This is a genomic window from Microbacterium sp. bgisy207 (assembly GCF_057706855.1).
In genome coordinates, this window is the sequence record NZ_JBYIPB010000004.1 from 56,421 (window position 1) to 168,000 (window position 111,580).

Annotated in this window: 113 protein-coding genes and 1 tRNA gene (2 of these 114 only partly in view); 27 read left to right on the plus strand and 87 right to left on the minus strand. The window is 67.7% G+C overall.

Going from position 1 to position 111,580, the window contains the following annotated elements:
* Positions 1-103: the start of a potassium channel family protein gene (locus tag AC3ENO_RS04740; RefSeq protein ID WP_434969473.1), read on the minus strand. 656 nt of this gene lie to the left of the window's left edge; the window shows 103 of its 759 coding nt (coding positions 1-103); it begins with the start codon at positions 101-103; its stop codon lies off the left edge, out of view.
* Between the two features lie 92 nt (positions 104-195).
* Here AC3ENO_RS04740 and AC3ENO_RS04745 point away from each other — a divergent pair, with 92 nt between their 5' ends.
* Complete coding sequence (locus tag AC3ENO_RS04745) at positions 196-1,479, plus strand: ion channel protein (RefSeq protein ID WP_434969474.1); 1,284 nt, start codon at positions 196-198, stop codon at positions 1,477-1,479.
* On the opposite strand, the gene AC3ENO_RS04750 is transcribed toward AC3ENO_RS04745, so the two are convergent.
* The 5 genes from AC3ENO_RS04750 to dnaK form a co-directional block, all read right to left on the minus strand.
* The gene (locus AC3ENO_RS04750) at positions 1,466-2,578 is read right to left on the minus strand and encodes a DUF998 domain-containing protein (RefSeq protein ID WP_434969475.1); all 1,113 of its coding nucleotides are present in this window, start codon (positions 2,576-2,578) and stop codon (positions 1,466-1,468) included. The two genes, AC3ENO_RS04745 and AC3ENO_RS04750, sit on opposite strands and share 14 nt — an antisense overlap.
* Before the next feature lie 33 nt (positions 2,579-2,611).
* Positions 2,612-3,073 (minus strand): heat shock protein transcriptional repressor HspR, encoded by a 462-nt coding sequence (locus tag AC3ENO_RS04755; protein WP_434969476.1) that lies wholly within the window; start codon positions 3,071-3,073, stop codon positions 2,612-2,614.
* A 96-nt stretch (positions 3,074-3,169) separates the two neighbouring features.
* Positions 3,170-4,162 (minus strand): DnaJ C-terminal domain-containing protein, encoded by a 993-nt coding sequence (locus tag AC3ENO_RS04760; RefSeq protein ID WP_434969477.1) that lies wholly within the window; start codon positions 4,160-4,162, stop codon positions 3,170-3,172.
* A 15-nt stretch (positions 4,163-4,177) separates the two neighbouring features.
* Positions 4,178-4,834, minus strand: a complete 657-nt coding sequence (locus AC3ENO_RS04765; protein ID WP_434969478.1) for a nucleotide exchange factor GrpE — start codon at positions 4,832-4,834, stop codon at positions 4,178-4,180.
* Positions 4,835-4,843: 9 nt separating this feature from the next.
* Entirely contained in the window at positions 4,844-6,712 is a 1,869-nt protein-coding gene (gene dnaK / locus AC3ENO_RS04770) for a molecular chaperone DnaK (RefSeq protein WP_434969479.1), read from the minus strand.
* A gap of 173 nt (positions 6,713-6,885) precedes the next feature.
* On the opposite strand from dnaK, the gene AC3ENO_RS04775 reads away from it, so the two are divergent.
* The gene (locus tag AC3ENO_RS04775; RefSeq protein WP_434969480.1) at positions 6,886-7,452 is read left to right on the plus strand and encodes a GNAT family N-acetyltransferase; all 567 of its coding nucleotides are present in this window, start codon (positions 6,886-6,888) and stop codon (positions 7,450-7,452) included.
* A gap of 25 nt (positions 7,453-7,477) precedes the next feature.
* Here AC3ENO_RS04775 and AC3ENO_RS04780 read toward each other — a convergent pair whose 3' ends face one another.
* Genes AC3ENO_RS04780 through AC3ENO_RS04795 form a run of 4 tightly spaced genes read right to left on the minus strand, consistent with a single transcriptional unit; the run spans position 7,478 to position 9,827 of the window.
* On the minus strand, positions 7,478-7,642 hold the full coding sequence (locus AC3ENO_RS04780; RefSeq protein ID WP_434969481.1) for a hypothetical protein: 165 nt from the start codon (positions 7,640-7,642) through the stop codon (positions 7,478-7,480).
* Positions 7,639-8,094, minus strand: coding sequence for a hypothetical protein (locus AC3ENO_RS04785; RefSeq protein WP_434969482.1), 456 nt, complete (start codon positions 8,092-8,094; stop codon positions 7,639-7,641). The genes AC3ENO_RS04780 and AC3ENO_RS04785 overlap by 4 nt, the downstream gene beginning before the upstream one ends.
* A gap of 32 nt (positions 8,095-8,126) precedes the next feature.
* Positions 8,127-9,335, minus strand: a complete 1,209-nt coding sequence (locus AC3ENO_RS04790) for a cation:proton antiporter (RefSeq protein ID WP_434969484.1) — start codon at positions 9,333-9,335, stop codon at positions 8,127-8,129.
* A 3-nt stretch (positions 9,336-9,338) separates the two neighbouring features.
* The gene (locus tag AC3ENO_RS04795; RefSeq protein WP_434969485.1) at positions 9,339-9,827 is read right to left on the minus strand and encodes a cation:proton antiporter regulatory subunit; all 489 of its coding nucleotides are present in this window, start codon (positions 9,825-9,827) and stop codon (positions 9,339-9,341) included.
* A gap of 61 nt (positions 9,828-9,888) precedes the next feature.
* Here AC3ENO_RS04795 and AC3ENO_RS04800 point away from each other — a divergent pair, with 61 nt between their 5' ends.
* A complete protein-coding gene (locus AC3ENO_RS04800; RefSeq protein ID WP_434969486.1) occupies positions 9,889-11,376 on the plus strand; it encodes an MFS transporter in 1,488 nt (495 codons plus the stop codon).
* Between the two features lie 98 nt (positions 11,377-11,474).
* On the opposite strand, the gene AC3ENO_RS04805 is transcribed toward AC3ENO_RS04800, so the two are convergent.
* Positions 11,475-11,795, minus strand: coding sequence for a MarR family winged helix-turn-helix transcriptional regulator (locus tag AC3ENO_RS04805; RefSeq protein ID WP_488185763.1), 321 nt, complete (start codon positions 11,793-11,795; stop codon positions 11,475-11,477).
* A gap of 442 nt (positions 11,796-12,237) precedes the next feature.
* On the opposite strand from AC3ENO_RS04805, the gene AC3ENO_RS04810 reads away from it, so the two are divergent.
* Complete coding sequence (locus tag AC3ENO_RS04810; protein ID WP_434969487.1) at positions 12,238-12,933, plus strand: hypothetical protein; 696 nt, start codon at positions 12,238-12,240, stop codon at positions 12,931-12,933.
* A gap of 85 nt (positions 12,934-13,018) precedes the next feature.
* Here AC3ENO_RS04810 and pstB read toward each other — a convergent pair whose 3' ends face one another.
* From pstB to AC3ENO_RS04885, 15 genes are all read right to left on the minus strand, one after another.
* Complete coding sequence (gene pstB / locus AC3ENO_RS04815; RefSeq protein WP_434969631.1) at positions 13,019-13,810, minus strand: phosphate ABC transporter ATP-binding protein PstB; 792 nt, start codon at positions 13,808-13,810, stop codon at positions 13,019-13,021.
* Positions 13,811-14,070: 260 nt separating this feature from the next.
* Complete coding sequence (locus tag AC3ENO_RS04820; RefSeq protein ID WP_488185764.1) at positions 14,071-14,865, minus strand: sortase; 795 nt, start codon at positions 14,863-14,865, stop codon at positions 14,071-14,073.
* Positions 14,866-15,110: 245 nt separating this feature from the next.
* Positions 15,111-16,436 carry a hypothetical protein gene (locus AC3ENO_RS04825; RefSeq protein ID WP_434969489.1) on the minus strand — a complete coding sequence of 442 codons (1,326 nt, stop codon included), beginning with the start codon at positions 16,434-16,436 and terminating at the stop codon, positions 15,111-15,113.
* Positions 16,433-17,545, minus strand: coding sequence for a COG1361 family protein (locus tag AC3ENO_RS04830; RefSeq protein ID WP_434969490.1), 1,113 nt, complete (start codon positions 17,543-17,545; stop codon positions 16,433-16,435). The genes AC3ENO_RS04825 and AC3ENO_RS04830 overlap by 4 nt, the downstream gene beginning before the upstream one ends.
* A gap of 119 nt (positions 17,546-17,664) precedes the next feature.
* Positions 17,665-19,821: a substrate-binding domain-containing protein gene (locus tag AC3ENO_RS04835; RefSeq protein ID WP_434969491.1), complete on the minus strand. Its 2,157-nt coding sequence runs from the start codon at positions 19,819-19,821 to the stop codon at positions 17,665-17,667.
* A gap of 152 nt (positions 19,822-19,973) precedes the next feature.
* Entirely contained in the window at positions 19,974-21,626 is a 1,653-nt protein-coding gene (locus AC3ENO_RS04840; protein WP_434969493.1) for a hypothetical protein, read from the minus strand.
* A gap of 26 nt (positions 21,627-21,652) precedes the next feature.
* On the minus strand, positions 21,653-22,840 hold the full coding sequence (locus AC3ENO_RS04845) for a hypothetical protein (protein ID WP_434969494.1): 1,188 nt from the start codon (positions 22,838-22,840) through the stop codon (positions 21,653-21,655).
* Positions 22,841-23,045: 205 nt separating this feature from the next.
* The gene (locus tag AC3ENO_RS04850) at positions 23,046-25,676 is read right to left on the minus strand and encodes a hypothetical protein (RefSeq protein WP_434969495.1); all 2,631 of its coding nucleotides are present in this window, start codon (positions 25,674-25,676) and stop codon (positions 23,046-23,048) included.
* Between the two features lie 80 nt (positions 25,677-25,756).
* Positions 25,757-27,391, minus strand: coding sequence for a phosphate ABC transporter substrate-binding protein PstS (gene pstS / locus AC3ENO_RS04855; protein ID WP_434969496.1), 1,635 nt, complete (start codon positions 27,389-27,391; stop codon positions 25,757-25,759).
* Positions 27,388-28,638 carry a phosphate ABC transporter permease PstA gene (gene pstA / locus AC3ENO_RS04860; protein ID WP_434969497.1) on the minus strand — a complete coding sequence of 417 codons (1,251 nt, stop codon included), beginning with the start codon at positions 28,636-28,638 and terminating at the stop codon, positions 27,388-27,390. Before pstA ends, pstS begins: the two co-directional genes overlap by 4 nt.
* A complete protein-coding gene (gene pstC / locus AC3ENO_RS04865; RefSeq protein WP_434969499.1) occupies positions 28,638-29,768 on the minus strand; it encodes a phosphate ABC transporter permease subunit PstC in 1,131 nt (376 codons plus the stop codon). Before pstC ends, pstA begins: the two co-directional genes overlap by 1 nt.
* 217 nt (positions 29,769-29,985) lie before the next feature.
* The gene (locus AC3ENO_RS04870; protein WP_434969500.1) at positions 29,986-31,743 is read right to left on the minus strand and encodes a protein kinase domain-containing protein; all 1,758 of its coding nucleotides are present in this window, start codon (positions 31,741-31,743) and stop codon (positions 29,986-29,988) included.
* Complete coding sequence (locus AC3ENO_RS04875; protein ID WP_434969501.1) at positions 31,724-32,287, minus strand: YegP family protein; 564 nt, start codon at positions 32,285-32,287, stop codon at positions 31,724-31,726. Before AC3ENO_RS04875 ends, AC3ENO_RS04870 begins: the two co-directional genes overlap by 20 nt.
* A 150-nt stretch (positions 32,288-32,437) precedes the next feature.
* Positions 32,438-33,043 carry a dCTP deaminase gene (dcd, locus tag AC3ENO_RS04880; RefSeq protein ID WP_434969502.1) on the minus strand — a complete coding sequence of 202 codons (606 nt, stop codon included), beginning with the start codon at positions 33,041-33,043 and terminating at the stop codon, positions 32,438-32,440.
* A gap of 16 nt (positions 33,044-33,059) precedes the next feature.
* Positions 33,060-34,115 carry a substrate-binding domain-containing protein gene (locus AC3ENO_RS04885; RefSeq protein WP_434969503.1) on the minus strand — a complete coding sequence of 352 codons (1,056 nt, stop codon included), beginning with the start codon at positions 34,113-34,115 and terminating at the stop codon, positions 33,060-33,062.
* A gap of 296 nt (positions 34,116-34,411) precedes the next feature.
* On the opposite strand from AC3ENO_RS04885, the gene AC3ENO_RS04890 reads away from it, so the two are divergent.
* A tRNA-Gly gene (locus tag AC3ENO_RS04890) sits at positions 34,412-34,485 on the plus strand.
* A 243-nt stretch (positions 34,486-34,728) separates the two neighbouring features.
* Here the strand turns inward: AC3ENO_RS04890 and AC3ENO_RS04895 are convergent.
* Complete coding sequence (locus AC3ENO_RS04895) at positions 34,729-34,923, minus strand: hypothetical protein (RefSeq protein ID WP_434969504.1); 195 nt, start codon at positions 34,921-34,923, stop codon at positions 34,729-34,731.
* Between the two features lie 204 nt (positions 34,924-35,127).
* Here AC3ENO_RS04895 and AC3ENO_RS04900 point away from each other — a divergent pair, with 204 nt between their 5' ends.
* The 3 genes from AC3ENO_RS04900 to AC3ENO_RS04910 are packed head-to-tail and all read left to right on the plus strand — an operon-like array spanning position 35,128 to position 37,619.
* Positions 35,128-35,820 (plus strand): TetR/AcrR family transcriptional regulator, encoded by a 693-nt coding sequence (locus tag AC3ENO_RS04900; RefSeq protein WP_434969505.1) that lies wholly within the window; start codon positions 35,128-35,130, stop codon positions 35,818-35,820.
* Between the two features lie 46 nt (positions 35,821-35,866).
* Positions 35,867-36,820: an ABC transporter ATP-binding protein gene (locus tag AC3ENO_RS04905; RefSeq protein WP_434969507.1), complete on the plus strand. Its 954-nt coding sequence runs from the start codon at positions 35,867-35,869 to the stop codon at positions 36,818-36,820.
* Between the two features lies 1 nt (position 36,821).
* A complete protein-coding gene (locus AC3ENO_RS04910; RefSeq protein ID WP_434969508.1) occupies positions 36,822-37,619 on the plus strand; it encodes an ABC transporter permease subunit in 798 nt (265 codons plus the stop codon).
* Positions 37,620-37,622: 3 nt separating this feature from the next.
* On the opposite strand, the gene AC3ENO_RS04915 is transcribed toward AC3ENO_RS04910, so the two are convergent.
* A complete protein-coding gene (locus tag AC3ENO_RS04915; RefSeq protein WP_434969509.1) occupies positions 37,623-38,459 on the minus strand; it encodes a PfkB family carbohydrate kinase in 837 nt (278 codons plus the stop codon).
* Between the two features lie 123 nt (positions 38,460-38,582).
* On the opposite strand from AC3ENO_RS04915, the gene AC3ENO_RS04920 reads away from it, so the two are divergent.
* Positions 38,583-39,581, plus strand: coding sequence for a nucleoside hydrolase (locus tag AC3ENO_RS04920; RefSeq protein WP_434969510.1), 999 nt, complete (start codon positions 38,583-38,585; stop codon positions 39,579-39,581).
* Here AC3ENO_RS04920 and AC3ENO_RS04925 read toward each other — a convergent pair.
* Together AC3ENO_RS04925 and AC3ENO_RS04930 are read right to left on the minus strand one after the other, a co-directional pair.
* Entirely contained in the window at positions 39,573-40,436 is an 864-nt protein-coding gene (locus AC3ENO_RS04925; protein WP_434969632.1) for an EamA family transporter, read from the minus strand. The two genes, AC3ENO_RS04920 and AC3ENO_RS04925, sit on opposite strands and share 9 nt — an antisense overlap.
* 64 nt (positions 40,437-40,500) lie before the next feature.
* Entirely contained in the window at positions 40,501-41,766 is a 1,266-nt protein-coding gene (locus AC3ENO_RS04930) for a serine hydrolase domain-containing protein (protein WP_434969511.1), read from the minus strand.
* A 106-nt stretch (positions 41,767-41,872) separates the two neighbouring features.
* Here AC3ENO_RS04930 and AC3ENO_RS04935 point away from each other — a divergent pair, with 106 nt between their 5' ends.
* Both AC3ENO_RS04935 and AC3ENO_RS04940 read left to right on the plus strand, forming a co-directional pair.
* Positions 41,873-42,181, plus strand: coding sequence for a DUF2470 domain-containing protein (locus tag AC3ENO_RS04935; protein ID WP_434969512.1), 309 nt, complete (start codon positions 41,873-41,875; stop codon positions 42,179-42,181).
* 82 nt (positions 42,182-42,263) lie between these two features.
* Entirely contained in the window at positions 42,264-42,929 is a 666-nt protein-coding gene (locus AC3ENO_RS04940; protein WP_434969514.1) for a biliverdin-producing heme oxygenase, read from the plus strand.
* A gap of 11 nt (positions 42,930-42,940) precedes the next feature.
* Here the strand turns inward: AC3ENO_RS04940 and AC3ENO_RS04945 are convergent, their stop codons facing one another.
* Positions 42,941-44,317 (minus strand): ATP-dependent DNA helicase, encoded by a 1,377-nt coding sequence (locus AC3ENO_RS04945; RefSeq protein WP_434969516.1) that lies wholly within the window; start codon positions 44,315-44,317, stop codon positions 42,941-42,943.
* A gap of 68 nt (positions 44,318-44,385) precedes the next feature.
* Between AC3ENO_RS04945 and AC3ENO_RS04950 the strand changes: the two genes are divergently transcribed.
* The gene (locus AC3ENO_RS04950) at positions 44,386-45,510 is read left to right on the plus strand and encodes a hypothetical protein (RefSeq protein WP_434969517.1); all 1,125 of its coding nucleotides are present in this window, start codon (positions 44,386-44,388) and stop codon (positions 45,508-45,510) included.
* Between the two features lie 12 nt (positions 45,511-45,522).
* On the opposite strand, the gene AC3ENO_RS04955 is transcribed toward AC3ENO_RS04950, so the two are convergent.
* The 6 genes from AC3ENO_RS04955 to AC3ENO_RS04980 all read right to left on the minus strand — a co-directional run bounded on the left by AC3ENO_RS04955 (position 45,523) and on the right by AC3ENO_RS04980 (position 50,260).
* Positions 45,523-47,499 (minus strand): bifunctional copper resistance protein CopD/cytochrome c oxidase assembly protein, encoded by a 1,977-nt coding sequence (locus AC3ENO_RS04955; protein WP_434969518.1) that lies wholly within the window; start codon positions 47,497-47,499, stop codon positions 45,523-45,525.
* 76 nt (positions 47,500-47,575) lie between these two features.
* Positions 47,576-47,863, minus strand: a complete 288-nt coding sequence (locus AC3ENO_RS04960; RefSeq protein WP_195692545.1) for an HU family DNA-binding protein — start codon at positions 47,861-47,863, stop codon at positions 47,576-47,578.
* Between the two features lie 375 nt (positions 47,864-48,238).
* Positions 48,239-48,544, minus strand: coding sequence for a 30S ribosomal protein S14 (gene rpsN / locus AC3ENO_RS04965; RefSeq protein ID WP_292707051.1), 306 nt, complete (start codon positions 48,542-48,544; stop codon positions 48,239-48,241).
* 2 nt (positions 48,545-48,546) lie between these two features.
* A complete protein-coding gene (gene rpmG / locus AC3ENO_RS04970; RefSeq protein WP_005051772.1) occupies positions 48,547-48,717 on the minus strand; it encodes a 50S ribosomal protein L33 in 171 nt (56 codons plus the stop codon).
* A complete protein-coding gene (gene rpmB, locus AC3ENO_RS04975) occupies positions 48,717-48,953 on the minus strand; it encodes a 50S ribosomal protein L28 (RefSeq protein WP_055987914.1) in 237 nt (78 codons plus the stop codon). The genes rpmG and rpmB overlap by 1 nt, the downstream gene beginning before the upstream one ends.
* 227 nt (positions 48,954-49,180) lie before the next feature.
* Positions 49,181-50,260 (minus strand): transaldolase family protein, encoded by a 1,080-nt coding sequence (locus tag AC3ENO_RS04980; protein ID WP_434969519.1) that lies wholly within the window; start codon positions 50,258-50,260, stop codon positions 49,181-49,183.
* Between the two features lie 155 nt (positions 50,261-50,415).
* On the opposite strand from AC3ENO_RS04980, the gene AC3ENO_RS04985 reads away from it, so the two are divergent.
* The gene (locus AC3ENO_RS04985; RefSeq protein ID WP_434969520.1) at positions 50,416-51,177 is read left to right on the plus strand and encodes a GntR family transcriptional regulator; all 762 of its coding nucleotides are present in this window, start codon (positions 50,416-50,418) and stop codon (positions 51,175-51,177) included.
* A gap of 73 nt (positions 51,178-51,250) precedes the next feature.
* On the opposite strand, the gene AC3ENO_RS04990 is transcribed toward AC3ENO_RS04985, so the two are convergent.
* From AC3ENO_RS04990 to AC3ENO_RS05030, 9 genes are all read right to left on the minus strand, one after another.
* On the minus strand, positions 51,251-52,117 hold the full coding sequence (locus tag AC3ENO_RS04990; protein ID WP_434969521.1) for a sugar phosphate isomerase/epimerase family protein: 867 nt from the start codon (positions 52,115-52,117) through the stop codon (positions 51,251-51,253).
* 28 nt (positions 52,118-52,145) lie between these two features.
* Positions 52,146-54,059 carry a 3D-(3,5/4)-trihydroxycyclohexane-1,2-dione acylhydrolase (decyclizing) gene (iolD, locus tag AC3ENO_RS04995; RefSeq protein ID WP_434969522.1) on the minus strand — a complete coding sequence of 638 codons (1,914 nt, stop codon included), beginning with the start codon at positions 54,057-54,059 and terminating at the stop codon, positions 52,146-52,148.
* Complete coding sequence (iolB, locus tag AC3ENO_RS05000) at positions 54,059-54,979, minus strand: 5-deoxy-glucuronate isomerase (protein WP_434969633.1); 921 nt, start codon at positions 54,977-54,979, stop codon at positions 54,059-54,061. The genes iolD and iolB overlap by 1 nt, the downstream gene beginning before the upstream one ends.
* Positions 54,980-55,044: 65 nt before the next feature.
* Positions 55,045-56,598 carry a CoA-acylating methylmalonate-semialdehyde dehydrogenase gene (locus AC3ENO_RS05005; protein WP_434969523.1) on the minus strand — a complete coding sequence of 518 codons (1,554 nt, stop codon included), beginning with the start codon at positions 56,596-56,598 and terminating at the stop codon, positions 55,045-55,047.
* A gap of 28 nt (positions 56,599-56,626) precedes the next feature.
* The gene (locus AC3ENO_RS05010) at positions 56,627-57,535 is read right to left on the minus strand and encodes a Cgl0159 family (beta/alpha)8-fold protein (protein ID WP_434969524.1); all 909 of its coding nucleotides are present in this window, start codon (positions 57,533-57,535) and stop codon (positions 56,627-56,629) included.
* Complete coding sequence (gene iolC, locus AC3ENO_RS05015; RefSeq protein ID WP_434969525.1) at positions 57,522-58,493, minus strand: 5-dehydro-2-deoxygluconokinase; 972 nt, start codon at positions 58,491-58,493, stop codon at positions 57,522-57,524. Before iolC ends, AC3ENO_RS05010 begins: the two co-directional genes overlap by 14 nt.
* A 122-nt stretch (positions 58,494-58,615) precedes the next feature.
* Positions 58,616-59,416 carry an ATP-binding cassette domain-containing protein gene (locus tag AC3ENO_RS05020; RefSeq protein ID WP_434969526.1) on the minus strand — a complete coding sequence of 267 codons (801 nt, stop codon included), beginning with the start codon at positions 59,414-59,416 and terminating at the stop codon, positions 58,616-58,618.
* A gap of 1 nt (position 59,417) precedes the next feature.
* Entirely contained in the window at positions 59,418-60,518 is a 1,101-nt protein-coding gene (locus AC3ENO_RS05025) for an ABC transporter permease (RefSeq protein WP_434969527.1), read from the minus strand.
* A 59-nt stretch (positions 60,519-60,577) separates the two neighbouring features.
* Entirely contained in the window at positions 60,578-61,639 is a 1,062-nt protein-coding gene (locus AC3ENO_RS05030) for a substrate-binding domain-containing protein (protein ID WP_434969528.1), read from the minus strand.
* Positions 61,640-61,779: 140 nt separating this feature from the next.
* Here AC3ENO_RS05030 and AC3ENO_RS05035 point away from each other — a divergent pair, with 140 nt between their 5' ends.
* The 4 genes from AC3ENO_RS05035 (at position 61,780) to AC3ENO_RS05050 (ending at position 66,637) form a co-directional block, all read left to right on the plus strand.
* Complete coding sequence (locus tag AC3ENO_RS05035; RefSeq protein ID WP_434969529.1) at positions 61,780-63,186, plus strand: MFS transporter; 1,407 nt, start codon at positions 61,780-61,782, stop codon at positions 63,184-63,186.
* A gap of 73 nt (positions 63,187-63,259) precedes the next feature.
* Entirely contained in the window at positions 63,260-64,291 is a 1,032-nt protein-coding gene (locus AC3ENO_RS05040; RefSeq protein ID WP_434969530.1) for a Gfo/Idh/MocA family oxidoreductase, read from the plus strand.
* Between the two features lie 127 nt (positions 64,292-64,418).
* A complete protein-coding gene (locus AC3ENO_RS05045; protein ID WP_434969531.1) occupies positions 64,419-65,603 on the plus strand; it encodes a Gfo/Idh/MocA family protein in 1,185 nt (394 codons plus the stop codon).
* 17 nt (positions 65,604-65,620) lie between these two features.
* Positions 65,621-66,637, plus strand: coding sequence for a sugar phosphate isomerase/epimerase family protein (locus AC3ENO_RS05050; protein WP_434969532.1), 1,017 nt, complete (start codon positions 65,621-65,623; stop codon positions 66,635-66,637).
* Positions 66,638-66,663: 26 nt separating this feature from the next.
* On the opposite strand, the gene AC3ENO_RS05055 is transcribed toward AC3ENO_RS05050, so the two are convergent.
* The 12 genes from AC3ENO_RS05055 to AC3ENO_RS05110 all read right to left on the minus strand — a co-directional run bounded on the left by AC3ENO_RS05055 (position 66,664) and on the right by AC3ENO_RS05110 (position 78,685).
* Positions 66,664-67,380, minus strand: a complete 717-nt coding sequence (locus tag AC3ENO_RS05055) for a DNA-3-methyladenine glycosylase (RefSeq protein ID WP_434969634.1) — start codon at positions 67,378-67,380, stop codon at positions 66,664-66,666.
* Positions 67,377-68,831: an Ig-like domain-containing domain gene (locus tag AC3ENO_RS05060; RefSeq protein WP_434969533.1), complete on the minus strand. Its 1,455-nt coding sequence runs from the start codon at positions 68,829-68,831 to the stop codon at positions 67,377-67,379. The genes AC3ENO_RS05055 and AC3ENO_RS05060 overlap by 4 nt, the downstream gene beginning before the upstream one ends.
* Positions 68,821-69,648, minus strand: a complete 828-nt coding sequence (locus AC3ENO_RS05065) for a TIGR03943 family putative permease subunit (protein ID WP_434969535.1) — start codon at positions 69,646-69,648, stop codon at positions 68,821-68,823. The genes AC3ENO_RS05060 and AC3ENO_RS05065 overlap by 11 nt, the downstream gene beginning before the upstream one ends.
* Positions 69,641-70,747 (minus strand): permease, encoded by a 1,107-nt coding sequence (locus AC3ENO_RS05070; protein ID WP_434969537.1) that lies wholly within the window; start codon positions 70,745-70,747, stop codon positions 69,641-69,643. The genes AC3ENO_RS05065 and AC3ENO_RS05070 overlap by 8 nt, the downstream gene beginning before the upstream one ends.
* Positions 70,665-71,090, minus strand: coding sequence for a Fur family transcriptional regulator (locus AC3ENO_RS05075; protein WP_348681109.1), 426 nt, complete (start codon positions 71,088-71,090; stop codon positions 70,665-70,667). The genes AC3ENO_RS05070 and AC3ENO_RS05075 overlap by 83 nt, the downstream gene beginning before the upstream one ends.
* Before the next feature lie 54 nt (positions 71,091-71,144).
* The gene (locus AC3ENO_RS05080) at positions 71,145-72,011 is read right to left on the minus strand and encodes a metal ABC transporter permease (protein ID WP_228179493.1); all 867 of its coding nucleotides are present in this window, start codon (positions 72,009-72,011) and stop codon (positions 71,145-71,147) included.
* On the minus strand, positions 72,008-72,856 hold the full coding sequence (locus AC3ENO_RS05085; protein WP_434969538.1) for a metal ABC transporter ATP-binding protein: 849 nt from the start codon (positions 72,854-72,856) through the stop codon (positions 72,008-72,010). The genes AC3ENO_RS05080 and AC3ENO_RS05085 overlap by 4 nt, the downstream gene beginning before the upstream one ends.
* Positions 72,853-73,857: a metal ABC transporter solute-binding protein, Zn/Mn family gene (locus AC3ENO_RS05090; protein WP_228179491.1), complete on the minus strand. Its 1,005-nt coding sequence runs from the start codon at positions 73,855-73,857 to the stop codon at positions 72,853-72,855. The genes AC3ENO_RS05085 and AC3ENO_RS05090 overlap by 4 nt, the downstream gene beginning before the upstream one ends.
* Before the next feature lie 78 nt (positions 73,858-73,935).
* Complete coding sequence (locus tag AC3ENO_RS05095; protein ID WP_228179490.1) at positions 73,936-75,312, minus strand: dihydrolipoamide acetyltransferase family protein; 1,377 nt, start codon at positions 75,310-75,312, stop codon at positions 73,936-73,938.
* 100 nt (positions 75,313-75,412) lie between these two features.
* Positions 75,413-76,378, minus strand: a complete 966-nt coding sequence (locus tag AC3ENO_RS05100; protein WP_228179512.1) for an alpha-ketoacid dehydrogenase subunit beta — start codon at positions 76,376-76,378, stop codon at positions 75,413-75,415.
* Between the two features lie 62 nt (positions 76,379-76,440).
* The gene (locus tag AC3ENO_RS05105; RefSeq protein WP_228179489.1) at positions 76,441-77,571 is read right to left on the minus strand and encodes a thiamine pyrophosphate-dependent enzyme; all 1,131 of its coding nucleotides are present in this window, start codon (positions 77,569-77,571) and stop codon (positions 76,441-76,443) included.
* Between the two features lie 10 nt (positions 77,572-77,581).
* Positions 77,582-78,685, minus strand: a complete 1,104-nt coding sequence (locus tag AC3ENO_RS05110; RefSeq protein ID WP_228179488.1) for a histidinol-phosphate transaminase — start codon at positions 78,683-78,685, stop codon at positions 77,582-77,584.
* A gap of 91 nt (positions 78,686-78,776) precedes the next feature.
* On the opposite strand from AC3ENO_RS05110, the gene AC3ENO_RS05115 reads away from it, so the two are divergent.
* The gene (locus tag AC3ENO_RS05115) at positions 78,777-79,172 is read left to right on the plus strand and encodes a phage holin family protein (RefSeq protein WP_228179487.1); all 396 of its coding nucleotides are present in this window, start codon (positions 78,777-78,779) and stop codon (positions 79,170-79,172) included.
* A 7-nt stretch (positions 79,173-79,179) separates the two neighbouring features.
* Here the strand turns inward: AC3ENO_RS05115 and AC3ENO_RS05120 are convergent, their stop codons facing one another.
* Together AC3ENO_RS05120 and AC3ENO_RS05125 are read right to left on the minus strand one after the other, a co-directional pair.
* On the minus strand, positions 79,180-80,601 hold the full coding sequence (locus AC3ENO_RS05120; protein WP_228179486.1) for an alpha/beta hydrolase: 1,422 nt from the start codon (positions 80,599-80,601) through the stop codon (positions 79,180-79,182).
* Positions 80,598-80,885, minus strand: coding sequence for a hypothetical protein (locus AC3ENO_RS05125; protein ID WP_228179485.1), 288 nt, complete (start codon positions 80,883-80,885; stop codon positions 80,598-80,600). The genes AC3ENO_RS05120 and AC3ENO_RS05125 overlap by 4 nt, the downstream gene beginning before the upstream one ends.
* A 136-nt stretch (positions 80,886-81,021) precedes the next feature.
* Between AC3ENO_RS05125 and AC3ENO_RS05130 the strand changes: the two genes are divergently transcribed.
* Positions 81,022-81,528 (plus strand): low molecular weight protein-tyrosine-phosphatase, encoded by a 507-nt coding sequence (locus tag AC3ENO_RS05130; protein WP_228179484.1) that lies wholly within the window; start codon positions 81,022-81,024, stop codon positions 81,526-81,528.
* A 55-nt stretch (positions 81,529-81,583) separates the two neighbouring features.
* Entirely contained in the window at positions 81,584-82,993 is a 1,410-nt protein-coding gene (gene purB, locus AC3ENO_RS05135) for an adenylosuccinate lyase (RefSeq protein WP_228179483.1), read from the plus strand.
* Positions 82,994-83,007: 14 nt separating this feature from the next.
* Here the strand turns inward: purB and AC3ENO_RS05140 are convergent, their stop codons facing one another.
* From AC3ENO_RS05140 to AC3ENO_RS05150, 3 genes are all read right to left on the minus strand, one after another.
* Positions 83,008-83,361: an amino acid transporter gene (locus AC3ENO_RS05140; RefSeq protein ID WP_228179482.1), complete on the minus strand. Its 354-nt coding sequence runs from the start codon at positions 83,359-83,361 to the stop codon at positions 83,008-83,010.
* Positions 83,358-84,011 (minus strand): acyl-CoA synthetase, encoded by a 654-nt coding sequence (locus tag AC3ENO_RS05145; RefSeq protein ID WP_228179481.1) that lies wholly within the window; start codon positions 84,009-84,011, stop codon positions 83,358-83,360. Before AC3ENO_RS05145 ends, AC3ENO_RS05140 begins: the two co-directional genes overlap by 4 nt.
* Positions 84,012-84,101: 90 nt before the next feature.
* Positions 84,102-85,097, minus strand: coding sequence for an aldo/keto reductase (locus AC3ENO_RS05150; protein ID WP_228179480.1), 996 nt, complete (start codon positions 85,095-85,097; stop codon positions 84,102-84,104).
* 71 nt (positions 85,098-85,168) lie between these two features.
* Between AC3ENO_RS05150 and AC3ENO_RS05155 the strand changes: the two genes are divergently transcribed.
* Positions 85,169-85,663: a GNAT family N-acetyltransferase gene (locus AC3ENO_RS05155; protein WP_434969539.1), complete on the plus strand. Its 495-nt coding sequence runs from the start codon at positions 85,169-85,171 to the stop codon at positions 85,661-85,663.
* Between the two features lie 90 nt (positions 85,664-85,753).
* Here AC3ENO_RS05155 and AC3ENO_RS05160 read toward each other — a convergent pair whose 3' ends face one another.
* The 3 genes from AC3ENO_RS05160 to AC3ENO_RS05170 are packed head-to-tail and all read right to left on the minus strand — an operon-like array spanning position 85,754 to position 88,355.
* On the minus strand, positions 85,754-86,539 hold the full coding sequence (locus AC3ENO_RS05160; protein ID WP_228179397.1) for a dienelactone hydrolase family protein: 786 nt from the start codon (positions 86,537-86,539) through the stop codon (positions 85,754-85,756).
* An 8-nt stretch (positions 86,540-86,547) separates the two neighbouring features.
* Positions 86,548-87,351 (minus strand): alpha/beta fold hydrolase, encoded by an 804-nt coding sequence (locus AC3ENO_RS05165; protein ID WP_434969541.1) that lies wholly within the window; start codon positions 87,349-87,351, stop codon positions 86,548-86,550.
* 47 nt (positions 87,352-87,398) lie between these two features.
* Entirely contained in the window at positions 87,399-88,355 is a 957-nt protein-coding gene (locus tag AC3ENO_RS05170) for a LysR family transcriptional regulator (protein WP_228179399.1), read from the minus strand.
* Between the two features lie 85 nt (positions 88,356-88,440).
* Between AC3ENO_RS05170 and AC3ENO_RS05175 the strand changes: the two genes are divergently transcribed.
* A complete protein-coding gene (locus tag AC3ENO_RS05175; protein ID WP_434969542.1) occupies positions 88,441-89,130 on the plus strand; it encodes an aspartate/glutamate racemase family protein in 690 nt (229 codons plus the stop codon).
* Positions 89,131-89,154: 24 nt separating this feature from the next.
* Here the strand turns inward: AC3ENO_RS05175 and AC3ENO_RS05180 are convergent, their stop codons facing one another.
* Positions 89,155-89,568 carry a VOC family protein gene (locus tag AC3ENO_RS05180; RefSeq protein ID WP_434969543.1) on the minus strand — a complete coding sequence of 138 codons (414 nt, stop codon included), beginning with the start codon at positions 89,566-89,568 and terminating at the stop codon, positions 89,155-89,157.
* A gap of 107 nt (positions 89,569-89,675) precedes the next feature.
* Between AC3ENO_RS05180 and AC3ENO_RS05185 the strand changes: the two genes are divergently transcribed.
* Positions 89,676-90,644 (plus strand): squalene cyclase, encoded by a 969-nt coding sequence (locus AC3ENO_RS05185; protein ID WP_434969544.1) that lies wholly within the window; start codon positions 89,676-89,678, stop codon positions 90,642-90,644.
* Here the strand turns inward: AC3ENO_RS05185 and AC3ENO_RS05190 are convergent.
* Positions 90,622-91,029, minus strand: a complete 408-nt coding sequence (locus tag AC3ENO_RS05190; RefSeq protein WP_363497824.1) for a helix-turn-helix transcriptional regulator — start codon at positions 91,027-91,029, stop codon at positions 90,622-90,624. The two genes, AC3ENO_RS05185 and AC3ENO_RS05190, sit on opposite strands and share 23 nt — an antisense overlap.
* 63 nt (positions 91,030-91,092) lie before the next feature.
* Here AC3ENO_RS05190 and AC3ENO_RS05195 point away from each other — a divergent pair, with 63 nt between their 5' ends.
* Both AC3ENO_RS05195 and AC3ENO_RS05200 read left to right on the plus strand, forming a co-directional pair.
* Complete coding sequence (locus AC3ENO_RS05195) at positions 91,093-91,482, plus strand: TIGR03618 family F420-dependent PPOX class oxidoreductase (RefSeq protein WP_228179403.1); 390 nt, start codon at positions 91,093-91,095, stop codon at positions 91,480-91,482.
* Positions 91,483-91,511: 29 nt separating this feature from the next.
* Positions 91,512-92,801 carry an NAD(P)/FAD-dependent oxidoreductase gene (locus AC3ENO_RS05200; protein ID WP_434969545.1) on the plus strand — a complete coding sequence of 430 codons (1,290 nt, stop codon included), beginning with the start codon at positions 91,512-91,514 and terminating at the stop codon, positions 92,799-92,801.
* 17 nt (positions 92,802-92,818) lie between these two features.
* Here AC3ENO_RS05200 and AC3ENO_RS05205 read toward each other — a convergent pair whose 3' ends face one another.
* The 7 genes from AC3ENO_RS05205 to AC3ENO_RS05235 form a co-directional block, all read right to left on the minus strand.
* Positions 92,819-93,526, minus strand: a complete 708-nt coding sequence (locus AC3ENO_RS05205) for a substrate-binding domain-containing protein (protein WP_228179405.1) — start codon at positions 93,524-93,526, stop codon at positions 92,819-92,821.
* A complete protein-coding gene (locus AC3ENO_RS05210; protein ID WP_434969546.1) occupies positions 93,523-94,497 on the minus strand; it encodes an aldo/keto reductase in 975 nt (324 codons plus the stop codon). Before AC3ENO_RS05210 ends, AC3ENO_RS05205 begins: the two co-directional genes overlap by 4 nt.
* Complete coding sequence (locus tag AC3ENO_RS05215) at positions 94,494-95,450, minus strand: Gfo/Idh/MocA family oxidoreductase (protein WP_434969547.1); 957 nt, start codon at positions 95,448-95,450, stop codon at positions 94,494-94,496. Before AC3ENO_RS05215 ends, AC3ENO_RS05210 begins: the two co-directional genes overlap by 4 nt.
* An 80-nt stretch (positions 95,451-95,530) precedes the next feature.
* Positions 95,531-96,889 carry a protocatechuate 4,5-dioxygenase subunit alpha/beta gene (locus tag AC3ENO_RS05220; RefSeq protein ID WP_434969548.1) on the minus strand — a complete coding sequence of 453 codons (1,359 nt, stop codon included), beginning with the start codon at positions 96,887-96,889 and terminating at the stop codon, positions 95,531-95,533.
* 2 nt (positions 96,890-96,891) lie between these two features.
* Positions 96,892-97,827 carry an amidohydrolase family protein gene (locus tag AC3ENO_RS05225; RefSeq protein ID WP_434969549.1) on the minus strand — a complete coding sequence of 312 codons (936 nt, stop codon included), beginning with the start codon at positions 97,825-97,827 and terminating at the stop codon, positions 96,892-96,894.
* Between the two features lie 2 nt (positions 97,828-97,829).
* Complete coding sequence (ligK, locus tag AC3ENO_RS05230) at positions 97,830-98,522, minus strand: 4-carboxy-4-hydroxy-2-oxoadipate aldolase/oxaloacetate decarboxylase (protein ID WP_434969550.1); 693 nt, start codon at positions 98,520-98,522, stop codon at positions 97,830-97,832.
* Between the two features lie 10 nt (positions 98,523-98,532).
* A complete protein-coding gene (locus AC3ENO_RS05235) occupies positions 98,533-99,561 on the minus strand; it encodes an amidohydrolase family protein (protein WP_434969551.1) in 1,029 nt (342 codons plus the stop codon).
* Between the two features lie 126 nt (positions 99,562-99,687).
* Between AC3ENO_RS05235 and AC3ENO_RS05240 the strand changes: the two genes are divergently transcribed.
* On the plus strand, positions 99,688-100,593 hold the full coding sequence (locus AC3ENO_RS05240; RefSeq protein WP_228179412.1) for a LysR family transcriptional regulator: 906 nt from the start codon (positions 99,688-99,690) through the stop codon (positions 100,591-100,593).
* 87 nt (positions 100,594-100,680) lie between these two features.
* Here AC3ENO_RS05240 and AC3ENO_RS05245 read toward each other — a convergent pair whose 3' ends face one another.
* From AC3ENO_RS05245 to AC3ENO_RS05270, 6 genes are all read right to left on the minus strand, one after another.
* Positions 100,681-101,334 carry a hypothetical protein gene (locus AC3ENO_RS05245; RefSeq protein ID WP_228179413.1) on the minus strand — a complete coding sequence of 218 codons (654 nt, stop codon included), beginning with the start codon at positions 101,332-101,334 and terminating at the stop codon, positions 100,681-100,683.
* 77 nt (positions 101,335-101,411) lie between these two features.
* Entirely contained in the window at positions 101,412-102,155 is a 744-nt protein-coding gene (locus AC3ENO_RS05250; protein ID WP_434969552.1) for an alpha/beta fold hydrolase, read from the minus strand.
* Positions 102,156-102,204: 49 nt separating this feature from the next.
* Positions 102,205-102,645, minus strand: a complete 441-nt coding sequence (locus AC3ENO_RS05255) for a TA system VapC family ribonuclease toxin (RefSeq protein WP_434969553.1) — start codon at positions 102,643-102,645, stop codon at positions 102,205-102,207.
* Positions 102,642-102,869 (minus strand): hypothetical protein, encoded by a 228-nt coding sequence (locus AC3ENO_RS05260; RefSeq protein WP_228179416.1) that lies wholly within the window; start codon positions 102,867-102,869, stop codon positions 102,642-102,644. Before AC3ENO_RS05260 ends, AC3ENO_RS05255 begins: the two co-directional genes overlap by 4 nt.
* 31 nt (positions 102,870-102,900) lie before the next feature.
* Positions 102,901-104,190 carry a hemolysin family protein gene (locus AC3ENO_RS05265; RefSeq protein WP_434969554.1) on the minus strand — a complete coding sequence of 430 codons (1,290 nt, stop codon included), beginning with the start codon at positions 104,188-104,190 and terminating at the stop codon, positions 102,901-102,903.
* A 94-nt stretch (positions 104,191-104,284) separates the two neighbouring features.
* Positions 104,285-105,328, minus strand: coding sequence for a TerC family protein (locus AC3ENO_RS05270; RefSeq protein WP_434969555.1), 1,044 nt, complete (start codon positions 105,326-105,328; stop codon positions 104,285-104,287).
* A gap of 243 nt (positions 105,329-105,571) precedes the next feature.
* Here AC3ENO_RS05270 and AC3ENO_RS05275 point away from each other — a divergent pair, with 243 nt between their 5' ends.
* The gene (locus AC3ENO_RS05275) at positions 105,572-106,408 is read left to right on the plus strand and encodes a formate/nitrite transporter family protein (protein WP_434969556.1); all 837 of its coding nucleotides are present in this window, start codon (positions 105,572-105,574) and stop codon (positions 106,406-106,408) included.
* Positions 106,409-106,434: 26 nt separating this feature from the next.
* On the opposite strand, the gene AC3ENO_RS05280 is transcribed toward AC3ENO_RS05275, so the two are convergent.
* The 6 genes from AC3ENO_RS05280 to AC3ENO_RS05305 form a co-directional block, all read right to left on the minus strand.
* Positions 106,435-107,946 (minus strand): MATE family efflux transporter, encoded by a 1,512-nt coding sequence (locus tag AC3ENO_RS05280; protein ID WP_434969557.1) that lies wholly within the window; start codon positions 107,944-107,946, stop codon positions 106,435-106,437.
* A 116-nt stretch (positions 107,947-108,062) separates the two neighbouring features.
* Positions 108,063-108,416, minus strand: coding sequence for a hypothetical protein (locus AC3ENO_RS05285; protein WP_434969558.1), 354 nt, complete (start codon positions 108,414-108,416; stop codon positions 108,063-108,065).
* 58 nt (positions 108,417-108,474) lie between these two features.
* A complete protein-coding gene (gene dnaB, locus AC3ENO_RS05290; RefSeq protein ID WP_434969559.1) occupies positions 108,475-109,848 on the minus strand; it encodes a replicative DNA helicase in 1,374 nt (457 codons plus the stop codon).
* 524 nt (positions 109,849-110,372) lie between these two features.
* Positions 110,373-110,825 (minus strand): 50S ribosomal protein L9, encoded by a 453-nt coding sequence (gene rplI / locus AC3ENO_RS05295; RefSeq protein WP_434969560.1) that lies wholly within the window; start codon positions 110,823-110,825, stop codon positions 110,373-110,375.
* 9 nt (positions 110,826-110,834) lie between these two features.
* Positions 110,835-111,089 carry a 30S ribosomal protein S18 gene (gene rpsR, locus AC3ENO_RS05300; RefSeq protein ID WP_195692622.1) on the minus strand — a complete coding sequence of 85 codons (255 nt, stop codon included), beginning with the start codon at positions 111,087-111,089 and terminating at the stop codon, positions 110,835-110,837.
* A 131-nt stretch (positions 111,090-111,220) separates the two neighbouring features.
* Positions 111,221-111,580, minus strand: partial view of a single-stranded DNA-binding protein gene (locus tag AC3ENO_RS05305; RefSeq protein ID WP_434969561.1) — the 3' portion only. The gene runs 129 nt beyond the window's last position; only the last 360 of its 489 coding nucleotides appear in the window; the start codon falls outside the window, past its right edge — the gene reads right to left on this strand; its stop codon occupies positions 111,221-111,223.

Genomic DNA, 111,580 nt, shown 5'->3' on the forward strand with positions numbered 1-111,580 from the left:
CTTGCAGATTGGCGATCACCTGCCATGAATAGGCGGCGATGAAGGCGAGGGAGGCCACGACCAGCGGCCAGTACGTCAGCTTCTGCCAGCGTTCTTCGGTCATGGTCTGAGAGTAGTGAGCCGCGAGTCAGAGCCCCCGCGCCCTCGCCGAGAGTCGGTTACCGCGACCACCGCTTGCGCCCTAGGGTGAGCGACATGGTCTCGAACCCGAATCCGTGGGCGTTCACGAGCAGCTCTCGCACGCTCGTCGCCCTGTCGATCCCCGCGGCACTCATCGGCATCCTGTCAGGCCTCATGCTGTGGGCTCTCGACGAGGTCGCGCATGTCGGCGCGCACTGGGTGTGGGAGGCACTGCCGGAATCACTGGGGGCGGACGGCGATTCGCCGTGGTGGATCTTCGGGGTGCTCGCCTTGACCGGCTTCCTCGTCGGCATGGTCGTGTGGAAGATGCCCGGCCACGGCGGACAGGACTCCGCGACCGTGGAACTCATCGCGCCGCCGCAGCCGGTCCGCGCGGTCCCGAGCATCATCGTCGTGATCCTGTTGACGCTCATCGGCGGCGTGAGTCTTGGGCCTGAGAGCCCGATCATCGCGATCAACACGGCGCTGGCGGTGTGGATCGTGACGCGACTGTGGCCCGCGATCCCGGTTCAGCTCGTCGTCATCCTCACCGCCGCCGGCACGATCGGCGCCCTGTTCGGCACGCCCGTCGCCGCGGCGCTGGTCTTCACCGGCGCGCTCGCCTCGGGCGGCGGCGCGCTGTGGGACAAGCTGTTCCTGCCGCTCGTGGCGGCAGCCACCGGGACGATCACGGCCCTCGTGCTCGGCGGCGGCCTGGGTGCAATCGCGAGTATTGCGCCCTACACGAACCCGCAGGCGATCGATCTGGTGTCGGCATCCGTCATCGCGTGCGCGGGCGCCGCAATCGCGTTGGTCGGCATCGTGGCCTTCAAGGCCCTGCATCCGTTTCTGCGCCAACGGATGCCGAACCCGCTGCTTCTGAGCCTGGCCGGCGGCCTCCTCCTCGGGGGGCTCGGAGCGCTCGGCGGTCCGCTCACCCTCTTCAAGGGATTGGAACAGAGCGCTCAGCTCATCGCCCTCGACGGGGCGATCGGGTGGGCGGGTCTGCTGGCGCTCGTGGGTATCAAGCTCGCGGCTCTCGTGGTGGCCGCATCCTTCGGTTTCCGCGGTGGGCGGGTCTTCCCCGCCATCTTCCTCGGCGTCGCGTTCGGGATGGTGGCCCACGCGCTTTTCCCGTCGATCCCGTTCGGCCTGGCCCTCGCGAGCGGCGTGCTCGGCTTCACGCTCGCGATCGCCCGCGACGGCTGGATCGCACTGTTCGTCGCCGTCGCGATGGTCGGAGACATCGGCATCCTCGCGATCATGTGCGTCGCGATCCTGCCGACCTGGCTCGTGGTCGCCCGTGCGCCGGAGATGATCATCGAGGACCATCCGGCTGCGGGAGTCACGGCGTCCTGACGTCGGTCTCCAACGCTGCCGCGTTGCGGATGAAGAGGATGATCCACGAGAAGACGAGGATGCCGGCGACGAGTTCGACCGCCGTGAGCGTGTAGTACCCGACAGCGAAGTAGATCGCCAGGATGACGATCACCCCGATGAACAGCCATCCGAGTGCCACAAAGGGACGCGCAATGCCGGGGATCCACACGGGAAGACGGATGACGAGCACGCCGAACACGACGGCCATACCGGATGCGAACCCGGTGTGGAGCCAGAAGAAGTCGTTGACCGGGAAGACGCCGACGAGGGCGAGAAAGATGCCGACGAGGACGAGGCACAGTCGCACCCACCGGATGCCGTGCGCATGCGAGGTCGGGATCCCGCGGGTCGTGTAGCGAGCGAGGGTCGTGACGATGAAGCCGGCGACGATCAGGGTGAGGTTGAAGGTCATGGCGGAGAGGTCGTTCGTCATCCCGAGCGCCGACAGGTTGTCTTTCCACCAGTACGGATCGCTCGCGGTGAGCATCGCCGCAAGAACTCCTTCGACGAGGAACACGGCGAGGATGACCGCGAGCAGCGGCAGATCCATGTGCGTCGCCGAGTAGAACACCAGGTAGGCGGTGACTGCTGCGGCCGCACCCGACAGTGCCAGCAAAGGCAGAGCGAAGACCTCGGCACCGATGAAGGCGTCCGTGAGGATCACGGCCAGGAGCGTCCAGGACAGGAGCGCGATGATCCCATGGGCAAAGGCGAGGGCCGCGATGTCGAGATAGTCAAGCACGGTGAGACGCTGCCCGGCCTCGTTCCGGTGCACGATGTAGCGTCCGGCGATGAAGGCGAGGATCCCCGCGGCGGCCGAGGCGATGGCTGAGAACTGCCCTACCGAGCCCGGGCCCGAGATGGGGGCTGACTCGAAGCGGAAGACGGCCAGCGCGATCAGAACGACGACGAGGAAGGCGACCGTGCCCACGCCCAGGCCCAGGGACTCGAGCGTGCGTTCCCCGGCCTGCCCCGACGCCTCAGCCGCAACGACGCGGTGCGCCCGGCGCGTGTCGGCATGGGGCGGTGGCGCCGTTGTCACAGCAGGTGCCGCGTCAGGCGGGGGCGTCTCGGTCACGGCATGAGAGTAGCGCAGGCGCCGCCCGCGAAATCAGTCTTCGTCGGGGGCATCGGGCGCTGGCGGCAACCCATGACGCGGCCGCCACAGCACGAGTTCGGTCGCGCGGCGCACTCGCCGACCGTGGCGAAGGGTGATCACCGAGCCGCTGGTGCCGGCGGCGAAGACCCGCGCGCCGGGCCGGCTGGCAAGCTCCGCCTCGACCCGAGCCTCGAGATCGCGGACACGCATGTGAAGCTCACGGACGCGGTTTTCGAGTTCGAGGATGCGGGCGATGCCGGGAAGGCTCATCCCTTCACCCGACAGCCGTGCGATCTCCCGAAGCTGTTCGACATGGCGCAACGAGTACCGCCGCGATCCGCCTTGCGTCCGGGCGGGGACGACCAGACCCAGCCGGTCGTACTGCCGCAGCGTCTGCGGATGCATGCCCGCGAGCTCAGCCGCCGCCGCGATCGCCAGAATCGGGGCTTCGTCGTCGATCTCGGATTCAGGCATCGAGCCCACCCCCTCGGCACGAGGGGAATCGGCGAAGATGAGGGCCTCTCATCGTCCTTTCTCCTCCTCTCGATCGGATGTCCTCAGCTCGACTGCTCATCCCGCCGCGCGCGCGAGCAGATCGGCGCGGGGGTTCTCCTTCGGTTCGACCTCGCGGTACTTCTCCAGGGCCTCGCGTGCGGCACCGTCGACGTGCGTGGGAACAGCGATCTGCACTTCGGCCAGGAGGTCGCCGGTACCCTTCTGCGTCTGCACGCCCCGGCCCTTCACGCGCAGGACGCGCCCGGACGGGGTGCCCGGGGCAACGCGCAGCTTCACCGGATCTCCGCCGAGAGTCGGCACCTCGATCGTCGCTCCGAACACCGCCTCGGTGTAAGTCACGGGAACGACCACGCGCAGGTTCAGCCCGTCGCGGGTGAAGACCGGATGCGGGCGGACGGTGACTTGTACGACGATGTCGCCGTTCTCTCCCCCATCGGGCGAGGGACGGCCGCGCCCGCGCAGTCGGATCTTCTGTCCATCAGCGACGCCCGCGGGAATCTTCACTTTGAAGGGGTGCCCGTCCTCGGACTGCAGCGTGATGGTCTCGCCCTTCGTGGCGGTGACGAAGTCGATCGTCGTGCGAGCGGTGACATCCGCCCCCCGCGTCGGACCGCCGTAGCCGCGGAAGCCACCGGATGCCTGACCGAAGCGTCCCGAACCGAACGAGCCCCCTCCGGCCTGGCCGAACATCGAGAAGATGTCGTCGAAGTCCGCGCTCTCGTAGCTGTACCCGCCGCGGCTCTGCCCGAATCGGCTGAAGACGTCCTCGAAGCCGCCGGCGCCCTGCCCGCCCGCCGTGAAGCGGGCGCCCGAACCCATCGCGCGGATCTGGTCGTACTCCTCGCGCTGCTCGGGGTCCGACAGCACCGCGTAGGCCTCGCTGATCTCCTTGAACCGCGCCTCAGCCGTGGCATCGCCCGCGTTCGAGTCCGGGTGGTATTGCCGCGCGAGCTTGCGGTAGGTCTTCTTCAGGTCCGCTGCGGAGACATCCTTCGAGACGCCGAGGACCTTGTAGAAGTCCTTGTCGAACCAGTCTTGACTGGCCATCGGTTGTCCTCCGTGCTACTCAGCCGGCACGGCGACGACGACCTTCGCTGGGCGAAGCTCGATCGATCCGAGTCGATACCCGACCTCCACGACCTCGAGGATCGTCGTCTCCGTCGCCCCGGGAGTGGGCTGCTGGAAGATCGCCTCGTGCTGCTGGGGGTCGAACACCTCGCCCGCCTCGCCGTAGGAGGTGACCCCGAGCCGCTCGGCGACGGTGCGGATCTTCTCCGCGATCGCCGCGAAGGGCGTGCCCTCCTCGAGATCGCCGTGCTTCTCGGCGCGGTCGAGATCGTCGAGAACCGGGATGAAGCCCTTGGCGACCGCGCCCTTGGCGCGTTCGATCTCGATTTCTCGCTGCTCCTCCGTACGGCGGCGATAGTTCGCGTACTCCGCCTGCAGCCTCTTGAGGTCGGTCAGCAACGCCGACTCCAGGTCGGCGAGCACGACATCCTCTGCCGCTGCGGCATCCGCCGACTGGGCGGCACCGAGGATGTCGTCGACCGTCAGGTCGTCCGGTTCGGCGCCGGGGGCGCCGGGACCGGAGGTGGTGTCCTCCGGCCCCGGTGCCGCGGTTTCGCCGTCAGCGCTCGCGCTGTCAGGGGCGCTGCCGCCAGGTCCGACTCCGGAGTCCTTCTCCGAACGTGTGGGCTCTTCGTCGTCCTTGCCTGCCATGATCTCTGGTTACTTCTTCTCGTCTTCGTCGTCGACGACTTCGGCGTCGATGACGTCCTCGTCGGGGTTCGGAACGGTCCCGGCACCCGGCTCGTTCGCAGCCGGGTCGGGGTTCTCGCCCGCAGCCTGGCCCGCCTGGTAGATGGCCTCACCCAGCTGGGACTGGCTCTGGTTGAGCTTGTCGAACGCAGCCTTCACTGCGTCGTCGTCATCTCCTGCGAGCGCCGCCTTGAGGGCATCCACATCCGCCTGCACCGAGGTCTTGACCTCTTCGGGCAGCTTGTCCTCGTTGTCCTTGATGAGCTTCTCGATCGAGTACGAGAGGGTCTCAGCCTGGTTGCGCGTCTCGGCGGACTCACGGCGCTTCTTGTCTTCGGCGGCGTGCTCTTCGGCCTCGCGCACCATGCGCTCGATGTCCTCCTTGGGAAGCGACGAGCCACCCGTGATCGTCATCGACTGCTCCTTGCCCGTGCCCTTGTCCTTCGCGGACACGTGCACGATGCCGTTCGCGTCGATGTCGAAGGTGACCTCGACCTGCGGAATCCCGCGCGGCGCCGGAGCGATACCCGTGAGCTCGAAGGTCCCCAGCGGCTTGTTGTCGCGGGTGAACTCGCGCTCGCCCTGGAAAACCTGGATCGCGACCGACGGCTGGTTGTCGTCTGCGGTCGTGAAGGTCTCGCTGCGCTTGGTCGGGATAGCCGTGTTGCGCTCGATGAGCTTGGTCATGATCCCGCCCTTGGTCTCGATGCCGAGGCTCAGCGGGGTCACGTCGATGAGCAGCACATCCTTGCGCTCGCCCTTGAGGACACCGGCCTGGAGGGCGGCGCCGACGGCGACCACCTCATCCGGGTTGACACCCTTGTTGGGCTCCTTGCCACCGGTCTCCTTCTTGACGAGGTCGCTGACGGCGGGCATACGCGTCGATCCTCCGACGAGCACGACGTGGTCGATGTCGCTCACCTTGATGCCGGCTTCACGGATGACGTCCTCGAACGGCTTCTTCGTGCGGTCCAGCAGGTCCTTGGTGAGGTCTTCGAACTTGGCGCGGGTGATCGTCTCGGACAGCGACACCGGACCGTTCTCCGTGAGCGACAGGTAGGGGAGGTTGACGCTCGTGGATGCCGAGCTCGACAACTCCTTCTTCGCCTGCTCGGCAGCCTCCTTGAGGCGCTGCAGCGCGATCTTGTCGCCCGAGACGTCGACGCCGGTGGTGTCCTTGAACTGCTTGATCAGGTAGTCCACGACACGCTGGTCCCAGTCGTCACCGCCGAGGCGGTTGTCGCCGGCGGTGGCGCGCACCTGGATCGTCGAGAAGTCATCGTCCTTACCCACCTCGAGCAGGGACACGTCGAAGGTTCCGCCACCGAGGTCGAAGACGAGGATGAGCTCGTCCTCCTTCCCGCGGTCAAGGCCATAGGCCAGCGCCGCAGCGGTGGGCTCGTTGATGATGCGCAGGACGTTCAGACCGGCGATCTCGCCGGCCTCCTTCGTGGCCTGCCGCTCGGCGTCGTTGAAGTACGCGGGAACCGTGATGACGGCATCCGTCACCGAGTCTCCGAGGTACTGCTCGGCGTCGTGCTTGAGCTTGGCCAGGATTCGCGCCGAGATCTCCTGCGGCGTGTACTTCTTGCCGTCGACATCGAAAGTCCAGGTCGTGCCCATGTGGCGCTTGACCGACGAGACGGTGCGGTCGACGTTGGTGACGGCCTGGCGCTTGGCGGTCTCGCCGACGAGCACCTCGCCGTCCTTGGTGAACGCGACCACCGACGGGGTGGTGCGGAAGCCCTCGGCGTTGGCGATGACCTTGGGCTCGCCGCCCTCGAGGACGCTGACGACGGAGTTGGTGGTTCCGAGGTCGATTCCCACTGCACGTGGCATCTGTTTCTCCTTGTTTCTGTGGAAGCGGTGTTCCGGATGAAAGTCGACTCGCGGCAGACCGCGTGAGTGCACGAGGTTGAGTCGCGATGACTCAAGCGTAGCGAGCGGGCCGCCCCCTGTCAACCGAACCTGAGTCGAGTCATATCAAGTTTCGTGGGAGTCATAATGAAGCCGTGACCCTTCCCTGGCACTTCACTCCACTCAGCGGCGAGCGAGTGACGCTCGATCTGCTGCGCGCCGACGACCTCGACGCCCTCAGTGCGATCCAGGGCGATCCGACGACCGTGCGGTACATGCTCTACAGCGCCCGCACCCGCGACGAGGTCGCGACCGCCATCGAGCGTGATGGCGCCCACGACCGACTCGAGAACAGTGGGGACTACGTGCAGCCGGCGATCCGCGATGCGGCAGGACGTCTCGTCGGCACCCTGTATGTGAAGCTCGCGAGCACGGATGACAGGACCGCCGAGATCGGATGGCTGCTGTCGCCTGGCGAACGGGGCAAGGGCTACGCGACCGAGGCGGCGGAGATCATCCTGCGGCTCGCCTTCGAGGAGCTCGGCCTGCACCGCGTGTATGCGGAGCTCGACCCGCGCAACGAGGCGTCGGCCGCGGTATGCGAACGACTCGGCATGCGGCACGAGGCGCACCTGCGGGAGAATCTCTGGCTCAAAGGCGAGTGGGTCGACACTGCCGTGTACGCCATCTTGGAGCAGGACTACCGTCGGCGCCGCATCTGACTGCTCGCCATCCGCGACGCGACTGTCAGACGAGTTTGGCGACGGTCTGCAGCGCGATCACGAGCAGGCCGAGCGCCACGAGGATGCCGAGGGCCAGCACACGCTCCCACCACTTCGCGTGCGACCGGCGAACCGCAAGCCATCCGATGAGCGCGAGCGTCGCGATGTACACCGCGGCGGCGGCGGTCATGGCCGTCGAGAGCGGGATGATCTCGAGCCACCCGAGCAGCACGAGCCCGCCCGGCACCACCACCGTCGACGGGCCCCCGGCGGCGACGCGGACCAGGACGATCCAATCTGCCCCGTGGGGGAACTCCCCCCCACCGCCAGGTGGGAGACGACATCGGACACGAGGCCCGCGATCGTGATGCCCAGCACGCCGAACAACAGCGCGAGCAGCGCGTGATCGGCATCCGCGTGATCGGCTTGCGAGACCACCAGCACGATCGCGAGGCCTGTGAAGGTGGCGTAGACCCGCTCGCGAAGGTAGGCGCCGACTGCGCGGCTGCCGCCGGTGTTGAAGAGCCGATCGTAGCGCCGCTGCGTAGGGGAGCGGCTCTGGTCGCTGTGCGCCGCGGGGGTTTCCGAACTCCCCGACGCGGTGTCGCCTCGGGGCGAGTCGGGCGCCGCAGGCGTGCTCATGTCCACACCGTACCGTCCGACTCCGGATGCCGTCAGCCTTCTGCCGCCGCCGCGCGTTGCCGCATCCGTCGCGCCTTCTGGCGCTCTTTCGCCCAGCGGTCGAACCACGGAGTGTCGGGGATGCGCGCCAGAAGAGGCCCCACGACGATCGTGATGAGCACGTAGGCGGTCGCAAACGCCGCGAGGGACCTGTCTGCTCCCGCCGAGACGGCGAGTCCCGCGATGACGATCGAGAACTCCCCCCGCGGCGTGAGCGCGAACCCGGCACGCCAGCGGCCGGGTTCAGCGATGCCGGCTTTGCGTGCGGCGACATACCCGGTGAGCACCTTCGTCGCCATCGTCACGATCGCCAGGATGAGGGCGGGAACGAGCACCGGCGGAAGGTCAGCGGGGTCGGTCGACAGACCGAAGAATAGGAAGAACACCGCCGCGAACAGGTCGCGCAGCGGCGTCAGGACCTGCGTCGCGTGTTCCGCCGCCGGACCCGAGATCGCGATGCCGACGAGGAAGGCACCGACCGCCGCTGACACGTTCGCCTCCGCGGCCAGCCCTGCCACGATGAGCGTGAGCCCGAGCACCGAGAGCAGGAGCACATCTGCGCGCTTGGACCAGACCAGCTTCGACACGAGGGGACCGTGCCGAAGGGCCACCCACAGAATGACGAGAACCGCCGCGAGCGCGATCGTGACGCTGATCACGCCGGCCCCGAGATCCATTCCGACCAGCACCGCCGTCAGGATGGGCAGGTAGAACGCCATCGCGAGGTCCTCGATGACAAGGATCGACAGGATTGTCGGCGTCTCGCGGTTGGGCAGGCGTCCGAGGTCCTGCAGGAGCTTCGCGACGACACCGGATGACGAGATCCAGGTGATACCCGCGAGCACGAGGGCGCCGATCGGCCCCCACCCGAGCAGGAATCCGGCGATGGCGCCTGGAATCGCGTTGAGCACCATGTCCAGCGCGCCGGCCACGCGGGAGCGATTGAGGCTCCCCATGAGCTCTTTTGCGTTGTACTCGAGGCCGAGCATCACGAGCAGCAGAATGACGCCGATCTCGGCTCCGACCTCGATGAACTCCTCGCCCTGTGAGATCGGCAGGATCCCTCCCTCGCCGAAGGCGAGTCCGCCCAGAAGGATGAGGGGAATGGGCGAGATTCCGATGCGTCCCGCCAACCGCCCGAGCAGCGCGATGCCGAACAGAAGTGCGCCGATCTCCAAGAAGAGCAGCGCGCCGTCATGCATCGATCAGGCGCCGTTCAGGATCCGGACCAGGTGCTCGAGTCCTTCGCGGGTGCCGACGACGACGAGCGTGTCACCCGCGAGCAGCAGATCGGCGGGGCCCGGCGCGGGAATGACGCCCGTCTCCCGCACGATCGCCACGATCGAGCAACGAGTGAGCGTCCGCGCCTTCGTGTCCCCCAGGGGACGACCGACATAGGGGGAGTCAGCCCGCACGGGGATCTGCTCCATGTGAAGACCGGCGACGGCTTCGCGAAGGCCGGCGAGCTGAGTGAGGATCAACGACCCGCCGAGCACCTCCGAGAGGGCGGTGGCTTCGTCATCCGTGAGCGCGAGCGTGTCGCCGCAGCGGTCCGGGTCGTCCTCGTCCGAGATCGCGATCTCGCGGCCGCCGTCGCGGAAGTTCACCACCGATAGACGACGGCCGTCGTCGGTCAGGATGTCGTGACGGATGCCGATACCGGGCAGTTCGGCGCGCTCCACGTGGACGGGCATGCCTCTAGTCTCCCACCTCGGGGCTACCCAATGTTCACCCCGTGGCCCTAGCGTATGGCGAATGAGCGACAGTGAGCCCGAACTCCGCGCGAACGGCCCTTCGGCATCCGACCCGCTGGGTGTGCCGACTCCCCCGCCGACCACCGACACGGATGCTCTCGAGAGCGTCGCAGTGCTCTTTCAGGACTCGGTCGAGGAACGGGACATCCCCCGCAAGCAGGTCGTGTCGTGGGCGTTCTGGGACTGGGCGACGCAGCCGTTCAACTCCGTCATCCTGACCTTCGTCTTCGCCTCCCTGTACCTCGTCTCGGACAGCTTCCTGCCCCCCGAGATCGCCGCGCTCAACGCCGACGGCAGCATCGACTGCGCCCTCGACGCCGATGCGGGAAGCCCGTACTGCCAAGGCCTCGCCGACCTCTCGAGCGGCTACGGCTGGGCGACCTTCGCGGCGGGTCTTCTGATCCTGCTGCTGGCCCCCGTGCTCGGCCAACAGGCCGATCGACGAGGGAGCAAGAAGCGCTGGCTCGGCATCTTCACGATTCTGCTGGCTCTGCTTCAGTTCGCGCTGTTCTTCACCTTCGCCGACCCGGCCTTCTTCTGGTACGGCGCGATCGTCCTCTCCCTCGGCGCGATCGCGAGCGAGATCGCGGGAGTGAATTACAACGCCCTGCTCGTGCAGGTGTCGACTCCGAAGTCCGTCGGCCGCGTGAGCGGGCTCGGGTGGGGCCTGGGATACATCGGTGGAATCGTTGCGCTGGTGATCGTCGTGGCCCTGACGTTCGCCGACTGGTTTGGAATGGACACGAGCAACGGGCTCGCCTACCGCCTTATCGCCGTCGGCTGCGCCGTGTGGACGATCGTGTTCGCTATTCCGCTGTTCCTCAACGTTCCCGAACCGCCGCCCACGGCTCCGGGGCGCAAGATCAGCTTCGTGCAGAGCTACGTTGCGCTGTTCGTCGACATCGCCCACCTGTACCGGGAGCACCGCCCCACCTTCTGGTTCCTCATCGCAAGCGCGGTCTACCGCGACGGACTGGCGGGGGTTTTCGCGTTCGGAGCGATCCTCGCGTCGGTGTCGTTCGGGTTCACCGCCAACGAGGTCATGATCTTCGGGATCGCCGCGAACGTCGTCGCCGGTATCTCCACGATCATCGCGGGACGATTCGACGACCGTTTCGGCGCGAAGTCGGTGATCGTGGTGGCACTGACGACACTTGTCGTCATGGCTCTGGTGGTGTTCGCGTTCCAGTCCGCGGGTGTCGTGGTGTTCTGGATCGGCGGGCTGCTGCTGTCGTCGATGGTCGGTCCCGCCCAGGCGGCCAGTCGATCGCTGCTGGCCCGCGTGACGCCGACGGGGATGCAGGGCGAGATCTTCGGCCTCTACGCAACGACCGGTCGCGTCGCGAGCTTCCTCTCCCCGCTGATGTGGGCCCTGGCGATCACCCTGTTCGGGGCCACGATCTACGGCGTGCTGGGAATCGCTCTCGTGCTGCTGCTCGGGCTCATCCTGCTGCTGTTCGTTCGGCTGCCGAAGCGCGGGGCGGCGTAGTTCCGCAGCCCGCTGACGTCACACCGTCCAGGCAGGAAACTCCTCAAAGCAGGATGATCCACTCGGCATCCGTTGTTCCCCCGTGATGCCTCCGACCCTTAGGTCGGCCAGGCGTCGGCGAGCTTCGTCAGCAGGCGCGCCAGATCGATGCGCTCGGCATCCGTGAAGGATGCCAACGCCGTCGTGATCGCATCGCGGCGCTGATCCCGGAATCCGCGAACGAGAGCCGAACCCTTGTCGGTGAGGACGATGCGCGTGCGCCGGGCGTCGTCCGGATCGGCCTCACGGCGCACGAGTCCGAACTCGACCCCCTGCTGCACGAGGCGTGACGCGCGGGGCTGGTCGACCCCGATCGCCTCGCCGAGCTCGCTGACGGTCAGCGGGCGATCACTGGATGCGAGGGCCTCGAGCACCCGCATTCGTGCAGGGCCTGCGATGCGCGCGGCGCCCCCCCGTGGACCCATCGGCCCCATCGGGCCCATCCACGGCCCCCAGCCCCCCGGGGGGCCGAAGCCGGGTTCGTCGCGCCGGCGTCGGCGGGATGACTCGTCGTGCTCGGCCGGCCGGTCCCCAACGGAGCCGCGGTCGGCTGCACCGCGACCGTGCGGGTGGTGCCCGTGCGAGCCGGGTGGCGCCCACCCGCGCGGCCCGCCGCGTCCGCGCAACCGCACGAGGGCTGTCGCAATCTGGTCGACGGGGTCGGAAGACGAACTCGGCATCCCTCCAATTTACATGCGCATTGACATGGATACTGCTATATGTCACCATACAAGTACATGCATTTGTACATGGACTTCCGGAGCAGCGCCAATCGGGCGCGCCGGGAATGACGCGGACTTCGCCCGCCAGAGAGGATTCACCATGAACACCCATGAAGAACACAACGAAGAGACCTCCCCCGCAGGTGACCGCCCGCTCGGCTACTGGCTGCGCCTGGTCGACATGCTGATCACCCGCGAGTTCGGCACCCGCCTCGCTGGTTTCGGCGCGGATCGCCGCGATTGGATGCTGCTGAACATCATCGACGGCACTCATGCCTGGGCTCGAACAGCCCCGGGCAAGCGGATGGGTCGACTCGAGAAGCGCGGCTGGATCGAGCAGAACGGATCGGGCGAGTGGTCGCTCACCGACGCCGGTCGCGAGATGAAGGAACGCCTCGCCGAGGCCGTGTCGGGCATCCGTGAGCGCGTGTCGAGTGCCGTCTCACCCGCGGACTACGCCACGACCATCGCATCACTCCAGGCGATAGCCCGGGAACTCGGCGGCGACGACGTCGACGACATCGACGATCTTGCCGGGTTCGGCCGGTTCGGGCGCGGACGCTCCGGCCGTCCGTTCGGGCCCGGATTCGGTCCGGGTTTCGGACGCGGCTTCGGCTCCGGCCTCCGCTCGGGATTCGGACCGGCGTTCGAGCCCGACCCCGACTACGCACCTCACTGCCGCGCTTGCCGCGGCCGCGGCAAGCGCGGGAACTCCGGGCACCGTCACGACGAGCGCGCGTATGAGCGGGGCTTCGACGCCGGCTATGCGCGCGGGCGTGAGACCGCGGCGAGCTGACGCTGACTCACGCGACCCAGCCGCCCACGCTACGTCGCCACCTCAGCCACGTTCGCCACCTCGGCAGCCTCAGCCACCCGGGCGGTCAGCCGAAGCGACCGTTGACGTAGTCGTACGTGCGCGGGTCGATCGGGTCGCTGAACATGGCCTCGGTGTCGCCGTGCTCGACGATCACGCCGGGCGTGCCCTGCGAGGCCAGGAAGAATGCGCACTGCTGCGAGACCCGCTGAGCCTGCTGCATGTTGTGGGTCACGATGACGATCGTGACCTCCTCCTTCAGCTCGACCATCGTCTCTTCGATCACGCGGGTCGAGGTCGGGTCCAGCGCGGAGCACGGCTCGTCCATCAGCAGCACGCGGGGCTTGACCGCGAGCGAGCGGGCGATGCACAGGCGCTGCTGCTGACCGCCCGACAGGCCGCCGCCGGGGGCGCGCAGGCGATCCTTGACCTCTTTCCACAGGCCCGCCTTGATCAGCGACGTCTCGACGAGCTCGTCCTTCTCCTCCCGTGCCGCCTTGAGCCCGGTGAGCTTGAGCCCGGCGATCACGTTGTCGTAGATCGACATCGCGGGGAACGGGTTGGGCTTCTGGAAGACCATCCCGATCGACTTGCGCGCATCGACGAGCTTGCGCGAGGCGTCATAGATGTCGTCGCCGTCCAGGAGCACCTCACCGGCCAGGGATGCCGACGGCACGAGCTCGTGCATCCGGTTGAGGATGCGCAGGAACGTGGACTTTCCGCATCCTGACGGTCCGATGAGCGCCGTCACCTGACCGGCCGGCATCGTCAGCGAGATACGGTCGAGCACCTTGCGCTCCCCGAACCAGGCCGAGACGTTGCGGCCTTCGAGCTGCGCGAGCGGGGCGTCCGCAGTCACCCACGAGTGCTTGTTGCGACGGGTCTTGGCACCCTTGCCCCGCGGGTCGGTCCCAGACCGGCGACCTCGGCGCCCCCCGACCGACGGTATTGGAGCCTCGGATCCGGCGGATGCGACCGGGCGTGCGGGAGGTACAAAGCCCTGCGGCGGGGCGGGCGGGCCGTCGACGACCACCGTCGAGGTGCCGGATGCCGCGGCATCCTGCACGGGGAGCACGGTGGTCTTCTCTTCGCTGATCTCGTTCGGGTTCATGGGATTCCTTACATGAGATTCGGGAGGAGCCGGGAGATCTCGCCCGCGACCCACAGGCACGCGACGAGAGCGAGCGGCACGAACACGATCCAGGTTCGGGTAGGGCCGATGCGCCGGTACGACCACACTGCAGCAACCTCGACGACGATCAGGAACTGGAGGGCGAAGACCAAGGCCCACAGCATCGACGCGTCGCCCTGCATCTCCTTCTCAGCCGGATCCAGTGTGGCGAAACGGGTCTGCCGCAACCCCGTCGGCTGAGCATCGCTCACGAGCTCGGCATCCACACGTACGGTCGCGACCGGAAGGTAGGGGAGTCCACGGGCAGAAACCAGCACGATGCGTGCGTCGCCGGCCTGAAGCGCCGGCGGGGCGGGGTCTCCCGCGAAGCGCAGCCCGATGACTTCGTACTCGTGCTCACCCTGACCGGTGATCACCGTGAAGGTCTCGCCTGGGTCGAGCTGCTGGATGCGGCCGAACGGTCCCCCGTACGCGGCAGCTCGCCCCATGATGACGCTGATGCCGGCCTGGCCAGGCAGCACGGTGTCTCGCCGGTGACCCGGCCCCAGCTGAGTGACTTCGGAATCGGTGCCTTCGACGACGACCTCATGAACCCCGATGGAGGGGATATCGAGAATGGCCACGGGTGCGCCGTCGGCGAGAAGCACGTCATTGACGTCACCTTCCGTGACAGGTGCGATCCCCTCGGCCAACTGCTCACGGAAGGAGTCGCTGAGCTGCTGCTGCGCAGCGTAGTGACGCACCTGACCGAGAAGGGTGATACTCAGCACCAGCGCGATCATCAGCACCGCTAGCACCATCAAAGAACTGCGCAGATACTGCTGGCCGGGACCGAGCGGGGGCAGGGGCGCTTGCCTGACGGGGGGCCGCCGCGGAGGCTTGGGCGGCTTCGAGCGCCGGGTCGGAGGGGTGGGCGGAGCCGGAGGCCCATCTTCGGCTCCCGTCTTGGCGGCGGGGCGCACGAAGGGCAGATTCTGCCACCACTTCGATCGCTCGGAGGTGGCCGTGCCCGGGTCGTCGGTGACGGTCACGACGGCGCCCCACTCCCGACCAGTTCACGTGCCGGTGGCGCGGATGTCGGCCCACCGGCATCCGCCGGATCGTCGTCGTCTTCGTCACGTCGCCATCCGAGCAGGAACCACAGCCGGCCGGTCACCGCGAGCCACACGACGATGGCCAGCGCGGCGAGCGCCGCGATGCCGATCACGGGAAGGGCGGCCGGCGGCGGGACGAAGACGGTGGCTTCGCGGGTGATCGGGACCAGCTCGGTGTTGTCGACGACCTCGGGGGGCGTGAAGGTGACGTAGCCGCGATAGAGCACCCAGTTTCCGACGTTCTCAAACCTCGCGGTGACGCGTCGGGCCTCATTCGGCTGCAGATCGGCGACCGGGATCCCGTCGATGGCACCGATGGGCTGCCCGAACAGACTCGTGAGCCAGAAGCGCGCGTCAGCGTTGAAGGCGCTGGCGGAGTTGTTGAGGACGGTGAAGGAGAGATTCACGGCGCCACCTGTCAGAGACAGGGAGGGCTCGGCGACGGCGTGCAGGGCACTGATCGAGAAGATCCCGAGGTTGAGGGTTCCGGGCTCGGAGTCGATGTCGCCGTCGCCTGTGACGGGTGTCTGCACGACGGTCGCACCGCCCGAGCTGCTGCCGCTCGTGCCGCCCGTGTTGACCGGCTGGGTGACCGTGGACGGAGGGGTGCCGGGAGACGCGTAGATGAGGAGACCCGCGGTCAGCACAGCGGGCTGGTTGGTCTCGACCGTGCCGACGACCTGCACCTGGTGCACCCCGGCCGAGGTGCCGGGGGGAACCGCGAACGAACCGCTGAAGCTCCCCGAGGAGTCGGTCGTGAGCTGCCCGAGCAGGGTCGGCGTGGAGTACAGGTAGACCGCGGCGGGCGTGCCCGGCTGGAATCCCGTTGCCTTCACGAACAGCGACCCGCCGCTGTCGACGATGAGGTTGCCGTTGCTGTCCACGCGAAGGGACACGCCCTGCCCGTCTCGGCCCCAGATCTCCACGCGATAGCCGCCGCGGGAAAAGACCAGCCCGACGCCGTTCGCTGCGACGTTCCGTCCCACCGCTACCTGCTGATCGCCGAAGTGCAAGGACGCGCCCGCGACGCCGAGCGTGGCCAGATCGGGGCGCGGGGAAGGCGGCGAGAGCGTCGGTGTCGGGTCTTCGGTGACCTCGACCGAGACCGACGTCCCGCCCGTGTCGTCGTCCTCCGCGTGGCTTGCTGCGGCGGGAATGAGGGACGCGACGAGAAGGAACGTCACGACCAGGAACGCCGCGAGAGAGGTCGGCTGCCAGCGTGTGAGGAGAGCCCCGGCCTGACGCGCGGGGCGGCTCACGCTGACCCTCGATGATCGGTGGACCCTGACGGCGCGTCCACCAGCGTCTGCTCGGCGGCCCGAAGCTCTGCTTCGCGCGCCGTGAAGCGCTCCCACTCCTCTGCTCGCTGCGCCTCGCGGCGGCGGCGCCAACCGGCGAGGAGGATGCCGCCCGCGATGAGAGCCGCGAGGATCAGGAGGGGCCAGGGCATCGCGATGAGGATCGTGCTCCGCGACGTGGGATCGACCGGAAGCGCATTGGCAGGGTCGGGACTGTCGACGAAGGGTTTGAGTTCGACCCACGGCGCGAGGTAAAGCCAGGCGGCCACCCCGGGGACATCGACGGAGACATTGCGCGCGGCCCCCGGCAGCAGTTCAGGGAGCCCATCGCCGGAGGGTGTCGCGGCGGGAATCGCGAACCAGGTATCGACTCCGAAGGACGTGTTAGTGGCCAGGGCCACGTTGCCGATGTTGCGCACCGTGTAGTACATCCGGACCGTGCCGTTGAAGGGGTTCCACCAGTCGCCGAGGTACTCGGCATCCAGGGCGCTGATGGACAGCTGCGGCTGCAACTGTCCCGCGACCCGCGCGTAGAGCCGAGTCGCGACCCGGCGATCCAGCGTCACCTCGTCACCCGGCGTCACCACTGACGCGACGAGGCCCCCCGCGTGGTCGCCGGGTGTGGCGTTCGTCGGCACCTCGATCGAGAACGGCAGTAGCCGACTCTCACCGGGCGCGAGGGCGAACTCGATGCGCCGATCGCCGTTCTCGAAGCGCACCCACTGACCGATCGAGACGGGCTCTTCGGATGTCGCGAGCAGCGCGTACTCACCCGCGTCGTCGTTGAAGGCATCCGTGCCGATCACGATGTAGTTCTGCACGACGGTGCCGGGGTTCGCGACGAGGAAGTAGTCGTCGATCTTCTGGCCTGGATCGGTCTTGTAGGCGAACCGGGTACGGCCGTCCGCTGCGCCGTCCGCCCCCGCGGGGCGGGCGGAGATGCCGATCGTGTCCTCGGCGTGAGCCGGTGCGACCGGGCCGACGAGGAGTGCCATCAGCGCGATGACGACGGCGGCGATAGCGGCAAAGAGGGACCCGTGGGCGCGCGCGGATTCGGGTGAACTGCTCACTGGGCTATTCGCCCACAGGTGCACGAAGCAGAAGAGTGCACCACCTTAACGACACGTGTCGCTCGCCTCTACAAGAGGTTTCCTCCCTCGGGTCGCGCTCGGCTCCGGCGGGTGACCCGCTACTTCGAAACCAGCGTGAGGGTGAGTGTGGAGGTATAGGTGCCAGCCTTCGCCGTCGCAGGCGCCGCGAAACTGAGCAGGGCGTTGAATACCGTGCCCGCCTCCAACGTCGAGGAGTTCAACGCACCCTCGGCAAAGACGCCCGAGCCAGTCAACGGCGAACCGGGAAGGCTCAGACCGGCCGACTCGCCCGACACGATCGCCGGCGCGATCGAGAGGGCCGATGCGGGAATCTGGTCGCCACCCGCGGCACCGTTGATGAACGTATCGACCGCCGCCGTCAGCGTCCATCCGGGAAGAAGGGCTCGGTCATCGATGACGGTGAAGTTCGGCAGGGCCGCCGAGGTCACTTCTCCGCGCTGGACGTCGCCGAGATTGACCGAGGTCGCGACACCGGTGAGGGAGAAGACGCCGGTCGCCGTGACATTGACCTCGAGGTCGCCTTCGGCGGGCGCGGCGGTGAAGGTCGCCGTTCCCCACGCCACGTACTCGCCCGACCCGTCGACCAGGGCGATCGTGTGGTCTCCGAGGCCGAGCGCCGAAGCATCGATCGTCGCCGCTCCCGTGCCATCGGTCGTGACCTGGCCGAGAGACGTGGGGGTCGACCATCCCAGCGCACTGAAGGTCTGATTCGCCTGGGCTGCCCCCGCCGGGATCGTCACCGAGGTGGTGCCCGGCGCGGGAGTGGGGATCGTCACCTTCGTGGCAGCGTGCGTCGCGTCAGAAGGTTCGAGGTACTCGACATCCGCCGTGGACAGCCACGCAAGGACGGATGTCCCCTGCGTCAGCGCGACCTTCCGGCCCGCCGGCACCGTCGAGCTCAGGGTGGCCGACCCCGAGGTGTTCAGCGCGACACCCGTGTGGCGGGGCGTCGCTTCGCCTTCGACCCAGACATCCACGGTGGCTCCGGCGTGCGCGGGGGTCGCGCGGATGACGAGGTTGCCGTTCACGACGGTCGCCGACGCCCCCGCGGTGGAGTCGAACTCACCGAAGAGGGGCGAGATCGCTCCGCCCGTGTTCGCGGGGTTGGCGCAGGTTGCGACATCGAGTGCCACTGTCGACCCGGGGATGCGCGCGAGTTCGGTGAAGCCGTGCGCCACGAGGTTCATCGGGAGTGCGGCGTATCCGAGTGGCGCGGCCCACTGTTGGCCGGCACACAGGGCCTGGGCGGTAAACGCGGTGAGGGCAGCACCCTTGGATGCGCTGAAGTGCGTGCTCTCCTGGGTGGGGAGCAGGATCTCCGAGTAGTGGGAGAGGGGATACGCGTGTGGGTCGGTGGAGTCAAAGACGGGCTGGAAGTCGGGGCTGCCGTACCCGGGCGACATCGGGTCGCGATCGATGCGCGCGCTGCGCAGCGCAGCCGTCACGGCCTGCGGCGCAGGTGGCACAAAAGCTCCTGACGCGTTCTGCACCTGCGCGACCGTGAGTCCGAGCTCCTGGGCGTAGGCGTTCTCGACGTAGGTGATCGCACCAGCGCCGTAGACCTGGTCAACGTAGCCTGCGACACCGTAGGAACCCGCCAAGTCGCGGGCTCCCGGAAACACGGGGAGCACCGCGGCGGGCGCGTCGGGCATCCCGTTCGCGACGGTGAATGCCGACCACGCGGCGGGCTGCTCGGCCGCGAGCCACTCCGTGAGCAGCAACGTCGTGGCGGAGTAATCCCTGCGGAGGACCGGGACGACAGGGGTGGCGGGGAGAGCTACCCCGGGGTTGTCCGCCTGAACGGCCGGATCGTTCCAGGCGGTGATCGTGCCGGTGAAGATCCCCGCGATCGTCGAGCTCGACAGCCGGAGGTCGGTGATCCACGTGCCGTCGGCCCACAGCTGGTAGGCCAGCGCGAGCCCGCTGCCAACGGCGGGCACGCCCGCGTGGGACCGGCTCTCTGGCGCACTGCCACCCGACGCCGGGACGGACGGTTGCGCGTCCAGCGCGAAGTCGACCCATCCTGCGTGGAAGTACGCTCGACCCGCGAGGGAACCGATGCCCGAGTAGTTCACGGTGAGACCGGAGGATGTCGCGACATCCCATCGCCAACGGTCCAGAATGTCGTTCACAGCGTCGGATCCCGCACCTGAGACCGGGGGAGGCGGGTCGTCGGCGGAAGCAGGGAGCGCGCCGCCCAGGACGAGCGCTGCGGCGAGAGCCGCGACGATCACGCCACGTGCCCTACCGGGACGAAGAGCCACTCCGAGCACCGGGTCCTTTCGATGGCTGCAGCAGGAGGAACCCCTGTCCCTGTGCGGGGAGCCGTGATGCGACTCCCCGCACAGGGTTCTCTAGGGGCGCCGGCGGAGGCCGGCATCCGGAATTACTTCGAGACCAGGGTCAGCGTCAGGGTCGACGAGTAGGTCCCGGCCTTGGCCGACGCGGGAGCGGCGAAGGTGAGGTCGGCGTTGAACGTGGTGCCCGCCTCCAGGGTGGACGAGTTCAGCGCACCCTCGGCGAACAGACCCGAACCAGCCAGCGGTGAGCCGGGAACGGTCAGACCGGTCGACTCACCCGACACGATCGCCGGAGCGATCGAGAGGGCCGAGGCGGCGATCTGGTCGTTGCCTGCCGACGCGTTGACGAACGGCGTGGACGAGGCGTTCAGCGTCCAACCGGGCAGCAGGGCCCGGTCATCCGTCACCGTGAAGGCACCGAGAGCCGCCGTCGTGGACTCGCCACGCTTGACGTCACCCAGGTCCACCGACGCGGCGACACCCGTCAGCGAGAAGATCCCCGACACGGTCACGTCAACCGTGACATCGGTCTGGCCCGTGGTGGAGGAGGAGAACTCGGCGGTGCCCCAGGCGACGATGTCACCGGAGCCGTCGACGAGCGCGATCGTGTGCTCGCCGACGCCGAGCGCCGCAGCGTCGACGGTCACGTCACCGTTGGCGTCGGTCGTGACCTGGCCGAGGTTGACCGGGTTGGACCAGCCGAACGCGGTGAACGTCTGGTTGGCGTTGGCCACACCCGCGGGGATGACGACCGTGGTCACACCCTCCGCCGGCGCTGCGATGGTCACCTTGGTGGCAGCGTCGGTGGCGTCGGTCGGCTCGGAGACGACGTAGTCGGCGGTGGTGACCCACGCGACGACCGTCTCGCCCTCGACAACCGCGATACGCGCACCCGAGGCGATCGCGGAGGTCACGATGGCCTCACCCGAGGCATCCAGGACGACATCCGTGTGAGTCGGGGAGGACTGCCCCTCGACCCAGATGTCGACCGTCTTGCCCGCGTTCGCCGCCGTGGCAGCGAGCTCCAGGTTGCCGTTGCGCAGCGTCGCCGTCGCGCCGGCCGTCGCGGCGTAGTTCGCGAAGTCGGGCGCGGCAGCGGCGTGGTACTCCACCGCGGAGATGCGGTAAGTGCCACCGGCCGTGATGTCCACCGTGCGGTAGATCGCGCCGACAACGGTCTGACCGTTGTTCTTGGTGAACACCAGACCGTGCTGGAACTGACCACCCGCAGCGAGAACCGCGTTGATGCCCGGCGATCCACCCGTCTTGCCCGTCAGGGTAAGGCTGGTGAACGCTGCGGCCTTGCGGTTGATCGCCGAGGACTGCGTCCACGCGCTCCAGCTCGAGCGACCGGCCGAGATGTCGTCATCGAGCACGACATACAGCTGGTCCCACGTGTCGTCGCCACCGGTGACGATCGCCGGGTCCATCGCCGCGTAGGTCGCGGCCTGGCCGACGGTGCCGTTGTTGTTGCCGACAGCGACCAGGTTCTTCGACGGCGCGAACGCCGTGTCGAGCCATCCGTCGTTGTCAGTGTCGGTTTCGACGTACGCACCCGTGCCCCCATCGAGCAGGAAGTACGTGTCGAGCGAACCGTTGCTCTGCGGCTGCTCGAGGGTGCGTCCGTCACCGGAATCGCGACCCTCAGCGGCCGAGGCACCCGTCGCACCGGTCACCACGAGAGCAGCAGCAGCCACACCCGCGATAGCCGCGCGCGAGAAGAACTTCTTCGAGTTCATGTCCCTTGTCTCCTGTTGTGCAGCGCTTAGTTGGCGCGGAGGTTGTAGCGGTTGACGGTGGTGGAGTTCGGCACACCGAAGCCCAGCGCCTGCTTGGCCGACATCACGTCGGAGGGCAGGAACGAGGTCGTGACGTCGCCGAGCTTGTCGCCGCTCATCAGATCAGCGAGGACGGCGTCGTACTTGGCGTCGTTCTCGTCGATGCGGGCGTACTCCACCAGCAGGGTCGTGTCACGGCCGGCGGCCGACGCGTAAAACGCGCTGTTCGGGACGAACACGCCGTTGTTGACGTCGACGGGCGTGGGGGCCGTCGGGACCTGCGAGTAGATCTCGAAGCCCGCGCCAATGCGGTTGTACGCGGGGATGTTCTTCTGGATGATCCACTGCATCGCCGACATGGCGGTGACCACCGACGCGGGGAAGCCGGTGGACACCGTCGTGCCCGTGGTGCCCTTCACCTCGGTCGTGGTGTTGCCGATCGGAACCTGGACCGTGGCGGTGGTGTCGCTGTAGATGTAGCGGGTCTCGTGCTCCTGACCAGTCGCGACACAGGCGCCGAGGGGGCTGATGCTGTGCATCGAGAGGAAGCTCTCACGCGTGCCCGACCCGCTCTGCGGGATCACCGGGACGATGTCGCCGACGCGGACGCCGTTGATCGTCGAGTTGGGGTCGAGGGTGCACTCGAAGAGCTGCTCGATCTGCGAGGACGTGAGGCCACTCAGGGCAACGTTGTTGGATGCGTACCCCAGTGCGTCACGACCGAACGGGACAGCCGCCACGGGGCCGTTGGCGTTGGCGCCGGACGGAGTGCTCGACGAGCGAGCGATGTCGACCTGACCGGTGATGATCGAGCCGTCCTTCCAGACGGTGCCGTCGATCGAGCGCGAGAGAGCGCGGTGGCCGTCGCTCGAGCCGTTGGGGCGGAGGAAGGGGGTGCCGAAGGGCTTGCCAACGATCTTTCCGCCGGGCAGGTTAACGCCGCTAGGCGCGGCGGCGAAGTTGTCGACGGTGCTGCCGTCGGCTCCAAGAACGCGCACGGGAGCACCGCTCGCGTTGGTGCCGTTGGCAAGCAGGTCCATCGCGATCTCAAGGGTGTCGGATCCGACGACAACGTACCCGTCACCGACGGGCTCGGCGTAGGCCGCGGGTGCGGCGAGAACGAGCGAGGCGACGACGCCGATGGCGGCGGCACCACCAATAATCTGCTTCTTCACGGGGTCCTCTTCTGTGTGGGGATCCGGCCCACACTGCACCTTTCGGGCGGGTGGCTCCGGGCTGGCGGCAAGGAGATTCCAAGCCGTTTCTGAGGTTCGGCGCTCCAGGTGAACAAACCGGGAGTATTCGACTAAGGGGACGTTGACAGTGCGCTGTCTAGAGGAGTCCCGGGAGGTGCCGTCATCGACGCCGTGACGGCGGACGTCAGACGCGCGCGCGGAACCGCGAGATGAGCGGCACCGCAATGGCCGCCGCCACACCCGCCGCGAGGCCGATGGGAATGGCCGCTGCGCCCAGTGGCGTCTCGGGATCGGCGGGCGTCGTTCCCGCGGGCTGGAACGTCACCTCGCCCCCCTGCTCCGGCGCCGTCTCGGACGGCGTGACGGGGGTGGATGGCGGCGTGGAGACGAAGCCACCTGATGTGGTCGTTGTCGTCGAGGGAGGGGGCGTCGACGCGGTCGGAGTCGGCGTCGGTGTCGGGGGCCGCCCATTCTCGATGATCGTCGCGGAGGTCAGCGCCTGAGATGCCTGCGCCGCAGTGAGAGGCGCATAGCCCGGCGGCAGATCACCGCGGTCGGTGCCCGGAGTCTGCCCCTCGGTCACGGCATAGCGGATGAACGCCGCGTACGAGGCGCGCGTCTCTTTCCCCTCCTGGTCGGGATTGAGTGCGGCGTAGAGAGGTACCGTCAGCGGATAGGCGTCCGATGAGGCGCGGACTTTCTCGTCAGCGAAGTCCAGCTCGAAGACCGCGGGCTGATCCTCGACAGGCGTCATGAGATCGCGGGCGGCCTGAAGGCCCACCGTGTTCGGGGCGACAAACGCTCCAGCCTGATTCTGCAGCGCGGCGGTGATCGTCTGGTACTGGGATGCCGCTGGCGACGTCGACAGAGCGATCACTGCCTGCAGCCCGAGGTTCTTCTTCGGCTCCGTCGTGTAACGGGGGGGAGTTGCCAGACCGTTCCACGCACCCAACGTCTTGCCGTCGCCGCGCAGCACTAGGTAGGCCCCGTCGGCGAATCCGCTCGTGAACGGACGCCAGGTGACCAGGTTGATCGGTCCGGATCCGCCCGGGGAGGTGGTGTCGTCGACCTTCTCGGTCGGGTCCGCCTTCGGGAAGTTCTCGGCGGGCAGCACAAGGCCGCGACCGGTGGGATTGACGGTGTCGCTCGTCGAGTACCAGGGATTGACCGTCATACCCCAGGGGTCGGGCTTCCCCGCCAGCCATTCCCGAGCTTCATAGTCCGCGAGGATGTACTCCCACACCCGGTATGCGAGGTCCGAGCGCCCATTGGGCATGAGAGCGTCCGAGATCGAGATGTCACCGAGGGCCTGGACAGCCCACTCGGGATCGTTCACGGCACGGAAGTCTGGATCGAACAGCAGATTCCTGGGTGCGGGGGTGGAGGTGCGCAGACCCGTCGCCCGATTCACAAGATTGAGGTGCGACTTGTCGGCACCGGCGCCGGCGGGAACGGCATCGTAGTACGACGCCGTGAGGAGCTTTGCGAGCAATCGCGGCGTCAGGTTCATCGCCGTCATCGGGAGCCGCGCTCGGGAGAGCTGGTCGGCCGTTGCGTTAGTCGAACTGGGATTGCGGTCAATGGAGAACGACACTGTCACCGCACCGAAGGCAAGAGGCGCGTAGACGACCGGATCGGTGGTGTACGCCGTCTGGTCGAGATCGAGCGGGCGCGTCGTGATCGCCAGGGCCGTGGATGTCGTCCGCGATGCATCGACCAGCGCATCGGCTTCGTTGGCATCTCTGAGGACGAATGGTGCGCCGTTTTCCAGGGTGCACAGCTGTGGCTGCCACGACTGCATAGCCCGCGAGATCATCTCGCTTCCGGCGACCTGCTTCTCGGCCTGTCCGAGCTCACAGCGCACGCCGACGGGCTTGAAATCGAGCTCGAACGCAATGTGATGCTGCCAGGAATCCCACCACAGTCCGGACTGCGTCGTGGAGGATGTCCCACTATCCGAACCACGGGGGATCACAACGAGCCAGCACGACTTGCCCACGACCGCACCGGTGTCGAGGGTTTGCGGCAGACCGCAGCTGAGACCGGTCGACTGAGCCACCGTCTGTATCTCGAAGGGCACCGACCCCGTGCCATCGGCAGCGAAGGGAGCCCACGCGATCTCATTGGTGGTGTACTGCGTGAAGAAGCGGTTCGTGTTGACGTCGACGGCGTTGTCGCCCGTCTTCTGCCGATTCACCCCGTTCACGGACTCGATGGCGTTGACGACGAACTCCTCGCCTGCGGTCTCGTCGGTCTTGCCGGCAGGGTTGTAGCCGACGAACGGGATCGCGGTGTACGACTCCTCCCGACCGAGGATGCGGTACGTCGCCGTGTGGACCTGATCTTGGTCCTTCACCCGTGTGGGAAGGACAGTGCCATCTCGGGTGGCGCCGATGCCGACCGTGCCCCCGTACTGGCATGTGCGCCGGTCGGGATGGCCCGGGTTGGCCGGATCCTCTCCCCAGCACTGCGCGATCTGCAGGTAGTTGGCGCCGCCCGACCCCGAGCCAGGCGCCTGACTCGCGAGTCCTGCACCGTTGCTGTAGCTGACGCGGATGCCCTGTTGGACGAGGTCCTGCGTCTGGGAGACGGTCACCGAAAGGTCGGGGAACGGTGATCCCTCGCTCACCAGAGCGTCATCCGCGGTCTTGGTCACGCCGGTGGCCGGGGTGCCGGTCGGGTCGGGCGTCGGGGTGTCGGTCGGGTCGGGCGTCGGGGTGCCGGTCGGAACAGCGTCCTGCGCGGCCGCGGACGGAGCGGAGACGAGCGCGGGCAGCGTTCCGATCACGCCACCCACGGCCAGCGCCGTGACCATGCCCGTCACTAAGGCGCGCAAGGCAAGGCGCCGTTGCTGGCGGCGTCGCGCACGGCGAGGCGCCATGACAGACCCCGCACTCACCGACCGGCTCCGTTTCCTCGTCGTACGACACGGATGACGAGCGGCGGGGTGATCACCGCGGCGAGCAGGAGCAGCACTGCGCCCAACATCGTCGACTGCTGCCACCCCCACCCGGTGGCCTCCACCGTGTAGGGCGACGCGACGACGTTGGCACTTCCGGCAGTGCCGGTCCCGCTTATCACGTTTCCGTACTCGTCATAAAGGACGTCGGCACCCGCGGCGGTGCCCGAGGTCGCGCCTCCCGTGGTCGTGGTGGCGCCCGCCGTGTTCGAGGACGTGCCTCCCGAGCCCGAACCCGAGACGTCGGTCGGATCCTTGGCACCTGCGGTGCCACTGGTGCACTGGTCGGATCCGCGTTTGTCGCACGCGGCGGGCTGCGGAGCGGTTGCAGCGAGCCGATTGCTCGATGGGTTGTCTCCGGGGGAAAAAGTCGGGTTGTTGCACTTGTTCGGATCGACGTTGGCGCCGCCCGCTCCCGGGATTCGCTTGATCTGCTCGAAGCCTGCGAGAACGAGATTCATCGGCAGCGGCGAGTAACCGAGGGGTCCGGCCTGCTGCTGCCCCTCACAGAGGAAGTAGCTGGCGAACGTGCCGAGAGAGGCGCCCTTGGCCTCGGTGAATGTCGCGGCGGCGCTCGTCTTCACCTCTGTCGGGACAATCATGTATGAGTAGCTAGAGAGCGGATACGCCCGGGGGTCGCCGCTGTTATACACCCCGTCGAGAATCTGAGTGAGGTAGTCGGGCGAGCTGGGGTCGGTGTTGATCTGAGCCGACAGCAGCGCGACCGCGACCGCCTCCGAGGTGGGCTCGACATAGTAGTCCGACTTGTTGAGCACCTTGGCCACGGGAAAGCCCTGCTCGATCGCGTACGAGGTCTCCACGTAAGTGATCGCTCCCTCGCCGTAGGCCTGTGCCACGTACCCAGAGACGCCGTTCGATCCCGTCTGGCCCTTGGCGCCGGGGAAGAGCGGATATTGCGAGGTGAGCCCGGGGCCCCGACCGACGGATGCCGCGAACTCGCTCCACAGCGCAGAGTGCTGCTTCGACATCCAGAGCGTGAACTGGGCCGTCGTCCCCGAGCCGTCCGAGCGGATGATCGGGGTCACGGTCTTGTCGGGAAGCGCGAGGCCCGGGTTGTCCGCTTTGATCGCGGGGTCGTTCCACTTGGTGATCTTGCCGGTGAAGATCTTCGTGATGACCTCACCCGAGAGGCGCAGGTTCGTGACGCGCTTCCCGCCGATCACGAGGTGGTACATGAACGCCGTGCCGCCCGCGACGATCGGCATGTAGGCGTATCCCCGCTGCTTGTTGGCGGGGAAAGGCACCTCGGGAGAAGCGCCGGGTTCGGCGACGGACTGGAACGGAATCTCGCTCACGGCGAAGTCGACCGTGCCCTCGATGAAGTCGCGACGACCCGCAGTGGAGCCCACGCCCGAGAAGTTGACTGTCAGACCGTAGTTCGCGGCGACGTTGGAGCGCCACTGGTCCAGGGCGTTCTGCGACCACGTGGAACCCGAGCCTGAGATGGGTTCGAATCCTGCCGCCTGCGCCGGGGCAGCAGTCGCGACGGCAAGACCGGCCACGAGCACGAGGCTCATCAGGCCGGCGATGCGGGTGCGCCAGCGTGTCATGGTGTGTCCTCCTGGGGCGGGGTGGCAGACATGGCCCTCGCGCGCGCGGCTCGATCCATGCGCAGGGCGTCGTTCTGGGAGCGGCGCAGCACTGCGCGCTGTTGCCGCGGCGTCAGGTCTCCCGGCCCGCGGCCGCCGATGACGCGGGCGATCGCGAACAGCGCGAGCACGAGCAGCATCAGCACCGCCGCCGCCCCGAAACCGCGCGCGATCATGTTCGGCTCCGGGGATCGCACGAAGTCGAACACCTGCAGGGGCAGGGAGATCATCGGGCCTTCGAACGGGTTGAGGTTCATGACGGCCGTCACACCGGAAGTCAGCAGGACGGGCGAGGTCTCGCCGATCCCGCGAGCGGTGCCGAGGATGACGGCCGTGGCCAAGCCGGATCGGGCCGTCGGGAGCACGACGTGCCACACGGTGCGGAACTTGGAGGCGCCGAGCGCGTAGGAGGCTTCACGGAGGTTTCCGGCGACAAGTCGCAGGACGACATCCGCCGCCCGCACGACGATCGGGAGCATCATCACCGTGATCGCCATCGCGGCAGCGAAGCCTGAGCGCTGTCCGGTGATGAGCAGGATGATCGCGGAGTACACGAACAGGCCCGCGATGATCGAGGGAAGCGCGGTCATGGCATCGGTGACGGTGCGCACGAACCGCGCGAAGGGTCCGCCCACCTCGTTGAGGAAGACCGCGGTGAGGATGCCCAGCGGCACCGTGATGCTCAGGGCGATCCCGATCTGGATCAGCGTTCCCATGATCGCGTGGGACACACCACCGACATCCAGGCCATCGAGTGGGCCGGCGAACTCCATGTCCTGCGTGAAGAAGTTCACGTGGAAGAGGGCATCCGCGCCGCGGGTGATGACGAACAGGACGACGAAGACGAGCGCCCCGAGGAGGATCATGCCGGCGCTGGCGAGCACGACCGTCATGACGCGGTCGACGACTTCACGACCGTCGGCGTTGACGGCGATCAGTAGCGCGTAGAAGAGGACGAAGAGCAGGAAGGCGACGATCACCCAGCCGATGGGTCCGGTGAGGGGGGCGATCCATCCGAAGATCAGGGTGGCGGCTGCCATCGCCGCGGCCAGCGCGCCCACGACGGCGTACACGTCATCCATACGCACGCCGCGCAGACTCCGGCGGGGGCCGGTGGGGGTCTCACCGGGGTCGGGAATCGCGGTGCGGCGCACGGCCTCCTCGGTCGCAGGCTCCACCAGCTCGGGTGCGTCGATCGTCGTGGTCATCAGCCGTCCGTCTGTGCGCCGGAGCGCGATCGGGCGACGATGGACGACGCGCTGAAGTTGATGACGAGGGTGATGAGGAACAGGGCGAGTCCGGCCGCCATCAGGGCCGACAGGCCGAACTCACTGGCCTCGCCGTACCGAAGAGCGATGAGGGCCGAGATCGAGTTGCTGCCCGTCTTCAGCACCTCCCAGTTGATGTAGAAGATCGGCGAGATGATCATGTAGATCGCGATCGTCTCGCCCAGCGCGCGCCCGAGGGCGAGCATCGTCCCGCCGATGATGCCGCCTCGGCCGAACGGCAGCACGACTGCGGTGATCATGCCCCACCGCGTCGACCCGAGGGCGTAGGCCGCTTCCCGCTCCCCGGGCGGCGCCTGCATGAACGCTTCGCGCATGATCGAGGTCTGGGTCGGGACGATCATGAGCGACACCACGAGGCCGGCGATGAAGGCGGATGACGTGAAGGCGCTGGCATCCGTGGCCGGCGTGCCGTCGGCGCCCGTGACGGCGAAGATCGGGATCCACGCGAAGTAGGTCGAGATCCACTGCGACACGGGGATGATGTTCTCCTGCAGGAAGAACACACCCCACAGGCCGAAGACGACACTGGGAACGGCCGCCATGAGGTCGACGAGCGTGATCGCCCATTGCTTGAGGCGTCCCCGGAGGACCTCCGAGATGAGCAGCGACGTGCCCAGCGACAGGGGGAGCGAGATCGTGATGGCGATCATCGCGATCGAGACCGTGCCGAACAGCACCGCGCCGATGCCGAACTGCCCGGCCTCGGGATTCCATTGCTGCTCGAAGAGGAATCCGATGCCCGCGACCTGCAGCGCCGATCCCGCCCGGATCGACAGGAACAGGCCGACCGCCAACATGATCGCCACAGTCACGCCGCCCGCGGCGTAGGCGACGGCGCGGAAGATGCTGTCGGCCTTGTTCGGCTTCGACTTCAGGGAGCGGGCCCCATCGATCGGATGCTCGAGCCTTGGCTCGTCGACGATCTGGGTGACCTCGTCGGCGAGGAAGACATCCGCGACTTCGTCGAAGACCGTGACGTGCTGGCCGTCATCCTGACCCGCGAGCTGGTCGGTCACGGCGTCATCCCGGGAGGGTCGAAGCTCGGTCATGCGCGACCACCGAGGAAGCGCATGACGGACATCGGGGAATCCTCCGGAGTGGGGCAGTGAACTCGCGTCAAGGGACGGAGCGGACGAGGCGACGGAGCGGGCAGGCACGCAGCGTCGCGGCTGTCTGCCTGATCCTCAGCGCGGACGGTGAACGCAAGGCGTCGAGAGTGCAAAGGCGCGCTTTCGCTGATGTGTGCGGCAGGAGACACGGCGGTCATCACGGAGTCCCTGTCGGTTGCGGAGTCGGGGTGGCAGGAGGCGAGGGGGGAGGGGCCGTCGGGGCCGTTGTAGTGGTCGGGCTGGGGGTCGGGGTCGGGTTCGAGGCGCGCTCGACGAGGGCGACGGCCGACCCTACCGGCAGACGGCTCCCCTCCGCGGGATTCGTGCCGACCACGATCGCGGTCGCGCCGGTATTCGACGCTGTCGGAGCGAAGCCTGCCGCCGACACCGCCTGCAGCGCGTCTGCGGGCAGGAGCCCCGCCACGGCGGGGATCACGGCAAAGCCCGAGGCCGCGACGATCGACACAACGCTGCCGCGCGCGACGCGGGACTGTGCGGCCGGCTCGGTCTGGAGCACGCGCCCCTGCGGCCAAGGGCCGTCGGACTCGGTGACAGGTCCGGGCACCAGGCCCGCCGCCTCGAGCGCGGCGATCGCCTCGGGGACGCTGAGCTGCTCAACCGGCGGCACCGTGACCTCCACGCGTGTCGCAGGCGACTCCGTCGGCGCGGATGTCGGAGTCGGAGCCGCCGCCGTGGACGTGGGTGTGGGGTCCGTCGTGACAGAAGCTGACGGGCTGGTGACGAGGGAGATCCCGACGCCGAGGATGACGGCCGCGGCGACCGTGCTCATGACCGCGATGCCGCCCGAGCGACGGTGCCTGTGCACACCGGCGAAGGGGTCGACGACGGCGACCGGATCACGGCGCGTGGCCAACGTCGCGCCCATCACTCGAGTGACGCCGGTCGAGGTCTCCGCGGGACTCGGCTCATCGACGCGTGCATCGACTGTCGAGGGCGTGGACGGGGCCACTGCCGTCGTCATTCCAGCTGCCGCGGCGGGCAGGACCAGTGCCGCGGCGAGGGCTGCGCGCATCGCCGCGGCATCCGCGAATCTGTCATCGGGGCTCTTGAGCATCGCGCGCACGACGATGCGGTCGAGCGAGCGCGGCACGCCCGGCCGCGCGACGGACGGCACCGGCGGTGGTGCCTCCAGGTGGGCACGGGCACTCTCGATCGACGAGGTGCGCGCGAAGGGAGCCTGCCCGACGATTGCGAAGTATAGCACGGCGCCCACTTGGTAGACGTCTCCGCGCTCGTCCACGGGCTCGCCGCGAAGTTGCTCGGGGGACAGGTACCGAGCGTTGCCGAGCACCCCGACGCCGTCACCCTCGGCGACGCTCAGCAGCTCTGCCGCGCCGACGGCGGCTTCGCCTGTGACGTCAGCGATGCCGAAGTCGAGAAGCCGGATGCTGCCGAGATCGACGTGGCCCGCGGCATCCGTGTCGAACATGACGTTGGAGGGCGAGATGTCGCGGTGGACGAGCCCGATCTCATGCGCCGCCGTCAGTGCATCGAGGACGGCATCCACCAGGGCTACCGCGTCCTGAGGGTCCAGGGGTCCACGGAGCCGGACATGCTCAGCGAGCGTCGCGCCGGGCGCCCGCTCCAGCGCGATCCACACCACCGGTTCGTCGCGATCCTCATCCACCCCGACATCCAGGACCGAGACGATGCGCGGATGCCGGAGGGTTCCCGCGCGGCCCGCCTCGGCGAGAAAGAACGCGCGTGCGGCGGGGCGCCCGGTCAGGTGCGGATGCAGGAGCTTGAGGGCGACCTCGCTGCCGGAGCGCTCGTCGACCGCAGCGAACACCGACGCCGAACCCCCCGAGCCCAGTAGCTCGGTCAGGCGAAAGCGGCCGGAGATGAGGTCCGCTGCCGCGCTCATGACGAAGCCGTCATCCAGCGATGGAGTCATGTTCGAGCCGTGTCGTCGATGCTGCGCGGGCAGGCCCGACCAGGACCCGGGCTCCCTGCAAAGCGGCGAGTGCCGACATGGCGGAGGACACGCTTGTGGACGAGGAAGAATACCAACGCGCGGATGTCATTACGGGAGCCGCATCCAGAGAGAGCACCCAGCCGCGGCGGAGCGCGGGCCGATCGGCCACGGCGTCGATCGTCAACTCTGCCGAGGCCGACATGATGCGTTCGACATGGCGTCGAGCGTGCTCCACGCTCTGATAGAGGAACGCGCTACGGCCCAGTTCTCTGTTGTTGCTCGCGACCAGTCGCCAGTACAGCACACCGTCGCTGAGTCGGGAGGAACGGGCGGCCGAGCTGGTCGCCTTGAAACTCTTACTTCCCGGGGGCGTTACGAGAGCAACGGGGGCGTCACCGAGAATGGCGTTGCGAAAACGGATCCACTTCTGCACCATCGGATCCTCAATCGAGGGGAAGGTCCGGAGGAGGACGGATGCGCTCGGGACCACACCCGCGTCGTTGCCCACAACCACAGCGCCCACGGCATCCTTTGGCCACCACCGAGATATCCCGGCCGGGGTTTCGCCGGGGGCCGGCGCGGGAGACGCCTGCATGAGGGATCATCAGAGCCCGCGATAGCCAGGGGCTTTCGCGCGGGTGATGAACAGGTGTCCGATTGCTGTCCGAGGGGTCTACGCGCTGCCGGCGCGATCCTCACGCACGCCGACATCGGTACGGTGGAAGTTCTGATGCGACCGCGACGCGGTAGGTCCACGTTGGCCCTGATAGCGGTTGCCGTACGGGCCCGAACCGTAGGGGTTCTCAGCTGGTGACGACAACCGGAAGAAGCACAGCTGGCCGATCTTCATCCCCGGCCACAGGGTAATCGGCAGCGTCGCAACGTTAGAGAGCTCCAGAGTCACATGGCCGGAGAAACCCGGGTCGATGAAGCCCGCCGTGGAGTGGGTGAGAAGTCCGAGCCGACCGAGCGATGACTTGCCCTCCAGCCTCGCCGCGATGTCGTCTGGAAGGCTGACCTGCTCGAATGTTGATCCGAGGGCGAACTCCCCTGGATGCAGGATGAACGGCTCATCGGGGCGGACTTCGATCAGGCGCGTCAGATCCGGCTGCTCGACCGCTGGATCAATGTAGGGATACTTGTGGTTGTCGAAAAGCCGAAAGTAGCGGTCCAGCCGCACGTCGACGCTCGAGGGTTGCACCATCTCTGCGTCCCACGGGTCGAGCGAAACTCGGCCGGATAGGACTTCTTGGCGGATGTCGCGGTCCGAGAGCAGCACGGGGCCAGCCTATCCGTTAGCCGTCGAGGTCCCCAGGTGTCAGATAGCCGCTGCCGAAGACTGTCTGGGAGAGATTGGCCTGCGTCACGATGACTGGCTCGACGAGATAGGTGGGGACGAGTTCGGCGTCGTTGTTGTATCCGTATCCGTCGACGTCGAGAGATTCGGGGAAAGCACCGCTGAGTAGGGATGCCGCGACCGCCGCAGCTGTCTCATGCAGGGCGCGCTCATCGAGCAGGATCGTGGCGAACTGGTCGCCCCGTCGTACGGCACGCAACCCGTCGGCTCCGCCTCCGGCGCCCACGACGATCGGCCACTTATCGCCGGGTGTGTATCCATCGCGCTTGAGTTCATCGATGACCTCGGCTGCAATGTCGTTATTGATCGCCGCAATGCCGAGCGGCTCACCGCTGTCGAGTTGGGGCGTCACCGCCGACACTCGGTCGGCGATATCGCCTGCGTTGTCGATGTCAGTGGCGGATGCGTCGGGTGTCGGGTCGCCTGCAGGAAAGAACACCCTCCCGTCCGCTTGCGCAAACGCCAAGACCTTCTTGACCATCCCGTTGAATCCGAAGCCGAAGAACGCGTCGTTCGCTGGCCCCGCGAACACCTCGACCGCCACCGGGTCCGGAGGAACTGTCGCCGGTTCACCATCCACGTTCGCAAGTCCCAGGCCTGCCAGGGTCGCGGTCGCGACGTCGACTGCAACCTGGAAGTTGTCGAATCCGACATAGAAGTCTGTGTCGGGCGTGTTCCAAACCAGCCGGTCATATGCGACCACGGCGATGTCCGCACCTGCGGCCCGCGACAGCACCTCCGAGAGACCGAACTCATCGACAGGTTGCACAAGAAGCACCTCGACACCGGCGTCGATCATCGCGTCGATCTGCTCTTCTTGGGTCTGCGCGTTTCGGGAGGCGTAGGCGAGTTCGACATCGGCGCCCCACTGCGTGAGAAGATCCGCTATCGGTTCCCCGGAGTCGCGCCCCACGGCATCCGGCTCACTCGCCATCGAGATGCCCACCGCGCCGGTCACCTCGAAGTCTGGCTGCATCCGTTCGTAGGTTCCCACCGGCTCCGGCGTCGGCGACGGCGCCAGCCCGGCTGTACACCCTCCGACGACAAGCGCGACGCTAAGGGTCAGAGGAATCGCATTCAGGCGGCGTCTCAATGGCTTCCTCCAGGCCAGCCGTCATCCACACAGAGACGTGCAGGCGATCGGGACGCGACGATGATCCGAGAGCGGAATGCACACGTCCTTTCCGTTGGGTGTACGCACAGCCACCGAACGGTTGCGGAGATATGTCGCCGGGCTTGGACTGCCGCGTTTCCTACCGCTTGGTATGCTGGCTGGACGCTTCGGCGTGTGGGGCTGTAGTTCAATGGCAGAACTTCTGCTTCCCAAGCAGACAGCGCGGGTTCGATTCCCGTCAGCCCCTCCAATGCCCTCACGTGCCACCGCAGGTGGTGCGGGAGGGCATTCGTGTGGGTGCCGTAGGAACCGATCCCGCCCGCGGGGGGTCCCGCTGCGCCCGAGGCTCCGCGCGCCGCGCAGCGGCGTGCGGAGTGGCGCAGTGGCCGATTCCCGTCAGCCCCTCCAAGGAGCCGGCACGCCCGGACGTCCGCCGCAGAAGACATCGAAGGCCCACGCAGTACTCTGCGCGGGCCTTCGGGCTCAGGGGACGTCAGTCGCGGGTAGCTTCCTTGACGTCGTTGCGTGCCTTGATGGCATCGCGTTCGGCCTCGGCCTTCTTGACGTCAGCCTCGGCCGACATCTCCTCCGCCTTGTCCTTGGCGCGATCCACGCCCTCCTGGACGGCTTCAGCAGTGTTCTCCGCAGCCTCCGAGACGTTCTTCTTCGCGTCTTCCATGAATCCCATGGGTGTCTCCTTTCTCCGCAGAGCGCGACCGTCGTGTCGCGAACGAACCCGACGGTAGCCGCACCCGTGTACACGACCCAGGGGGTTGCGCGAGCGGCAGTCGAACGCCATCATTCGCCCTGAGATTGGCTCCCGCATGCGAGCGCGGACCACCACTCCACGATGCACTTGACGAGGACTGAACAACTGTTTAATGTCTCCCTCATGGAGTCAGGGTCCGACCCGAGCGCTCGCGCACGCATCCGCGACGCGGCCATCGCGACGTTCGCGGAGCGGGGCTTCGACGGGGCGAGCCTGCGTGACATCGCGCGGCGCGCGGGGGTGAGCGCCGCGCTGATCGTGCATCACTTCGGGTCGAAGGAGGGGCTCCGGACCGCATGCGACGAACACGTCGTACAGGTCCTCGTCACCGACAAGAGTCGGCTCGCGGGTGCGAGCGCCTCAGCGATGATGCGCGCCGCTCTCGCGGATCGCGAGCGCTACCTCCCGATGCTGGACTACATGGCCCGGATGCTGGCCTCCGACACCTCTGCTGCCGACGATCTGTTCGATTCCCTCGCGAGCGCGACACGCGAACTGCTCGACCAGCAGGCCGCGGCGGGGATGCTGCGCCCGCAGTCCGACATGGATGTGACTGCCACGGCGGTGACGCTGTACAGCCTCGCACCGGTGCTCCTGCGCCGGCAGCTGTCACGCAGCCTCGGCGAAGAAGGTCTGAGCGAGACGCTGCTGCGCCGCCTCACCCTTCCGCTGCTCGAGCTCTACACGCACGGCCTGTACGCCGACGACCGGCTCCTCACCGCCGCGCGGGATGCGCTGGCGCGACCGATCGGTCCGCCTTCGGGCAAGGGCGACAACGACCCTCACCAGGATCCCGATCCGCCACTGGCGCGTTGACGTCGGGATCCACACACACACTTCTCTTCCGCGAAAGGAGCGGGGAATGACCCCTGCCATCGAACTGAAAGACCTGCGCAAGCAGTACGGCCGGCGCACCGCCGTCCACGGCCTGACCCTCTCGGTCACCGCCGGATCGGTGTTCGGCCTCATCGGCCCCAACGGAGCCGGAAAGACCACGACCCTCCGGATGCTGGTCGACATCATCCGTCCGACCAGCGGCTCTGCGCGCGTGCTCGGAAGCGATCCGCGAGCGGGCGGGCCCGCGCTGCGCCGACGGATCGGGTACGTTCCGGGCGAGCTGCGGATGGACGCGCGGGCAACCGGCGGGCGCCTGCTCGACTTCTATGCGAGCGTGTCGGGGCCCGTGGCGCCCGGACGCATCGCACAGCTGGCGGAGCGTTTCTCCTGTGACCTCACCCGCCCCGTCCGTACGCTCTCGAAGGGCAACAAGCAGAAACTCGGGCTCATCCAGGCGTTCATGCACGAGCCGCCCCTGCTGATCCTCGATGAGCCGACGAGCGGACTCGACCCGCTCATGCAGCGCGAGTTCCTGGGGCTCGTGCACGAGGCCCGCGAGAACGGCCAGACCGTGCTGCTGAGCTCGCATGTGCTCAGCGAGATCCAGCAGGCCGCCGACGAGGTCGCCGTGCTCAGCGCCGGACGGATCGTCGCGATGGGCGCGGTCGATGAGCTCCGGCTCGGCGCCGTCCGCCGCGTGCGTGCTGTGCTGACGGATGCCGACCCCCGCGCGGTCCGCGCCACGATCGCACCCCTCTCGCCGAGCGCACCTCCGGAGGTCCGTGCGCTGGATGACCGGGTGATCGTGAACGCCACGATCGAGGGTGAACTCGACCCGCTCGTGAAGGCGCTGGCGCGCTTCCATGTGGCCGAGCTGTCGATCGAGGAGCCTGACCTCGAAGAATCGGTCATGCGCCTGTACGGATCGTCGAGCAGCGATGCGACACGTCCGTCCACTCGCCCGATGGGAGGCGAGTGAAATGGCCCGTCTGCTTCCCGTCGCAACCCGGAACCTGCGCGACTCCTGGCGAGGACTGCTGGCGTGGGCGCTGGGTCTTGCGGCTGCCCTCGCGCTGTACCTTCCGCTGTTTCCGTCGTTCGGAAGCAACGGCTCTCTCGAGGAGATCATCGCCACACTGCCGCCGGAGCTGGTCGACGCGCTCGGCTACGACCAGATCGGCACCGGTTCGGGCTACGCGCAAGCGACCTTCTTCGGTCTGATCGGCTTCGCCCTGATCGTGATCGCGACCACCGCATGGGGCGCGAGCGCGATCGGCGGCGCCGACGAGAGCGGCCGCCTCGAACTCGACCTGGCACACGGGATCGGCCGCGTCGCCTACGTTCTCGAGAACGCCCTGGCGATCCTCGTGAAGCTCATCGCGCTCGGCATCGTCATCGGTGGGGTGATCGGCATCCTCGATCGCCCCTCGGAACTCGGGCTGGAGGCATCCGGAATCATCGCAGCGATCGCAGCCCTCACGGGGCTGGGCGCACTGTCTGCGGCAGCAGCGCTGCTGGCCGGCGCCATCACGGGGCGTCGAGTCGTCGGGGTCGCGGCGGGTGCGGGGATTGCCGTGTACGGATACGCCCTGCAGGCGGTGGCCAACCAATCCGAGGATCTCGCGTGGGTCGAGCGGCTCTCGCCCTACTCGTGGGCGTACAGCCAGTCGCCGCTCGAATCCGGATTCAGTTGGGGCATCGCGGCGGTCTGGGGCGTGGCGATCGTGCTTTCGGGCGCGGCGGCTCTCGCGCTGCGCTCCCGCGACGTCACCGGCTGAGCGCTACCGGTACGCAGCGAGCGAGCGAAGGGGCGGCTGGGCGCCGGCGTGGGTCACTGCGTCGGCGCCCACCGCGCACGCGGCAGCCAGTGCGACATCGTCGGGCCACCCGGCGTGGATGGCGAGCGTGATCGCCGCGCTGAACGCGTCGCCGGCACCGACGGCACTCACGGCTTCTACGGCCGGTGACGGAGCGGAAAGGACCCGCGTGCCCTCTCGCCACAGCGAAGCCCCCCGGGCTCCGTGGGTGACCACCACGAGGCGCGCCGACGAGACCGCCGGCAGCGCGGCGAACTCGGCGTCGTTGACGATCACGAGGTCCGCGCGCCGCAAGACCGACGCCGAGACCGCCCGGGCGGGAGCCGCGTTGAGCGCGAAGAACCCGGGCACGGATGCCGCGAGCGTCTCGATCGCGCGCGGCGGGATCTCCAGCTGAGCGAGCACTGCCTCCTCGGGCGAGAACGGACCCGATCCCTCGACCGCGTCGTTCGCACCGGCGCACACGACGATCGTGTTCTCGCCCGCGGCATCCACCGTGATCAGTGCGGTTCCCGTCGGCTCCGTGACGACACGGATGCCGGACGTATCGACGCCCGCGCGTCGCAGGTTCTCGACCATGGCCCGGCCGTCATCGTCGTCCCCGACGGCGCCGAGCATCCGAACCGTCGCACCCAACCGAGCGGCTGCAGCTGCCTGATTCGCGCCCTTTCCGCCGGCATCGCGCAGCGGTCCGACACCCCGCACGGTCTCGCCAGGAATCGGAAGCTGGCCCACCGTGACCGACACGTCGACGTTGATGCTTCCGACCACACAGAGCGGGCCCAGACCTCGGGATGTCATGTCGACATTCCATCACGCACCGTCACTGCAGGTACGACCGAGAGCCTCGCGCGCGATATAACCGAAGAGGTGCGCGACGCGCCCCGGACAGCGCCGTCCGCTCACCTCACTCCCGGGAGCGACATGACTGCGCCTCTTCCGCTCTACCTCGACTGCGACACCGGCATCGACGACACCGTCGCCCTCGCCTACCTGCTGCGCTCCCCTGCCGCAGATCTCGTCGGCATCGGGACGGTCAGCGGGAACACGGATGCTGCGCAGGCGGCCCGCAACACCCTCGACCTCTTGGCGCTGGCAGGCTCCTCGGGCATCCCCGTCGCGGTCGGCGCCCACGACCACCTCACCCATACGTACGGCGGCGGAGCACCCCATGTGCACGGCGACAACGGCATCGGCGGCGTCATCCTCCCCGACTCGGGCACCTCGCCCGACGCTCGGGACGCAGCTGACCTTCTCCTCGATCTGTCGCATACCCACGCCGGCGAGCTCCATCTCCTCACCATCGGCCCCGTCACCAACATCGCGATCGCGCTGCAGCGCGACCCGACTCTCCCGTCGCGGATCGCCGGAGTCACGACGATGGGTGGCGCAGCCCTTGTCCCCGGCAACATCACCCCGGCAGCGGAGGCGAACATCTTCAACGACCCTGCCGCAGCCGATGCCCTTGCCCGCGCCGACTGGGACGTGACCTTCGTGCCGCTGGACGTGACGATGAACCACATCCTCACCGACGACGAACGGGACCTCCTGCTCGCCTCCGCCGATCCGTTCGCGCGCGCCGTCGGCGACATCCTCGACCACTACCTCGACTTCTACGTCCCGGAGTTCGGCGAGAGGCTCAGCCCCCTGCACGACCCGCTCGCGGCGATGACGGCGGTCGGGGCGCCGGGCATCGGCCGAAGCCTTCGGGTTCCCGTGGTCATCGACACCACGGAGGGGCCCTCGCGCGGGTCGACGGTCGTCGACATGCGCGGACAGCGCCTGGGCGCCCGGGACCACGAGGGCGTGCGCACCCGCGTTCTTTTCGAGGGGGCCGACACCCTCACCGCGCATCTCGTGTCCACGATCCTCGGCGGCTCCAGCGCGCAAGAGGCCTCCGAGCGAGACGCACGTTCAGGGTAGGGGCTCAGCGGGCGCCGCATCCGTCCCCTCCGCGACCGTTCCCGTCCGCACAGATGCGGTGCGCACCGCACCCATGCTCGCCGCAATGACCAGCGCGATGCCGACGATCTCGAGCCACGTCATGTCCTGACCGAGCAGCAGCCATCCCGCGAGGGTGGCGGTCGCGGGGGCAAGACTCATCAGAATCGCGAACGCGGATGCTGCAAGCCGCCGCAATGCCAGCAGTTCGAGCGCATACGGGATGGTCGACGACAGCACCGCGACCGCCGCGCCGAGGGCGAGCAGGTCGACTCGCAGGAGCGCCCCACCAGCGGCGATCAGGCCCCACGGCAGCGCGACGACAGCACCGATCACCATCGCGAGGGCCAGGCCGTCGAGCCGGGGGAACTGGCGGCCGACACCCGCGGACGCGAGGATGTAGAACGCCCAGCTGGATGCCGCACCGAGGGCGAAGAGCACGCCGAGGGGGTCCAACCGATCCCATCCCCCGCCGGCCAGAGCGATGACCCCGACCAACGCGAGTCCAGCCCACAACCATGCGCTGGCACGACGTGCGGCGACCACCGAGAGCACCAGGGGACCGAGCACCTCGATCGTCACCGTGACGCCGAGCGGGAGCCGCTCCAGCGCGAGATAGAACAGGCCGTTCATGAGCGCCAGAACGAGACCGAAGCCGATGACCGACCGCCACGCCGCCCGTCCGTAGCCACGCACGCGCGGTCTCGCGATGAGCACCAGCAGGATCGCCGAAAACCCCAGTCGGAGTGAGACGATCCCCAGGGGACCCACCGCGGGAAAGAGCAGCACCGCGAGGGATGCGCCGACCTCCTGGCACACGAGACCCGCCACGACCATGCCCGCCGCGACGGGCGACGACGACCGCGGCCCAGTGGGTGCGGCGCTCACCCGTCGTCCGCGATCACTGCGCGGGCAGCGGGCAGACCGCAGCCGAGCGAATGGTCTCCGCCTGCTGTTCGGCCGTCCACGGCAAACCGGCAGCCGGAGCGGTCTGTCCCGCCGCGGCGGGCGCCTTGGAGGCGATCGCCGCGAGCTCCCACGCCAGATTCGCCGCGAGCCCCGAGGGAGCCGCGGAGTTGTTGAGAACCACGGCGACCGTCAGACCCGAATCCGGGTCGGCGTAGGCAGCGGTGAGGTAACCGGGCATCGTGCCGTGCTGGCCGACCAGGCCGCCGGCCGTGTACGCCCCGCCGTCGTACGTGTACCACGTGGGCGCGTTCGGGTAGGCCGCGCGAGGGCTGTCGAACCGGGTCTGGCCTTCGCCCAGCAGAGCGCCGGTTGCCAGAGCCTGCGCGTAGCGTCCGAGATCGGTGATCGTCGAGACCGCACCCGTGTCCGCGAAGCCCATGCTCGCCGAGAGCTCGGTGATGTCGATCGGATCCGCGCACAACAACTGGCCATCCTCGCCGGGCAGCGAGTGATTGCCCTGCAGGGATGTGTCTCCGCGACTGCCCGAGGGGGTCGCCGGCTCCGAGTCCGGCAACCAGGTGGAGTCCAACGCGAGCGGCTTCGTCACGTACTTCTCGAACAGCTCGGGCAGCGATGTCGCCGTGGCATTCTCCAGCGCGACACCCAGCAGCAGGTAGCCGGCGTCCGAGTCGACGAACGCATCGCCGGGCTCCGTCGTACGCTCGCGTCCCATGCCGTACGCGGCAAGCTCGAGGGGCGGCCAGATGCGGTCCGGGGTCCGGATCCATTCGTTCCACAGCGACGGCGCCGATGCGCCGATGCCCGACGAGCTGTCGCACAGCTGTCCGAGGGTCACGTCCTCGAGGCCTGACGCTCCGCCGACGTACCTCGACACGGGGTCCCCGAGCGAGACGACGTCGCGCGCGACGAGAGCGTAGAGCACGTCGCACGTCATGGCCCGCGTCACCCGCGCCGCACGAAACTCCATATCGGCGTCAACGGCGGCACCGCCACCGGGCGACTGCGTGCCGACCCCCGCAACCCAGGAGCCGCTCCACGGCGCCCACACTCCCACGATCGCACCGGACGCGCCCGTGGCGGCCATGGCCTCGGCCAGGGCGGCGTCCAATTGCGCCTGCGTCTCAGCGGGGAATCCGCCCTCGACCTGGGCGGGCACGTCGATCTCGACAGCCTCCACGGGAGCACAACCGACGAGGGCCGCCGCGAGGGCGACAACGCCGACTCCGAGTGCGCTCAACCGTCGCCTGAGGATCGTCGCACCCATACCCAACCCCCGTTGTCCGTGCATCCAGCATTCAAACACATCAACATCACGCGAAGATCACGACGCCTACGCTGTGACCATGACGTATCGCTTCGACGACAGCATCCGTGATGGTGTGCTCGCCCACATGAACGGCGATCACGGCGACGACAACCTACTCATTGCGCGGGCGTTCGGTCCCTCGGATGCCGTGAGTGCCCGGATGTCGGATCTCACCGGCGACGGCGGGGTGTGGAAAGCGGAACTGTCCGACGGTTCCACCGTGGACGTTGCCGTGGCCTGGCCTGGCGGCCAGATCACGCAGCGACCGCAGATCCGGGCCGAGATCGTGAAACTGTACGACACCGCCTGCGACCGGCTGGGGATCACGCCCCGCCCGCACGCCTGACTCGACGCCGCTCATGCCGACGGCGCTCGCCGCGGAAATTCGCCCTTGTAAGGTTCGGCTTACCTGAAGGTACACTGGTGTCATGACTCCCGTGACTCCGTTCTCCACGGCCCTTCGCGAGCGCTCCAGCGGGGCGCACTCGGGCAGCGAGCACGCCGGCTTCATGAGCGACCTCATGAAAGGCGAAGGCACGCGCGAGGACTACATCGCCCTGGTCGCCCAGCACTGGTTCATGTACGACGCGATCGAGCGGGCGGCCGATGTGATGCGCCACGATCCGGTCGCAGCCCCCTTCATCAGCGACAAACTCACCCGCATCCCGGCGCTGGAAGCAGATCTCGAGTTCCTGATCGGCCCCGATTGGCGCGAGCGCATCGCGCCGTTGCCGAGCACCCGGCGCTACGTCGACCGCATCAACGAGGTCGGGACGACATGGGCTGGCGGGTTCGTCGCTCACCACTACACCCGATACCTCGGTGATCTGTCGGGCGGGCAGTTCATCGGCAAGCTCATGGCCCGTCAGTTCGGCTTCGAAACGAACGGGATCGGCTTCTACATCTTCGAGGACATCGCCGATCCCCGCGCGTTCAAGGACGTCTACCGCGAGCAGTTGGATGCCGCGCCCTGGGACGCCCAGGAGCAAGAGCGCGTCATCGACGAGGTGCTGCTGGCCTACCAGTTCAACACTGACGTGTTCATCGATCTCGCCGCCGCCAAAGCGGCCGGGCAGATCCCGGAGATCGCCTGAGCGAGGCGCCGTCAGCCTCCGGCGCGCACCGCGGCCATGAACCGCTGCACGTCCGGGTCGACCTGGATGTCACGAGGCCGCAACGGCCGCGACAGGTAGAGACCCTCGAGCGAGGTCAGACGGCTCAGCGCCACGTACGTTTGCCCGGGCGCGAACGCACCCGACCCGAGGTCGATGATGGCCCGGTCATACGTCTTGCCCTGCGACTTGTGGATCGTGACCGCCCACGCCAAGCGCAGCGGGAACTGGGTGAACTCCGCAACGATCTCGCGCGAGATCGACCGGGTCGACGAGTTGTACGCGTAGCGGAACCTCTCCCACACCGCGGGTTCGACATCCATCTGCTCGCCGTCGACCTCCACCCGCACGGTGCCGCCCGCGATGCGCGTGACTGTTCCGATGGTGCCATTGACCCACCGCGGAGGTTGCCCGAACGTCGAGACATCGTTGCGCAGGAACATCACCTGCGCCCCGACCTTGAGCTGCAGCTGCGCGTCAGCGGGATATGCGGAATCTCCGCGTCCGAAGTCACCACTGATCTCGGCGTGCGCCGTCTGCATGGCCCCGGGGAGCGCCTCCAGATGCGTGCGGTTGATCCGATTGACGATGTCGTTGCGGGTGGCCAGCGTGATGATCGGCGGCTCGTCGGCACCACCGGTGGGCGGCGTGCGGGCACCGGTGTCGTTGAGGACCTGGGCGATGTCGGCGGTGACCCGACCGTGGCGAACGGCACCCAGCATCCGTCGGAACTCGGGATCGGATTGCCGGTGGATCTCGGCGAGCTCGCGGATCTGCAACGCCGCGCCGTAGCGCCCCAGGTCCAGGAGGGACGAGCCCTCCGTTCCCGGGAGCGCGGCATCCGACCCCGCCCACACACGCGCGTCGAAGAACCAGAACGACCGGTAGTGATCGCGGATGTATCGCTGCTCGTCCCCCTGTCGCGGCGGGACCGGAGCGAGTTGGTACGGGTCACCGAACATCACGATCTGCACGCCGCCGAACGGTTCGGCGCGGCGTCCGCGAGCTTGGCGCAGCGAACGATCGATCGCGTCCATGACGTCGGCATTGACCATCGAGATCTCGTCGATCACGAGCGTGTCGATGGCGTTGAGCAGTTTTCGGGTGGCATCCGGATGCTCGAGCTCGGCGTCGGCGATGAGCCCGATGGGCAGCCGCAGGAGCGAGTGGATCGTCTGGCCCTCGACGTTCAGCGCCGCGACCCCGGTCGGCGCGCACACCGCGATCTGCTTGCTCGTGCGGTAGGACAGGTGCTGCAGCAGCGTCGACTTGCCGGTGCCCGCTCGACCCGTCACGAACACGTGGTCGCGCGTGTCCTCGATGAGCCGGAACAGCGCCTCCTGTTCTGCGGAGAGATCGGGCGCCTGCACCGGGCCATGCTACCCAGCACTCGTCGCGGCGGGGCGTCCTCTCAGCGGGTCGTTCCTAGACTGGTCCTGTGAGCACCTCGGGGGAGAGCACGTCGGGCGTTGCTGCCGGCGTGCCCGCGGAGGTGATCGAGGTCCCGGAGGCGACGCCAGTGCGCCGCCGCGGACGGCGCGGTCGTCGCCGGTCACCCACCGGGGACCTGATTCTGCTGTCGATCGTGGGCGTGCTCCTGATCGGCGCGTTTCTGGCGGCGGGCGCCACGCTCTACACGCAGTTCTACAGCGCGTCAGCGTTCGTCGTACGGTACGCGAACCTGCTGGCCGACGGCGACGCGACCCAGGCCCTCGCCCTACCGGGCGTCGCCGTCGATTCGGCCGAGCTGGAGGCCGCGGGCCTTCCCGCCAACGCGTCGGAGGACCTCCTGCGCGCCAGCGCCCTCGGCCCCCTGTCGAACATCCGCGCCATGTCGGAAACCGAGGTCGATGGCACGGTGTCGGTCACCCTGGCGTACACGGCCGGTCGCCACGACGCGACCACGACGTTCTCGGTCGTGCAGGACGGCATGATCGGGATCTTCCCCCGGTGGGAGTTCGCCCAGAGCCCGATCGCGGTGATGGACCTCACCGTGAACGGCTCATCGGAGTTCGCGGTCAACGGGTTCACCGTCGACAAACGCCAAGTGTCGCCCGACGGCGCCGCCGCCGACCTGTCTGCCTCCATTCCCCTCCTCGTCTTCTCACCGGGGATCTACTCGGTCACCGTCGATACACCGATCGCCAGTTCTCCCGGAGTGGCAATGCTCTCCGACGTGCCGTTCGCGAGCGTTCCGGTGACGGTCACGGCGACCGCATCCGACGAGTTCGTGGCGCTCGTGCAGGACAAGGTCGATGCGTTCCTCGAGGAATGCACGCAACAGCAGGTGCTGCAACCCACCGCGTGCCCCTTCGGGTTCGAGCTTTCGGACCGCATCGTGACTCTCCCGACCTGGTCGATCGCGCAAGACCCGACTGTACGTCTCGTCGCTGACGGTGCCGGATGGCGCATCGTCGAGTCCCCCGCCATGGCTCACATCGAGCTTCGCGTGCGTTCCCTCTTCGATGGCAGCGTGAGCGACGTGAGCGTCGACGTCCCGTTCGTCGTCACCGGGACGATCGACATCCTCCCCGACGGAACCGCCTCGATCCTTCTCGGCTGAGGCCGCCGGCGGTCAGCGACCGACGCGCGCGTCACGCTCGGCGAGTTCGGCCAGCCGCGCGTTGTACTCCTCGAGTTCGGCATCCGCCGTGCGATCGGCCTTCCGGTCCTCACGTCGCTGGGCACGCTCGTCGCTGCGGCTCCACTGTATGGCGACGGTGATGGCGAGGATGAGGGTGGGTATCTCGCCGATCGACCATGCGATACCGCCCCCGATGTACTGGTCCTCCAGCGGCGTCGGCCCCCAGGTACGGCCCATCGCACCGAACCACTCCGCGACCATCAGCCCGCTGTTCATCATGATCGCGATACCGAAGAATGCGTGCATCGCCATCACTCCGATGAGCACGAGCAGCCGGAACGGGTACGGGAGCCGGTACGGCACGGGGTCGATACCGATCAGCGACAGCACGAAGAGGTACCCCGTGAGCAGGAAGTGGAAGACCATCCACTCATGCCCCAGGTGGTCGTACAGGGTCCACCGGAACAGGTCGGTGTAGTAGAACAGCCACAGGGAGAGCACGAAGTTCCCGGCGGCGAAGAAGGGGTTGGTGACGACCTTCGCGAAAGGCGTATGGATCGCCCAGAGGATCCACTCCCGACCGCCACGCGTGCCGTCATCGCGCTTGCGGATGGCCCGGAGCGCGAGCGTCACGGGAGCGCCGGCCACGAGCAGGAGCGGGATGCCCATCGTCAGCGCCATGTGTCCGAACATGTGAACGCTGAAGAGGTACTCCTGGTAGACGTTGTGTGCACCATTGGTGACCCATGCCAGCATCGCCAGCCCCGCGAGGAACAGCACCGTGCGATACACCGGCCAGCGATCGCCGCGCGCGCGCAGGCGCCGCACCCCGGCGAGGTAGAAGAACGCCGCGAAAGCGCAGAACAGCGCCCAGAGCAGGTCGACCTCCCATGCAGCGACCCACTGCCACGGCGTCAGCTCTGGCGGCAGGGCCGCACCCGTGAGGAATTCCGCCGGAGTGCGCAGCTCGGGCAACGAGGTGTCGACGGGGGGCGGGGTGCGCGCGAGCGCCACCGCGGCGCCGCTGGCGATCCCCATGAACCCGATCTCGACCAGAATCAGCCACCAGAAGAAGCGTGAGGCTCGACTCTCGCGCAGACGATCGATCAGGCGCAACCGGTACCACGCACCCAGGATCCCCATCGCCACGAGGGCGCCGATCTTGAGCGCGAGGATCGCTCCGTACGGGGAGAGCATCGCCTCCCACGTCACGACGCCGATGACCCCGCGCACGTACCCGGATGCCGCGACGATGACGAACGCGACGATGGCAACCGTCGAGTATCGACGCAGGACTGTCGTCATCCGTTCGACCGGCAGCAGTGGACGGATGACGATCAGCAGCAGCAGGCCCCCCAACCAGAGCGCTGCGCCTTCGATGTGCAGCACCGTTGCCATGACGGCGGCGTTGTGGTTGGCCTCGTCTCCGGAGTGCCCCTGCGTGCCGACCGGAACGAGCGCCGCGATCGCGAGAAGTGCGACGAGGAACGTGCCCGTCCACGAGCGCACCGCGAAGGTGAGCACCGTGAGCAGCGCACCGAACACCGTGGTCAGCAGCCAGGCGCGGCCGAGCTCGGTCTCGGTGAGGAACCGGCCGAACTGGGAGCCGAACTCGGGACCGATCGTCACCTGTGCATTGAACGCGTCGATGAACGTGAGGAACCCGGTGACCCCGGCGGCGACCGTGAAGACGGCAGCCGAGACGGATGCGGTATCCAGCGCCACCCCGAACGGCTTGTCCCCGGCCTTGAGTGCGAACAGTGCGAGGATGAGCGAACCCAGCATCCCCGCCGCCGCAAGGTTGAACACCAGCGTTGTCGTCGGCAGGCCCCACCGGACCACAGGTCCGGCATCGGCGATCACCAGCGGCGCGGCACCGCCGCCGTACGCGAGGGCGGCCACCATGACGGCAGCGGCAACGGTGACGAGCGTCGCCGGGCCGACCGCCCGCAGCAGGCGGGAATCCATTCCTTCAGCCTACGCGCGCGACAAGGGGGACGTCCGCGGACGGACGCCCCCCTTGTCGAGGTGAAGACGATGGGTCTTACTTGGCAGCAGCCTTGAGCTTGGCGCCGGCCGAGACCTTGACGCGCTTGCCCGCGGGAATCTTGATCTCCTCGCCGGTCTGCGGGTTGCGGCCGGTGCGAGCGGAGGTGGCGACCTGCTCGAACGAGACCCAGCCCGGGATCGAGACCTTGCTGCCCTTGGCGACGGCCTCGGCGACAGTGGTGAACAGCGCGTCGACGACGCCCGAAACGGTGGCCTGGCTCTGACCGGTTGCGCTTGCGATGCTCGCGACGAGCTCGGTCTTGGTGATGGACTTTTCAGCCATTGTGGTTGTCCTCCAAGGCGGTGAAGTCCCCGCCCTCGTGCATGGACCGAAAGCTGGTGGCTCTCGGCTGGTCTCTTGCCGACCGACCTCGAATATACCCACGAACCCCGGAATTCCGCGGATTTCCCCGCCATCGGCATCCGTTTCGCGGCGTGTCGCGTCACGGGAGTGACGGGTGTGACTGACGTGACTGCCGGCCCGCCCGTTGGCACCCTCCGCAACCTGCTGCTGCTCGAGACTGCAACGTGCCCGCGAAACCGGTGAATACCGGCGACGTCTCGCGGGCACGTTGCAGTCTCGCCGGAATTCGGGGCGGGGAACGCGAAAGACCCGACATCCGTGAGGATGCCGGGTCTATCGCGTTCGCGGGCTGGCTTACCAGCTCGACTTGGTCACGCCGGGCAGCTCGCCACGGTGGGCCATGTCGCGGAAGCGCACACGCGAGATGCCGAACTTCGTCAGCACGCCGCGGGGGCGACCGTCGATCGCGTCACGGCTGCGCAGCCGCACCGGCGACGCGTTGCGGGGAAGCTTCTGCAGGCCGACACGGGCGGCTTCGCGCTGCTCATCGGTCGCGTTGGGGTCCACGAGCTGCTTCTTGAGCTCGAGGCGCTTGGCTGCGTAACGGTCGACGACCGCCTGGCGCTGCTGGTTGCGGGCGATCTTGCTCTTCTTGGCCATGATCAGCGCTCCTCTCGGAATTCGACGTGCTTGCGGATGACCGGGTCGTACTTCTTCAGCACGATGCGGTCGGGGTTGTTGCGGCGGTTCTTGCGCGTCACGTAGGTGTACCCCGTGCCGGCGGTCGAGCGCAGCTTGATGATCGGACGGACGTCCTGAGCCTTCTTCGCCATTAGAGCTTCACACCCTTCGCGATGAGGTCCTTCACGACCGACTCGATGCCACGGGCGTCGATCACCTTGATGCCCTTAGCGGACACATTGAGGGTGATCTTCCGGCCGAGCGAGGGCACGAAATAGGTCTTCTTCTGCACGTTCGGGTCGAAGCGGCGCTTCGTCCGGCGGTGCGAGTGCGAGATGTTGTGACCGAAGCCGGGAACCGCTCCAGTCACCTGGCACACTGCAGCCATGGTGATGTCTCCTTCTATACCGTGAGGCCGGACGGCCCCACCCAAGATCCCTTGTCTGCATCTCGTTCCATACGTCGACACCGCCCGGAACACCGGCCGTTGAGCGAACGAAGGGAGACGAAACGCGAACTGCGTGCTGGAGTGCGCGCAGACAAAGATTCAGTTTAGCACGGCGCCGCCCCCAGCCCGTCGGTGCGGGGTCGGGGGCGGCGTGATCGACGTGCGGGTCAGACCGGCGGCAGAAGGATGTCGCGCACGATGTGGTCGAGCTGCTCGTCGGCGTCCAGGAACTGCCGCAGTGTGCGCACCGTCGCCCCGAACGTGTCGAACTCCTCCGGGGTCATCCCATCGACCTCGTAGGCGCGGACGAACTCGGGCACCTGAGCGATGAGGGTTTCGATGATCTGAGGGTCGACCGGAACCGAGATGCGGTCCTCCGCGTAGATCCCGTTCTCGTTGATGCGAGCTTGCCAGTCGAACGGCGGCGAGACGACGAGATCACCGCCCTGTAGCTCGGACCAATGCATGTGGTTGCGGAATGCCGCCGAGAGGACCCGCGACCGGAACCCGCGCTCCTGGAAGACCGCATACGCCTTCTTGAGCGCTGCGACGCCGGCCCACTCGAGGTATCCGGGATCCACGAGGATCCGGTTCTTCTGGGTCCAGGCCTTGAGCCAGTCATCCAGGCGTCCACCCATGATCGTGACGACAGACCCGAATTCACGCTCGGGCAGACCCTCGGCTGCGCGACGGTCGAGTCCGCGTTCGATCGCCTCTGCAGCGGCGACTGCCTGCGGCACCGTGAAGGACACGGTGACGTTGATGCTCACGCCTCGATAGGTCGCCTCCTCGATCGCCCGCAGGCCCACGGAGGTCGCCGGGATCTTGACGATGATGTTCTCGGCGAGCGAGCTGAAATGGACGGCCTGAGCGACCAGGGCGTCCGCGTCTCGGTGGAGGCGAGGGTCGGTCTGGATCGACAGGCGGCCGTTGCGACCCCCGCTGGCATCGAACGCCGGCTTCAAGAGTGCGGCCGCGTGGATCGACAGCTCCTCGACGACCTTCCACCCCAGCTCCGACTCGGATGCCGTCGGGTACTCGCGCGCAAGCTCGGCAATGCGCGGAGCCCACTTGGGAAGATCGGCCTTCACTGCGGCGAGCGCGATCACCGGGTTGCACGTCGCCCCGACGGCGCCGAAATCGATCGACTGCTCGAGCTCGCGAGGATCGGCGGAGTCGTTCCACAGCACGGTGACGAACTGCTCCGTTGCAGCGCGAAGTGGCAGGTTGTCGGTGGTCACGGTCATCGTGTCCTCCCAAAGGTCGGAATGTAAGGACATACCGATGTTAGTCGCTCAGGATACCTGGAGGGAAGACCCAGATGACGAGACACCTGCTGACAAAGCGGCCCTCGTGTACAGTTGTGCAGACAAACTGATGTCAGCGTTGATCCGGAGTGTCCATGCCCCAGGCCGAGCATCCGCTTCCCCAGGACTTCTTCCTCGATCTGGATCGATCCAGTCCGATTCCGCTGTACTTCCAGATTGCCACCAAGCTTGAGGCGGCGATCTCCGACGGAACGTTGCCCGCCGGGGCGCGTTTAGAGAACGAGATCTCTCTCGGTCAGCGGTTCGGACTCTCACGGCCGACCATGCGCCGCGCCATCCAGGAGCTCGTCGACAAAGGACTGCTCGTTCGTCGCCGGGGCATCGGGACGCAGGTCGTGCACGGACAGGTCACCCGCAACGTCGAGTTGACGAGCCTCTACGAGGATCTTGCCCGCAGCGGGCAGAAACCGCTGACGCGGCTCATCCGCTATGAGCTCGGCGAAGCGGACGAACAGCTCGCCGCCGTGCTCGGGGTGCCGGTCGGCGACCGCGTCCTGCACGTGACGCGGCTTCGGCTTGCCGACGGTGTGCCGCTGGCCGTCATGGACAACACCCTCCCGCGCGAATTCAGTGACATCACGGCCGAGGACCTGGAGAAGCACGGTCTGTATCAGCTCTTGCGCACTCGGGGTGTCACGATCCGTGTGGCCAAGCAGCGCATCGGCGCACGAGCCGCGACGGCCAAGGAGAGCGAGCTTCTGCAGGTGCCCCGTCACGGCGCCCTCCTGACGATGGCACGGACGGCCTTCGACAGCTCCGGCCGCGCCGTCGAGCACGGCGAGCACTGCTACTCCCCCGATCTCTACTCATTCGAGATCACCCTCGTCGATCGCTGAGAACCAGGGCCCGCACAGACCGAAGCGGCCCGCGCACACGCACGGACCGCCTCTGCTGTGGATACGTCGCGGATCAGCCGATGAGTTCGCGCAGCTTTGCCAGCTGGAAGGCCGACACCTCGTCGGCGCGCTCGTCCTCTGCGAAGACGTTGGACACGATGAGCGCGTCCTCACGATCGAGATAGCCGATCGCCCGAAGGGTGTCGAACAGCTCGGTCCAGTCGACGTCTCCGTCCCCGATGGCCAGGTGCTGATGCACGCGGGCCGCGTTGCCGGGCGGGTTCGAGATGTAGCGCAGGCCGTGCGAGCGGGTGTGGTCGAAGGTGTCCGCCGTGTACACAGCGCCCAGCCGGTCGCCGATCTCGGGAAGGAGAGTCGCGGCGCGATCGCCGTAGTGGAAGGTGTGGGACGCCACATACACGAACCCGACGGCCGACGAGTTGAGCCCGCGCAGCACACGCCAGGCCTCGAGGCCGTCCTCGACGAAGTCGTCCGGGTGGGGATCGATGTTCAGACGCAGACCCTCTGACTCGATGACCGGAAGGAGCTCCTCCATCGACCGGTAGAAGGCGGCCTCCGACTCCTCCGAGCGCTCGGGCCGGCCGGAGAACTCCGTGTTGATCACGGGGATCTCCAGCTCCACGGCGAGCTGGATCATGCGTCGGAAGTTGCGGACCGCGGCCTCGCGCTGCGGCTCGTCCGGCCACGAGATCCGCTGCACGGGGAGGATGGCGGGAATCGCCACCCCAGCGTCGGACGCCGCCTTCTTCAGCTTCGCCACCAGCGCGTCATCGGCCTTGGGGTACCGGAAGAACGGCGTGAAGTCGACATGCGGAGTGAGCTGCAGGAACTCGTAGCCGAGTCGAGCTGCGACCTCGGGGAACTCGAGCAGACCGAAGTCGTGATGGTAGGGCGTGGGGTCGAGCGCAATGCGGACCATGTGTCTCTCGTCTCTTTCGTTGAATCCGTCAGCCGAGGAGCGGCTTCTGGTGCGCCTGCTGCTCGAGGTACTCGGCGCGCGCCGACTGCGTGGCGGCCAGCGTCGAGACCTCGGGGACCGGAACGTCCCACCAGCCGGCGCCGTCGGGCGCGTAGATGAGGGGATCGCTGTTGATGTGGATGAAGGTCGACCGGTCGGATGCCTTCGCCGTCGCCATCGCGGCCGCGAGGTCGTCGATCGCCGACGGACCGGGCTCGATCTCGATGACATCGAGCCCGTAGCTACGCGCATTCATGGCGAGATCGACCGGGAGGATCTGGTCGCCCTGGAAATTGCGGGCAGTCTCGTCGTAGGTGCGGTACCAGGTTCCGAAGCGCTCCGACCCGACGGTCTCCGACAGATGACCGATCGAGGCGTATCCGTGGTTCTGAATGAGCACGACGATGAGCTTGATGCCCTCTGCGACGGCAGTGACCAGCTCGGTGCTGAGCATGAGATACGAGCCGTCTCCGACCATGACGATCACATCGCGGTCATCACCGTCGGCGAGCAGGCCGCGCTTGGCCCCCAGCCCGCCGGCGATCTCGTAGCCCATGCAGGAGTACGCGTATTCGACGTGGTATCCCAGCGGATCGCGCACACGCCAGAGCTTGTGCAGATCCCCCGGGAGAGATCCAGCGGCCTGGACGATGACATCTTCGGGAGCACTCGCCGCCTGCACGGCGCCGATGATCTCCGGCTGGCCCGGCAGCGCCAACCCCGAGGGGGCGAATGCGTCGTCGACGAGCGCATCCCACTGCGCCTTGTGCGCAGCGATGGTCTGTGCGTAGTCCGCGGAGACCTCGAAGCCTTCGAGTTCGATGATCAGCTCGGCGAGCGCTTCGCGGGCATCCGCGATCACCGGCAGCTGTGAGCCGTGCTTGTAGGCGTCGAAGGAGGCGACATTGATGTTCACGAAAACGACGTCCGGGTTCTGGAACGCGGTGCGCGATGCGGTCGTGAAGTCGCTGTACCGGGTCCCGATGCCGATGATGACGTCGGCTTCGGCCGCCAGCCTGTTGGCCGCGAGGGTGCCGGTCGCGCCGACACCGCCGAGGTACTGCGGGTGGTCCCAGTCGAGCACTCCGCCGCCGGCCTGCGAGGTGCCCACGGGAATCCCGGTCGACTCGACGAGCTCTCGCAGCTGGTCCTCGGCGCTCGAGTAGAGCACACCGCCGCCCGCGACGATGAAGGGCTTGCGCGCCGCTCTGATCGCCGCGACCGCGCGGGCGAGGGCCGCGCGCTCGGGCAGGGGGCGACGGATGTGCCATTCGCGGTCCTGCAGGAATTCCACGGGAACGTCCATGGCCTCGGCCTGGACGTCTTCGGGAAGGGCAATGGTCACGGCACCGGTCTCCGCCGGGTCGGTCAGAACGCGCATCGCGTTGAGGGCGATCGAGAAGAGCTGCTCCGGACGCTGCACCCGGTCGAAGAACTTCGAGAGGGGTCGGAACGCATCGTTCACGGTCAGACCGATGTCCCAGGGCTGCTCCAGCTGCTGGAGGACGGGGTCGGCGACGCGCGTTGCGAAGGTGTCGCTGGGCAACAGCAGCGCGGGAAGTCGGTTGGTCGTCGCCAGGGCCGCACCGGTGAGGAGGTTGGTCGCGCCGGGACCGACGGATGCGGCAGACGCGAAGGTTCCGCGACGTCGGTGCATACGGGCATAGCCGACGGACTGGTGGACCATGGCCTGCTCGTTGCGCGCCTGGTAGTAGGGCATGAGGTCGGGCTGCTCGACGTTGGCCTGCTTGAGCGCCTGGCCAATTCCCGCCACGTTCCCGTGGCCGAAGATTCCGAACATCCCCGGGATGGTCCGCTCGCGGATGTCACCGTCGACCGTCCATTGGTGGCCCAGGAACTCGACGAGCGCCTGGCTGACCGTCATCCGTCGTGTGGCACCCATCAGTGCTGCTCCTTCGAGTCGGTGGTGTAGGGAAGTCGGTCATCGACGTCCTGGGTCTCCCAGGTGTCCCGGACCCACGCGTGCGCGGGGTCGTCGCTGATGAGCCAGATCCGTTCCTCATCGGGCCCGGCCATCACATTGAGGTAGTAGAGGTCGTAGCCGGGGGCCGCAACGGCCGGCCCGTGGTAGCCGTAGGGGACGAGGGCGACATCGCCGGTTCGCACCATCGCATTGATGTCGATGTCACCCGCGGGTGAGGAGTACGTGCTGAACAGGCCGAAGGAGGCATCCGTGTCCGCCGTGATCGCGCTGCCGCGGGTCGGCGCCGTTTCGAAGTAGTAGATCTCCTCGAGGCGCGACTCGTGACCCGGGTCGTGTTCATCGTGCTTGTGCGGCGGATAGGACGACCAGTTGTCGGCGGGGGTGATGACTTCGCAGACGATCAGGCGCGCGGCATCCAGTGCCTGCGGGGTGCCGAAGTTGTGCACCTGCCGGCTCGATGCCCCGGCGCCGCGGAGCTCGACCGGGGTGTCGGATGCCGGGATGTAGCGCATGGGGCGGCGATCGGCGGTCGGCGAGGTCGCGATCGCCACGCGCCCCTGGCCCCGGAGGGATCCGCTCGTTCCTGCGCCGAGGTAGAGCACGTCGGTGGGGCCGTCGAAGACCGATGCGCGGCCCGCGAGGGTCGTCGTCGTCGAACCCTCGTCATCGCGGTGCGTGACCTCGAAAGACCCCGACAGCGGAACCACGATGCGCTCGACGTCGAGCTCGGTCAGCGCGAGCTCGACTCCATCCGCCAGCTCGGCCACACGCAACCCGGTGTGTGCCCACCCCGGGGTGGATCTGTCGACGACGCTCTCCCAGCCGTCGCGGGCAAGCTGTCCCCGCCGGTGGAACCAGCGCTGGTCGGTGGCGCTCATCATCGTGCCTTCTCGAAGAGGGACGCCGCAGCCCGGTCTGTCAGCGGGCCGCGGCGTCCGGTCGGTCAGTTGTTCTGCGGGAACCCGAGGTTGATGCCGCCGTGGGTCGCCGGGTCCAGCCAGCGGCTCGTGATCGCCTTCTCACGCGTGAAGAAGTCGAAACCATGCACGCCGTACGCCTTCGCGTCACCGAACAGGGATGCCTTCCACCCGCCGAACGAGTGGTAAGCCACGGGGACGGGGATCGGGACGTTGATGCCGATCATCCCCACCTGGACCTCGTTCTGGAACCGGCGTGCGGCGCCTCCGTCGTTCGTGAAGATCGCAGTTCCGTTGCCGAACGCGCCGGAGTTGATGAGTTCGACGCCTTCCTGGTAGCTCTCCACCCGGACGATCTCGAGCACGGGCCCGAAGATCTCCTCCTGGTAGGCACGCGAGGTCGTGGGGATCTTGTCGATCAGGGTCGGACCGAACCAGAAGCCGTCCTCGTGACCGTCGACCGTGAATCCGCGACCGTCGACGACGATCGTCGCGCCGTCGGCCTCGGCGATGTCGACATACGAGGAGACCTTGTCACGGTGCACTCCGGTGATGAGGGGACCCATGTCCGGCTCTCCGTTCGCGCCGCCGGCACCGTTGCCGATGCGCAGGCGCCCGATCCGCTCGGCGATCTTCTCGATGAGCTCATCGGCGATCGGCTCCACGGCGAGCACGACCGAGATCGCCATGCAGCGCTCACCGGCGGCGCCGTACCCGGCGTTGATGGCCTGGTCGGCGACGAGATCGAGGTCGGCATCCGGAAGCACGAGCATGTGGTTCTTCGCACCACCCAGAGCCTGCACCCGCTTGCCGTTGCGTGCGGCGGTCTCGTAGATGTACTGAGCGATCGGGGTCGAGCCGACGAACGAGATCGACTGCACCACCGGGCTGTTCAGGAGCCCGTCGACGGCGAGCTTGTCACCCTGCAGGACGGTGAAGACGCCGTCGGGGAGCCCGGCTTCCTTCCACAGCTGCGCAAGCCACAGCGATGCGGAGGGGTCCTTCTCGCTGGGCTTGACGACCACCGAGTTGCCGGCGGCGATCGCGATGGGGAAGAACCACATCGGCACCATCGCGGGGAAGTTGAACGGGGAGATGATCCCCACAACGCCCAGGGGCTGCTTGAGCGAGTAGACGTCGATGCCCGTGGAGGCGTTCTCGGAGTAGGCGCCCTTGATCAGGTGGGGGAAGCCCGTGGCGAGTTCGACGACTTCCTGACCGCGCAGGATCTCGCCCATCGCGTCCGAGAGCACCTTGCCGTGCTCCGCGGTGATGATGGCGGCCAGCTCGGTCTTGCGGGCGTTCAGCAGCTCACGGAAGGCGAACAGCACGGTCTGGCGCTTGGCGATCGAGTACGAGCTCCACAGCTCGAAACCGCGCTGCGCGGAGGCGATCGCCTCGTCGATCTCGGCCTGGTCGGCCAGCGCGACCCGCGCGCTCTCGCGGCCGGTCGCCGGGTTGAACACCGGGGCGGTGCGCCCGCTGCCCGATTCGCGGATTGCACCGTCGATCCAGTGCGAGAGCACGGGCAGTGTGCCCGCGGATGCGTCTGCAGCCGGGGCTTCCGTAACGTTGGTCATGATGATTCCTTCGCTTGTCGAGGTCTGATCAGTTGCCGTGGACCAGTGCGGCCGCGGCATCGACCGCGGCGGTCACGTCGCCATCGGCCGGGTAGAGCAAGGTGCGTCCGACGACGAGGCCGTGCACCCCCGGCAGGGCGAGGGCACGCGACCACGCGGCGAACGTCTCGTGAGGTTCGCTCCCATTGTCTCCGCCGAGGAGCAGGGTGGGGAGGGTGGCGGCTTCCATCACGCGCTCCATCTCCGCCACGACGGGGAGCTTGAGCCAGCTGTAGGCCGAAGTACCGCCCAGGCCGGACGCGATCGCCACCGAAGTGATGACCGCTTCGGTGGACAGGTCGTTGACGATCCGGTCCCCGTCCCACTCGCTCATGAACGGTTCGAGCATGATCGGCAGCTCGGCCCGTGCGGCTGCGGTGACCGCACGCGCGGTCTCTTCCAGCGTGTTGGCCGTTCCGGGGTCTTTCAGGTTGATGCGGACGAGGAGCTTCGCGGCATCCAACCCTGCGGCGCGCATCGAATCCACGTCGTACCCGGTGTACCGGTCGTCCATCTCGAAGACGGCCCCGCGCAGGCCGCCCCGGTTCATCGATCCGACCGCGACCTTGCCCTCGAGCAGCCCGAGGATCGCGAGGTCCTCGATGATGTCCGGGGTTCCGAGTACGCCGTCCACCCCGGGACGGGAGAGGGCGATGGCGAGGCGACGGAGCAGATCGTAGCGGTTGGCCATGGCCATGCCGTTGCGTCCCACCCCGAGCGCGCCGCGGGCGGGGTGATCGGCGGCGATGATGAACAGCCGCCCGTCGCCCGTGACGAGCCGACGGCGAGACCGCTCAGCCATCAGCATGGGGATCGCGGCCGGCTGCGAATGCCGAATGCTGCGGAGTCGATCAAGCGCCTCCGCGGGCAGCGTATCGAGGGTTTCAGAGAGCGACATGCGACACCTCCGCGAGGACTGCTTCGACTTCATCGGAGGTCGGCATGGCCGTGGAGCATTCGCGCCGGGTGGCGACGATCGCACCCGCGATGTTCGCGAAGCGGATCACGCGCTCCAGCGACCAGTCTTGGAGGAGGCCGTAGCAGAGCGCTCCACCGAAGCCGTCGCCGGCGCCGAGGCCGTTGACGACCTCGACGGGGTAGGGCTCAACCTCGACGCTCTCCGATCGGGTCTTGGCGAGCACACCACGCGGGCCCTGCTTGACGACAGCCAGCTCGACGCCTCGTTCGAGCAGCGCATCGGCTGCGCGGTGCGGGTCGGTCTCTCCGACGGCGACTTCGCACTCCTCACGGTTGCCCACGGCGACGGTCACCTTGCCGAGCGCTTTCTCGACTTCGCGCGTGGCTGCCTCGGCCGACGGCCAGAACATCGGGCGGAAGTCGAGATCGAGGATGGTCAGCGGCGCCCGGCCGCGCGCCGCCCAGGCGGTGTGGTGTGCCGTTCGGCTGGGATCCTTGGACAGGCCGGTCACCGTCGCCCAGAAGACCTTCGCCCGACTGATCGCGTCGAGGTCGAGGTTGTCGTTGGTGAGCACGAGGTCCGGCGCGATCGGCGTCCGGTAGAAGTAGAGCGGAAAGTTGTCGGGCGGGAAGATCTCGCAGAACGTCACCGGAGTGTTGAGGTCGGGCACTGTGGCCACGAACCGGTCATCCACCCCGAGCCGCGTGAGCTCACGGTGTGCGAAGCGTCCGAACGGGTCATCGCCGGTGGCCGTGATCACCGCCGTTCGCAGCCCGTGGCGGGCCGCGGCGATCGCGACGTTGGTCGCGCTGCCACCGAGGTACTTGCCGAACGTCTCGACATCCTCGAGTCCCACTCCGTCTTGAAGAGGGTAGACATCGATACCGATCCGGCCGATCGTCACGACGTCGAAGCGGCTATCGGGCGTCGTCGCCATTGCTCGCTCTTCTCTCTCTCTGAAGGACTTTGTCCTGTCATACGAACATTATAGGGGAAGGTGCGGCGAAAGAGAAGAGGGGCGGGATCGCATCAGCGCGTCCCCACCCCCCTTTCAACCACTTATCTCGTGCGGATGGGGCCGGTCAGCTCGGCCAGCTCCGCCTCGAGTTCGGCCATGGCCTCGCCACCGGCCATGAGGTCGGTGATCTGCTCACGCGTGCGTTCGCCCTTTCGGAAGTCGTCGGCCTTCTTCCCGTGGATGAGCACGGCGAAGCGGTCCCCGACGGCCATCGCGTGAGTGACGTTGTGCGTGACGAAAACGACCGCGATGCCCTGTGCCCGCGCGTGCATGATCAGGCGCAGCACGTGGGTGGACTGCTTGACGCCGAGAGCCGAGGTCGGCTCGTCGAGGATCAGGACGCGAGCACCGAAATACACGGCGCGGGCGATGGCCAGCGACTGGCGCTCACCACCCGAGAGGCTCCCCGCGAGTCGGTTGCCATCGGTGACCCGGGTGATGCCGAGCTTCTGCAGCTCAGCGACGGAAACCTCGTTCGCCGTCTTCTTGTCGAAGCGGCGGAAGGGCCAGAAGCCCTTCGTGGGCTCGCGGCCGACGAAGAAGTTCCGAGAAACCGACATCAGCGGAAATGTGCCGCCGTACTGGTGGACCGTCGCGACGCCGAGCGCGCTGGCGTCCTTCGGGCTGTTGAAGGTCGTCACCGCGCCATCGACCGCGACAGTTCCCGACGAAGGCTTGTGGACCCCCGAGAGGACCTTGATGAGGGTCGACTTGCCGGCGCCGTTGTCGCCCAGGAGGCAAAGCACCTCACCGGGATTCACTTCCAGCGAGATCCCCGCGAGCGCGGTGTTGGTGCCGAAGCTCTTGGTGACTTGACTGAGTTGCAGAATCGGAGCGGACACGTCACTTCCCCTTCTTCGTAGATGGCTTACTTGCTCCACCGGTGAGAGCGAGCTTTCTGAACGTGTTGTTCATGAGAACCGCGGCCAGCAGCAGGATGCCGAGGATGAGTGCGGCCCAGTCCGAGTTCCAGCCGGTGTAGTAGATGCCCTGGTTGACGATTGCGAAGGTCAGCGTTCCGAGGATCACGCCGATGACCGAACCGTATCCGCCGGTCAGGAGCACACCACCGACGACGACCGCGATCACCGAGTTGAACACGAACGACTGGCCGACGCCCGTCTGCGCACCGTTGTACAGGGATGTCTGGATGATCCCGACCAGGCTCGCACCAACCGAGGTGCTGATGAACAGACCGATCTTGACCTTATTGACGGGGATTCCCGATGCACGCGCACTCTGGGTGTCACCGCCGGTGGCGAAGATCCAGTTTCCGTACTTCGTCATCTGAAGGATCCACGCGACAACCAACGCGATCACGATGGCCCAGATGATTGCCACCTCGAACTGACCACCGATGAGCGCGCCGAAAACCGCCTTGAAGAAGGGATCGACATCCAGAGGGATGCTCGTGCTGCCGGTCAGGAGGCGCGCAATGCCCAGCGTGAGGCCGGCCAGAGCGAACTGCATGGCGAGCGTCACGATGAAAGAGGGGACGTTCGTCCGGGTGACGATGTACCCGTTCACGAAGCCGACGAGCACGCCGAGCGCGAGTGCGGCGATGACGCCGACCCACATCGGGGCGCCGCCGGCACCCGAAACGAGCGCCAACGTCACGGAGCTTCCGGCGACGACGGATCCGACGGACAGGTCGAACTCGCCGGAGATCATCAGCAGGCCGACGGGGAGCGCGATGATCGCCAGCTCCGCCGCGATGTTGAGCCAGCTCGCGGTTCCACCCAGGCTGAGGAACTGCGCACCACCGAAGATCGCGAAGAAGACGAAGACGAGCGCGGTTCCGACGAAAGCACCGGTTTCCGGGCGATGCGTCAGGGACCGCCAGCTGAAGGTGCTCCGGTGGACAGCGACGGGCTGGCTGGGGACGGTCCCGGTCGGGGGCCGGGTGATGGTTCCCGAGTCGTCGGGATTCACGCGAGTGGTCATCGTTCGTTCCTCTTCAGTGAGTGAACGGTGGGTGCCGGCGTACCGGCACCCACCTGGGTTCAGCGGACTCCGAGTTCGACGCCCTTGAGCACGACGTCGATGTTGTCCTGGGTGATCAGTGCCGGCCCGGTGAGCAGCGGGCTGACGGGGAGGTAGATCCCGTACGCGGCCTGCTGGAATGCGGCAGAGGTCGCGTAGTAGCCCTGTGCGTAGGGCTGCTGGTCAATCGCGAAGGCCTGTGTGCCCTCCGCGATCCTGTCCAGGCTCGCTTCCGACACGTCGAAGGTGCCGAGAAGGACGGTCTCGGTGGCGCCGGCCTGCTCGATGGCGAGGGCTGCGCTGTCAGCGTCAGTCGTGCCGATCGTGATCACGGCGTCGATCGTCGGGTCGCTCAGGAGCGCACCCTTGATCGCCTGCGTGACGGCAGACGGGTCGCCGAACTGGGAGTCAGGCAGGTTCAGCGCCGAAGCGGCTGCACCCTTGGCAGTCGCGCCTTCGATGACACCGGCACAGCGGGCCTCGGAGTTCACCTTGCCGGGCAGAGTGTTGACACACAGCACGTTCTTCGCGCCGTCCTCAGCGAAGGCTTCGCCGCCGGCGACTCCAGCGACCGAGTCGTCAGAACCGATGTAGATTCCGGCACCGACATCGTCGATCGTGCCCTGCCCGGAGTTGTAGATGATGACCGGGATGCCCGCGTCGGAGATGGCCTTGATGTTCTCGTTCTGGGCGTCGGGGGACCAGTTCGGGATGACGACGGCGCTGGGCTCCATCGACTTCATCGTTGCCACCAGCTTCGCCGCGTCGGCGTCGAAGTTGTCGTAGTTCGGCATGGAGACGAACTCGACGGTTCCACCGCCGAACTCGACCGCTGCAGCAGCGGCTTCTGCTCCACGCTTCACCGTGGACCAGAACGGGTCATCCGGTGCGCCGCCCATGACGACGACCTTGACACCGTTCGAGGCCCCGCCACCGTCGGCGTTGGTCTCGGTGGGCGACGGAGTGCCGCCTCCGGTGCAGCCTGCGAGGCCGAGCCCCACGACAGCGATGACCGCCACAACGGCGCCAATACGAGCGCGCTTCGGGCGAGGCGCGAAAGAATCGAGCAGCGAGGACTTCATCCCGCGACTCCCTTCATTGTTGAGCCGCGAACGTCGCGGCGGATCGGCTTTGATCACCGTCATCGTGCAGTATGTCAATACATACGGACAACCGCTTGTCTGTTCCGTTACCTTATCGTTACGTTTCAGAAGGAGTGACCGTGAGCACGCCGACCCGGTTTTCCCGCGGTCTGGCGCTGCTCGCAGCCGGGGCGTTCTTCATGGAGAGCCTCGATGCCACGATCCTTCAAACGGCCTTGCCCGCCATCGCATCCGAGTTCGGCGTCACTGCCGTCGGAGCGAGTGTGACGATCGTCGCATATCTCCTGGTGGTCGCAATAGCCCTGCCGGCGACCGGCTGGTTGGGAGACAGACTCGGCATCCGGCTGGTGTTCCTCCTTGCGGTCGCGATCTTCACGATCGGCTCGCTCGGGTGTGCACTGTCGGGGGACCTCATCACCCTGACCGCGTGGCGCATCGTCCAGGGCTTCGGCGGCGCGCTTATGATCCCGGTCGGCCGCACCGCGGTGCTGCGAACGGCACGCCCCGCCGAACTGCTCGAAGCGGTCGCCTACCTGACCTGGCCCGGCCTGATCGCTCCCGTGATCGCCCCGGCGGTCGGCGGGATCCTGACCGATACGGTCGGGTGGCGCTGGATCTTCCTGCTGAACATCCCGCTCGGCGTCGCGGCGATCCTCATCGGCCTGAAGGTCGTGCCGCGCAGTACGGATGATGCTTCCCGCACGCGCTTCGACTGGTGGGGATTCGCCTGGATCGGCGCCGCTCTCGTGCTGATCACCCTCGGCGCCGAGGGCATCGCCACCCGGGCGGCCCCGCTCGGCGTCGCGCTCGCTGCCCTCGCCATCGGCATCACGGTCGGGGCCTACGCGGTCCGCTCGACCGCGGCGCGTGCGGGCGCCCTGCTGGATTGGACGCTCATGAGGTCGGCGACCTTCCGGGTGGCCAACCTCAGCGGGGCGGTCTACCGGATGACGATCACGGCCGTTCCCCTCATCGTCACCCTGCAATACCAGATCGCCTTCGGTTGGGAGGCCTGGGCGGCCGGATTGGCCGTCGCCGCGATCTTCGCCGGGAACGTGGGGATCAAGCCCTTCACGACGCGGCTCATCCGGCGATGGGGCTTCCGGCGCCTGCTCACGTGGTCCGTGGCACTGGGCGCCCTCGCGCTGATCGGTCTGGCGGGCGTCGACGCGGGAACCTCCATCGTCGTGATCGTCATCCTTCTGACGATGAGCGGGGTGTTCCGCTCGTCGGGTTTTACCGCGTACGCCACCATCCAGTTCACCGACGTGCCACCCGAGCGCCTGGCCGCGGCCAACACTCTCTCATCCACCCTGCAGCAGGTGGCGACGGTGCTCGGAGTCGCCTGGGCCGCGCTGCTGGTCCACGGCGGCGCCGTTGCCGCAGCCGCCCTCGGCGTCGACGACGTCTGGGCCTACCGTCTTGCGCTCGCGGCGACCGCGGCCTTGCTGCTCGTTCCGCTGTGGGGAGCGTGGCGGCTCCCCCGGGACGCCGGCCACGCCGCGATCGGACCCCGTCAGGGTTGACCGCGGGCAATTGTTCTGTCAATCTCGCTACTCGTTCTGATGATCCGGCACACCCCTCCTCGGAAGGACCCCCATGGCGATCCGCATCGGCCTCGTCGGCTACGGCGTCGGCGGGCGACTGTTCCACGCTCCCTACCTGCAGGCATCCGACCAGTGCGAGCTCGTCGGCGTGGTCGCGCGCTCCTCCGAACGGATCGCGCAAGTCCACGAGGATCTGCCCGATGTGCCGGTCTTCTCATCACTCGAAGACCTGGCCCACGCGGGCGCGGAGGCCGTCGTGATCTCGACTCCCCCGACCACTCGCCAGGCACTCGTGCTCGAGGCTCTCGGCCTGGGGATGCACGTCGTCGCCGACAAACCGTTCGCCCCCAGCGCCGCCGCAGCGCGCGAACTGGCCGACGCGGCGGATGCCGCCGGGCTGCTTCTGAACGTCTTCCACAACCGGCGACTCGACGCCGACATCGTCACGGCGAGGGGTGTCCTCGACTCCGGCGTCCTCGGCGAGCTCCGCCGCCTGGATCTCCGCTGCGACCAAGACGATCCGAGCACTCTCGAAGCGGGAGAAGGGGGAGGGCTACTCCGGGATCTCGGCAGCCACGTGGTCGATCAGGCTCTCTACCTGTGCGGTCCGGCCCGTCGGGTTCACGCAATCCTCGATGTCGTCGAGTTGCCGGCGGGCGTCACCGACTGCGGGTTCGCCGTCACGATCGAGCACGCGAACGGATGCCACTCGCACATCTCGTCCTCCAAGCTCGACCGCCTCGCCTCTCGTGAGATCCGACTGCATGGCACCGAGGGCTCGTACGTCTCGGATTACACCGACGTGCAGGTCGACGCCGTTCTGGCCGGAGAGCGACCTGCGGGCTCTCGGGACACCTGGGGGTACGAGTCCCCGGCACGCTGGGGCGCCCTGCGCACGGGTGCGGGTGAGACGCGCGTCCCATCCGCGCAAGGTGACTACACGGCGTACTACGACGCGTTCGCGGCCGCGGTCCTCGCCGGAGGACACGGACCCGTTCCCGCGGATGAGGGCATCGCGGTGCTCGCGGTCCTGGATGCCGCGCGCGAAAGCGCCGCGCGGGGATCCGTCGTCGACCTTCTCTGACGAAATGTCTCAAAAACACCTTTGACAGGACATTCGGTCAATCCTATAGTCGTTGTGGAGCGCCCCACTCGGGGCCTTCTCACCGCACCGGCGCCGTGAGGACGCCGGTTGACCTGTTGGAGAACCCATGAGCATCGGCGTCGCCGTCATCGGTGCCGGAATGGCTGGGAAGGCTCACGCCGCCGCCTACCGTACCGCCCCCACGCTGTACGACAGCATCCTTCCCCCCGTCCGCCTCGTCTCGATCGCCGACGTCTACGCACCGCTGGCCGAGTCGACGGCAGCCCGGTTCGGCTACGAGCGGTTCGACACGTCGTGGGAGGCGATCGTCGAGGCAGATGACATCGACGTCGTGTCGGTGGTGGTCGCCAACCGTCTCCACCGCGAGATCGTCGAGGCGTTGCTGGCCGCCGGCAAGCACGTGCTGTGCGAGAAGCCCCTGTCGGACACGATCGATGATGCACGCGCGATGGTGGCGGCAGCAGACAGCGCTTCGACGATCGGGCGGATCGGCCTCACCTTCCGTCGTTCGCCGGGCATCGCGTCCATCCGCCGCCTCGTGCAGTCGGGACGTCTGGGCCGCCCGCTGAACATCAGCGCCAGCTACTGGGCCGACTACGGCTGCGACCCCGAGGGCCCGATCAGCTGGCGCTACAAGGGTCCGAACGGGTCCGGCGCGCTCGCCGACATCGGCAGCCACCTCTCCTACTTGACGGAGTTCGCCGTCGGCGCCGACATCACGTCCGTGCGCGGCGGAACGCTCAGCACGGTGTTCCCGACGCGACCGAAGCCGCTCGGCACGGTCGTCGGCCACGAAGGCGGCGCCGTCAGCGAGGAGCGCGACACCGTTGAGAACGACGATGTCGCGACGTTCTCGGCGCAGTACGAGAACGGCGCCACCGGGAACCTCCAGGTCTCGCGCGTTGCGGCCGGTCACCCGAACTCGCTGAGCTTCGAGATCTTCTGCGAGAAGGGCGCGGCGCGGTTCGACTTCCGCAATCCCGGCCAGATCGAGATCTTCACGCCCGACGAGGACCCGGGAACCTCGGGCTACCGCACCGTCGTCCTCGGCCCCGCGCACCCGTACTGGCGCGGCGGTCTGCCCATGGATGCTCCGGGTGTCGGCGTCGGCCAGAACGACGGATTCGTCTTCCAGGCCCGAGCCTTCCTCGAAGAGGTCGCCGGGATCCCCGAGTCGGAGTCGCTGCCGCGCAACGCGGACTTCGCCGACGGACTTCGCAACATGCTCCTGCTCGACGCCGTCGCGCAGTCCGCGGCCCAGGGCGGCGCAACCGTCCCGGTCGGAAACTGAGAAAGGACATACGCACCATGCGACTCGGCGTCTACAACGCGATCTTGCACGACCGCTCGCTTCCCGAAGCGATCAAGGTCGTCGCCGATCTGGGGCTGACCGGCCTCGAGATCAACACCGGCGGGTTCCTCCCCGCCACCCACGTTCCCACGATGGACGACATCCTCGTCAGCGATGCTGCCCGCGATGATTTCCTCGGACTGTTCGAGGGAACCGGCGTCGGCATCGCCGGCCTGAACTGCAACGGCAACCCGCTGCATCCGAACCCCGTCATCGGCGACAAGCACAGCGAGGACGTACGCCGCGCCATCCGTCTCGCGAATCGCCTCGGCCAGCACCGCGTCGTGACGATGTCGGGCCTTCCCGGTGGGGAGCCCGGCGCGACGCGTCCGAACTGGATCGTCAACGCCTGGAACTCCGCCGCGCTGGAGGTGCTCGACTACCAGTGGCAGATCGCCGCCGACTTCTGGCGCGAGACCGACCGCCTGGCCGCCGACCACGATGTGAAGGTGGCACTCGAGCTGCACCCCCAGAACATCGTGTTCAACTCGGCTGACGTGTTCAAGCTCGTCGAACTGACCGGGGCGACCCACGTCGGCGTCGAGCTCGACGCCTCGCACCTGTTCTGGCAGCAGATGGATCCGGTCGCCGTCGTGCGCCACCTCGGACCGCTCGTCTTCCAGGCAGCCGCGAAGGACGTGCGGATCAACACCGAGAACGCCGCGCTCTACGGTGTGCTCGACAACAGCTTCCGCAAGCTGTCGCCCGAGGAGCCGCGCGTCAACCTCGGTGGCGACGAGTGGGCCAACGAGTGGCCGAAGAACTCCGCGTGGGACTTCGTCGCTCTCGGAAAGGGTCACGACGTCGCGTTCTGGACCGAGTTCCTCCGTGCGCTGCACGAGGTCGACCCCGACATCTACGTCAACATCGAGCACGAAGACACCGAGCTCGGCCGCATCGAGGGACTCGAGGTGGCCGCGGGAATCCTCAAGGCCGCGGATGCCGCACTCGAGGAGTCGCTGCAGGCCAGCTGATCTCGTCCCTGACGCGCCCCGGAAGCTCACGCCTCCGGGGCGCGTTCGGCTGTACGGGTGCCGAAAGCCTCAGGTCCAGCACCCCGGCCCCAGCGGAACGCCGAGACCGTGGGATCTCCCGGGATCCAGAACCGCCAGGGGTAGGCATCCGTGCCCGCGATTCCGGCGACCCCGACCCGCGGCCCGGTCGCCAAGGGCGCCAGTGGCTCCTCGCGCATGAGCAGCCGCGCGACGGCCCCGGCACGACCCATGCCTGCGACGGCATCGATGCCGTCGTGCTCCGCATGACGCAGCCCGACAGCCTGACCGAGACGGCCGGGTCCGCGTGCGAGGTCCCGCGCGGGTCCCGGTTCCCTTGCCCCGAACCGGCGTCGCGTCGCGACCTCAGCACCCTCGACGATCTCGCCAGCCCGCAGCAGCACCCCACCGGCGACGCCCGCCGGTGCACACACGACGTTGACGCACGAATGGATGCCGTGACTGAGATACACGTACAGGTGACCCGGCGCCCCCCACATCGTTGCGTTCCGGGCGCTGCGACCCGACCGCGCGTGGGATCCGGGATCGGGAACCTCCCCTGTTCCAGCGCCGTGGTAGGCCTCGACCTCGGTGAGACGGGCAACAACGCGCTCCCCGCCGAGCTCGACGACCAGATGCGCACCGAGCAGTGTCGGCGCGACCTCCACCGGTAGGCCGGATAGGTCCGCGCGCGTCGCCGGACGCAGTCCGTCGCGGTTCTTCACCGCCACGACACCGACTGGCGGCACCACGAAATCGACGAGCCAGCCAGCGCGACGAGTTCGCGGGCTTGGGAACCATCGCCCCGCGGAAGTTCGACGATGTGGGTCTCTACCGTGGCGGGCAGGGGCAGCTGGTAGGTGTCGTACGGGTTGGATGCCAGGTCGGGCGCCACGAGCATCGCCGCGTACTGTCCGCTTGGCGACACGCAGGTCTGCAGAACCGCGTCAGTATCGGGTGCCGAGAACACCTCCGTCGACGTCCCGGCGTCATCGACGAGGACGACGGATGTCGCGCCGGTCGGCAGGCCGGTGTCGGCAATCGGGAAGGTCGTGCGGAGGGTGCCGCCGCGCGGGAGCGGCATCACGCTGCCGATCACCGCGGGATCGGCGCCGACATCCAAGGGAGTCTCCTCACCGGTGAGCAGGTCGAGGACGACGAGCCCGTCGATCCGTTCGACGATCGCCTCGGCGGTTCCCGGGGCAATGCCATCGATCGCGAGCGCCAGCCCGAGAGCTGTCGGGGCCGATCCGTCGGGCGCCGTCAGCAGCAGCGTGCCATCGAACGCGACCAGCAACACACTGTCGGTATCGGGGACGAACGACCACTGTGCGACCCGCTCGTCAGCCCCCGCGACGACGACCTTCGTGGGGTCGGCGGTCGGTGTGCCAAGGGATGCCGTGTACAGCGCCGATTCGTCGCCGCTACCCGTCCCCACCGTCGACGACGTGAACAGGTACCCGATTCGCTCCCCCCGGTCGGCGATCTGCAGGTCAGCGATGTATCCCGTGCCCGGCAGGGTCAGCTCGACCGGGTTCTGCCCGTCGAGGTCGGTCATGATGAGCGCGCTTTCGCCGTCCTCGTCAACGAGCACGACCAGGTGGTCGCGGGTCGCGCGATAGTCCTCGATGTGCGGGTGAGCGAACACCGCGACGGCGGCCTCGCCGGTGAGGTCGGTGCGGAAGATGGTGTCGCCATCGACCGTGCCCCGCTGCAACAGGAACACCTCGCTCGGAGGCGTGGTGAACGTCTCGGTGATCGTGGATGACGGCCCCCCCGACACTCCGGTCACCCCGTCGATCGTGACGGTGTACTCGGTGTCGGCATCCAGCGGCACCGTGAAGCGCACCCCGATGCTGCGACCCGAGGTGTCGATGTCGAACGGTGTTGCGGGGGTCACCGTGACAGAGGTCGGGTCGACGTCGGCGAGCGACTGCGAGGTCGTCACGATGAGCCGGGACCCGGATGCCGCGATGGCAGCTGACGGGTCGACCTGCACCGCGGTCACTCGCGGCCCCATGAGAACGGTGGCCGCGGCTCCGAGCGCGCCGACGAGCCCGATGGCCGCAGCGACCCCGACGAAGCCGAGGACGAATCCCCGCAGTCGTCGACGGGCAGCTCGCTGTCGGCGCGACGGCGCAGCCGAGTCGCGCCGACGGCCCGCGTCAGTACTCATACGGGTCCTCGGGCTCGGGTACGGTCTCGACCGAGTCGGCAGCGATGTGCAGCCGCCCGTCGGAGTCCGAGCGCACCGTGCCCGTCACGGTAGCCCACTCGCCCTCGGGCGCTGCCGTGCCGCCCCACGCGATCGGCACCGCGGCCAGTTGCGCGTCGATGACGCAGTGGGTGATGACGAACCGCGACAGCAGGAAGCCGGCCCCGGCATCGCCCGGGGAGACGAAACCGGTCAGAGTGACGGCGTCGCCGTCGAAGGATGCCGGGTCTGTCGCCGTCGCGAACACCGTCGCCCACTCGCCCACCCCGAAGGTCGCCGTATCGCCCGTGGAAGCCAGGGTGACGACATCCCGGCCGCCGAACAGCACCGGCGTGGTCGAGGCGCTCGTCGAGGCGAATTGCGGCGACAGCGACGAGGGTGGCAGGGCGAGCGCGCCGACCACGACGGCACTCGCAAGCACTCCGGCGACGACCGTGCCGGCGAGGGCAACCGGATGCCGGGTGTGGCCGCGCGCAGGGGCGGCGTCGTGGTCATGATCATCGGCCGCACCGTGGCCGCTCTCGGCATCCGTGTGCCGCGCGGGAGCGGCGTCGCCATGGTCGTGTCCGTGGTCGTCTTCGGCGCCCAGCGGAAGCGCGAAGGACGCGATGGCGCCAATCAGAACGATGACCGACATACCCACCGCGAACCACGCCGACTCAGGGTTGATGTAGAGCGACAGTCGCCCCGTCACCGCAAGCCCGATAGTGAGGACGGCGAGGGCTGAGGCGAGCCCTACACCGAGCCAGCGTGTTCCGAGGGAGCTGAGCCTAGGCAAGAAGGTTCACCACCGTCCCCATCGCGAAGGCAGACAGCACGACGACCACGACGATCCCGACGAGGGTGCGGGTCGTGAAGGTCGTGCGCAGCAGGGCGAGCATCTTCACATCCACCAGCGGGCCGACAAGAAGGAACGCCACGATCGAGCCGGGGGTGAAGGTCGAGGCGAACGACAGCGCGAAGAACGAGTCGACGTTGGAGCAGATCGAGACGACCATTGCGAGCGCGATCATGGCGACGATCGACAGTGCCGGATTCGATCCGATCGCCAACAGCACGTCCCGCGGGATCAGCACTTGAACGGCTCCGGCGATGGCGGATCCGATGATAAGCGCGGGCATGACGGCGCGCAGCTCGACGACCAATTGGGCAAGGCTCCGGCGCCCCTTGCCGCCGGGCTCATGAGTCACGAGCTCGCACGTGTCGCGGAACCGGTCGGTCAGCAGCGCGTCGGGGCTCGGATGCCGGCTGTACAGCCAGCCGAGGAGGTTTGCGATCAGGAAGCCGCCCACCAGGCGCGCCACCAGGATGCCGTCGCTGAACCCGAACGCCTGGTGCGTCGTGATGATCACGATGGGGTTCACGATGGGTGCCGCGATGAGGAAGGTGAGGGTCTCGGGCACCGTGAACCCGCGCATCAGCAGGCCACGGGCGAACGGGACGTTGCCGCACTCGCACACGGGAATGAACATTCCGAGCAGGGACAGCACGCCGCGTCGCAGCCACGGGGTGCGTGGCATCCATCGCTCGAGCACTCCTGGCGGGATCCACACCTGCACGACGATCGACAGCACCACACCGAGCACCACGAACGGGAGCGACTCGATGAGAACGCTGATCGCGAGGGTCAGCCCATCCTGGGCGCGAGTCGATAGCGGTGAGGCGAACAGTGAGGGCGCGAGGGCATCAATCGCGACAAGAAGCGCGATGAAGAGGATGCCGATTCCGACGCCGACTCCCGCCCGTACTCCCGGGCTCGCACCCTCGGAGCGGACGCCTTCGGTCGCCGGAGCGTCAGCGCGCACGGTTCCCGTCGCCGGATGCCGCGCGGGCGCGCGCCGTGCACTCGGGGCAGCGCCCGAAGATGTCGACGACATGCTCGGCATCCGTGTAGCCGTGCTGCTGCGCAACCGACCGGGCCCACTGCTCGACGGGGGTCGCTGCGATCTCCACGGTCGCGCCGCAGGACCGACAGATCAGGTGATGGTGGTGCCCCGAGGTCTCGCACGCACGGTAGAGGCTTTCGCCGTCGGGTCCGTGCAGCGTGTCGGCCGCGCCCTCATCGGCGAGACTTGCCAGGGCGCGGTAGACCGTCGCGAGGCCGATCCCCGTGTCTTCATCACGAAGAACGGCGTGAAGTGACTGGGCACTGATGAACCCGGGGGCATCGCCCAGCGCCGCGCGCACGCGTTCGCGTTGCCAGGTATTGCGTTGCGCCATGGCCGGGAGTCTATCGAGCCGTGTTCTGTGCAGGCTGGGAGCTGGCGCGCTCCCTCACGCGAACCGCGCCCGTGTCACCCGACCGCGCCGGCCGCCGACGAGGCGGCAGACGAGATAGATCAAGAACGAGATCGTCGTGATGTAGGGACTCACCGGGAGGGTTCCGGCGATCGCCAGCAGGATGCCACCCACTGCCGACACGAAGCCGAAGCCGGCCGCCAGCAGCGGAACGCTCCAGGGCCCGGATGCGATGCGCATGGCAGCAGCAGCGGGGGTCACGAGCAGGGCCATGACCAGGAGCGCGCCGATGATGTGGATCGCCACGGCGACGATCAGCCCGAGCAGCAGCATGAATCCGAGCGAGACCGCCGTGACCGGTACGCCGCGCGCTGCAGCGGATTGCGGGTCAAGCGAGTCGAAGCGCAACGGCCGCCAGATGAAGAGCAGTCCGAGCAGAACCAGGATGCTGATCGCGATCAACCACCCGAGCTGCGCGTTCTGCACCGAGACGATCTGACCCGTCAGCAGGCTGAACCGGTTGGCGCTGCGACCGCTGTATAGCGAGAGGAACAGGATGCCGAGGCCGAGGCCGAACGGCATCAGCACGCCGATGAACGAGTTACGGTCCCGCGCCCGCGCGCCGAGCCATCCGATGAGCCCGGCGGCGATGAGCGAGCCCACGATCGACCCCGTCACGACATCCCAGCCGATGAGGAGCGCGAATGCGGCTCCCGCGAACGAGAGTTCGCTGATGCCGTGGACGGCGAAAGCCATGTCGCGCTGCATCACGAAGACGCCGACGAGGCCGCCGACCAGGCCCAGCACTGCCCCCGCGATGACCGAGTTCGACACCAGCGCGAGGATCGCGCCATAGTCAGCCAATCCCCCGAACATCGCGTCGCCGATGTCAGACCAGTTCATACGTGCACCCCACCGGGTTCGTCGCCGTCGTGGTGGTGATGGTGCGAGACCTCGGCATCCGGCGCGCCCACGACCACGAGGCGATCGCCTGCCCGCAGCACAGCGACGGGAGCGCCGTAGAGGTCACTGAGAACGCTCGTCTGCAAGACCTCATCGGGCTTTCCGAGCGTGAAGCGCCCCCCGGCGATGTAGAGGATGCGGTCAACGACGTCGAGGACAGGGTTGATGTCGTGCGTGACGAAGAGAACCCCGGTGCCGCGCTGGCGGCGATGCCTGTCGATGAGCGCCACGATCGCCTGCTGGTTGGCCAGGTCGAGACTCGTGAGCGGCTCGTCGCACAACAGCAGGCCGGGGTCGTCGGCGATCGCCTGCCCGATGCGCAGCCGCTGCTGCTCGCCGCCGGAGAGTTCGCCCACGGGCCGGTCGGCGAACCCCTCGGCGCCGACGTCTGCCACCAGCACATCGACGCGTTCGCGATCGCGCCGGCTTGGGAGGCTGAAGCCGAACTTGTGGCCGGTGACACCGAGGGTCACGAGGTCGCGACCGCGCAATGCGGTTTCGGGCGGAAGGGGGCGCTGCTGGGGTACGTAGCCGATGTGCCGGTTGCCCCGGCGCTCGACCCGGCGACCGCTCGTCTCGATCGCCCCAGCGCTCAGGTGCTCGAGGCCCAGGATGGCACGCAGCAGCGTCGTCTTGCCGGAGCCGCTGGGTCCGAGAACCGCGATGAACTCGCCGGGTTCGACGTCGAGGTCGAGCCCGGCCCACAGTTCCCGCTCGCCACGGCGCAGCGCCGCTCCGCGGATGCGGAGCGGCGGCTGGGCGTCCGAGGTCGCGCTGGAGCTCACGCGTCGAGCGCGTCCGCGAGCTCCGCGATGTTCTGCTGCATCCACGAGATGTAAGTCTGGCCCTCCGGGAGGGTCTCCGTGAACTCCAGCACCGGGATTGACTGCGCGGTCGCGGCATCGATGACCTGCGTGGTCTCGGCGCCGCCGGTCTGTGCGTTGGCGATGACGACCTTGACGGAGCCGTCTTCGACGATGCCCAGCGCCTCGAGCAGAGTTGCGGGGGGCACGTCCTGCCCCTCCTCGACTGCCTCGCTGAACGCTTCGGGCGTCAGGTTCTCGAGCCCGGCTGCCACGATCAGGTAGACGGGCACGGGCTCGGTGACGAAGACTCCGGTGCCGGCGTGAGCTGCCGAGATCTCGTCGAGGGATGCCTCCAGCCCGGCGATCTGGTCGATGAAGGCTGCAGCGTTGGTCTCGAAGAGGTCGGCGTTGTCGGGGTCGAGCGTCGAGAGCTCCTCAGCGATGGCTTCGGCGAGGTGCTCCATGGTGTGCGGGTCGTACCAGACGTGCTCGTTGAATCCCTCGATGTGCGCGTGGTCGTGACCGTCCTCATCGGTGTGGTCGTGACCCTCTTCCTCCGCGTGGTCGTGACCTTCCTCCCCAACTTCGCCCTCAGCGGGGTAGTCGTGGTTGAAGGTGGCAGCGGTGATGACGGGCGCCGTCGTGCCGCTGGCCTCGATCATGGCATCCATGAAGCCGTCGTATCCGCCGCCGTTCTCGATGATGAGATCGGCTTCCGAAACCGTGAGCTGGTCCTGGGCCGTCGGCTCGAACTCGTGCGGGTCCTGAGCCGACGACGTGATGATCGAGGTGACGGTGACGGCATCACCCCCGATCTCTTCGGCGATCTGACCGTAGACGTTGGTCGACGCGACGACGCCGATGGTTGCTTCGGCCGGGGAGGATGTCGCCGGCGTTCCACCCGTGCCGGCGCAGGCCGTGAGCGTGAGGGCGGATGCCGCGCCGAGCGCGAGCAGGGTGGAAAGTCGTCGGGTTGTCATGTCGACAATGATAACGGCGGTGAGAATCATTATCAAAACGGGCGGCCGGTACATTCCGGCATTCCCGAGCGCGACGGGTCAGTCGAGCAGCAGCGCGGGTTCCTCGAGGATCGACGCGACGTCGGCGATGAAGCGACTCATCCCATCGCCGTCGATGACGCGGTGGTCGAACGAGCCCGAGACTGTCGTGACATAGCGCGGGCGCACCTCTCCGTCCACGACCCAGGGCTTCTGCCGGATCGTACCCATCGCGACGATGCCTGACTCTCCGGGGTTGATGATCGGGGTGCCGGCATCCATTCCGAACACCCCGATGTTGGTGATCGTGATCGTGCCGCCCTGCTGGTCGGCAGGCGTGGTCTTGCCCTCGCGCGCCGTGAGGGTGAGCTTCTCGAGGGCCCGTGCGAGCTCTCGCATGTTGAGGTCCTGGGCGTCCTTGATGTTCGGCACCAGAAGCCCGCGCGGGGTGGCCGCAGCGATCCCGAGGTTGACGTAGTGCCGCACGCTGATCTGGGCGCCGCCGTCACCGTCGACCCACGCCGCGTTCACCATCGGCGTGCGGCGTACCGCCCAGATGACGGCGCGCGCCATGATCAGCAGCGGCGAGACCTTGACGTCGGCGAAGTCGGGGGATGCCTTGAGTCGCTTGACGAGCTCCATGGTGCGGGTCGCGTCGACATCCGTCCACACCGACACGTGCGGTGCCGAGTACGCCGACTGCACCATCGCGGTCGAGGTGGCCTTGCGCACACCCTTGACCGGGATCGACTCGACCCGGCCCGCCGCCTGCGCGAACGGCGAGGCGACGCCGTTGGGGGCGGGAGGCGCTGGTGCCGCTGCCGGTGTCACGGTGATGGTCTCTTCGCGCACTTCGGGCCAGTCGGGAGTCTCGATATTGCGGAAGACGCTTGCCTGCGACGCGTGCTTCACGACGTCCTCGCGGGTGACTTCGCCGGCCTCACCCGAGGGGGTCACGGCGGCAAGGTCCACGCCGAGATCGCGCGCGAGCTTGCGGATCGGCGGCTTCGCGATGACCCCGACGGATGCCGTCACCGGCCGCTCAGCGGGCTTGCGGCGACGCGAGGTGACAGCTCCACCCGTCCCGTATCCGACCAGCACCGCGCCGCCGCCCTCAGCACCACCTTCCGCTGTCTCAGATTGCGCGTCGCCGCCCCCGGGAGCGTCGGTCTGTGACAGCGGAGCGGATGCGGCGGGAGCCGTCTCGATCGTCACGATCGGGGTTCCGACGGCGACGGTCACGCCCTCCTCGACGAGCGTCTCGCCGACCGTGCCGGTAAACGGCGAGGGCAGTTCGACCAGGGACTTGGCGGTCTCGATCTCGACGAGCACGTCGTTGACCTGCACGGCGTCGCCGGGCGCGACCTTCCAGGTGACGATCTCGGCCTCGGTCAGGCCCTCCCCCACATCGGGGAGAACGAAGGTCTGCGTGCTCATGTCGGTCCTTTCGCGGTGCACGAACTCCTGCACCTCGGTGGTCTGTGCCTCAGTATCGCCGTGTCCGTGCCGACATTGCAGGAGTTAGCGCCATCGGGTGTCAGTAGGCGAGGGCGCGGTCGACGGCCTCGAGGATGCGGTCGGCATCCGGCAGGTAGGTGCCCTCGAGCTTGGCGGGTGGGAACGGGGTGTCGAACGCCGAGACCCGCAACACCGGCGCCTCGAGCGAGAAGAACGCGCGTTCGGTCACGGTAGCGGCGATCTCGCTGCCCAGGCTCGTGAAGCCCGGGGCCTCCTGTGCATAGACCATGCGGCCGGTGCGGCGCACGGAGTCGAGGATCGGACCGTAGTCGACCGGTGAGAGCGAACGCAGGTCGACGACCTCACAGCTCGTGCCCTCGGACTCGGCGAGAGCCGCTGCCTGCAGCAGTGTGCCGACCATGGCGCCGTGGCCGACGAGAGTCACATCGGTGCCGCGGCGGACGATGCGGGAGGCGTGAAGTGGCAGGGCAGGGGCAGTCGTGTCCACCTCGCCCTTCTGCCAGTACGCGCTCTTGGGCTCAAGGAAAATCACTGGGTCGTTGGAGGCGATCGCCTCCTGGATCATCCAGTACGCGTCTCCCGCGGTGGCGGGGCTCACAACCCGCAGGCCCGGGGTGTGCGTGAAGTAGGCCTCGGGGCTCTCCTGGTGGTGCTCGATCGCGCCGATGTGCCCGCCGTAGGGGATGCGAATGACGACCGGCATCGACACTGCCCCCTCGAGGCGGTTGGTCATCTTCGCCAGCTGCGAGGTGATCTGATCGAACGCCGGGAACACGAACCCGTCGAACTGGATCTCGCACACCGGGCGGAACCCGGCCATGGCCAGCCCGATCGCGGTACCGACGATGCCGGACTCGGCAAGGGGCGTGTCGAGCACCCGCTGCTCGCCGAATTCTGCCTGCAGCCCCTCGGTCACCCGGAACACGCCGCCGAGACGACCGATGTCTTCACCCATGAGCAGGACGCGGTCGTTCGTTGCCAACGCCTGCCGCATACCGGCGTTGAGCGCGCGCCCCAAGGGCATGGGCCCGGATGCCGGAGCCGCGGCGGCCGCGGAAGCCTGGCCGGTGGAGGTCGAGACGGTGGTCATCGGGTGCCTCCCTCGAAGGATGCCTCGTACTCGGCGAGCCAGCGGCGCTGCTCGTCCATGAGCGGGTGCGGGTCACTGTAGACGTGAGCGAACATCGCGTCGCGCTCCAGTCCGCCGAGCTCATTCGTGCGCACGCGCAGATCATCGGCAGCGGCGGCGGCCTCGGCATCCACCTCGTCGAAGAGCGTGAAGGGGGCTCCGCGATGCTCGAGGAAGGCCCGCATTCGTGCGATCGGGTCGCGCTGAGCCCACAACTGCTCCTCGTCGGAGGTGCGGTACTTGGTCGGGTCGTCGCTCGTGGTGTGGGCACCGATCCGGTAGGTCATCGCCTCGATCGCACGGGGCCCTTCGCCGCTCCGCGCCTCGTCGAGGACACGCCGAGTGACGGCGTAGCTGGCGAGTACGTCGTTGCCGTCGATGCGGATGCTCGGCATCCCGTACCCCTCTCCGCGCCGCACGAGCGGCGTGCGGGACTGGGTCGCGACCGGCACCGAAATGGCCCACTGATTGTTCTGCAGGAAGAAGACTTCGGGCGTGCGGTAACTGGCAGCGAAGACCATTGCCTCGTGCACATCACCCTGGCTGGAGGCGCCGTCGCCGTAGTAGACGATGACGGCTTCGTCACGCTCTAGGTCGCCGGTGCCACAGCGTCCGTCGAAGACCAGGCCCATGCCGTAGCCCGTGGCGTGCAGCGTCTGGGCCCCGAGCACCAGCGTGTAGATGTGGGTGTTGCCGTTGGCCGGGTCTGTCGGGTCCCATCCGCCGTGCGAGAGTCCGCGCATGAGCTTGATGATCCCGATCGGATCCACGCCCCGGATTCGGGTGACGACGTGCTCGCGATAGGAGGGGAAGAGGTGATCCTGCGCGCGGGCGGCGCGGGCCGAACCGACCTGTGCTGCCTCCTGTCCGAGGCTCGGGGGCCAGAGTGCGAGCTGTCCCTGGCGCTGGAGGTTGGTTGCCTGCCGGTCGATCGCACGGATGACGACCATGTCGCGGTACAGCATCTCGAGGTCGGAGTCGGCGAGCGCGTTCACGAGCTCGAGGTACGGCTCGGCTGCCGGACTGGGCGCGAGGGAGCCGTCAGCGGCGAGGATGCGGACGAGCTCAGGTTCTTCTGGCTGGGTCACGGTCCCTACGCTACCCGCGTGCGGGGTGCCCTTCCGGGAGGTCCTCTACAACGGAACCCGCGATCCGTAGCACTCTGTCCACAGACTCATGCTCTCCGACGGATATGCGAACACCCTCTCCCGCGAAGGGCCGGACGACGATTCCGCCGTCATGGAAGGCGTCGGCCACAGCCAGCGTGTCGGGTCCGGTGGCAAGCCACACGAAGTTTCCCTGGGCCTCGGGGACGCGCCATCCCTGGTTCCGCAGGCCTGCCGCGAGCGCATCGCGGCGCGTGGCGATCTCGGCTACCCGCTCGAGCAGCTCGTCGCGTGCGTCGAGGCTCGCCAGGGCCGCCTCTTCAGCGTGGGCGGTGACAGAGAGCGGGATGGCGGTGCTGCGCGCGGCATCCAATACCCGCGGGTGACCGATCCCGTAGCCAACGCGGAGTCCCGCGAGACCGTAGGCCTTCGAGAAGGTGCGCAGCACCACGACATTCGGATGCCCCGCCTGCAGCACCCGCACGCCGTCGACGGCATCCGGGGCGGTGACGAACTCGGCGTACGCCTCGTCGAGCACGATCAGCACGTCGCGAGGGACACGGGCGACGAAGTCGTCGAACTCGGATTGCGTGACCACCGGACCGGTGGGGTTGTTGGGGCTGCACACCAGGATCGTGCGGGTGCGGTCGGTGACAGCATCCGCCATCGCAGCGAGATCGTGGCGCGCGTCGGCGGTGAGCGGCACACGCACGGATGCCGCGCCCGACACCTCGACCAGCGACGGGTAGGCCTCGAACGAGCGCCACGCGTAGATCACCTCGTCGCCGGGACCTGCGGTCGCCGAGATGAGTTGCGCGATGAGCGAGACGCTTCCGGCGCCGATGTGCACGGCGTCGGGGCTCACGCCGTAGTCGGCGGCGATCCGATCCCGCAGCCGCGCAGCGCTCGCGTCGGGGTAGCGGTTGACCGCCGTTACCCCGCGCATCGCGTCGATCACGCCAGGGAGCGGGTCGTACGGGTTCTCGTTGCTCGAGAGCTTGAACGCGTCTGGAGCCGCCTGTCGGCCCTGCTTGTAGGGGGGCAGCGCCGCGATCGCGGGGCGTACGCGAACGGGGATCGGGTCGGGTTCGGTCACTCCATGAGTTTAGGACCGGGGCGGTTTCAGGACCGGCCCGAGTGCGCGACCGGGCTGTTACCTGTCTGCACCCTCGTGAAAGACTGCGGGCATGAGTTTACTCGTCCGCATCGTCGTGAACGCGTTCTCGATCTGGATCGTCACCCTGATCCCTGCCCTCGGGGTCACTGTCATCCCGTTCGCACCGGGGGAGACGCTGCAGTTGGTGCTGACGCTGCTGCTGGTGGCGCTCATCTTCGCGCTTGTGAACACCATCATCGGCACGGTAATCAAGGTGCTCGCCTTCCCGATCTACATCCTGACGCTCGGGCTCATCTCGCTGGTGATCAACGGCTTCCTGCTGTGGCTGACCGCCTGGTTCACGCAGTGGTGGGACTGGGGTCTGCGAGTCGAGGACTTCTGGTGGGGTGTGGTCGCGGCCCTTCTGATCTCGATCATCAACTGGTTCATCGGGATCCTCCTCCGGCCCCGCCGCAACAACGACTGAGTCGGCCTCAGTTGCCGCCTCGATCGGCGGCGTATTCGGTGACGGTCACGCTCTCGGCCGACCCGAGGTCACGCCACAGTTCCCGCAGCGCCGCAGTGCGGGGGTCACTCGAGGCATCCACCATCGCCGCCGTCTCGGCGTACCGCTCGATGCCGTGCGCTGCCAGGGTCAGGTCTTGCACGCCGCCCGTCGGGTCGGCCACCCGCTCCGCAACGAAACTTCCCGGCGCGCCCACCGTCTCGGCGTGACCGCCGCCGGCGAGCCCCGCGACGGGATCGTCGGTGTGACGGATGCCGACGCTGAGCACGCTGTCGGGCACGGCTGCCTCGACGGGTGAGCCATAGGTGACGAGGGTCTGCACGTCGTAGGTGCCCTCCATCGCGAGAGCAGAAGCGAGCATCGCTCCCTGCGAGTGGCCGAAGACGTGGACCGGCTCGCCGGGAGCCACGCCTGCCTCGCGGAGGGCGAGTTCGACGGACTCGAGGGACGCCGATCTCTCACCCCCGTACAGCTCGAGGTTCGAGCGCATGTCGAACGGGTCGCCCGAACCGCCGGAGATGGTCTGTGTCCCGGCGATGTAGACGGCCGCCTGCGACCCACCGCCGGGCATCGCGTAACGCTCGACGCGCACCCGGGCCTCAGCGGCGCCGGGCACGCGGCGGGCGGCATCCGCCAAACCCGTCAACGGCCCCGATGCCAACGCTGATGAGGGGGTTGGGGCTACTGCGCGCACGGTAGTCGGCGCGGTAGGGGCTCCGGGCGGCGTGGCTGGAGGTGCCGTGGGCGGGTGCCGGGTCCCGCCGCGATGCCCGGGCACTGATGTCGAGGGCGCCGTGGCCGCGGCATCCGCCGCCGGAGCGCCCGGCGAGACCGGCGCCCGCGACATCCGGCCGAAACCCGCGAGCGCCACCCCGCCCCAGAGCACACCGGTGCCGACGGCCAGGGGAAGGGCCATCCCGGGAATCCACCACGTCGCAGCCGCAGCCTGGCGGGCCATCTCGATCGGACCGCCGCTGCGCCACCCGCGCACCGCGGTGTCGGCAGCGCGCGCGGCGTCCGGGTACTCCTGCTCAAGCAACGCCATCCGCGACTCGATCGCTCGCGCCGCATCGGCATCACCGGCGGCGGCCGCTGCCGCGTGCTGCGCCCGCAGTTCGATGAGCTCATACGCTGCAGCGAGCCCGTCGAGGGCTGCCGCGAGCGCCGCCGGTTGCTCCGCAGCCCGGTCAGCGCCGCTTGCGAGCCACCGCGCCTCGAGGTCAATGCCGAACCGGGTCGCGGTGGCTGCGGCATCCGTTGCCACCCAGCGCGCCCGGTCCGCGAATTCGCCCAGACGGATGCCGAACTCGCGCAGCCGCCCGGCAACCGCTCGCAACAGCTCGGTGTCGACGGCGATAGCACCGCCGCTGCGGATCTCCAGATCGCTCACGCCCCAGCTCCGGCCAGACCGAAGCCGGGGTACCCGCCCGCGATGGACCACGGATGCGGCGCTCCGACGTCGGCGCGCAGATCGAGGGCGCGCTCTCGCAGGCCGCGCAGCGCCGCCACAAGCTCCGCCATCTCGGTCTGGAACTCGGCGACAGCCGGCGTCTCCCAGCCACTGACCCGCGCGATCGCCTCGGCGTCGGCAGCGAGGTCGTCAGCCCACGACGCGAGCGCCGCGAGCTGTGCCCGTACGGCACCGGCCGCCGGTGACGCACACAGCTCATCCATTCGTCCACGGTCGCTGACCCTCGGGGCGCGGGATGCGGCATCCGTCACGTATTGTCGACGGTTCGGCCCCCGGCGAAACCGGGGAGGAGGCGACGAACTGATGCGATCGCCGGGCAGGAGGGGTATGAATGAACGCATGACTGCGAACGCCGTCGAGCCGTTTCGCGTCGTCTTCGTCTGCACCGGCAACATCTGCCGGTCTCCCATGGCCGAGGTCGTGTTCCGCGCCCTGGCCGACAGTGCGGGCGTCGGCGACCGCGTGCTCTCCACCAGCGCCGGCACGGGAGACTGGCATGTCGGCGAGCGCGCCGACGAACGCACCATTGAGGCGCTCGCCCGGCGCGGCTACGACGGCGCGCGCCATCGCGCACGGCAGTTCGGCAGGGCCGATTTCGATCGCAGCGACCTGGTGCTTGCCCTCGATCGCAGCCATGAGCGGATCCTGCGCGGCTGGGCACACTCGGACGCGGATGCCGACAAGATCTCTCTGCTCATGTCGTTCGATGCCGGGGCCCCGACCCTCGATGTGCCCGACCCGTACTACGCCGGCGAGGCGATGTTCGACGAGGTGCTCGGTATGATCGAGAACGCCAGCCGCGCACTCTTCCGCCAGCTGGAGCCGGCGCTTCGCCCCGCGCCCTGAGGCGATCATCGCCCGGCGCGACGGGAGCCCGGACCGCAGATCCGACAGGAGTACCGTGACCTCCCTGCCCCGTGAGCACGACGCCAGCTCGTTCGGCGATCAGCCGCTGAGTCCCCTCGACGGACGGTACCGCGCCGCGGTGGCACCCCTGAGCGACTATCTCTCGGAGGCCGGCCTCAACCGTGCCCGCGTCGAGGTCGAGGTCGAGTGGCTGATCGCCCTCACCGACCGTTCCCTGTTCGGCACAGCACCGCTCGAGGAGACGCAGAAGGAACGCCTTCGCGCGCTGTACCGCGGCTTCGGCGCCGACGAGATCGCGTGGCTCGCCGAGAAGGAGTCAGTGACCCGCCACGACGTGAAGGCCGTCGAGTACCTCGTTCGCGACCGGCTCAGCGAGCTCGGACTCGAGCAGATCGCCGAACTGACCCACTTCGCGTGCACGAGCGAGGACATCAACTCGGCCTCCTACGCACTCACGGTGCAGCGCGCCGTCGTCCAGGTCTGGCTGCCCCGACTCCGCGTCGTGATCGACCGGCTCGCCGCCCTCGCCCACGAGCACCGGGACGCTCCCATGCTCTCGCGCACCCATGGGCAGCCGGCGACCCCCACCACGATGGGCAAGGAGCTCGCCGTCTTCGTGTGGCGACTCGAGCGGGTCGAGCGGCAGATCGCGGCATCCGAGTTCCTCGCGAAGTTCTCGGGCGCCACCGGAACCTGGTCAGCCCACCTCGCCGCTGAGCCCGACACCGACTGGCCGGCCCTCTCGCGCGAGTTCATCGAGTCGCTCGGGATCGGGTTCAACGTCCTGACGACCCAGATCGAGTCGCACGACTGGCAGGTCGAGCTCTACGACCGGATCCGGCACGCGGGCGGCATCCTGCACAATCTCGCGACCGATGTCTGGACCTACATCTCGCTCGGGTACTTCTCGCAGATCCCGGTGGCCGGCGCGACCGGCTCGTCGACGATGCCGCACAAGATCAACCCGATCCGCTTCGAGAACGCCGAGGCGAACCTCGAGATCTCGGGTGGGCTGCTGGCCACGCTGGCGCAAACACTCGTCACCTCGCGGCTGCAGCGGGACCTCACCGATTCCACGACGCAGCGCAATATCGGCGTCGCCCTGGGGCACTCGCTGCTCGCGCTCGACAACCTCGCCCGGGGATTCACCGAGATCTCGCTCGCGCAAGCCGCGCTGGATGCCGACCTTGAGGGTAACTGGGAGGTCCTGGCCGAGGCGATCCAGACCGTGGTGCGCGCTGAGATCGTGGCCGGACGCTCGCAGATCAGCGACCCCTACGCGCTGCTGAAGGACCTCACACGGGGGCGGCGCGTTGGCGTCGCCGAGCTCGCGGAGTTCGTGCGCGGTCTTGACATCGGGGATGCCGCGAAGGAGCGCCTGCTCGCCCTCACGCCGGCGTCATACACGGGTCTCGCATCGGACCTCGTCTCCGAGATCGAGTGAGCCCCGGCTGAGCTTTAGGCGGTTGGTGCTGAGGAGCCGCCGGCCTCGCGGTCATCGGGCGCGGTCGCCGATGCCGCGTCGCCGTCGGGCTCGTCGTCCAGCAGCACGGGCCGATCAATGGTCTTGGTCACCTGCGCGGGGTCGATCGCCAGCAGCAGGAGTGCGAGCGCGACGAGGGTGACCACAAAGGTCACTCCCGCGACGATGAGCGCAACGACCAAAGCGTTCTGCACGTCTTCGGCGGGAATCTGCTGGAAGAACCCCATCGAGACGAGCGTCACGATTCCCGCGAAGAGGGCCGCAGCGAAGGCGAGCCCCAAGAGCTGAACGGGGCGCATGATCTCCCGGCGCGAGGGCTTGTCGGTCATGGCTTCCTCTCGGCCGTCGCTTCGGTGACCGCCGCCGCGGCCTCGGCATCCGTCTGGCGCGGCGAGAACGCAGCAATTCCGAGGTACACGGCGACGATCGCGGCGTAACCACCGAAAATGCCGACGGCGATGGTGATTCCGGTCAGGGTGAAAGTCTGTCCTGCTTCTTCGATCGTGTAGGTGAGGGCGTACTGCACCGGCACCGCGACGAGCCCCAGTCCGAGCAGGATGCCCAGTGCACCGACGAAGATCGCGTCGCGACTCTGCGAGCGCGGCAGGTGTGTCATCCGTCGCGCTCGGATACCCGCGACGAGTTCGACGATGCCGCTGAGCACAGCCCAAGCGATCACGGCGACGAAGAACATCGTGTCGGTTCGAAGGCCCGGCATCCCGGTTGCCATTCCGGCGAGGAGAGCGAGAATGCCGAGCAGCACCGCTGCCCACCGGTCGCCCTTCGGGAAGATCAGCCACACCGCGGCGAACCACACCAGACCCGTCGCGATCGCGAAGCCACTGAACACGGCGAGGCCGACGGCAGCGGAATGATCAGGGGAGAAGGTGATCATGACGGCCGCCAGCGCGGCGAAGAAGGCTCGCGCCAGCTGAAGATGCCTCACCTCGAGGGTGCGGAGGGGTGCAGCGCTGGTCACAACACTCAAGTCTATTCGTCGCGGCATGCCTGATCGGCGGGCCCGGGCTTCGCGCTCACCCCGCGGCCATGCACCGACGGGGGCGCTGGGTCACCACAGGGGATGGATCGCGTCGCGCAGGTGACGGTCGTAAACCCCGTGAACCGCCGCGTCGAACCCTTCGAGATCGAACGCGCCGGGCTCGAGCAGAGCCCCTGCGGCAGCGTTGGCCTCAGCCTGCTGAGGCGTCCGTGCGCCGGGGATCACAGAGGTGATGCCGGGCTGGGCGGCGATCCAGGCCAGGCTCGCTGCGGGAAGTGAGACTCCCTCGGGCAGCGCGGCAGCCAGCTCGGATGCCGCGGCGATCCCGACCTCGAAGTCGACGCCCGAGAACGTCTCGCCGCGGTCGAACGCCTCGCCGTGACGGTTGTACGAGCGGTGGTCATCGCTGGCGAATGTCGTGGCCGTCGTGTACTTGCCCGAGAGCAGCCCGGAGGCCAGCGGCACCCGCGCGAAGATCGCGACCTGGGCGGCGGCTGCTGCCGGGAGCACCTCGTCGAGCGGCTTGAGTCGGAAGGGATTGAAGATGATCTGCACGTTTGTCACGCCCGGGCGCGCAATGGCGGCGAGCGCCTGCTCGCACGTCTCCACCGATACGCCGTAAGCGGCGATGAGGCCGTCTTCGACGAGCCGGTCGAGCGCATCGAAGAGGTCGTCGGCAGCGATGACGTCGGTAGGCGGACAGTGCAGCTGCACGAGGTCGAGGGTGTCGACGCCGAGGTTCTCACGGGAGCGCTCGGTCCAGCCCCGGAAGGCTTCTTCGGTGTAGTTCTCGCGCAGTTGGTCGACGCGGCGTCCCATCTTCGTCGCCACGGTGATGCCGTGATCGGGTCGCGACGCGAGGAAGCGGCCGATGAGCTTCTCCGACCGGCCGTCTCCGTACACGTCCGCGGTGTCGAAGAGCGTCACGCCGGCGTCGGCGGATGCTGCGAGCACCGCCAGCGCGTCATCCTCGTTGACCGCGCCCCAGTCGGCGCCAAGCTGCCACGTACCGAGGCCGATTGCCGAGACGAGACGGCCAGTTCTTCCGAGGGGGCGCTGCTGCATGCATCCACTCTGCCACCCGCCGCCGACGTGCGGGCCGCGGCGCATCCTGCGGGAGGCTCTAGGGTATGGCCATGCCCGTCTCCTACCACTGCGCTGCGGCCACGGATGTTCCGCCCGAGACGCTGTACCGGATGCTGTGGCTTCGGCTTCGCGTGTTCGTGGTCGAGCAGCGCGCGGCCTACCCGGAACTCGACGGCCGCGACATCGAGCCCGGCGCGGAGCTGATGTGGGCGAGCGACGGCGATGAGGTGCTGTCCACCCTGCGCATCCTCGTGGACCCGACCGAGATGCGCATCGGGCGGGTTGCCACTGACGCCGCAGCCCGCGGGCGCGGCATCGCGGCAGAGCTCATGCGTCGCGCCGTCGCTCGATGCGAGGAGCGGGAACCCGGGGTGCCGATCGTGCTCGACGCACAATCTCAGCTCGCCGACTGGTACGCGCGTTTCGGGTTCGAGGTATCGGGTCCGGCGTTCTCGGAGGACGACATCCCGCACGTACCGATGCGCCGCCCCGCGGGAGGCGGCTGGCGCCCGTCGAACCCCCGCCAACAAGCCCGATCCCGCTGAGCCAGCCCGCACTGCCGGCTCGTTCGGCGCGTGCTGGCTCGTTTGGTATTGGTGGAGGATGCCGACCTCGCGATCTGAGGGCTCGACGCCTTAACCGGTCAGGCGCTCGCGCAGGAAGTCGACCAGGAGTTCGTTCGCGCGATGGGTCGGGTGGGCGGGGACGTCTGCCGAGGCATCCGTCAGTACGGAGTGCGCGTTAGCGGGGATGCCGTGAGGATTGCCGGGCGACGAGTCGATCTCGAACGCACGCCAGCCCTCGCCGAGCAGGCGCTCGAAGGCGGCGAAGCGCTGCGGCGGCACGCTGCGGTCCTGCGTGAATCGAAGTCCGAGGGCACACAGGCCGTCCGCGGCGCGGCGGCTGACCGCCGCCTCCTCGATAATGCTCAGACCCGTCGCCGACTTACCTGCCCCGATCGGCGGCGGCATCGCCGGCTGCGAAAGCACGGGGGCCAGCACGCTCTCGTCAGCTGCTGCGGCGAGCGCGAATCCGCCCGAGAAGCACATCCCGATCACGCCCACACCGGGCCCGCCGCATTCGGCATGCAGTTGGCGGGCGAGTGCCCGCAGATAATGGGCGATCGGCCGGTCGGCGCGGCGCGCGAAGGCCGCGAACTCCCGCGAGACGCACATACGAAGCGCCGAGCCCGCGATGTATCCGCCGCTGATGGGACGCTCCGGCGTGCCGATCACCGACGGCATCGCGACCCGAAAACCGGCCGCAACCAGGCGCTCCCCGAGAGCGATCACCTCGGGGGTGGCTCCCGGTAACTCGGGGACCAGGATGACTCCCGGCCCGTCGCCCCGGTAGTAGACGTCGTGGCGTACCCCCTCGTGCTCGAAGGGGATCATCTGCCACTGCGCGAGAAGCTCGCTCACGCGCTCAGTCAATCACTCGTGGCGAAGAACTCGACGCCGGCGGCCCGGAAGTCGCGGGACCCTGGGGTGTTGAAGTGGTGCCGGTCGGGGATCTCGACGAACGTGCCGTTCGGAGTCGCCTCGGCAAGGCGCCGCGACCGCGGAAGAATCGCGTCTTCGCTGCCGGTCGCAAACAGCACGGGCTGTTGCGGAGGCCGGTCGGGGTCGGGGTCGCCGTCCTCACCGAAACGCATTCCCTCGGCGAGCGCGACGAGAGCTGTCAGATCGTTGCCCGGGACTCGCTCGGCCAGGGTCACGTAGTTGTTGGTGACCTTGTCGGTCACCGGAGTGCCGTCGGCGACATACGCCTTCGCCTGGTCGAGCTGGAGGCGTGCCAGCGGCGTGCCGTCGGGGATGCCGCCGAGAACTGCACGGGTCACCAGCTGCGGGCGGTCGACAGCGAGCTGCCATCCAACCCGAGCGCCGAGCGAATAGCCGAGGTAGCGCGCGGAGTCGATCAGGTACGTGTCGAGCACTGTTGCGAGGTCGTCGATGAACGCGGGCATCTCGTACGCGCGAGGATCGTGCGGCTTGTCGCTCGCACCGTGTCCGCGCTGATCCACGCCGAGAACGCGGAATCCGGCGCGAGTGAGGTCGCGGACCCAGCCGGTGTTCACCCAGTTGTCGCGGCAGCTCGACGAGAACCCGTGGACCGCGAGCACAGTCTCGGCGTCGGGATCGCCCCACGAGTACGTGGCGATGCGGTACCCCTCGCCCACCATGACGTACTGCGGGTCGGGCATTTCGGTCAGCGGGCGCGGTGCGGCATCCATGGGCCCATTCTTCCGCGGGCACGGGGAAGCGGGGTCGGATGCCGAGATCAGACCCTTTCCAGGGCCTGGGCTGCCCGCTGTATTGCAGCGAGCGCTGCGCCCACCGACGGCACTGACCGCGCACTGCGCCGCGTGATGGCCGAGACACGGCGCGGAGCATGGTCGGCGAGGGGATGCACGGTCACGTCGGGGTTTCGGCTCGCACGAAGGGCGAGGGAGGGAAGGACGGCGACTGCCATGCGCGTGGCGACCAGTGCCTGCACGACGACGTAGTCATCAGTGCTGTGACGGATGTCGGGAGTGAACCCCGCAGCCGAGGTCGAGGTCAACAGGTGTTTGCGGCAGCTGATGCATCCGGTCACCCACTGTTCGTCGGCAAGATCGTCGAGCCGGATCTCGGACCGCGCCGTCAGCGGATGCCCGGGGGGAAGGACGATCTGGAGTGGATCAACCCCGAGGGGGGTGCGATCAGCGTCGGCCGGAACCGAGACGTGTCCATCGTCGTACTCGAAGACGATGGCGATATCGCACGCCCCCTCCTCGAGCGCGCGGAGGGCCTCGGGTGGTTCGAGCTGCTCCAGCCGCAGATCGATCCCCGGAAACCTCTCGGCCAGGTCGCTGACGGCACGCGCCGCGATCGTGGCGCTGGCCGACGGGAAGGATGCGATCCTCACGCGGCCCGCGCGCAGGTGAGCGTGGTCGGCGAGCTCGTGCTCGGCGTCATGCAGAGCTGCAGCGAGGGCGTCGGCGTGACGCAGCAGGGCGCGCCCGGCATCCGTCACGACCACCCCGCGGCCCTCCCGCGCAAGGAGGGGAACGCCGGCGACCGCTTCGAGGCGCCGGACGTGTTGGCTGACCGCCGGCTGCGTCCAGCCGAGCACCTGAGCAGCGCCGGTGAGTGATCCGGTGCGTCCGACCTCGCGGAAGATCAGGATGCTGCGGGGGTCGAGCGCCGGCAGGGCGCGCGGCGCATCCAGGTCGGCGTGCGTCTCGTGCGGTTCCATGTCACCCCATTCATTAGCACTGCTTTGGTTTCTTCATACAAGTATGCCGTTGTGCTGAAGTATCGCGCGGTGGTCTTGTTGAAGCATGAAAACCATCGGCCTGCTGGGCGGCATGAGCTGGGAATCCACCGCGGAGTACTACCGCATCGCGAACCAGACAGTGCGCGATCGGATGGGCGGGCTGCACTCCGCGAAGATCCTGCTCGACTCCGTCGACTTCGCCGAGATCGGTCTGATGCAACGCGAGGATCGGTGGGGCGATGCGGCCGACCTTCTCGCGACCCACGCGCGCGGGTTGCAGGATGCCGGCGCCGAGATGGTGCTCATCTGCACCAACACGATGCATAAGGTCGCACCAGAGGTCTCTGCGGCGATCGATGTTCCGCTGCTGCACATCGCGGATGCCGCTGCAGTTGCGGTCCGCGCCGCCGGACTGTCTCGGGTCGGGCTCTTGGGCACGGCATTCACGATGGAGCAGCCCTTCTACCGGGAACGCCTGGCCGAACACGGCTTGGACGTCGTCATCCCCGGTGATAGGGACCGCGAACTCGTGCACCGCGTGATATTCGACGAGCTCGCGATGGGCGTTGTCAGCGACGAGTCCCGCGCCGCGTACCGCCGCATCATCGAGGGCCTGGTCGCCGATGGTGCTGAGGGAATCATCCTGGGCTGCACCGAAATCGAACTGCTCGTAACGGGGGAGGACTGCCCCGTCCCGGTGTTCCCGACCGCCCGCCTGCACATCGAGGCGGCGGTCGAGGCAGCCTTCGCGTGATCTACAGCCCGGGAGTGCGACGCGTCAGTCGGTGAGCTGCTGAATGCGGATGAGGTTGCCGGCGGGATCACGCACCGCGCAGTCCCGTACACCGTAGTCCTGATCGATCGGCTCCTGCACGATCTCGGCACCGGCGGCCTCGAGAGCCGCGAAGGTTGCGTCGAGGTCGCGGGTTGCCAGGTTGATCCCGAAGTACGAGCCCTTCGCGATCAGCTCCAGCAGTGTCGTGCGGTCCTGGTCGGTCAGTCCGGGGGTAGCGGCCGGCGGATGCAGCACGATCGCGGTGTCGGGCTGGCCTGCCGGACCGACCGTGATCCAGCGCAGGTCCTCGTACCCGACATCCAGCCGCACCTCGTACCCGAGAACGTCGCGGTAGAAGGCGAGCGACTGCTCGGGCTCGAGATGAGGAAGAAAGCTCGAGTGAATAGTGGTCTGCATACCCGTCACGGTAGTGGCCGCATCCGGTGTGCGCTTCTCGATTCGTGACCGATAGGGGCGCCCGCGACCCACTGTCGCGTGTCGGCGGCGTGACTTACCCTTCGCGCATGGACCGTGACGAGCTCGAGCAGTGGCTGTTGGATTCCGACCCCACACTGCGGTGGCAGGTGCAGCGCGATCTGACGGGTGCGCCCGAAGAGGTGTGGCAGGCGACGCGGGCGAGCATGGCGCATGAAGGCGACGCCGCGCGGCTGCTCGCGCTGCAGGATGCCGATGGCCAGTGGGCTGGGGGCGCCTACTTTCCGGCGGGGTATACGGGCGAGGGACCAGGCCAGCCGTGGACCGCAACGACCTGGACCCTCACGACGCTTCGCGAGTGGGGACTGGATGCCGCAGCCCTGGCCGGGACGGCCGAGAAGCTGCGCGAGAACGCTCGGTGGGAGTACGACGATCTGCCGTATTGGGATGGCGAGACCGACGTGTGCATCAATGCCATGACCCTCGCCAACGGCGCGTGGCTCGGAGCTGACGTCTCGCCGGTCGTGGAGTTCTTCGTAACCAAGACGCTGCCCGACGGCGGGTGGAACTGCGAATGGGTCGAGGGATCTACACGCTCCTCGTTCCACTCCACGATCAACGCGGTGCGCGGCATCCTGGCGTATGAGCAGCTCACGGGCGATGACACCCTGACGAAGGTCCGTCATCGCGGGGAGGAGTATCTGCTCGAGCGCCGCTTGCGCTACCGCCTGTCGACGGGCGAGCCGGTGGGGACGTGGGCGGATCTGCTGATGTACCCCTACCGGCACCCGCATACGGCGCTGAAGGCCGTCGAGTACTTCTCCGAGGCTGCCGCTCACGACGGCGTTCGACCCGACCTCCGCATTGCCGAGACCATCGACAGAGTTCGGGACGCACGGCAGCCCGACGGCAGATGGCTGCAAGGCGACAAACTCGAGGGCGCAGTGTGGTTCCCCCTGGACGTCGAACCGGGTGAACCGTCGAAGTGGGTGACGTTTCTCGCGCTGCGCGCGCTTCAGCGCTGGGATGCTGCGGTCAGCGCCGGATCGGCCGAGTGACCTGTTTCGCGACACAGGGAATCAGGCCCGCCGCGTCATGTTCGGCGAGCGCCCGATAAGCACTCGGCGGCATTCCGACGAGCTCGGTGAACCGGGTGCTGAAGGTGCCGAGGGACGCGCAACCCACCGCCAGCGACACCTCGGTGACGCTGAGATGTCCCCGTCGCAGCAGTGTCATGGCGCGCTCGATCCGGCGGGTCATGAGGTACGAGTACGGGCTCTCGCCGAAGGCCGCCTTGAACTTTCGGCTCAGGTGCCCCGCTGACATGTGGGCGCCCCGGGCGAGTTCCTCGACATCCAGGGGCGCGGCGTACTCGCGGTCGATGCGGTCCCGGACGCGGCGCAGGAGCGCGAGATCGCGAAGATCGTCGGGATTCGGAGGCATGGTGCCCCGAGTCTCACACGATGTGGCGCGCGCTGTCGACGCTGGTGCGGCAGGATCGAGGGCATGGCCACGGCTCTCACCCACGACGGGCAGCGCTTCGTCTCGGACTACCACCTCGCAACACTGTCGACGCTCGCGCCCTCCGGGCTCCTCCACGTCGTCGCGGTCGGGTTCAGCTTCGCAGACGGTCTGGTGCGGATCATCACGATGGACGGTAGCCAGAAGGTGCGCAACATCGAACGGGATGGTCGCGCTACCGTCGCGCAGATCGCGGGCCCTCAGTGGCTGAGCATTGCGGGGCACGCGACGGTGTCGCGCGATCCGGATGCCGTCGCGCGCGCCGTGGAACTCTATGCGGCGCGGTACCGGCAGCCGCAGCCCAATCCGCGCCGGGTGGCGATCGAGCTGCGGCCTGAGAAGATCATGGGTTCCGCGGGACTCGTGGCACCGTAGCGTCGTAGTACTGAGCCCGGAGGACAGTCATGGCACGAACGCCGCAGCATGATGTGGTCGTTGTCGGTGCCGGGCTGGCAGGACTTCGGGCAGCGATCACGCTCGGACACGCCGGACGCGACGTTGTCGTTCTCGAGGCTGCAGACACCGTCGGTGGCCGGCAGCGCACTGACGCCGTCGACGGCTTTCTGCTTGATCGCGGGTTCCAAGTGCTCAATCCCGCCTATCCCGCGGTGCGGCGCTGGGTGGACATTCAGGCGCTACGCCTGAAGCCGTTCCCCGTCGGGGTGCAGGTGCGGCGCGAGCGCGGCCTCGCGACGCTGGCAGATCCGCGCCGGCATCCGTCGATTCTCGCCGCGACACTTCGCAGTGGTCTTCTCGCGCCACGGGACGTTGCCGGACTGGTGCGTTGGGCCGCAACGGCGCTCAGCGCTCCCCGGCGCGTGATCCGCCAAGCCGCCGCCGGCCGCGATCTGCCGGTGCATGAGGCGTGGGATCGTGCCGGACTGACCGGCCCGCTGAGAACCGCGGTGCTCGAGCCGTTCCTTTCCGGCGTCATCGCTGACGGGAGCTTCGAGACCTCCGACGCCTTCGTTCGGCTGCTGATTCGCATGTTCGCGCTGGGCCGCCCGGGCCTGCCCGAGCGCGGCATCCAGGCCCTTCCCGAACAGCTCGCCGCCTACGCCCGGACGCTCGGCGCCGAAATCGCCGTGCAGCGTCGCGTGACCGCCCTCCGTGAGACTGCCGCGGGCGTCGAGGTCGCTGTTGCCGGGGCAGACCCGGTGAGCGCTGACGCGGTGATCGTCGCCGTCGGACCGGAGGCGGCATCAGGACTCGCGCCGATTCCCGTGCCGAGGACCCGCGGCCTGCAGACGTGGTGGTTCGCGACGGATGCCGCGCCGTCGGCATCCGGCATGATCGCGGTGGACGGTACGCGCGCCGGACCGGTCGTGAACACGGCGGTGATGTCGCACGCCGTGCCCTCGTATGCGCCGAAGGGCATGCACCTCGTCCAGGCGACCTGCCTGCTGCCGCCGGCGACACACCGAGGTTCCTTCGATTCTCCGACCGAGGCGCAGGTACGGCGGCACGCCTCTCAGATCTGGGGTATGGATGCCACTGACTGGCGCTTGTTGCGACGCGATGACATCCCGCACGCGCTGCCGGCGCAGTCAGTGCCGCTGCGAACCGTCACGCGCGCGCGACTCTCGGAACGCGTCTACATCGCGGGCGATCACCGCGACACCGCGTCGATTCAGGGCGCGCTGGTTTCCGGCGACCGGGTTGCCCGCGCTCTTATCGCCGGGGCGCCCAGCTGAAAGAAGCCGCCAGCGCGCTACGGCGCGGGCGGTGGCGCGAAGTGGCGCGAGCGCGCGATGTCGCGAGCAGCGTCGGTGCGCAGGAAGGCGAGGATTGCGGCCGCGCCCTCCGGCTCCGACGACGTCGCGGCAATCGCACCCGAGAACACGGTGTCGATCGCGCAGTCCTGGGGCAAAACGCCCAGCACACTGACACCCGGGCTGCCGACGAGCTCACTCAGCTGCTGAAAGCCGAGATCGACGTCGCCATCGGCGAGAAGGCGCGCGACAGGGATGCCGGGCCTCGCCTGGACCAGCCGATCACCGACTTCCGCGCTCAAGCCCCAGTCCTCAATCATCGACACCAGCGCTGTACCGCTCGGCCCCGTGGAGTACCCGATCTTCCTCGCCTCCCGAATCGCCTCCCGCACAGCGGCGGCATCCGGGAATGCGGGATCGGAGACCGCGGTCGCCGGAGCGTCAGTGCCCGACGGAGCGCCCACTGCCACCTGCGACAGCACGAGGGGCGCCACGGATGCCGCCACGACGTGTCCGCCGGCGGCGAGCTTCGCTAGCGCACCGTCGGCAAGGAAGACGAGGTCGAACTCTTCGCCAGCGGCGACCCGGTCAGCCGCGTCGACTCCACCGACCGACTCGATCTCGACGTGCCCGAGCCCGGCATCGTCGGCGGCCGCCATGAGGTCGGCAAGCAGCAGCCGCGTCGCCATCGACGAAATGGCCTTCACGCGGCATCCTCGAAAGTCTCGGTGTCGACCTCGACAGCGTTGTTCGCCGGGTACCGGGGACCCGACACGGTTTCAGTGCCGATGAGCTCGCCGGCGCGCTCCAGTATGTCGGGCGTGACCTCGAGCTGCGCAGCGGCGATGATCTCGCGCAGGTGGTCGATGTTCGTCGTCCCGGGAATCGGCACGACATGCTCACCTCGAGACGACAGCCACGCGAGCGCGAGCTGGGCCGGGCTGACCCCTGCCTCAGCAGCGAGGGCGCGCCATGCCGGCAGCAGCGCTGCATTGGCTTCCCAGTGCGGCGACTGGAACCGCGGCATCCCGCGGCGGATGTCTTTGGCCACGAGCTCCTCGGGGTTGTGGACGGCATCGGCGAGGAACCCCCGCGCGACCGGCGAGAACGCCACGAGTGCGATGCCGTCGGATCTCGTCGCCTCGAGCATGCCCAGCTCCGCATTCCGGCTCCACAGGGAGTATTCGTTCTGCACCGCGGCGATGGGCGCGACCTGCTGCGCTTCCCGGAGTCGCGCCACCGAGACCTCCGAGAGTCCGATCGCACCGATCTTGCCGGCATCAACGGCTTCGGCGAGCGCCGCGACGCTATCGGCGATCGGCACCGACTTGTCCCAGCGGTGCAGGTAGTAGAGGTCGATGTGGTCGACGTCCAGTCGGCGAAGCGACGCATCCACCTGCGCCCGCAGCGTCTCAGGGCGACCATCGATGACGCGTGAACCGTCGACGATCGCCATCCCACCCTTGCTGGCAAGGATGATCTCGTCCCGTCGGCCCGCAATGGCCTTGCCGACGAGTTCTTCGTTGCGGCCGCCCCCGTACAGGGTGGCGGTGTCGAAGAACGTGACGCCTTCATCGAGCGCGGTCTGCAACAACCGCAGGCCCTCCTCGGGCTGCGGCGCCACCCCGTACGCGTGACTGAGTGACATGCATCCGAGCCCGTACCGGGGCAGGTTCATGCGAGCTGCTCCTCCAGCATCCCGAGCACGCGGTAGCAGTCGAAGACCTGCCGCACCGACGAATTGGGTTCGCGTCCCTCGCGGATCGCAGCCACGAACTCGCGGTCCTGCAGTTCGATGCCGTTCATGCTGACCGCGACCTGCGACACGTCGATCGGCTCTTCCTTGCCGTTCACGAGGTCGTCGTAGCGGGCGATGTAGGTGCCGGTGTCGCCGATGTAGCGGAAGAACGTGCCGAACGGTCCCTCGTTGTTGAACGAGAGCGAGAGGGTGCAGATCGCGCCGGTCTCAGCCTTGAGCTGGATCGACATGTCCATCGCGATCCCGAGCTCCGGGTGGATGGGACCCTGAATCGCATTGGCCTGGACGATGCGCCCCGCCTGGTAGGCGAACAGGTCGACGGTGTGGGCGGCGTGGTGCCACAGCAGGTGGTCGGTCCACGACCGCGGCTCGCCCTTCGCGTTCGTGTTGGTGCGACGGAAGAAGTAGGTCTGCACATCCATCTGCTGGATGTGGAACTGGTCGCTCTGGATGTGCTGGTGGATCCACTGGTGCGACGGATTGAACCGGCGGGTGTGTCCCACCATGGTGACGCGATCGGATGCCTCGGCGGCGGCGAGGGTGGCTTCGGCATCCGCAAGTGAATCGGCCAGCGGAATCTCGACCTGCACGTGCTTACCTGCGGCGAGCGCTGCCTGCGTCTGCGACGCGTGCATCCCGGTGGGGGTGGCGAGGATGACGGCATCCACGTCATCGCGCTCGAGGACGGCGTCGTAACCGACGACGGCGTTCGCAACCCCGTACTTTTCGGCGACGGCCTGCGTGGCCTCGGGCTTGGTGCCGCTGACGACCGTCACCTCTGCGTCGGGGATGTTGGCCAGGCCGTCGAGGTGCTTCATGCCGAAGGCGCCTGCCGCGCCGACAACGGCGATTCGGACCTTGTCACTGCTCATTCGGTGTCCTCCTTCGAACGTGGTGCGCTCCGTGGGGATCGCGCGATCGATCCCCACGGAGCGGGTCTATGGTCAGCCTGTCAGGCCGTTGCGCCGACAGGAACCTTCTCTCCCTCGGCGTCGGCAGCCTCCGTGGGAGCTGCGACGGGGTTGGTGATCACGAGGTGTCCGACCGCCGTGTTGGAGGCGGGCACGTGGTAGAACCGGTGGTTCACCTCGGGAGCGCCGCCACCGAACTGGTCGTCCATCGCGCCGCGGGCGATGAGCCACATGACCAGCTCGATGCCTTCCGAACCGGCCTCGTCGACGTAGTCGATGTGCGGCCATTCGGTCAGGCCCAGCGGGTCGGAGATCAGCATGTCGAGGAACGCGTTGTCCCATTCCTGGTTGATGAGCCCGGCGCGCGGGCCCTGGAGCTGGTGGCTCATGCCGCCGGTGCCCCAGATCTGCACGTTCAGCTCGGGGCCGTCCCACTTGTCGATGGCGCGGCGCAGTGCCTTGCCGAGCTCGTAGCAGCGGCGACCCGAGGGTACCGGATACTGCACGACGTTGACCGCGAGCGGGATGACCTTGACCGGCCATTCCTCGACCTGGCCGTAGACGAGCGAGAGCGGCACGGTGAGTCCGTGGTCGACGACCATCTCGTTGACGAGGGTCAGGTCGAAGTCATCCTGGATGACCGACTGTGCCAGGTGGGCCGCGAACTCCGGGTAACCCTTGACGTCGGGCACCGGACGGGGGCCGTAGCCCTCGTCGGCGACGGGGTACTCAGCGCCCGTACCGAGCACGAACGTCGGGATCAGCGAGGAGTCGAAAGCCGTGGCGTGGTCGTTGTAGACCAGGATGACGACATCCGGGGTGTTCTCCTTGGCCCACTTGCGGGTCCAGGTGTAGCCGTCGAAGACCTTCTTCCAGTACGGCTCTTCGGTCTTGCCGAGGTCCATCGCCGCGCCGATTGCCGGCACGTGAGAGGTGTACAGGGCCGAGGTGAGCTTGGCGGGAGCATCCGGCCGCATCGTCTCGGCCTTCTCGCCGGGCTGCGGCGGCGTCCAGCCATCGAGGTCCTTCATACGGTTGCCCTCGGGGCGGCGGCCGCCCGAGATCATCATGTCGCGGTAGGCGGCCTCGCTCATGCCGGTCATGGAACCGGCCATCTGCTGGAAGCTCAGACCGTGGGTGGCTCCGAGCTTGGCGAGGAAGTAGATGTTGCCACCTTCTTCCATCGCGGCGTTGAGGTCGAGGTCGAGGATCGCCTGCCGCGCCTTGGGTGTCAGCTGCCATTCGTCGAGGTAGGCCTCACGGTCGGCGAGGTACCGTTCGCGGTTCTCCGGCTTCATGAACGACATGCAGAGCTGGTTGATCTGGTAGCCCTTGCGGGCTTGCTCGGCGTCGAAAATGATCGTGCCGGGAACGTTCTTGTAGGGCTTGTCCAGTGCCATGGTCAGTCTCCTTCTGGCCAGTACAGTCGCCGCGGGTTCTCGACCAGCAGCTTCTGCTGCAGCTGGGCGGTCGTGGCGATCTGGGGGATGTAATCGACCAGCAAGCCATCATCGGGCATGTGGTCCTTGAGGTTGGGGTGGGGCCAATCGGTTCCCCACAGCACGCGGTCGGGGAATTCCTCGACCACGCGTCGGGCAAACGGCACGACATCGGTGTAGGCGTGCTGTTCACCGTCGAGAGCTCGGGGGCCGGTGATGCTCAGCCGCTCCGGGCACGACACTTTGGTCCACACGTTCGGGTTCTCCCGCATGAAGCGCAGGAAGAGGTCGAACTCGGGACCGTCGGGATCCTTGCTGACGTCGGGCCGGCCCATGTGGTCGACGACGACGTCGGTGGGAATGCTCGAGAAGAACTCGTAGAGGTCTGGTAGGTCCTCGGCCTCGAAGTAGATGACGACGTGCCATCCCAGCGGCGCGATCTTCTCGACGATCTCCTGCAGCGAATCGGTCGGCACACGGTCGACCAGTCGCTTGACGAAGTTGAAGCGCACCCCGCGCACCCCGGCAGCGTGCAGGTCGGCGAGGTCGGCATCCGTCACATCGCGGCGCACCGTGGCCACCCCCCGAGCGCGGCCTTCGCTGCGGCGCAGCGCGTCGACGAGAGCGCGGTTGTCGGCGCCGTGGCAGGTGGCCTGCACGATGACGTTCCGGTCGAATCCGAGCTGATCACGCAGCGCGAAGAGCTGGTCGGCTGAGGCGTCGCACGGTGTGTACTTGCGCTCCGGGGCGTACGGGAACTGCTCTCCGGGTCCGAACACGTGGCAGTGCGCGTCGACCGCGCCCTCGGGCACCCGGAATTTCGGCGTCGAGGGACCGTCGTACCAGTCCAGCCATCCGGGGGTCTTCTCGAACCCGCCGCTCGTGTCTCCGTGGGCCATCGTCAGTCCTCCACGTACTCGAGGCCGGCGGCGGCAAGCGGCTCACGCATGCCGTAGATATCCAGGCCCAGCACGCCCTCGCGGAACTTCTGGCGCTTGGCCTCTTCGTTGTCTTCGCGCTTCTGGCTGGCATCGGCCACTGCGCCGACGAGCTCGCGAGGCACGACCACGACACCGTCGACATCCGCGACCACGACATCGCCGGGGCGGACCAGGGCGTTCGCGACGACGACATCGACGTTGACCGAGCCAAGGGTCGCCTTGACAGTTCCCTTGGAGTTGATCGCGCGCGAGAAGACCGGGAAGTTCATCTTCTCGAGGTCGGCAACGTCGCGAACGCCGCCGTCGATGACCAGGCCCTTGCAACCCCGAGCGGTGAGGGAGGTGGCCAGCAGCTCGCCGAAGAAGCCGTCTTCACTCTCGGTCGTGCAGCCCGCGACGATCACGTCACCCTCCTGCACCTGCTCGGCAGCAACGTGGAACATCCAGTTGTCACCGGGCTGCAGCAGCACTGTCACTGCCGGTCCGCACAGCTTCGCCCCGGTGTAGGCGGGACGGATGTAGGGGCGAAGCAGTCCGACGCGGCCCATCGCCTCATGGATCGTCGCGACACCGAACTGTGACAGGCGCGCGACATCGGCGGGGTCGGGCCGCTCGATCTTCGTGCGGACGATGCCGAGGTTGTTCAGTCGCATGATGGTCCTCTCACTTCCCCTGCGCCGCAAGTGCGCGATCCAGCCGCGGGTAGACCCGGCGGGCGTTGCCCTCGAAGACGAGCTCGCGTTCGGCATCCGTCAGGTTCGGGGTTGCGTCGACGTAGCGCTTGGTGTCGTCGAAGTAGTGGCCGGTGCGCGGGTCGATGTCGCGCACGGCCCCGATCATTTCGCTTGCGAACAGGATGTTCTCGGTCGGGATGACCTCAGTGAGCAGGTTGATGCCCGGCTGGTGGTAGACGCAGGTGTCGAAGAACACGTTGTTCAGCAGGTGCTCTTCGAGCTCGGGCTTGCCGAGGGCCATCGCGAGTCCCCGGAACCGGCCCCAGTGGTAGGGGACGGCGCCGCCGCCGTGCGGGATGACGAACTTCAGGTCGGGGAAGTCGCGGAACAGATCGCCCTTGAGCAGCTGCATAAAGGCAGTCGTGTCGGCGCCGAGGTAGTGATCGCCGGTGGTGTGGAACTGCGACTTGCACGAGGTGCTCACGTGGATCATCGCGGGGATCTCGTACTCGACGAGCTTCTCGTAGATGGGGTACCAGGAGCGGTCGGTGAGCGCGGGTGCAGTCCACAACCCCCCGGAGGGGTCGGGGTTGAGGTTGATCTCGACGGCACCAAGTTCTTCTACCGCGCGGACGAGCTCGGGCACCGAGGTGGCGGGATCTTCGCCCGGCGATTGGGGGAGCATCGCGCCCATGATGAAGCGGTCGGGGAAGAGCCCGCTCACCCGCGCGACGAGGTCGTTGCAGATTCGCGCCCAGGTCTGGCTGACCTGAAGGTCGCCGATGTGGTGGGCCATGAAGGATGCCCGCGGGCTGAAGACCGTGAGGTCAGAACCGCGCTCGTTCATGAGCTTGAGCTGGTTCGCTTCGATGGTCTCGCGGATGTCGTCGTCGCTGATGTGCAGCGTCGCTGGGTCGGGGGCTTCGCCCTGGCCGTTCGCGAAGGCGATCTGTAGGTCACGCCACGCTCCGAGCTGGGCCGGTGCGGTGGTGTAGTGGCCGTGGATGTCGATGATCACCGAGTGTCGTCCTTGTCACTGGATTGGCGCTGTCACGGGATGCGTGCTCTCTTAACCGAGAGTAAGTCGGGGCTTCGGTATGGTCCAATAGATTCCGGAGTCCCTCTCCATAGACGGAGTCGATGCATGGCCATCCCGGATCTGAACCAACTGCGCACCTTTGTCGTGCTCTACGAACTGCGCAGCCTCACGGCAACCGCGGAGTTCCTGCATGTCACGCAGCCCACGGTGAGCTATACGCTCGCGCGTTTGAGAGAGCGCTTCGGCGACGATCTGTTCCGGCGCGAGGGGCACGTCATGGTGCCCACGACCCGCGCGACCCAGCTGTTCGGCCCGCTGCACGAAGCACTCGCGCAGATCGAGTCGACGGTGAGCGAGACGGCATCCTTTGATCCGTCGGCATTCACCGGAGAGCTCTCCCTCGGGTTGACCTCGATCGGTGAGCAGACGTTCCTGCCGCCGATCATGGCGGCCCTCGCGCGCGAGCGATCGACCGCGCGCCTCGCGGTGAAGCGGTTGGATGCCGACGAGGTGGAGGAAGAGCTCGTGCGGGGACACCTCGACCTCGCCATCACCGTCGCACTCATGGATGCCGCGCGCCTCTGGCGCACGCCGGTGCGCGCTGTGGAGTACGTGGCGCTCACCTCGCGACGGCATCCGTTGCCCCCACCGGGGCCTGACATGTTCGACGGACGCGGGTTCGTGCGCGTGTCATCCCGCGGCGGCCACACCTACCCGCTGCAGTTGCTGCTCGAGCACGGACTCATGCCGCAGGTCGCGCTGACTGTCGAGGAGTACGGCACGCTCCCGGCGGTGCTGCAAGACACCGATCTGGTGACGTTCTTGCCCCGTCACGTTGCTGAAGTGTTCTGCGGCTGGTTCCCGGCGCTCCGCATCGCGGACCTGCCCTGGCCGGGCCAGAGCACCCCGGTAGCGATCTTCACACGGCGCGAGTCGAGCCTCACACCGGCACAGCGCTGGTTCCGACGGCTCGTCCACGGCGCGGTCGTCGAGCCCGGCACCGAGATCTAGCCCGGCCCTCCGTTCAGTCGCGCCTTGATGCGGGCTCACCCGGCGCAAACCCACACTTAGGCGCGACCGAAAACAAGCCCCTTTGTCTCAGCTGCGTCGGGTGCGGTTCCAGCTCGCCTTGGCGGGTGCGAACGGGCTGCGGACGTGGATCGACCACGTCGAATGTGGGTGAATCGACAGGATCGCCTTCTCCCACCAGGTCCGCGCCTCTTCGGGAAGCGCGGGAAGGATGACGTCCTTGTCGGCTTCGTCGTCGGGGTAGGGCCGCAGTGCCTTCCAGACCAGCTGCACCTCGGGCGCGCCGGTGGGGATGTCATCGATGTCGAGGACTGCCTTCTCCCACGGGAGCTGTAGGCGAGGATCGCGCCGGTAGACCCAGCGGTCAGCGGTGCCGTCTTCGAGGTTGATCTGCAGGACCCAGGCATCCATCGCCTCGTCGAAGATCCAGGCCGACGGAATGTCGGCACCGTCGGGCAGGTCGGACCACCGGACGAGCTCGTCGCCGATCCGCGCCCAGCAGCTCATTCCGTCGGGGAGCGAGCCGACGATGTCATCGAGCTGGGTGTACACCGTGCTGATCGTGGTGCGGTCGCGCTCCCGCAGGGGTTCGCCGCGCCACTGGTCATAGGCGCTCCCGCCAGAGAGCCACCAGCGCGCCTCGGTGTCGGCGAGCAGGTCAGCGACGGATGCCGCGTCAAGTCGCGTCCACGGGGTGTCGAGGCTCGGCAGTGAGTCGGTCATGGTCCTATTGTGCTCCGCCACCGCGGCTCCCGCTCAGGAGGGCAGCGACCGCCGCTCAAGAGGGCCGGGACTGCCGCTCAGGCGGGCAAGGACTCGGCGAACCCGCGCACGTGCGCGACAAGTTCGGTCGGCGTCGTGACCATCGGGAAGTGCCCCGTCGCGATTTCGACGACCTGCCATCCGGGCTCTTCGCGCACGAGGCGTCGCACCGGCTCGATCGTCGGATAGGCGGGATCCGTGCAGTCAATGAACAGGCGTGGGACCGCCTCGAGCAAGGCTGCGTCGTAGTCGAGCGGCTGCCGGTACATCCCGAACGGATGCGGCACGTGCCGGCGGTTCAGCCACGCGGCATCCTCGGGAGTGAGGTCGAAGCCTGATTCGGCGTTGGGCGCCGGGAGCGAGTTGTCGTTCTCTGCAGCTGCCGCCAGCCGCGCCGCGGCGACCTCAGGCGAATGGGCAACACCCCACCCGTCTCCGGGGCGCGGGAACATCGCGTCGACGTAGACCAGGCCCGAGAGCACGCCCGGATGCCGCTGCTGGAGTTCGACGGCGGCGCCCGTGATGACCATGCCGCCGTAGCTGTGCCCGACCAGCACGACGTTCTCGAGCTCTTCCATCTCGACCAGGCCGATGACATCGGCGATGTGCGTGTGCAGGTCGATGTCGGGTCGGCGCAGGTGTGCCCGCTCGCCGTCGCCGGTGAGGGTCACGGTGTGGATCTCGAACCCGGCCTCACGCAGCGGCGCCAGCACGCGCCGCCAGACCCAGCCGCCTCCCCAGGCGCCATGGACCAGAACGAGGGTGGGGGCGGATGACGACATGGGCGAACCTCTCAAGACAGTGCCGACGCGACGATGCGGGCGACGGGAGTCAGGGTATCGGGAACAGCACTGCCTTGCCGCCCGGGACCGCCGCTGTGACGAGGCGGGTGTCGAAGGTGGCCAGCAGCGCGTCGTGGGACGCAGCGAGGTGCAGCAGGTAGGTATCCGTGACCTGCGAGCTCGCGAGCAGTCGCTCGGTATGGATTGACGTGTCGAGCAGGCTCACGGTGTCAGCGAGAAAGACGTGGTCGTCTTGCGCGGTCAGGCTCGCGAGGCTCGCAAGCACGACAGGAACCGGCTGGGTGTTCGGGTACTTCGGGTGACTGACCACCCGAACGACGCCGTTCTGCACGATGGGGCACGTGTGCCACGCGCCGTCCCCGTCCCGCTCCCCTCGCGCGGCAAACCAGACGTGTGCGCGTTCGTGATGGACGTGCAACGGGTCGATCAGAGCGATGATCGCGTTGACGTCCAGCAGATGGCGCGTCACTGGTTGTCATCTCGCAGTGCGTTGACATCGTCAAGGGTCGCGCGACCCGCCGCAGGCGTGGTCGGCAGCAGAACGATGCCGTTGCGCTTGTCGAAGCGCCGGCGTTCGGTCAAAGTGGCGCGAGCGAGCTGCGAAACCGCCTCTCCGAGCGTGATTCCCCGGGCGTCGGCGAACTGCTTCGCCGCGGCGAGAACGTCGTCGTCGATCGTGAGGGTCGTCCGCATGCATCAAGCATCACGCATCACGCATCCGTCGTCAACGCACTTGCCCAGCTTCATCCTCGGCGCGGGCAAGAAGTCGGACCGTCGCGATTCGCCGTCGATCCAGCGACGTGACCTGCAGTGTCGCGCCAGGGATGTCGACGGTGTCGCCGACGACGGCGAGCCGGCCGAGCTGCTCGATGACGTATCCGGCGATCGTGTCGGAGCTTCCTCGCGGAAGCTCGATGCCGGTGCGTTCTTCGAATTCCTGCAGGTTCAGGCGACCGTCGATGGTGTCGCTGCCGACGGTCGGGGTCTCGGCCGTGTCGTACTCGTCGAAGATCTCACCCACCACATCCTCGACAAGGTCTTCCAGAGTCACGATGCCGTCGGTCCCGCCGTACTCGTCGACGACGACCGCGATGTGGTATCCGCGGGCACGCAGGCTCGTGAGCGTGGGCAGAACCCGAGCGGTAGCGGGCACGTACGGGATGTCGCGCACGAGACGCGCAACGGGCTTACCGGCGTCGTCGCTGGCGGCATCGAACAGGTCGCGCACGTGCACGAAGCCGACGATGTCGTCGATGGAGGTGTCGGCGACGGGGTAACGGGAGTACGGCAGGTCGCGAATGCGTTCGATAGCGTCCGCGACGGTCGTGCCGTCATCCAGGGCTACGACCTCGGGTCGCGGCCGCATGACCTCGCTCACCTGTCGGCCACGCAGTGACAGGACGTCGTCGAGGATGCGTCTCTCATCCTCGGGCAGCCCTTGTTGGGACGTGACGATGTCGCGGATCTCTTCATCGCTGAGCTCATCGGCTGTCTTGTTCGGGTCTCCGCCGAGCAGCCGCACGAGCGCGTTGGTCGAGACCGACAGCAGCCAGATGACAGGTCGCATCAGCACCGCGAACCCATCGAGCACGGGGGCGACGGCGTACGCGAACTGGGCGTTGCGCTGGATCGCAAGCCGCTTGGGAACCAGTTCGCCCAGCACGAGCGAGAGATAGGCGATCACGAGAGTGAGGACGATCGTGGCGATCGTCGCCGCGACCGGCTCGGCAAGGCCCAGACTCATCAGGAGCGGGGTCACCGACGGGGCGATGGATGCCGCGCCGTACGCCGCCGAGGCGAATCCGGCGACCGTGACCCCGATCTGGACCGCGGACAGAAAGGTGTTCGGGTTCCGCGCGAGCGCCGCCACCTTCGCGCCGCGCCGACCGCGCGCCGCGATCGCATTGAGCTGGCTCTCCCGCAGCGTCACCAGCGCCATCTCGGTGGCAGCGAAAACGCCGCCGATCAGGACGAACGCGACGACCAGTGCGACGTTCCACCATAAGTCACCCATCAGCGGGTCACCCCGCCGATGCCGCCGGCGCGGCTGGCGCCCGGGGTCGCCCGGGCGCCGGGTCTGTCACCGGGGGCGGCCGTCGCGGGCGCGCTCACGATCGCCCCCGCACGTCGGTGATCGCGTCGGCCGCGGCATCCGTCTCACTCGCCTCCCCGGCGAGCGCATTCGCGCGACGGTCCTTGCGCGTCTTCGCGAGACTTGCGACCGTGGCGACCGCGATCGTCCCCGCGATGAACAGGAGCGAGATCCAGATGGGGATCTCGGGGATCACCGTGATCGGCTCGCCACCGTTCAGGAACGGCAGCTCGTTCTTGTGGAGGGCGTGGATGAGCAGCTTCACCCCGATGAAGGCGAGAATGACGGCGAGGCCCTGAGCGAGGTAGACCAGGCGCTCGAGCAGGCCGCCGATGAGGAAGTAGAGCTGCCGCAGACCCATCAGGGCGAAGGCGTTCGCGGTGAAGACGATGTAGGCCTCTTGCGTGAGCCCGTAGATCGCGGGGATCGAGTCGACCGCGAAGATGAGGTCGACGAATCCGATGGCGATGATCACGAGCAGCATCGGGGTGACGAACCGGCGGCCGTCCTTCTTCACCGTCAGCTTGTCGCCGTTGTATTCGTTGCTCACGGGCAGGATGCGTCGCATGAAGCGCATGAACCTGCCGTTGGCGGGGTCCGACTCACCGTGGGTGAACGCCTGGCGGTAGGCGAGGTAGAGGAGCAGTGCGCCGAAGACCCAGAAGATCCAGGAGAAGTTCTCGATGAGCGCCGCGCCCACCGCGATGAAGATCCCCCGCATGATGAGGGCGATGACGATGCCGATCATCAGCACTTTCTGCTGGTAGATCTTCGGCACTGCGAAGCCGGTCATGACGATGAGGAAGACGAAGAGGTTGTCGACCGACAGCGCCTTCTCGGTGAGGTACCCGGCGAAGTACTCGCCGCCGAAGTCCCAGCCCGACACCAGCCCGATTCCGACGCCGAACAGCAACGCGAGGCCGATGTAGAAGGCCGACCAGCGAGCGGATTCGCCCAGGGTCGGTTCGTGGGGCTTTCGCACGTGCGCGTAGAACTCGTACACGAAGAACGCGATGGTGACCGCGATCGTGATGAGCCAGACCGTCAGGGTGACGTTCACAAGGGACTCCTGCCTTGGCGTTGATGATCAGATCTACGCCAAGGTCTTCTCCATCCCCGTTGCCGAGAACCGGTGACCCGGGACGCGAGAGCGTCCGTAATGACGAGCCGACCGTGGTGGAGTACTCCCCTTGGTTACGCGCGACGATACCGGAATCGCAGTTCCTGTTTCTGGGAAGGGGCTGGGAGCTGGGGTTTTCGACGTAGCCGCCCCGATGGCGCTCCCGGCTGCGAGGATGGCACGATGAGCGATTCGCGCGAAGCACGGGCAGAGCAGCGGCGCCAGGACGGCCCCAATGACGAGGCCGTCGAGGAAGAGATCGAGATCGAGTTTGAAGAGGTCGTCGGCGAGGGTGCCGAGCGGCTCCACCGTACGCTTCGCGCGACTCTGGTCACGGGCTTTCTGGGCGGTGTCGAAGTCGGCATCGGGGTGCTGGTCTACCTCGGCATCCTGTACCAGACGGGTGATCAGCTTCTCGCGGGCCTCGGATTCAGCGTCGGTCTGATCGCGCTCCTGCTCGCCCACAGCGAGCTGTTCACCGAGAACTTCCTGCTGCCGATCGCCGCGCTCGTCGCGCGGGAAGGCACATGGCTCGACCTGGCCAAGCTCTGGGGAGGCACGCTGCTGTCGAACTTGCTCGGTGGCTGGCTGATCATGGCGATCATCGTTCTCGCATTCCCCGACTGGCACCCGGTCCTCGCCGAGACCGCCGAACACTTCATCGAGGCGCCCTTCAACCTCGAGTTCGCGGCCCTCGCGATTCTCGGCGGCGCCGTCATCACTCTTATGACGCGGATGCAGACGGGCACCGAGTCCGTACCGGCCAAGATCGCTGCGGCCGTGGCCGGCGGCTTCGTGCTCGCCAGCTTCCAGCTGTTCCACTCGATCCTCGACTCGCTGTTCGCCTTCGGAGCGATCATCAGCGGAGCCCCGATCACCTACCTCGACTGGCTGCTCTGGTTCCTGCCGGTTCTCCTCCTGAACCTGGCTGGCGGCGTCTTGCTCGTCACGCTCCTGCGCATCGTGCGGACGGGCGAGCTGTTCGAGCTCCGGCGGTGCAAGAACGCCGGCCGCGCTTAGCACCTGGGGCTAGTCTCGAGCGGTGGTCAACGACGCATCCGCCGACGACGCGGGCGTATCGAGGGAAGACGCCCGAGCAGCCGCCGACGCTGCTCAAGGACCACGACTGGGACAGGAGCAGTCACGATCGCATCAACCGCCAGCGATCCGTTTGTCGGTCCGACGATCGGGATGGGCGTGGTCGGGGTCGGTGCGAGCGGCGAGACCGGCATCCGCAGGAGTGCGCGCCGTGCGTGAAGGTACGCGGGCACGAGCACGAGCGTGGCACCGATCCAGGCGAGCGGGTTGCTCCAGACGATGCCGATGAACCCGAACATCGCGCCCAGCACGATCGCTGCGCCCACGCGCATGACGAGTTCGACGATCCCCGTGATGGTCGGGATCAGGGCGTGGCCCAGGCCCTGCAAGGCGCCGCGGAGCACGAACAGGATGCCGAGCGCGGCATAGCTGAAGGCGTTGACGACGAGCATCGTGGCGGCCATCGAGACGACGTTCTCGACCCCGCGGCCCACGAAGAGCTCGATGATCTGCCTCCCGAAGGCGACGAGCGCGACGCCGAGCACGACAGACGCGATCGTCGAGATCACCAGAGATTGCCTGACGCCGCGTAGGATGCGATCCGGTCGCCGAGCGCCGAAGTTCTGGGCGACGTACATCGACACGGCGAGACCTAGCGACTGGAGAAGAGCCACCGCGAGGCCATCGACCCGCGAGGCAGCGGTGTAGGCGGCGACTTCGGCGGTGCCCAGCTCGTTCAGGCGCACCTGCACCGTCAGGGTGCCGATCGCGATGATCGACGCCTGGAAGCCCATCGGCAAACCGAGCCGCAGGTGGTTGAGCACCTCCGCGCGGCGAAGTCGCCAGTCGGCGCGGTGCACATGCAGAGCAGGAGCCCGCCGGCGCACGTAGTCCAGGCACCAGATCACTGAGAGAGCCTGGGCGATGACGGTGGATGCCGCGGCTCCGGCGACTCCCCACTGGAGGGGTCCGACGGTGACGATGACGAAGGCGACGTTGAGCGCGCACGCGATGCTCAGGAACACCAGGGGCGTGCGGGAATCGCCGATCGCCCGGATGATCGCCGAGAGGTAGTTGAAGAACATGATCGCGCCCGACCCGAGGAAGCTCACCTGCGCGAACACCGTTGCTTGCGGAATCAGAGCGGGGGGCGTCTGCATCAGCACGAGGAGCGGTTCGGCGACCAGTGGTGCGACAACGGTCAGGACAACGGATGCTGCCGCCGTGAGCACCGTCCCGACAGCTACGGACCGGCGCACTGCAGCGCCGTCGTGCGCGCCGAACGCCTGCGCCGTCGGGATCGCGAACCCCGTCGTCATGCCCCACGCAAAGCCGAGCAAGAGGAACAGCAGGCTGCCCGTCGCCCCGACCGCCGCGAGCGCGTCAACGCCGAGCTGGCGCCCGACAACGATCGCATCGACGAACTGGTAGAGCTGCTGCACCACGTTGCCGATGAGCAGCGGCACCGAGAAGAGAAGGATCACCCGCCACGGGTGCCCGGTGATCAGGCTGCGCGCCATTCGTGCCCTCGAGTCTTGCGTCGGAGATGGGGAAGACGGTGTCGTTGAGGGCACCGTTGCTCAGTTTATCGAATCGATTCGAGGCGAGGCAAGAGGCCAATGAATGATGTGCGTGGTCAGCGCGGCAGCGGGCGAAGCCGGTCTTCGGTGACCGGAAGCGACACCGAGTAGTAGATCTGGGCAGCAGTCATGTCGCCCCAGTCATCCTTCTTCACGCGGATGGCATGAGGTGACACTTCTGCGATCCGCACCCGCAGCCAGGACCCATCATCGAGACGCAGCTCGTGCGGATCAGCGAGGTAGACGAGACCAAGCCCGTCGAGGGTCTCCTCGGCGACCATCCAGTCCACAACCTCTGTCCGTCGACGCCCCAACAGGTCGATAGCGACGAAGCCATCGCCGACGGGCTGCATCCAGCCCAATCGCTCTCCGTCTTCGGAGCGGCGGTGTTCGATCCAGTCCGCGCCCATAGACCAAGGGTAACGATCGACCCGCGGGACGGCCGCGACGATCCTCAGCAGAGCTGCATCACCCGAAGTCGCCGGGGGCCATGTCGGCGAATCGTGAGTAGTGGCCCTGGAAGGCGACGGTGATCGTGTCGGTGGGGCCGTTACGGTGCTTGGCGACGATGAGGTCGGCTTCGCCCGCGCGGGGTGAGTCCTTCTCGTACGCGGCCTCGCGGTGCAGCAGCACGACCATGTCGGCATCCTGCTCGATCGAGCCCGACTCACGCAGGTCTGACAGCGCCGGCTTCTTGTCGGCACGCTGCTCGGGACCACGGTTCAGCTGCGACAGGGCTATAACCGGAACCCCGAGTTCCTTCGCGAGGAGCTTCAGTGCACGGGAGAACTCCGAAACTTCCTGCTGGCGCGACTCGACGCGCTTGCCGCTTGTCATGAGCTGCAGGTAGTCGATGACAACCATCTTCAGGCCCGCGCGCTGCTTGAGCCGGCGGCACTTCGCGCGGATCTCGACGAGGGTCATGTTGGGGCTGTCGTCGATGTAGAGCGGTGCCTCGTTGATGCGGCCGCGGGTGGCGGCGATCGTCGTCCAGTCCCGGGAGTCGAGCGTGCCCTTGCGCATGTTCTGCAGCGGCACGGCACCCTCGGCACTCATGAGGCGCATCGCGATCTCGCTGCGACCCATTTCGAGCGAGAAGAAGATCGTCGGCATGTTGTTCTTGATCGCCGCAGCCCGTGCGAAATCGAGCGCGAGCGTCGACTTACCCATCGCGGGACGGGCGGCGATGATAATCATCTGCCCCGGGTGCAGCCCGTTCGTGAGCTGATCGAGACCACTGAAGCCCGTCGGGATGCCGGTCATCTTGCCATCGCGGCCCCGGGCCGCCTCGATCTCTTCGAGCGCTGCGTCAACGGCGGTCTCGAGCGGCACATAATCTTCGGCGGCCTCGGCGCCGGTGACGGAGTAGATCTCGGCCTGCGCACTGTTGACGAGGTCGAGGGCTTCGCCCTGACCCGCGTATCCCATCTGCACGATGCGGGTGCCCGCCTCGACGAGACGCCGCAACAGCGCGCGCTCTGCCACGATCGACGCGTAGTAGGCGGCGTTGGCAGCGGTCGGGACGATCGAGGTGAGCGTGTGCAGGTAGTCGGCGCCGCCGGCGCGCTGCAGTTCGCCCGTCTTGATGAGCTCGTCGGTGACGGTGATGACATCCGTCGGCTCACCGTGCGAATAGAGCGTGAGGATCGCCTCGAAGATCAGCTCGTGCTTGGGGATGTAGAAGTCAGCGCCGCGCAGCGTCTCGATGACATCGGCGACGGCATCCTTCGACAGCAGCATGCCGCCGAGGGCGCTCTGCTCGGCGAGGATGTCGTGCGGCGGAGTGCGTTCGTGCTCGCGGGGTCCGCCGAGCCGATCCTCCGAAATGTCCGCAATCGACATGTATCCCCCTTCGCTGTTCGTGCTGCACCGTGTGGCTGTACTGCACCGTGGCTGTGCCATCCGCGGGTGCGGTAGAACGCCTCTTCCGCAGCTGTTGAGGCGCTGGTTTCGACGCTGAATCCGGAGCGCCTCGCCACCGGCCAGCACAACGCTATGGACGGGTTCCGACACCCGCAACACCGCCTGTGGATAACTCTGTGTAGAACCTGCGGGAAACGCCGCTGTGCTTGTGAGCAGTGCCTGTGGACAAAGGTTGTGAGATCACAGATCCAATCAGAAGAAAGGGCATCTGACCTGGAGTTTTACTTCCCCACACGTTGTGGACAAGGTTGTGGTTGAACCTGGCGTTGAAGGTTGTCTGTGCTGTCTCTCGCTGTGTACAAGCGGCACAGAATTCGCCTATCAGGCGGCAACCGAACGTGCAAGCCCAGGAGCACAAAACCACCCGCGACATCACAACAAATGAAGGGCGGATGCTGCAGACTTTTCAGCCTGCGGCATCCGCCCTTCGGGGCGTCTCGCGATTACTTGGCGGCGACGACCTGCAGCGTGATCACGGCGGTCACGTCGTCGCGCAGACGAATCGTGGCCTCGTGCTCACCCAGCGACTTGATCGGCGTCGTGATGTGGATCTTGCGCTTGTCGAGGTCGCCGAATCCGGCGGCCTTGACGGCATCCGCGACATCGGCGGGCTTGACCGAGCCGAAGAGGCGACCCTCCGAGCCTGCCTTGATGGCGAGCTTGACCTTGTTGGACTCCAGGTTCTGCTTGAGCGCAACGGCCTCTTCGTGGTCGTGGATCGCGCGGGCCTCGCGGGCTGCGCGGATCGAGGCGACCTGCTTCTCGCCACCGCGGCTCCAGGCCACGGCGAATCCCTGCGGGATGAGGTAGTTGCGGGCGTACCCGTCCTTGACCTCGACAACGTCACCGGCGCTTCCGAGCCCGGCGACCTCGTTCGTGAGAATGAGCTTCGACATGGGGACTCCTTAGCGGCCAGCGCCGGCGTAGGGCAGGAGCGCCATTTCGCGCGCGTTCTTGATCGCACGGGCGATCAGACGCTGCTCCTGCACCGAGACACCGGTGATACGACGGGCGCGGATCTTGCCGCGCTCCGAGATGAACTTGCGGAGGGTGGCGACATCTTTGTAGTCGATGACGCCGACCCGGATTGCCTTTGCCGGGGCAACCGGCTTGCCGCCCTTGCGCGGCTTGCGGCGATCGCCGCTTGACTTTCCAGCCATGGGTTTTCCTTACGTGTGAAACGGATGCCGCGGCATCCGGGAATGTGGGTTTCGACTTGCGCCTGCGGCGCTCGCTCAACCTTGAGTCGGCTTCGCATCACCGCCGCTGCGCGGCCATGATCCGAATCGACTCAAAACGGAGTGTCGTCGCCGTAGGTGCCGGGGGCTGCCCACGCGTCGGCGTTCGACGAGCCGGGCGTCGACCAGGGCTCGTCCGCGACCTGGGCGCGGGACTGACCGCCGCCTCCGCCGCCGCTCGCGGCGCGAGTGACCTGTGCGGTCGCGTAGCGCAGCGACGGGCCGATCTCGTCGACCTCGAGCTCGATGGAGGTGCGGTTGTTGCCTTCGCGGTCCTGGTAGCTGCGCTGCTTGAGGCGGCCGGTCGCGATGACCCGGGCACCCTTCGTCAGCGAGCCGGCGACGTGCTCAGCGAAGTCGCGCCAGACGCTTGCGCGGAGGAACAGCGCTTCGCCGTCCTTCCACTCGTTGGC

Coding starts and splice junctions, on each gene's coding strand:
- AC3ENO_RS04910 (WP_434969508.1), top strand. CDS start 36,822: ATGGCCCGTCTGCTTCCCGTCGCAACCCGGAACCTGCGCGACTCCTGG.
- AC3ENO_RS04840 (WP_434969493.1), bottom strand. CDS start 21,626: ATGAACTCGAAGAAGTTCTTCTCGCGCGCGGCTATCGCGGGTGTGGCT.
- AC3ENO_RS04990 (WP_434969521.1), bottom strand. CDS start 52,117: ATGGTCCGCATTGCGCTCGACCCCACGCCCTACCATCACGACTTCGGT.
- rpmG (WP_005051772.1), bottom strand. CDS start 48,717: ATGGCGAAGAAGGCTCAGGACGTCCGTCCGATCATCAAGCTGCGCTCG.
- AC3ENO_RS04895 (WP_434969504.1), bottom strand. CDS start 34,923: ATGGGATTCATGGAAGACGCGAAGAAGAACGTCTCGGAGGCTGCGGAG.
- AC3ENO_RS05250 (WP_434969552.1), bottom strand. CDS start 102,155: ATGTCGTCATCCGCCCCCACCCTCGTTCTGGTCCATGGCGCCTGGGGA.
- AC3ENO_RS04850 (WP_434969495.1), bottom strand. CDS start 25,676: ATGGTCACGGCGCTGGCCGTGGGTGGCGTGATCGGAACGCTGCCCGCG.
- AC3ENO_RS04790 (WP_434969484.1), bottom strand. CDS start 9,335: ATGCATGACGGCGCGCTGCTCTTCTTGGAGATCGGCGCACTTCTGTTC.
- AC3ENO_RS04940 (WP_434969514.1), top strand. CDS start 42,264: ATGACTCCCGTGACTCCGTTCTCCACGGCCCTTCGCGAGCGCTCCAGC.
- AC3ENO_RS04900 (WP_434969505.1), top strand. CDS start 35,128: ATGGAGTCAGGGTCCGACCCGAGCGCTCGCGCACGCATCCGCGACGCG.
- AC3ENO_RS04745 (WP_434969474.1), top strand. CDS start 196: ATGGTCTCGAACCCGAATCCGTGGGCGTTCACGAGCAGCTCTCGCACG.
- AC3ENO_RS05240 (WP_228179412.1), top strand. CDS start 99,688: ATGGCCATCCCGGATCTGAACCAACTGCGCACCTTTGTCGTGCTCTAC.
- AC3ENO_RS05170 (WP_228179399.1), bottom strand. CDS start 88,355: ATGGAACCGCACGAGACGCACGCCGACCTGGATGCGCCGCGCGCCCTG.
- AC3ENO_RS04760 (WP_434969477.1), bottom strand. CDS start 4,162: ATGGCCAGTCAAGACTGGTTCGACAAGGACTTCTACAAGGTCCTCGGC.
- AC3ENO_RS05260 (WP_228179416.1), bottom strand. CDS start 102,869: ATGCGGACGACCCTCACGATCGACGACGACGTTCTCGCCGCGGCGAAG.
- AC3ENO_RS04870 (WP_434969500.1), bottom strand. CDS start 31,743: ATGACTCCATCGCTGGATGACGGCTTCGTCATGAGCGCGGCAGCGGAC.
- AC3ENO_RS04765 (WP_434969478.1), bottom strand. CDS start 4,834: ATGGCAGGCAAGGACGACGAAGAGCCCACACGTTCGGAGAAGGACTCC.
- AC3ENO_RS05130 (WP_228179484.1), top strand. CDS start 81,022: ATGACTGCGAACGCCGTCGAGCCGTTTCGCGTCGTCTTCGTCTGCACC.
- pstC (WP_434969499.1), bottom strand. CDS start 29,768: ATGACCGAGCTTCGACCCTCCCGGGATGACGCCGTGACCGACCAGCTC.
- AC3ENO_RS05245 (WP_228179413.1), bottom strand. CDS start 101,334: ATGACCGACTCACTGCCGAGCCTCGACACCCCGTGGACGCGACTTGAC.
- AC3ENO_RS05165 (WP_434969541.1), bottom strand. CDS start 87,351: ATGGATGCCGCACCGCGCCCGCTGACCGAAATGCCCGACCCGCAGTAC.
- AC3ENO_RS05285 (WP_434969558.1), bottom strand. CDS start 108,416: ATGGGCGCGGACTGGATCGAACACCGCCGCTCCGAAGACGGAGAGCGA.
- AC3ENO_RS05115 (WP_228179487.1), top strand. CDS start 78,777: ATGAGTTTACTCGTCCGCATCGTCGTGAACGCGTTCTCGATCTGGATC.
- iolC (WP_434969525.1), bottom strand. CDS start 58,493: ATGGCGACGACGCCCGATAGCCGCTTCGACGTCGTGACGATCGGCCGG.
- AC3ENO_RS05075 (WP_348681109.1), bottom strand. CDS start 71,090: ATGGCGCAACGCAATACCTGGCAACGCGAACGCGTGCGCGCGGCGCTG.
- AC3ENO_RS05040 (WP_434969530.1), top strand. CDS start 63,260: ATGGCGATCCGCATCGGCCTCGTCGGCTACGGCGTCGGCGGGCGACTG.
- pstA (WP_434969497.1), bottom strand. CDS start 28,638: ATGACCACGACGATCGACGCACCCGAGCTGGTGGAGCCTGCGACCGAG.
- AC3ENO_RS05185 (WP_434969544.1), top strand. CDS start 89,676: ATGGACCGTGACGAGCTCGAGCAGTGGCTGTTGGATTCCGACCCCACA.
- AC3ENO_RS04905 (WP_434969507.1), top strand. CDS start 35,867: ATGACCCCTGCCATCGAACTGAAAGACCTGCGCAAGCAGTACGGCCGG.
- dnaK (WP_434969479.1), bottom strand. CDS start 6,712: ATGCCACGTGCAGTGGGAATCGACCTCGGAACCACCAACTCCGTCGTC.
- AC3ENO_RS05010 (WP_434969524.1), bottom strand. CDS start 57,535: ATGTCGCTCTCTGAAACCCTCGATACGCTGCCCGCGGAGGCGCTTGAT.
- AC3ENO_RS05150 (WP_228179480.1), bottom strand. CDS start 85,097: ATGCAGCAGCGCCCCCTCGGAAGAACTGGCCGTCTCGTCTCGGCAATC.
- rpsN (WP_292707051.1), bottom strand. CDS start 48,544: ATGGCCAAGAAGAGCAAGATCGCCCGCAACCAGCAGCGCCAGGCGGTC.
- AC3ENO_RS04925 (WP_434969632.1), bottom strand. CDS start 40,436: ATGGTCGTGGCGGGTCTCGTGTGCCAGGAGGTCGGCGCATCCCTCGCG.
- AC3ENO_RS05005 (WP_434969523.1), bottom strand. CDS start 56,598: ATGACCAACGTTACGGAAGCCCCGGCTGCAGACGCATCCGCGGGCACA.
- AC3ENO_RS05275 (WP_434969556.1), top strand. CDS start 105,572: ATGAGCGATTCGCGCGAAGCACGGGCAGAGCAGCGGCGCCAGGACGGC.
- AC3ENO_RS04820 (WP_488185764.1), bottom strand. CDS start 14,865: ATGATCGCGCTGGTGCTGAGTATCACCCTTCTCGGTCAGGTGCGTCAC.
- AC3ENO_RS04985 (WP_434969520.1), top strand. CDS start 50,416: ATGCCCCAGGCCGAGCATCCGCTTCCCCAGGACTTCTTCCTCGATCTG.
- AC3ENO_RS05080 (WP_228179493.1), bottom strand. CDS start 72,011: ATGAACTGGTCTGACATCGGCGACGCGATGTTCGGGGGATTGGCTGAC.
- AC3ENO_RS04780 (WP_434969481.1), bottom strand. CDS start 7,642: ATGACCGCCGCCGCCGCGGTGTACATCGCGACGCTCGCGCTCATCGGA.
- AC3ENO_RS04920 (WP_434969510.1), top strand. CDS start 38,583: ATGACTGCGCCTCTTCCGCTCTACCTCGACTGCGACACCGGCATCGAC.
- AC3ENO_RS04755 (WP_434969476.1), bottom strand. CDS start 3,073: ATGCCTGAATCCGAGATCGACGACGAAGCCCCGATTCTGGCGATCGCG.
- AC3ENO_RS04785 (WP_434969482.1), bottom strand. CDS start 8,094: ATGAGCACGCCTGCGGCGCCCGACTCGCCCCGAGGCGACACCGCGTCG.
- iolB (WP_434969633.1), bottom strand. CDS start 54,979: ATGAGCGCCACCGACCAGCGCTGGTTCCACCGGCGGGGACAGCTTGCC.
- AC3ENO_RS05155 (WP_434969539.1), top strand. CDS start 85,169: ATGCCCGTCTCCTACCACTGCGCTGCGGCCACGGATGTTCCGCCCGAG.
- AC3ENO_RS05025 (WP_434969527.1), bottom strand. CDS start 60,518: ATGACCACTCGCGTGAATCCCGACGACTCGGGAACCATCACCCGGCCC.
- AC3ENO_RS04800 (WP_434969486.1), top strand. CDS start 9,889: ATGAGCGACAGTGAGCCCGAACTCCGCGCGAACGGCCCTTCGGCATCC.
- AC3ENO_RS05220 (WP_434969548.1), bottom strand. CDS start 96,889: ATGGCACTGGACAAGCCCTACAAGAACGTTCCCGGCACGATCATTTTC.
- iolD (WP_434969522.1), bottom strand. CDS start 54,059: ATGGGTGCCACACGACGGATGACGGTCAGCCAGGCGCTCGTCGAGTTC.
- AC3ENO_RS04915 (WP_434969509.1), bottom strand. CDS start 38,459: ATGACATCCCGAGGTCTGGGCCCGCTCTGTGTGGTCGGAAGCATCAAC.
- AC3ENO_RS05180 (WP_434969543.1), bottom strand. CDS start 89,568: ATGCAGACCACTATTCACTCGAGCTTTCTTCCTCATCTCGAGCCCGAG.
- AC3ENO_RS04960 (WP_195692545.1), bottom strand. CDS start 47,863: ATGGCTGAAAAGTCCATCACCAAGACCGAGCTCGTCGCGAGCATCGCA.
- AC3ENO_RS04805 (WP_488185763.1), bottom strand. CDS start 11,795: ATGCGGGTGCTCGAGGCCCTCGCATCCAGTGATCGCCCGCTGACCGTC.
- AC3ENO_RS05100 (WP_228179512.1), bottom strand. CDS start 76,378: ATGCCCTTGGGGCGCGCGCTCAACGCCGGTATGCGGCAGGCGTTGGCA.
- AC3ENO_RS05060 (WP_434969533.1), bottom strand. CDS start 68,831: ATGAGTACTGACGCGGGCCGTCGGCGCGACTCGGCTGCGCCGTCGCGC.
- AC3ENO_RS05140 (WP_228179482.1), bottom strand. CDS start 83,361: ATGACCGACAAGCCCTCGCGCCGGGAGATCATGCGCCCCGTTCAGCTC.
- AC3ENO_RS05210 (WP_434969546.1), bottom strand. CDS start 94,497: ATGAACCTGCCCCGGTACGGGCTCGGATGCATGTCACTCAGTCACGCG.
- AC3ENO_RS05070 (WP_434969537.1), bottom strand. CDS start 70,747: ATGTCGTCGACATCTTCGGGCGCTGCCCCGAGTGCACGGCGCGCGCCC.
- AC3ENO_RS05195 (WP_228179403.1), top strand. CDS start 91,093: ATGGCCACGGCTCTCACCCACGACGGGCAGCGCTTCGTCTCGGACTAC.
- AC3ENO_RS04810 (WP_434969487.1), top strand. CDS start 12,238: ATGAACACCCATGAAGAACACAACGAAGAGACCTCCCCCGCAGGTGAC.
- AC3ENO_RS05045 (WP_434969531.1), top strand. CDS start 64,419: ATGAGCATCGGCGTCGCCGTCATCGGTGCCGGAATGGCTGGGAAGGCT.
- AC3ENO_RS05190 (WP_363497824.1), bottom strand. CDS start 91,029: ATGCCTCCGAATCCCGACGATCTTCGCGATCTCGCGCTCCTGCGCCGC.
- AC3ENO_RS04980 (WP_434969519.1), bottom strand. CDS start 50,260: ATGACCGTGACCACCGACAACCTGCCACTTCGCGCTGCAACGGAGCAG.
- rplI (WP_434969560.1), bottom strand. CDS start 110,825: ATGTCGAAGCTCATTCTCACGAACGAGGTCGCCGGGCTCGGAAGCGCC.
- AC3ENO_RS05050 (WP_434969532.1), top strand. CDS start 65,621: ATGCGACTCGGCGTCTACAACGCGATCTTGCACGACCGCTCGCTTCCC.
- AC3ENO_RS05280 (WP_434969557.1), bottom strand. CDS start 107,946: ATGGCGCGCAGCCTGATCACCGGGCACCCGTGGCGGGTGATCCTTCTC.
- AC3ENO_RS04795 (WP_434969485.1), bottom strand. CDS start 9,827: ATGCCCGTCCACGTGGAGCGCGCCGAACTGCCCGGTATCGGCATCCGT.
- AC3ENO_RS05265 (WP_434969554.1), bottom strand. CDS start 104,190: ATGGGTGACTTATGGTGGAACGTCGCACTGGTCGTCGCGTTCGTCCTG.
- AC3ENO_RS05125 (WP_228179485.1), bottom strand. CDS start 80,885: ATGGATGAGCTGTGTGCGTCACCGGCGGCCGGTGCCGTACGGGCACAG.
- dnaB (WP_434969559.1), bottom strand. CDS start 109,848: ATGTCGATTGCGGACATTTCGGAGGATCGGCTCGGCGGACCCCGCGAG.
- AC3ENO_RS04955 (WP_434969518.1), bottom strand. CDS start 47,499: ATGGATTCCCGCCTGCTGCGGGCGGTCGGCCCGGCGACGCTCGTCACC.
- AC3ENO_RS05200 (WP_434969545.1), top strand. CDS start 91,512: ATGGCACGAACGCCGCAGCATGATGTGGTCGTTGTCGGTGCCGGGCTG.
- ligK (WP_434969550.1), bottom strand. CDS start 98,522: ATGCGACTGAACAACCTCGGCATCGTCCGCACGAAGATCGAGCGGCCC.
- AC3ENO_RS05030 (WP_434969528.1), bottom strand. CDS start 61,639: ATGAAGTCCTCGCTGCTCGATTCTTTCGCGCCTCGCCCGAAGCGCGCT.
- AC3ENO_RS05215 (WP_434969547.1), bottom strand. CDS start 95,450: ATGAGCAGTGACAAGGTCCGAATCGCCGTTGTCGGCGCGGCAGGCGCC.
- AC3ENO_RS05175 (WP_434969542.1), top strand. CDS start 88,441: ATGAAAACCATCGGCCTGCTGGGCGGCATGAGCTGGGAATCCACCGCG.
- rpsR (WP_195692622.1), bottom strand. CDS start 111,089: ATGGCTGGAAAGTCAAGCGGCGATCGCCGCAAGCCGCGCAAGGGCGGC.
- AC3ENO_RS05090 (WP_228179491.1), bottom strand. CDS start 73,857: ATGACAACCCGACGACTTTCCACCCTGCTCGCGCTCGGCGCGGCATCC.
- AC3ENO_RS04935 (WP_434969512.1), top strand. CDS start 41,873: ATGACGTATCGCTTCGACGACAGCATCCGTGATGGTGTGCTCGCCCAC.
- AC3ENO_RS05095 (WP_228179490.1), bottom strand. CDS start 75,312: ATGAGCACGCAGACCTTCGTTCTCCCCGATGTGGGGGAGGGCCTGACC.
- AC3ENO_RS05225 (WP_434969549.1), bottom strand. CDS start 97,827: ATGGCCCACGGAGACACGAGCGGCGGGTTCGAGAAGACCCCCGGATGG.
- pstS (WP_434969496.1), bottom strand. CDS start 27,391: ATGACACGCTGGCGCACCCGCATCGCCGGCCTGATGAGCCTCGTGCTC.
- rpmB (WP_055987914.1), bottom strand. CDS start 48,953: ATGGCTGCAGTGTGCCAGGTGACTGGAGCGGTTCCCGGCTTCGGTCAC.